103 protein-coding genes, 1 other RNA gene and 2 pseudogenes (1 of these 106 only partly in view) are annotated in these 113709 nt (G+C 63.4%); 65 read left to right on the forward strand and 41 right to left on the reverse strand.

Annotated features, from left to right (window positions below; all coding sequences use genetic code 11):
* Window positions 1-102: 102 nt before the first annotated feature.
* The 3 genes from NKJ26_RS15255 to NKJ26_RS15265 form a co-directional block, all read right to left on the reverse strand.
* The gene (locus NKJ26_RS15255; protein ID WP_352600706.1) at window positions 103-276 is read right to left on the reverse strand and encodes a hypothetical protein; all 174 of its coding nucleotides are present in this window, start codon (window positions 274-276) and stop codon (window positions 103-105) included.
* 91 nt (window positions 277-367) lie between these two features.
* Complete coding sequence (locus NKJ26_RS15260; RefSeq protein ID WP_352600708.1) at window positions 368-1366, reverse strand: ABC transporter permease; 999 nt, start codon at window positions 1364-1366, stop codon at window positions 368-370.
* Window positions 1367-1427: 61 nt separating this feature from the next.
* Window positions 1428-2171 carry an ATP-binding cassette domain-containing protein gene (locus tag NKJ26_RS15265; RefSeq protein WP_352600710.1) on the reverse strand — a complete coding sequence of 248 codons (744 nt, stop codon included), beginning with the start codon at window positions 2169-2171 and terminating at the stop codon, window positions 1428-1430.
* A gap of 455 nt (window positions 2172-2626) precedes the next feature.
* Here NKJ26_RS15265 and NKJ26_RS15270 point away from each other — a divergent pair, with 455 nt between their 5' ends.
* Both NKJ26_RS15270 and NKJ26_RS15275 read left to right on the forward strand, forming a co-directional pair.
* Window positions 2627-3616 carry a sugar-binding protein gene (locus NKJ26_RS15270; protein WP_352600712.1) on the forward strand — a complete coding sequence of 330 codons (990 nt, stop codon included), beginning with the start codon at window positions 2627-2629 and terminating at the stop codon, window positions 3614-3616.
* A gap of 200 nt (window positions 3617-3816) precedes the next feature.
* A complete protein-coding gene (locus NKJ26_RS15275) occupies window positions 3817-4596 on the forward strand; it encodes a FadR/GntR family transcriptional regulator (RefSeq protein WP_352600872.1) in 780 nt (259 codons plus the stop codon).
* 94 nt (window positions 4597-4690) lie between these two features.
* On the opposite strand, the gene NKJ26_RS15280 is transcribed toward NKJ26_RS15275, so the two are convergent.
* Complete coding sequence (locus NKJ26_RS15280; RefSeq protein WP_352696032.1) at window positions 4691-5629, reverse strand: NAD(P)-dependent oxidoreductase; 939 nt, start codon at window positions 5627-5629, stop codon at window positions 4691-4693.
* A gap of 119 nt (window positions 5630-5748) precedes the next feature.
* Here NKJ26_RS15280 and NKJ26_RS15285 point away from each other — a divergent pair, with 119 nt between their 5' ends.
* Window positions 5749-6645, forward strand: a complete 897-nt coding sequence (locus tag NKJ26_RS15285) for an NAD-dependent epimerase/dehydratase family protein (RefSeq protein WP_352696033.1) — start codon at window positions 5749-5751, stop codon at window positions 6643-6645.
* Window positions 6646-6747: 102 nt separating this feature from the next.
* Window positions 6748-7524: a FadR/GntR family transcriptional regulator gene (locus NKJ26_RS15290; RefSeq protein WP_352600874.1), complete on the forward strand. Its 777-nt coding sequence runs from the start codon at window positions 6748-6750 to the stop codon at window positions 7522-7524.
* Between the two features lie 28 nt (window positions 7525-7552).
* Here NKJ26_RS15290 and NKJ26_RS15295 read toward each other — a convergent pair whose 3' ends face one another.
* Window positions 7553-7789, reverse strand: coding sequence for a DUF3175 domain-containing protein (locus NKJ26_RS15295; protein ID WP_502903113.1), 237 nt, complete (start codon window positions 7787-7789; stop codon window positions 7553-7555).
* Window positions 7790-8013: 224 nt separating this feature from the next.
* On the opposite strand from NKJ26_RS15295, the gene NKJ26_RS15300 reads away from it, so the two are divergent.
* From NKJ26_RS15300 to NKJ26_RS15330, 7 genes are all read left to right on the forward strand, one after another.
* Window positions 8014-9243: an MFS transporter gene (locus NKJ26_RS15300; RefSeq protein WP_352696034.1), complete on the forward strand. Its 1230-nt coding sequence runs from the start codon at window positions 8014-8016 to the stop codon at window positions 9241-9243.
* 177 nt (window positions 9244-9420) lie between these two features.
* Window positions 9421-10449: an HTH-type transcriptional regulator GntR gene (gene gntR, locus NKJ26_RS15305; protein ID WP_352696035.1), complete on the forward strand. Its 1029-nt coding sequence runs from the start codon at window positions 9421-9423 to the stop codon at window positions 10447-10449.
* Between the two features lie 307 nt (window positions 10450-10756).
* Window positions 10757-11884, forward strand: coding sequence for a sugar ABC transporter substrate-binding protein (locus NKJ26_RS15310; protein WP_352696036.1), 1128 nt, complete (start codon window positions 10757-10759; stop codon window positions 11882-11884).
* Between the two features lie 80 nt (window positions 11885-11964).
* Window positions 11965-13512: a sugar ABC transporter ATP-binding protein gene (locus NKJ26_RS15315; protein ID WP_352696037.1), complete on the forward strand. Its 1548-nt coding sequence runs from the start codon at window positions 11965-11967 to the stop codon at window positions 13510-13512.
* Entirely contained in the window at window positions 13509-14489 is a 981-nt protein-coding gene (locus NKJ26_RS15320; protein WP_352696038.1) for an ABC transporter permease, read from the forward strand. The genes NKJ26_RS15315 and NKJ26_RS15320 overlap by 4 nt, the downstream gene beginning before the upstream one ends.
* A complete protein-coding gene (locus NKJ26_RS15325; RefSeq protein WP_352696039.1) occupies window positions 14486-15472 on the forward strand; it encodes an ABC transporter permease in 987 nt (328 codons plus the stop codon). Before NKJ26_RS15320 ends, NKJ26_RS15325 begins: the two co-directional genes overlap by 4 nt.
* Window positions 15473-15540: 68 nt before the next feature.
* On the forward strand, window positions 15541-16023 hold the full coding sequence (locus NKJ26_RS15330; RefSeq protein WP_502903114.1) for a gluconokinase: 483 nt from the start codon (window positions 15541-15543) through the stop codon (window positions 16021-16023).
* On the opposite strand, the gene NKJ26_RS15335 is transcribed toward NKJ26_RS15330, so the two are convergent.
* The 3 genes from NKJ26_RS15335 to NKJ26_RS15345 form a co-directional block, all read right to left on the reverse strand.
* Entirely contained in the window at window positions 16018-17163 is a 1146-nt protein-coding gene (locus NKJ26_RS15335) for a hypothetical protein (RefSeq protein WP_352696041.1), read from the reverse strand. The genes NKJ26_RS15330 and NKJ26_RS15335 overlap by 6 nt on opposite strands.
* A gap of 10 nt (window positions 17164-17173) precedes the next feature.
* Window positions 17174-17623 carry an RrF2 family transcriptional regulator gene (locus NKJ26_RS15340; RefSeq protein ID WP_013530871.1) on the reverse strand — a complete coding sequence of 150 codons (450 nt, stop codon included), beginning with the start codon at window positions 17621-17623 and terminating at the stop codon, window positions 17174-17176.
* Between the two features lie 247 nt (window positions 17624-17870).
* Complete coding sequence (locus tag NKJ26_RS15345; RefSeq protein WP_352696042.1) at window positions 17871-18857, reverse strand: sulfate ABC transporter substrate-binding protein; 987 nt, start codon at window positions 18855-18857, stop codon at window positions 17871-17873.
* 268 nt (window positions 18858-19125) lie between these two features.
* Here NKJ26_RS15345 and NKJ26_RS15350 point away from each other — a divergent pair, with 268 nt between their 5' ends.
* Both NKJ26_RS15350 and NKJ26_RS15355 read left to right on the forward strand, forming a co-directional pair.
* Window positions 19126-19398, forward strand: coding sequence for an antitoxin (locus NKJ26_RS15350; protein WP_352696043.1), 273 nt, complete (start codon window positions 19126-19128; stop codon window positions 19396-19398).
* A complete protein-coding gene (locus NKJ26_RS15355; RefSeq protein WP_352600876.1) occupies window positions 19398-19796 on the forward strand; it encodes a type II toxin-antitoxin system VapC family toxin in 399 nt (132 codons plus the stop codon). The genes NKJ26_RS15350 and NKJ26_RS15355 overlap by 1 nt, the downstream gene beginning before the upstream one ends.
* A gap of 6 nt (window positions 19797-19802) precedes the next feature.
* Here NKJ26_RS15355 and NKJ26_RS15360 read toward each other — a convergent pair whose 3' ends face one another.
* From NKJ26_RS15360 to NKJ26_RS15390, 7 genes are all read right to left on the reverse strand, one after another.
* A complete protein-coding gene (locus NKJ26_RS15360; protein ID WP_352696044.1) occupies window positions 19803-20843 on the reverse strand; it encodes a sulfate/molybdate ABC transporter ATP-binding protein in 1041 nt (346 codons plus the stop codon).
* A 136-nt stretch (window positions 20844-20979) separates the two neighbouring features.
* The gene (cysW, locus tag NKJ26_RS15365) at window positions 20980-21864 is read right to left on the reverse strand and encodes a sulfate ABC transporter permease subunit CysW (protein WP_352600742.1); all 885 of its coding nucleotides are present in this window, start codon (window positions 21862-21864) and stop codon (window positions 20980-20982) included.
* Window positions 21857-22708, reverse strand: a complete 852-nt coding sequence (gene cysT / locus NKJ26_RS15370; RefSeq protein ID WP_352600744.1) for a sulfate ABC transporter permease subunit CysT — start codon at window positions 22706-22708, stop codon at window positions 21857-21859. Before cysT ends, cysW begins: the two co-directional genes overlap by 8 nt.
* Before the next feature lie 107 nt (window positions 22709-22815).
* On the reverse strand, window positions 22816-23841 hold the full coding sequence (locus tag NKJ26_RS15375; protein ID WP_352696045.1) for a sulfate ABC transporter substrate-binding protein: 1026 nt from the start codon (window positions 23839-23841) through the stop codon (window positions 22816-22818).
* 242 nt (window positions 23842-24083) lie between these two features.
* A complete protein-coding gene (locus tag NKJ26_RS15380) occupies window positions 24084-24401 on the reverse strand; it encodes a M15 family metallopeptidase (protein ID WP_352696046.1) in 318 nt (105 codons plus the stop codon).
* 85 nt (window positions 24402-24486) lie between these two features.
* Complete coding sequence (gene pbpC, locus NKJ26_RS15385) at window positions 24487-26577, reverse strand: penicillin-binding protein 1C (protein ID WP_352696047.1); 2091 nt, start codon at window positions 26575-26577, stop codon at window positions 24487-24489.
* Window positions 26578-26684: 107 nt separating this feature from the next.
* On the reverse strand, window positions 26685-32165 hold the full coding sequence (locus NKJ26_RS15390) for an alpha-2-macroglobulin family protein (protein WP_352696048.1): 5481 nt from the start codon (window positions 32163-32165) through the stop codon (window positions 26685-26687).
* A gap of 273 nt (window positions 32166-32438) precedes the next feature.
* Here NKJ26_RS15390 and NKJ26_RS15395 point away from each other — a divergent pair, with 273 nt between their 5' ends.
* From NKJ26_RS15395 to NKJ26_RS33560, 7 genes and pseudogenes are all read left to right on the forward strand, one after another.
* The gene (locus tag NKJ26_RS15395; protein WP_352696049.1) at window positions 32439-34367 is read left to right on the forward strand and encodes an autotransporter assembly complex protein TamA; all 1929 of its coding nucleotides are present in this window, start codon (window positions 32439-32441) and stop codon (window positions 34365-34367) included.
* A gap of 2 nt (window positions 34368-34369) precedes the next feature.
* Window positions 34370-40423: a translocation/assembly module TamB domain-containing protein gene (locus NKJ26_RS15400; protein ID WP_352696050.1), complete on the forward strand. Its 6054-nt coding sequence runs from the start codon at window positions 34370-34372 to the stop codon at window positions 40421-40423.
* 252 nt (window positions 40424-40675) lie between these two features.
* Window positions 40676-42328, forward strand: a complete 1653-nt coding sequence (locus tag NKJ26_RS15405) for an ABC transporter substrate-binding protein (RefSeq protein WP_352600759.1) — start codon at window positions 40676-40678, stop codon at window positions 42326-42328.
* Between the two features lie 229 nt (window positions 42329-42557).
* Window positions 42558-43592 carry an ABC transporter permease gene (locus NKJ26_RS15410; protein WP_352696051.1) on the forward strand — a complete coding sequence of 345 codons (1035 nt, stop codon included), beginning with the start codon at window positions 42558-42560 and terminating at the stop codon, window positions 43590-43592.
* A 12-nt stretch (window positions 43593-43604) separates the two neighbouring features.
* Window positions 43605-44762: an ABC transporter permease gene (locus NKJ26_RS15415; RefSeq protein WP_352600763.1), complete on the forward strand. Its 1158-nt coding sequence runs from the start codon at window positions 43605-43607 to the stop codon at window positions 44760-44762.
* Window positions 44763-44809: 47 nt separating this feature from the next.
* A pseudogene (locus NKJ26_RS15420) lies at window positions 44810-47095 on the forward strand (dipeptide ABC transporter ATP-binding protein); the annotation flags it as partial.
* Between the two features lie 189 nt (window positions 47096-47284).
* Window positions 47285-47527, forward strand: a complete 243-nt coding sequence (locus NKJ26_RS33560; protein ID WP_502899501.1) for a helix-hairpin-helix domain-containing protein — start codon at window positions 47285-47287, stop codon at window positions 47525-47527.
* A gap of 30 nt (window positions 47528-47557) precedes the next feature.
* Here NKJ26_RS33560 and NKJ26_RS15425 read toward each other — a convergent pair whose 3' ends face one another.
* Window positions 47558-48148 carry a transglycosylase SLT domain-containing protein gene (locus tag NKJ26_RS15425; protein WP_352696052.1) on the reverse strand — a complete coding sequence of 197 codons (591 nt, stop codon included), beginning with the start codon at window positions 48146-48148 and terminating at the stop codon, window positions 47558-47560.
* 217 nt (window positions 48149-48365) lie between these two features.
* Between NKJ26_RS15425 and NKJ26_RS15430 the strand changes: the two genes are divergently transcribed.
* Together NKJ26_RS15430 and NKJ26_RS15435 are read left to right on the forward strand one after the other, a co-directional pair.
* Window positions 48366-49904, forward strand: a complete 1539-nt coding sequence (locus tag NKJ26_RS15430) for a trimethylamine methyltransferase family protein (protein WP_352696053.1) — start codon at window positions 48366-48368, stop codon at window positions 49902-49904.
* Window positions 49905-49970: 66 nt separating this feature from the next.
* Window positions 49971-52412, forward strand: coding sequence for a GcvT family protein (locus NKJ26_RS15435; protein ID WP_352696054.1), 2442 nt, complete (start codon window positions 49971-49973; stop codon window positions 52410-52412).
* 19 nt (window positions 52413-52431) lie between these two features.
* Here NKJ26_RS15435 and NKJ26_RS15440 read toward each other — a convergent pair whose 3' ends face one another.
* A complete protein-coding gene (locus NKJ26_RS15440; RefSeq protein WP_352696055.1) occupies window positions 52432-52824 on the reverse strand; it encodes a DoxX family protein in 393 nt (130 codons plus the stop codon).
* A 199-nt stretch (window positions 52825-53023) separates the two neighbouring features.
* Here NKJ26_RS15440 and NKJ26_RS15445 point away from each other — a divergent pair, with 199 nt between their 5' ends.
* On the forward strand, window positions 53024-53512 hold the full coding sequence (locus NKJ26_RS15445) for a hypothetical protein (protein ID WP_352696056.1): 489 nt from the start codon (window positions 53024-53026) through the stop codon (window positions 53510-53512).
* Between the two features lie 70 nt (window positions 53513-53582).
* Here the strand turns inward: NKJ26_RS15445 and NKJ26_RS15450 are convergent, their stop codons facing one another.
* Window positions 53583-54359, reverse strand: a complete 777-nt coding sequence (locus NKJ26_RS15450) for a VOC family protein (RefSeq protein ID WP_352696057.1) — start codon at window positions 54357-54359, stop codon at window positions 53583-53585.
* A gap of 263 nt (window positions 54360-54622) precedes the next feature.
* On the opposite strand from NKJ26_RS15450, the gene NKJ26_RS15455 reads away from it, so the two are divergent.
* The 5 genes from NKJ26_RS15455 (at window position 54623) to NKJ26_RS15475 (ending at window position 58851) form a co-directional block, all read left to right on the forward strand.
* On the forward strand, window positions 54623-55987 hold the full coding sequence (locus NKJ26_RS15455) for an NAD(P)-dependent oxidoreductase (protein ID WP_352696058.1): 1365 nt from the start codon (window positions 54623-54625) through the stop codon (window positions 55985-55987).
* A 2-nt stretch (window positions 55988-55989) separates the two neighbouring features.
* Window positions 55990-57303 (forward strand): NAD-dependent dihydropyrimidine dehydrogenase subunit PreA, encoded by a 1314-nt coding sequence (gene preA, locus NKJ26_RS15460; protein WP_352696059.1) that lies wholly within the window; start codon window positions 55990-55992, stop codon window positions 57301-57303.
* A gap of 111 nt (window positions 57304-57414) precedes the next feature.
* Window positions 57415-57933 carry an RrF2 family transcriptional regulator gene (locus NKJ26_RS15465; protein ID WP_352696060.1) on the forward strand — a complete coding sequence of 173 codons (519 nt, stop codon included), beginning with the start codon at window positions 57415-57417 and terminating at the stop codon, window positions 57931-57933.
* 11 nt (window positions 57934-57944) lie between these two features.
* Window positions 57945-58403 (forward strand): carboxymuconolactone decarboxylase family protein, encoded by a 459-nt coding sequence (locus tag NKJ26_RS15470; protein ID WP_352600781.1) that lies wholly within the window; start codon window positions 57945-57947, stop codon window positions 58401-58403.
* A 70-nt stretch (window positions 58404-58473) separates the two neighbouring features.
* Window positions 58474-58851, forward strand: a complete 378-nt coding sequence (locus NKJ26_RS15475; RefSeq protein WP_352696061.1) for a DoxX family protein — start codon at window positions 58474-58476, stop codon at window positions 58849-58851.
* A gap of 3 nt (window positions 58852-58854) precedes the next feature.
* Here NKJ26_RS15475 and NKJ26_RS15480 read toward each other — a convergent pair whose 3' ends face one another.
* Together NKJ26_RS15480 and NKJ26_RS15485 are read right to left on the reverse strand one after the other, a co-directional pair.
* A complete protein-coding gene (locus tag NKJ26_RS15480) occupies window positions 58855-59577 on the reverse strand; it encodes an SDR family oxidoreductase (protein ID WP_352696062.1) in 723 nt (240 codons plus the stop codon).
* Window positions 59574-60422 (reverse strand): SDR family oxidoreductase, encoded by an 849-nt coding sequence (locus tag NKJ26_RS15485; protein ID WP_352696063.1) that lies wholly within the window; start codon window positions 60420-60422, stop codon window positions 59574-59576. Before NKJ26_RS15485 ends, NKJ26_RS15480 begins: the two co-directional genes overlap by 4 nt.
* Window positions 60423-60526: 104 nt before the next feature.
* Between NKJ26_RS15485 and NKJ26_RS15490 the strand changes: the two genes are divergently transcribed.
* Window positions 60527-61414 carry a helix-turn-helix transcriptional regulator gene (locus tag NKJ26_RS15490; RefSeq protein ID WP_352696064.1) on the forward strand — a complete coding sequence of 296 codons (888 nt, stop codon included), beginning with the start codon at window positions 60527-60529 and terminating at the stop codon, window positions 61412-61414.
* Between the two features lie 4 nt (window positions 61415-61418).
* Here NKJ26_RS15490 and NKJ26_RS15495 read toward each other — a convergent pair whose 3' ends face one another.
* The gene (locus tag NKJ26_RS15495) at window positions 61419-62054 is read right to left on the reverse strand and encodes a TetR family transcriptional regulator C-terminal domain-containing protein (RefSeq protein ID WP_352696065.1); all 636 of its coding nucleotides are present in this window, start codon (window positions 62052-62054) and stop codon (window positions 61419-61421) included.
* A 227-nt stretch (window positions 62055-62281) separates the two neighbouring features.
* On the opposite strand from NKJ26_RS15495, the gene aptA reads away from it, so the two are divergent.
* The 5 genes from aptA to NKJ26_RS15520 all read left to right on the forward strand — a co-directional run bounded on the left by aptA (window position 62282) and on the right by NKJ26_RS15520 (window position 67310).
* Window positions 62282-63610: an omega-aminotransferase AptA gene (gene aptA / locus NKJ26_RS15500; RefSeq protein WP_352696066.1), complete on the forward strand. Its 1329-nt coding sequence runs from the start codon at window positions 62282-62284 to the stop codon at window positions 63608-63610.
* A gap of 112 nt (window positions 63611-63722) precedes the next feature.
* Window positions 63723-64163 (forward strand): endonuclease domain-containing protein, encoded by a 441-nt coding sequence (locus NKJ26_RS15505; RefSeq protein WP_352696067.1) that lies wholly within the window; start codon window positions 63723-63725, stop codon window positions 64161-64163.
* The gene (locus tag NKJ26_RS15510; RefSeq protein WP_352696068.1) at window positions 64164-65414 is read left to right on the forward strand and encodes a Zn-dependent hydrolase; all 1251 of its coding nucleotides are present in this window, start codon (window positions 64164-64166) and stop codon (window positions 65412-65414) included.
* Window positions 65415-65479: 65 nt separating this feature from the next.
* A complete protein-coding gene (gene hydA / locus NKJ26_RS15515; RefSeq protein ID WP_352696069.1) occupies window positions 65480-66931 on the forward strand; it encodes a dihydropyrimidinase in 1452 nt (483 codons plus the stop codon).
* A 1-nt stretch (window position 66932) separates the two neighbouring features.
* Window positions 66933-67310 (forward strand): hypothetical protein, encoded by a 378-nt coding sequence (locus NKJ26_RS15520; protein ID WP_352600799.1) that lies wholly within the window; start codon window positions 66933-66935, stop codon window positions 67308-67310.
* A 26-nt stretch (window positions 67311-67336) separates the two neighbouring features.
* Here the strand turns inward: NKJ26_RS15520 and NKJ26_RS15525 are convergent, their stop codons facing one another.
* On the reverse strand, window positions 67337-67741 hold the full coding sequence (locus NKJ26_RS15525; RefSeq protein WP_352600801.1) for a cupin domain-containing protein: 405 nt from the start codon (window positions 67739-67741) through the stop codon (window positions 67337-67339).
* Window positions 67742-67871: 130 nt separating this feature from the next.
* On the opposite strand from NKJ26_RS15525, the gene NKJ26_RS15530 reads away from it, so the two are divergent.
* The 5 genes from NKJ26_RS15530 (at window position 67872) to NKJ26_RS15550 (ending at window position 72722) form a co-directional block, all read left to right on the forward strand.
* A complete protein-coding gene (locus tag NKJ26_RS15530) occupies window positions 67872-68663 on the forward strand; it encodes an ABC transporter ATP-binding protein (protein ID WP_352696070.1) in 792 nt (263 codons plus the stop codon).
* Window positions 68664-69038: 375 nt separating this feature from the next.
* The gene (locus tag NKJ26_RS15535) at window positions 69039-69917 is read left to right on the forward strand and encodes an ABC transporter permease (protein ID WP_352696071.1); all 879 of its coding nucleotides are present in this window, start codon (window positions 69039-69041) and stop codon (window positions 69915-69917) included.
* Window positions 69914-71068 carry an ABC transporter permease gene (locus tag NKJ26_RS15540; protein WP_352696072.1) on the forward strand — a complete coding sequence of 385 codons (1155 nt, stop codon included), beginning with the start codon at window positions 69914-69916 and terminating at the stop codon, window positions 71066-71068. Before NKJ26_RS15535 ends, NKJ26_RS15540 begins: the two co-directional genes overlap by 4 nt.
* A gap of 40 nt (window positions 71069-71108) precedes the next feature.
* Entirely contained in the window at window positions 71109-72080 is a 972-nt protein-coding gene (locus NKJ26_RS15545) for an ABC transporter substrate-binding protein (RefSeq protein ID WP_352696073.1), read from the forward strand.
* Between the two features lie 189 nt (window positions 72081-72269).
* Complete coding sequence (locus tag NKJ26_RS15550) at window positions 72270-72722, forward strand: CHRD domain-containing protein (RefSeq protein ID WP_352696074.1); 453 nt, start codon at window positions 72270-72272, stop codon at window positions 72720-72722.
* Between the two features lie 84 nt (window positions 72723-72806).
* On the opposite strand, the gene NKJ26_RS15555 is transcribed toward NKJ26_RS15550, so the two are convergent.
* From NKJ26_RS15555 to NKJ26_RS15565, 3 genes are all read right to left on the reverse strand, one after another.
* Window positions 72807-74456 (reverse strand): thiamine pyrophosphate-binding protein, encoded by a 1650-nt coding sequence (locus NKJ26_RS15555; protein WP_352696075.1) that lies wholly within the window; start codon window positions 74454-74456, stop codon window positions 72807-72809.
* The gene (locus tag NKJ26_RS15560; RefSeq protein WP_352696076.1) at window positions 74453-75628 is read right to left on the reverse strand and encodes a CaiB/BaiF CoA transferase family protein; all 1176 of its coding nucleotides are present in this window, start codon (window positions 75626-75628) and stop codon (window positions 74453-74455) included. The genes NKJ26_RS15555 and NKJ26_RS15560 overlap by 4 nt, the downstream gene beginning before the upstream one ends.
* Window positions 75629-75743: 115 nt before the next feature.
* Window positions 75744-76676, reverse strand: coding sequence for an alpha/beta fold hydrolase (locus NKJ26_RS15565; RefSeq protein ID WP_352696077.1), 933 nt, complete (start codon window positions 76674-76676; stop codon window positions 75744-75746).
* Window positions 76677-76918: 242 nt separating this feature from the next.
* On the opposite strand from NKJ26_RS15565, the gene NKJ26_RS15570 reads away from it, so the two are divergent.
* The 7 genes and pseudogenes from NKJ26_RS15570 (at window position 76919) to NKJ26_RS15600 (ending at window position 82818) form a co-directional block, all read left to right on the forward strand.
* The gene (locus NKJ26_RS15570; RefSeq protein WP_352696078.1) at window positions 76919-77926 is read left to right on the forward strand and encodes a ribonuclease T2 family protein; all 1008 of its coding nucleotides are present in this window, start codon (window positions 76919-76921) and stop codon (window positions 77924-77926) included.
* A gap of 176 nt (window positions 77927-78102) precedes the next feature.
* The gene (ettA, locus tag NKJ26_RS15575) at window positions 78103-79752 is read left to right on the forward strand and encodes an energy-dependent translational throttle protein EttA (protein WP_027025418.1); all 1650 of its coding nucleotides are present in this window, start codon (window positions 78103-78105) and stop codon (window positions 79750-79752) included.
* Between the two features lie 65 nt (window positions 79753-79817).
* Window positions 79818-80066: a DUF6290 family protein gene (locus NKJ26_RS15580; RefSeq protein WP_352696079.1), complete on the forward strand. Its 249-nt coding sequence runs from the start codon at window positions 79818-79820 to the stop codon at window positions 80064-80066.
* The gene (locus NKJ26_RS15585) at window positions 79975-80328 is read left to right on the forward strand and encodes a type II toxin-antitoxin system RelE family toxin (protein WP_352696080.1); all 354 of its coding nucleotides are present in this window, start codon (window positions 79975-79977) and stop codon (window positions 80326-80328) included. Before NKJ26_RS15580 ends, NKJ26_RS15585 begins: the two co-directional genes overlap by 92 nt.
* Window positions 80325-81118, forward strand: a pseudogene (tam, locus tag NKJ26_RS15590) (trans-aconitate 2-methyltransferase). The gene NKJ26_RS15585 and the pseudogene tam overlap by 4 nt, the downstream one beginning before the upstream one ends.
* 111 nt (window positions 81119-81229) lie before the next feature.
* The gene (locus NKJ26_RS15595; protein ID WP_352696081.1) at window positions 81230-81568 is read left to right on the forward strand and encodes a hypothetical protein; all 339 of its coding nucleotides are present in this window, start codon (window positions 81230-81232) and stop codon (window positions 81566-81568) included.
* Window positions 81569-81696: 128 nt separating this feature from the next.
* A complete protein-coding gene (locus NKJ26_RS15600) occupies window positions 81697-82818 on the forward strand; it encodes a beta-ketoacyl-ACP synthase III (protein ID WP_352696082.1) in 1122 nt (373 codons plus the stop codon).
* A 9-nt stretch (window positions 82819-82827) separates the two neighbouring features.
* Here the strand turns inward: NKJ26_RS15600 and NKJ26_RS15605 are convergent, their stop codons facing one another.
* From NKJ26_RS15605 to NKJ26_RS15615, 3 genes are all read right to left on the reverse strand, one after another.
* Entirely contained in the window at window positions 82828-83394 is a 567-nt protein-coding gene (locus NKJ26_RS15605; RefSeq protein WP_352600833.1) for a methyltransferase family protein, read from the reverse strand.
* Window positions 83395-83502: 108 nt separating this feature from the next.
* Window positions 83503-83901 (reverse strand): VOC family protein, encoded by a 399-nt coding sequence (locus tag NKJ26_RS15610; RefSeq protein ID WP_352696083.1) that lies wholly within the window; start codon window positions 83899-83901, stop codon window positions 83503-83505.
* A 19-nt stretch (window positions 83902-83920) separates the two neighbouring features.
* A complete protein-coding gene (locus tag NKJ26_RS15615) occupies window positions 83921-84340 on the reverse strand; it encodes a tautomerase family protein (protein ID WP_352696084.1) in 420 nt (139 codons plus the stop codon).
* Window positions 84341-84552: 212 nt separating this feature from the next.
* Between NKJ26_RS15615 and NKJ26_RS15620 the strand changes: the two genes are divergently transcribed.
* Window positions 84553-85113 (forward strand): TetR/AcrR family transcriptional regulator, encoded by a 561-nt coding sequence (locus tag NKJ26_RS15620; protein WP_352696085.1) that lies wholly within the window; start codon window positions 84553-84555, stop codon window positions 85111-85113.
* Between the two features lie 13 nt (window positions 85114-85126).
* Window positions 85127-85729, forward strand: coding sequence for an MOSC domain-containing protein (locus NKJ26_RS15625; RefSeq protein WP_352696086.1), 603 nt, complete (start codon window positions 85127-85129; stop codon window positions 85727-85729).
* Between the two features lie 78 nt (window positions 85730-85807).
* Here the strand turns inward: NKJ26_RS15625 and NKJ26_RS15630 are convergent, their stop codons facing one another.
* Complete coding sequence (locus NKJ26_RS15630; RefSeq protein ID WP_352696087.1) at window positions 85808-86791, reverse strand: D-amino acid aminotransferase; 984 nt, start codon at window positions 86789-86791, stop codon at window positions 85808-85810.
* A gap of 175 nt (window positions 86792-86966) precedes the next feature.
* On the opposite strand from NKJ26_RS15630, the gene NKJ26_RS15635 reads away from it, so the two are divergent.
* Window positions 86967-87470, forward strand: coding sequence for a hypothetical protein (locus tag NKJ26_RS15635; protein WP_352696088.1), 504 nt, complete (start codon window positions 86967-86969; stop codon window positions 87468-87470).
* Window positions 87471-87479: 9 nt separating this feature from the next.
* On the opposite strand, the gene NKJ26_RS15640 is transcribed toward NKJ26_RS15635, so the two are convergent.
* Entirely contained in the window at window positions 87480-87794 is a 315-nt protein-coding gene (locus tag NKJ26_RS15640) for a DUF2293 domain-containing protein (RefSeq protein ID WP_352600847.1), read from the reverse strand.
* Window positions 87791-88327 carry a tRNA (N6-threonylcarbamoyladenosine(37)-N6)-methyltransferase TrmO gene (tsaA, locus tag NKJ26_RS15645; RefSeq protein WP_352600849.1) on the reverse strand — a complete coding sequence of 179 codons (537 nt, stop codon included), beginning with the start codon at window positions 88325-88327 and terminating at the stop codon, window positions 87791-87793. Before tsaA ends, NKJ26_RS15640 begins: the two co-directional genes overlap by 4 nt.
* 193 nt (window positions 88328-88520) lie before the next feature.
* On the opposite strand from tsaA, the gene NKJ26_RS15650 reads away from it, so the two are divergent.
* Window positions 88521-89543 (forward strand): ArsR/SmtB family transcription factor, encoded by a 1023-nt coding sequence (locus NKJ26_RS15650; RefSeq protein WP_027025427.1) that lies wholly within the window; start codon window positions 88521-88523, stop codon window positions 89541-89543.
* A complete protein-coding gene (gene metF, locus NKJ26_RS15655; protein WP_352696089.1) occupies window positions 89543-90460 on the forward strand; it encodes a methylenetetrahydrofolate reductase [NAD(P)H] in 918 nt (305 codons plus the stop codon). Before NKJ26_RS15650 ends, metF begins: the two co-directional genes overlap by 1 nt.
* Window positions 90461-90920: 460 nt before the next feature.
* On the opposite strand, the gene NKJ26_RS15660 is transcribed toward metF, so the two are convergent.
* A complete protein-coding gene (locus NKJ26_RS15660) occupies window positions 90921-91838 on the reverse strand; it encodes a DMT family transporter (RefSeq protein WP_352696090.1) in 918 nt (305 codons plus the stop codon).
* 371 nt (window positions 91839-92209) lie between these two features.
* On the opposite strand from NKJ26_RS15660, the gene NKJ26_RS15665 reads away from it, so the two are divergent.
* Entirely contained in the window at window positions 92210-93430 is a 1221-nt protein-coding gene (locus tag NKJ26_RS15665; protein ID WP_352597682.1) for an alanine racemase, read from the forward strand.
* On the opposite strand, the gene NKJ26_RS15670 is transcribed toward NKJ26_RS15665, so the two are convergent.
* Entirely contained in the window at window positions 93427-94158 is a 732-nt protein-coding gene (locus tag NKJ26_RS15670) for an SDR family oxidoreductase (RefSeq protein ID WP_352597684.1), read from the reverse strand. The two genes, NKJ26_RS15665 and NKJ26_RS15670, sit on opposite strands and share 4 nt — an antisense overlap.
* Before the next feature lie 104 nt (window positions 94159-94262).
* Between NKJ26_RS15670 and NKJ26_RS15675 the strand changes: the two genes are divergently transcribed.
* Window positions 94263-95204, forward strand: a complete 942-nt coding sequence (locus NKJ26_RS15675; protein WP_352696091.1) for a LysR family transcriptional regulator — start codon at window positions 94263-94265, stop codon at window positions 95202-95204.
* 55 nt (window positions 95205-95259) lie between these two features.
* Here the strand turns inward: NKJ26_RS15675 and NKJ26_RS15680 are convergent, their stop codons facing one another.
* Both NKJ26_RS15680 and NKJ26_RS15685 read right to left on the reverse strand, forming a co-directional pair.
* Window positions 95260-96438 (reverse strand): lytic murein transglycosylase, encoded by a 1179-nt coding sequence (locus NKJ26_RS15680; protein WP_352696092.1) that lies wholly within the window; start codon window positions 96436-96438, stop codon window positions 95260-95262.
* A 186-nt stretch (window positions 96439-96624) separates the two neighbouring features.
* On the reverse strand, window positions 96625-97425 hold the full coding sequence (locus NKJ26_RS15685; RefSeq protein ID WP_352597690.1) for a glycoside hydrolase family 25 protein: 801 nt from the start codon (window positions 97423-97425) through the stop codon (window positions 96625-96627).
* A gap of 309 nt (window positions 97426-97734) precedes the next feature.
* On the opposite strand from NKJ26_RS15685, the gene NKJ26_RS15690 reads away from it, so the two are divergent.
* The gene (locus NKJ26_RS15690) at window positions 97735-99114 is read left to right on the forward strand and encodes a serine hydrolase domain-containing protein (RefSeq protein WP_352597692.1); all 1380 of its coding nucleotides are present in this window, start codon (window positions 97735-97737) and stop codon (window positions 99112-99114) included.
* 34 nt (window positions 99115-99148) lie between these two features.
* Here the strand turns inward: NKJ26_RS15690 and NKJ26_RS15695 are convergent, their stop codons facing one another.
* The 5 genes from NKJ26_RS15695 to NKJ26_RS15715 form a co-directional block, all read right to left on the reverse strand.
* Window positions 99149-99457 (reverse strand): HigA family addiction module antitoxin, encoded by a 309-nt coding sequence (locus tag NKJ26_RS15695; protein WP_352597694.1) that lies wholly within the window; start codon window positions 99455-99457, stop codon window positions 99149-99151.
* Between the two features lie 8 nt (window positions 99458-99465).
* Window positions 99466-99762, reverse strand: coding sequence for a type II toxin-antitoxin system RelE/ParE family toxin (locus NKJ26_RS15700; RefSeq protein WP_352598047.1), 297 nt, complete (start codon window positions 99760-99762; stop codon window positions 99466-99468).
* Between the two features lie 117 nt (window positions 99763-99879).
* A complete protein-coding gene (locus NKJ26_RS15705; protein WP_352696093.1) occupies window positions 99880-100545 on the reverse strand; it encodes an SAM-dependent methyltransferase in 666 nt (221 codons plus the stop codon).
* Entirely contained in the window at window positions 100542-101789 is a 1248-nt protein-coding gene (locus NKJ26_RS15710; RefSeq protein WP_352696094.1) for a BtaA family protein, read from the reverse strand. The genes NKJ26_RS15705 and NKJ26_RS15710 overlap by 4 nt, the downstream gene beginning before the upstream one ends.
* Before the next feature lie 94 nt (window positions 101790-101883).
* Window positions 101884-105675 carry a hydantoinase B/oxoprolinase family protein gene (locus NKJ26_RS15715; RefSeq protein WP_352696095.1) on the reverse strand — a complete coding sequence of 1264 codons (3792 nt, stop codon included), beginning with the start codon at window positions 105673-105675 and terminating at the stop codon, window positions 101884-101886.
* 194 nt (window positions 105676-105869) lie between these two features.
* Between NKJ26_RS15715 and NKJ26_RS15720 the strand changes: the two genes are divergently transcribed.
* From NKJ26_RS15720 to NKJ26_RS15750, 7 genes are all read left to right on the forward strand, one after another.
* Complete coding sequence (locus NKJ26_RS15720) at window positions 105870-106082, forward strand: hypothetical protein (RefSeq protein ID WP_352696096.1); 213 nt, start codon at window positions 105870-105872, stop codon at window positions 106080-106082.
* Window positions 106083-106225: 143 nt separating this feature from the next.
* Complete coding sequence (locus tag NKJ26_RS15725; protein WP_352597701.1) at window positions 106226-106945, forward strand: TerB family tellurite resistance protein; 720 nt, start codon at window positions 106226-106228, stop codon at window positions 106943-106945.
* Window positions 106942-107697, forward strand: coding sequence for a peptidoglycan recognition protein family protein (locus NKJ26_RS15730; protein WP_352597702.1), 756 nt, complete (start codon window positions 106942-106944; stop codon window positions 107695-107697). The genes NKJ26_RS15725 and NKJ26_RS15730 overlap by 4 nt, the downstream gene beginning before the upstream one ends.
* Before the next feature lie 210 nt (window positions 107698-107907).
* Window positions 107908-108624 (forward strand): lytic transglycosylase domain-containing protein, encoded by a 717-nt coding sequence (locus tag NKJ26_RS15735; protein WP_352598048.1) that lies wholly within the window; start codon window positions 107908-107910, stop codon window positions 108622-108624.
* Between the two features lie 63 nt (window positions 108625-108687).
* Window positions 108688-109086, forward strand: an RNA gene (rnpB, locus tag NKJ26_RS15740) — RNase P RNA component class A.
* Between the two features lie 165 nt (window positions 109087-109251).
* The gene (locus NKJ26_RS15745; protein ID WP_352696128.1) at window positions 109252-109536 is read left to right on the forward strand and encodes a type II toxin-antitoxin system ParD family antitoxin; all 285 of its coding nucleotides are present in this window, start codon (window positions 109252-109254) and stop codon (window positions 109534-109536) included.
* Between the two features lie 22 nt (window positions 109537-109558).
* Entirely contained in the window at window positions 109559-109822 is a 264-nt protein-coding gene (locus NKJ26_RS15750; RefSeq protein WP_352696097.1) for a type II toxin-antitoxin system RelE/ParE family toxin, read from the forward strand.
* Window positions 109823-109831: 9 nt separating this feature from the next.
* Here the strand turns inward: NKJ26_RS15750 and NKJ26_RS15755 are convergent, their stop codons facing one another.
* On the reverse strand, window positions 109832-110947 hold the full coding sequence (locus tag NKJ26_RS15755; protein WP_352696098.1) for a cystathionine gamma-lyase: 1116 nt from the start codon (window positions 110945-110947) through the stop codon (window positions 109832-109834).
* A gap of 408 nt (window positions 110948-111355) precedes the next feature.
* Here NKJ26_RS15755 and mraZ point away from each other — a divergent pair, with 408 nt between their 5' ends.
* The 4 genes in view from mraZ to NKJ26_RS15775 are tightly spaced (at most 4 nt apart) and all read left to right on the forward strand, a layout consistent with a single transcriptional unit that may run on beyond the window.
* The gene (gene mraZ, locus NKJ26_RS15760) at window positions 111356-111814 is read left to right on the forward strand and encodes a division/cell wall cluster transcriptional repressor MraZ (RefSeq protein WP_352696099.1); all 459 of its coding nucleotides are present in this window, start codon (window positions 111356-111358) and stop codon (window positions 111812-111814) included.
* On the forward strand, window positions 111811-112827 hold the full coding sequence (gene rsmH, locus NKJ26_RS15765; RefSeq protein WP_352696100.1) for a 16S rRNA (cytosine(1402)-N(4))-methyltransferase RsmH: 1017 nt from the start codon (window positions 111811-111813) through the stop codon (window positions 112825-112827). Before mraZ ends, rsmH begins: the two co-directional genes overlap by 4 nt.
* A gap of 4 nt (window positions 112828-112831) precedes the next feature.
* Window positions 112832-113227 (forward strand): cell division protein FtsL, encoded by a 396-nt coding sequence (ftsL, locus tag NKJ26_RS15770; RefSeq protein ID WP_352696101.1) that lies wholly within the window; start codon window positions 112832-112834, stop codon window positions 113225-113227.
* Window positions 113224-113709, forward strand: partial view of a peptidoglycan D,D-transpeptidase FtsI family protein gene (locus NKJ26_RS15775; RefSeq protein WP_352696102.1) — the 5' portion only. 1224 nt of this gene lie beyond the right edge of the window; the window shows 486 of its 1710 coding nt (coding positions 1-486); it begins with the start codon at window positions 113224-113226; its stop codon lies off the right edge, out of view. The genes ftsL and NKJ26_RS15775 overlap by 4 nt, the downstream gene beginning before the upstream one ends.

Below are 113709 nucleotides of genomic sequence, written 5' to 3' on the forward strand. Positions count from 1 at the left end.
CAAGGGCAAGCGTAAACTCGCGACCTGGGACACCGACTACCTCATGGCCGCACTCCAAGCCCGTTAACCTGGACTCGTTGCCCTGTGTGGGGGAGGCGTTCGTCATGAGCCGCGCGGGTGGATTTTCAGACTGAACGATAGGTGTTGGAACGGAAGATCGTTCTTTTGATCCATCTGCACATTTACGGCTAAATCCGAGGGCTGGCGCCGCCCGTCATTCGCCTGCCGGCGTTCGTCGTTCGAAAAGCCAAGCAATTGGCTTTTCGTCCACTGCATGGACCACTCCTCACCTCCCTGTATGGTGACGGGAGAAGGACGCCTTGTCCGGATGAGGGGCGGCGCTAGCGCATCCTTGGATGCTTGGGCGTCAATCGCTGCGCCTGAAATTGCGGATACGGTCGAACAGCACTGCCATCAGGATGGCGCCGCCGATGAAGGTGCCTTGCCAGAAGGCATTGATGCCGAGCAGGCCGAGGCTGTTGCGGATCACCTCGATCAGCGCCGCGCCGACAATGGCGCCGAAGGCGGTGCCGACGCCGCCGGCCAGATTGGCGCCGCCGATGACGGTGGCTGCGATCACCTGCAATTCCATGCCGGTGCCGAGATTGGTGGTGACGGCGCCCAGCCATCCGGTCTGAATGATGCCGGCAATGCCCGCCGAAAGCGCCGAGATCATGTAGACCGCGACCTTGATCTGGCGCACCGGAACACCGGTCAGCGTCGCCGCATGCTCGTTGCCGCCGATGGCGAAGATGTGACGGCCGAACCTGGTCCAGCGCAGAATGAAGCCGGTGATCAGCGCCAGAAGGATCATGTACAGCACCGGATTGGCGATGCCGAATACCCAGGCGCCGCCGCCCAGCGCCAGCAACTTGTCGTGGTCCGGCCCGAACTGGAAGACGACCGTGTTGTTGGAGGCGACCATGGCCAGGCTGCGGGCAATGGACAGCATGCCGAGCGTCACCACGAAGGGCGGAAAGCCGAGATAGGCGATCAGGACGCCGTTGAAGGCGCCGATGACGAGCGCGGTGGCAACCGTGGCCAGTATGCCGACCTCGATCGAATAGCCAGCATGCATGGTGACGGCCAGCACCATCGAACACAGGCACAGCACCGAGCCGACCGACAGGTCGATGCCGCCGGTGATGATGACGAAGGTCATGCCGAGCGCGACGATGGCGACGAAGGTGATGTTGCGGGTGATGTTGTAGAGGTTCTTCGAGGTGGCGAAGGCGTCGGTGGCGAACGACAGGAAAATACAGGCCAAAATGACGGCGATCACCACCCAGAAAGTCTGACTGGAGAATATCCGCGACAGGAGGGTGTGCTGTTTCTGCGCGATCGTCTGGTCAAGTGTGACTGCCATTATCGACCTTTCCTGCCGGCGGCGATGCCGCCCGGCGCGGTGAAATCCGGGTGCTTGCTGGTCATGCTACCTGCTCGATGGCGCCGGTGATGAGCCCTGTGACTTCCTCGGGTGAGCTCGAGGCGATCGTCTTGTCGGCGACTTTCCTGCCGCGCCGCATGACGATGACGCGATCGGCGACGTCGAAGACGTCGGGCATGCGGTGGCTGATCAGCACGACGGCGATGCCCTGGTCGCGCAGATGGCGGATCAGGTTGAGCACCTCGGCGACCTGCCTGACCGAGATCGCCGCCGTCGGTTCGTCCATCAGCACGATCTTGGCTTGCGACAGCATGGTGCGGGCGATCGCCACCGCCTGGCGCTGGCCGCCCGACATCTGCTTGACCAGGTCGCGCGGGCGGGTCTCGGACTTCAGCTCGGCGAAGATCTGGCCGGCGCGCTTGTACATCGCGGCATAATCGAGGATGCGGAACGGGCCGACGCCCTTGCGCAGCTCGCGGCCGAGATAGACGTTGGCCGCCGCGGTCAAATTGTTGCAGAGCGCAAGATCCTGGTGGACGATCTCGATGCCGTGCTGGCGCGCTTCGACCGGCTTGTGCAGGATCAACTCCTTGTCGTCCATGCGCATCGTGCCGTGGCTCTGGCGGAAATTGCCCGCGATCATCTTCACCAACGTCGACTTGCCGGCGCCGTTGTCGCCCATCAGGCCGACGACTTGTCCGGGTTCGATCGATAGCGACACGTCGTTGACCGCCTGGATGGCGCCGAAATGCTTCGAGATATTGGTGAGTTCGAGAACCGCCACCAGCCTTTTGCCTCCCTGCCTGGCCATGCGCCGAAGACGGGCGCCAGCTCCTGTTCGCGCTTCCCAGATCCTCCCGGAAACAGCGATGCCTCTTTTACGCAAATGGCCATGCGGGCGTCAATTGTCTGATGAATAAGAATGTGCAATTGTCGGACGAATGGGGCGGGACCGTCAGGAAAAATCTGTTTTGTAGGACAAATAGCATTGACGTTGGCGGCAAGCCGTTATTAGCTGAATATCGGAGGAAGACGTGCCGGCCCTGACGCCACTGTGGTGACGCAACCGGCTACGAGATTATCGATCGTGCGGGCGCATTGCCGGCCGGTCGCATCTGGAAATGCTTATCGGCCTGGCTTGGCGGCACGAGCACTCGCGTAACGAGTTCTGTCACCTCGCATTCAGCCGGTTTGTGTGGCGGGCACGCCGTGCTCGTCTGTTTCAAAGGGAGGACTGACATGAGGAAAACAGTTTTGCTTGCCGCCGTCGCCGCCATGGCGCTGGGCGCCGGGCCGGCCTTGGCCAAGAAGCAACTCGTCATCGTGGTGAAAGGTCTCGACAATCCGTTCTTCGAGGCCATCCACCAGGGTTGCGAAAAGTGGAACAAGGAAAACGCCAGCTCGGAATATGAGTGCTTCTATACCGGTCCGGCATCGACTTCGGACGAGGCCGGCGAGGCGCAGATCGTCCAGGACATGCTGAGCAAGGCCGACACCGTGGCGATGGCGATTTCGCCGTCCAACGCGCCGCTGATCGCGCAGACGATCAAGACCGCCAATCCGACCATCCCGATCATGACCCTCGACGCGGATCTCGCCAAGGAAGATGCGGCGCTGCGCAAGACCTATCTCGGCACCGACAACTACCTGATGGGCCACAAGATCGGTGAGTACATCAAGAAGGCCAAGCCGAATGGCGGCACGATCTGCACCATTGAGGGCAACCCGGCGGCCGACAACATCCTGCGCCGCGCGCAAGGCATGCGCGATGCGCTGACGGGCAAGGAAGGCGTCGCGACACTTGCCGGCGAAGGCGGTTGGACCGAGGTCGCCGGCTGTCCGGTGTTCACCAACGACGACGGTGCCAAGGGCGTGCAGGCGATGACCGACATTCTTGCCGCCAATCCCAAGCTCGATGCGTTCGGCATCATGGGCGGGTGGCCGCTGTTCGGTGCGCCGCAGCCCTATCGCGATCTGGTCGGACCGCTCAAGGACAGGCTGGCCAGCAATGACTTCGTCATCGGTGCCGCCGACACGATCGGCGACGAGGTGGCGATCGCCAAGGACGGCCTCGTCACCGCACTGGTCGGCCAGCGGCCGTTCGAAATGGGCTACAAGGCTCCGTCGGTGATGATCGACCTGGTCGAGGGCAAGAAGGTCGACGATCCGGTCTTCACCGGCCTCGACGAATGCACCAAGGACACGGTCGACACCTGCATCCAGAAGTAGGTCTCGTTCCGGGGCGCCCGTCCTAAGGGGCCACGCCCCTTATACAAATTAACCGGGGAACCCATCTTTCGGGGCAGCGGCGCCGGCTATCGTTAGCCCGCAGTTCGGATTTTCGGCGACGGGATCGGCGGACCCGACAGTTCCGGACAGGGCCCGGAACAGACATGGCCGACGCATTGGGCCGACGCATTGGAACGTGGATGCCGGACGCGAAATCAGAGAAACAAGCCAGCCAGGCCAAGGCACAAGCCAGCCGCAGTCCGGCAGTGCGCCGGGCAGATGCCCCGCACTTCCCAGGGTCGAGCGTGCATGCCTCGCTGGCCAGCGAGATTGGTCTCAGGATCGTGCGCGGCGACTATCCGCCGGGAACCATCCTGCCCAACGAAGCCAAATGGTCGGAAACCTTCAATGTTAGCCGCTCGGCGGTGCGCGAAGCGATAAAGATGCTGATGGCCAAGAGCCTGCTCGCCTCACGGCCGAAAATCGGCAGTTGGGTCGAACCCAGGGAGCGCTGGAACCTGCTCGATCGCGACGTGCTTGCCTGGTATGCGACCGCGCCCGACCGAGAAACGTTCCTGCGCACCGTGCAGGAGTTCCGCCATATCATCGAGCCGGAAGCTTCCGCCTTTGCCGCGGTGCGGCGCAGCGACGAGCAGATGGCCGAGATCAGCCTGGCCTGCCGCGAAATGGGCGAGGCGGCCAGCCTGCCGGAGCGCATCCGCGCCGACACGCGTTTTCACCTGGCCATCCTGCGGGCGTCGGGCAACGATCTTCTGGTGCCGCTCGGCGTGCTGATCGAGTCCGCACTCGACCACCTCTTCATCTTCACGACGCGCCAGGTCGGCGACCAGCGGCGGGCGCAGAAGCTGCACGAGGCGATCGAGAAGAACATCCGCCTGCGGCGACCCGCCGCGGCGCGCAGCGCCGTCCACAAGCTGCTCGCCGACACCGATGACGGGATCGGGCGCTCAACGCGGTAGTTGGCGACAGTTCATATGCTAGACTGGCGCTACCTCACCGGGGAGTTGCCGACAGGGGGGCGGCGCCGACCGGGGCGGTTAGCAGAACTGCCCCTCAAATCGTCTGCTTCTTTCCGTCCTTCGTCGGCATCAGGTCGACGCCGTTGACCTTGCCGATATGCGTCGCCAGCATCGGCACGAATTGTTCCGCGGGACCGGTGGCGTGGGCACCGGCGAAAGCGTTCTTGGTGGCATTGCCGAGCGGGTTGGCGATGCCGGCCGCACCCGCCATCGACTCCAGATAGGTCAGGTCCTTGAAGGCGTTGGCGATGGTGAATTTGTGGGCGTCGCGGTCGCCTTCCAGCGTCCAGCGCATGAAGGTCTGGTAGAAGCCGCAATCCATGCGACCGTTGCGGATGACGCTGTCGAAGCGCGGTGGCGAGATGCCAACCTTCTCAGCTAGCGCCAACGCTTCGGAATAGAGTGCTGCGTAGCCGAGCGAGATGAAATTGTTGAGCAGTTTCATGCGGTGGCCATCGCCGGTGTCGCCGATATGGACAATGCGGCCGGCCCAGGTTTCGATCACCGGCTTCACCCTGGCAAAGACGGCGTCGGGCGCGCCGACCATGGCGTCGAGCGTGCCTTCCCAGGCCTCCTTCGGCGTGCGGCTCAGCGGCGCGTCGACATAGTCGATGCCGAGCGCCTTGAGTTCGGCTGCAAGCGCAACGGTCGAGACCGGATCGGAGGTCGAGCAATCGATGACGACCGAGCCCTTCTTCAAGCCTTCCCTGAGGCCGGCGGGGCCGCGGATGATGGCCTCGACCTCACGCGAGCCGGTGACGCAGATGAAGACGATTTCCGATGCCGCCGCGACGTCGCGTGACGTCGGCGCTTCCCTGGCGCCCCGGCCAAGCAAGTCCTCCGCCGGTTTGCGGTTCCTGCGGCCGAGAAAGGTCAGGGCGTAGCCCTTGTCGACGATGTTCTTGGCGATGCCATGCCCCATCAGGCCAAGGCCGATGAAGCCGATCGTCTCGCGCGGGGCAGTCGTGCTCATGCTGTGTGTCCTGTTTTACGATTATCGATAATGCCGCCGCTGTTTTAGCCGTACGCGGTTGCGGAATGCAATGTTGTCTGACAATACACATGGATCCCAGCGACTTCGTGGAGGCCAGAATGACGAAACGGATCATGTTCACCGGCGGCAGCGGCAAGGCCGGGCGCCATGTCGTGCAATATCTGGTGGAGCAGGGCTGCCAGGTGCTCAACATCGACACCAAGCCGCTCGACAATCCCAAGGTGCGCACCCTGATCACCGACATCACCGATAGCGGGCAGGTGTTCAACGCATTGTCGAGCTATATGGGCCTGCACGAATTCGATCCGTCGCTGCGTCCCCAGCCGGTCGATGCGGTGGTGCATTTCGCCGCCATACCGCGCATCATGATCACGCCCGACAACGAGGTGTTCCGCATCAATGCGCTTGGCACCTACAATGTCATCGAGGCAGCGGTGAAGCTCGGCATCCGCAAGGTGATCATCGCCTCCAGCGAGACGACCTACGGGCTGGTGTTCGCCAACGAACCGCGCGACCCCCACTATTTTCCGCTCGACGAGGAGTATGACGTCGATCCGATGGACAGTTATGCGCTGTCCAAGGTCGTCAACGAGAAGACGGCACGCGCCTTCGCGCAGCGCAATGGCACCGACATCTATGCCTTGCGTATCGGCAACGTCATCGAGCCGCATGAATATTCGCTGTTCCCGAAATGGTTCGCCGATCCCGGTTTCCGCAAGCGCATCGCCTGGAGCTATATCGATGCGCGCGACCTCGGCCAGATCACGCTACGCGCCGTCGAGAAGGATGGGCTGGGTTACCAGGTCTTCAACGCCGCCAATGACGATACCTCGTCAGACCTGCCGACGGCCGAACTCCTGAGGCGGTTCTATCCCGGCGTGCCGGTCAAGACCGAACTCGGCGACTTCGAGACACTGCTGTCGAACCGCAAGGCGCGGGATCTGCTTGGTTTCCGCCCGGAGCACAGCTGGCGCAAATACGTCAAAAATGGCTGACGCCGGGAGCGGATCGGGTTGATCTGTGCACAGCGGGCGGCTTTGCGCGTCAAGCCGCTCGCCGCGCTTGACAGCTTCGTGAAACCGGACTTTCTGGAGTTCATGCGGGACGCGAAGCCGAACAAGGAAGAATCGCCGCCGAAAGCGGCAGGCACCGAGCGCCCGACGGGAGTTCGCCGGCCCGACGCGGCCCGCATTCCCGGTGCCAACGTGCACACGTCGCTGGCCAGCGAGATTGGTCTGCGGATCGTGCGCGGCGATTATCCACCCGGCACCATCCTTCCCAACGAAGCCAAGTGGTCGGAGACCTTCAGCGTCAGCCGCTCGGCGGTGCGCGAGGCGATCAAGATGCTGATGGCCAAGAGCCTGCTGGCGTCGCGCCCCAAGATCGGCAGTTGGGTCGAGCCGAAGGAGCGCTGGAACCTGCTGGACCGCGATGTGCTGGCCTGGTACGCGACGTCGCCGGACCGCGAAGTGTTCCTGAAGACCGTGCAGGAGTTCCGCCATATCATCGAGCCGGAAGCGGCTGCCTTTGCCGCCATGCGGCGGACCGACGAGCAGATGGCCGAGATCAGCCAGGCCTGCCGCGAAATGGGGGAGGCGGCGAGCCTCCAGGAGCGCACGCGCGCCGACACGCGCTTTCACCTCGCCATCCTGCGGGCCTCGGGCAACGACCTGCTGGTGCCGCTTGGCGTGCTGATCGAATCCGCCTTCGATCATCTTTTCGCCTACACCACGCGGGCCGTGGACGATCTCAACCATGCACAGAAGCTGCATGAGGCGATCGAGAAAACCATCCGCCTGCAGCGCCCCGACGCCGCGCGCGCGGCGGTGCGCAAGCTGCTGGCCAACACCGACGGCGTGATCAGGTCACGGTAGCGAGCCCATCGTTTGCGGCATGGCCGCGCTAATCTTCCTTCTGCCGGCCGAAAGCGACGCGCAACTCGTCCTTGGCGTCCTCAAGCACTTGCTTGCGCTTGGCGGGCAGGTTCTTGCCGGCTCGGTTGATGTAGAAATTCAGCATCGACATGGCGGACTGGAACGGCTCGGCCTTGCGGCGATGGCTGTGCTCGGCGGAGCGCTTGAGAGAGGCGGCGATCTTCCTCGCGTCGTCGGACTCGAAGACGTGTTCCTCCAAATCCATCGCGTTGCTGTGCTCGGTCACCTCGGCCGACCATTTTTTCCTGGCGGCGGTCACGGCTGGACTCCTTTGCGGGTTTTCCCGTTGAAAACTCCGCAGTCTGGCGTCGGTTCCCGCCTGGTTCTGGAACCACGGATTTGCCCAATGTGGCGCTGCTGCGCTCCAGGAATCCGCCGATAGTGGCCGAAACGGCAGCCGATCTCCGAGACCGCCGACAGGAAACGCCCTTGACCCGAACCGACATCAGCCGGCCTGCCCCCGGCATCGACAGCGGCTATGCCTGGCTGCGGCTTGCCATCTCGATCCTGCTGGCGACGATCGGTGCCGTCGGCATGTGGGCCGTCGTCGTGGTGCTGCCCGCCGTGCAGGCCGAGTTCGGCGTCGACCGCGCCGCGGCCTCGATGCCCTACACCGCGACCATGGTCGGCTTCGCCGCCGGCAACGTGCTGGTCGGCCGCGCCATCGATCGCATTGGTTATTGGATCCCGGCGCTGCTGTCCTCGGTCGCGCTCGCCGCCGGCCTCCTGCTCGCGGCGCTATCGACCTCGATCCTGCAATTCACCCTTGCCCAAGGGGTGCTGATCGGTGTCGGCACCTCGGTGATCTTTGGCCCTTTGATCGCCGATATCTCGCACTGGTTCAACCGCCGGCGCGGTGTCGCGGTGACCGCGGCCGCGGCCGGCAACTATCTCGCCGGAGCGTTCTGGCCAACCATCATGCCGACGCTGATGAACGCGGAAGGCTGGCGTTTCACGTATGCGGCCATCGGTGTCTTCTGCCTGGTCACCATGGTGCCGCTGGTGCTGATGCTGCGGCGCGGCGCTCCGGTCGCGGCCGCCGCCGGCTCGCCGGGAAGCCGGCCCGTGCACTCGATCTCGCTGTCTCCGGTGGCGCTGCAAGTGCTGCTGATCGTCGCCGGCCTCGGCTGCTGCGTGGCGATGTCGATGCCGCAGGTGCACATCGTCGCCTATTGCATGGATCTCGGCTACGGCATGGCGCATGGCGCCGACATGCTGTCGATCATGATGGCGGCGGGCGTCGTCAGCCGGCTTGCCTCGGGCTTTCTCGCCGATCGTATCGGCGGCGTGAAAACCCTGCTCATCGGTTCGGTGCTGCAATGCCTGTCGCTGCTGTTTTACATCCCGTTCGACGGGCTCGTCTCGCTCTATGTCGTGTCGCTGGTGTTCGGCCTGTCGCAAGGCGGCATCGTGCCTTGCTATGCGATCATCGTGCGCGAATACATGCCGGCGAAAGAGGCCGGCCAGCGTATCGGCATCGTCATGATGGCGACCATCTTCGGCATGGCGATCGGTGGCTGGATGTCTGGCTGGATCTACGACCTGACCGGCTCCTATGCCGCGGCGTTCCTCAACGGCATTGCCTGGAACCTGCTCAACATACTGGCGATCGGGCTGTTGCTGTGGAAGGCGAGAGGCCGCGCCGCGGCGATGGCTTGAGGCCCTGCTTGCTGCATTGCGGTCGGCCGCTCGGCTTGACAACCACCCAAGGCTGCGCGACGCCAGTAGGCGAGCGGGTGCGGCAACAGGCCGGTCTGGCATGGCGACAATGGCAAAGACGCTGAACATGGTTTTGCGAGCGGATAGCGGTTTCGGTCCGCCGCGTGGACTATATTCTTGATCAAGCCGCGCTCGCGCCGGGGCGGCGGCCGCCCGACCATTGCCGATGTCGCGCGCAAGGCCGGCGTCGGCGCCATCACGGTGTCGCGCGCGCTGCGTGATCCCGGCCGCGTCTCGGAGGAATTGCGCCGCCAGATCGAGGCCGCCGTCGACGAACTCGGCTATGTTCCGGACCCCAATGCGCGGGCACTGGCGTCGGCGCGCGCCGAAGTGTTCGGCGTCCTGGTGCCTTCGCTCACCAACAACGTCTTTGCCGAGGTGTTGCGCGGCATCTATGACAGCCTGTCGGACAGCCCGTTCCGCATCCAGCTTGGCAACACCCATTATTCCGGCATCGAGGAAGAGCGGCTGCTGCAGGTGTTCGCGCCACAGCGGCCGGCGGCACTGATCGTGGCCGGGATCGACCAGACGCCGACCTCGCGGAAGTTGCTGGAAAATGCAGGCTGCCCGGTGGTTCAGGTGATGGAGACCGGGTCCGATCCCGTCGACATGATGGTCGGCTTTTCGCATCTCGACGGCGGCAGGACGGCGACCGAGCATCTGATCGAGGCGGGTTACCGGCGCATAGGCTTCATCGGCGCGCGCATGGACCCGCGTTCGCAGCGCCGCCTTGCCGGCTACCGCGCGGCGATGGACAAGGCCGGTCTGTTCGATCCGCGTTTGGTCACCACCACGCCTGTCCTGTCCAGCGTATCGCTCGGGCGCGAACTGTTTCGCGACGCGCTGGCCAAGATGCCGACGCTGGACGGCGTGTTCTGCAACAATGACGACATCGCGCTCGGTGTGCTGTTCGAATGCCATCGCGCCTCGATCGACGTACCGAAAACGATCGGCATCGTCGGCTTCAACGACCTCGACATGATGCAGGTGGCCTTTCCCTCGGTCACCAGCATCCGCACCCCTCGCTACGAGATCGGCCGGCAGGCGGTGGCCATGGCACTGGCGGCGATCGCCGGCGACAGGCCGGAACAGCGGGTCGTTGACCTGGGCTTTGAACTCAAGCGCCGCGAGAGCACGGCGCGTTGAACACGGGTTTCGAGCCGGTGAAATGACGCTTTACAGGGCTTGATGGTAGCGCTACCATTTTTCCTGCCCGGAACCGGGGGGTGGCTGGTCAGAGCCTGTTTATTATACATAAGCGACAGAATGCGCTTGTCGATTATGGATAATATGATAGTTTTAGCTTTCGCTTGAAGAACGACGAAGGAGGGGATCAGGTCGGCGACCAGCCGCTTGGAAATGCACGGGTAGGCTAAGGCTGGAGGGGCTTTGCCAAACGTTTGAACCGAAGCACAGCGAACAATAATCAGAACTGCAACTGGGAGGAATATCGATGATCAAGTCACTTATCGGTGGCATCGTTGCCGCCACTGCATTCGTCATGTTGAATTCATCTGCGATTGCCGCGGGCCCTGAAGTCGTCAAGGGTCCGGCTGCCGAGCCTGATTGCTTCGCGCCTTGGGCCGCCGATACGCAGTTCTTCAAATTCCCCAAGAAGGCCGGCCCATACCGTATCGCGCTCGCCAATGGCTACATCGCCAACACATGGCGCATCCAGATGGTGCAGACTGCGAAGGCCTATGCGGCACAGAAGGACGTCGCCGCGAAGCTGAAGGAATTCAAGGTCGTTTCAACCGGCGAGGATGTGCCGGCGCAAATCTCGGCGATCAACAACTTCATCGATTCCGGCTACGACGCGATCGTCGTCAACGCGCAGAATCCGACGGCCTTTGGACCAGTGATCAAGCGCGCCAAGGCAGCCGGCGTGGTGCTGGTTGCCTTCGACAATATTCTCGACACCAAGGATGCCATCAACGTCAACGTCGACCAGAAAGGGCTTGGCGAATTGTGGGGCAACTGGCTGATCAAGCATGTGCCGAACGGCGGGAAAGTGCTTGAAGTGCGTGGTGTTGCCGGTACATCGGTCGACACCGACCGTCACAACGGCATCCACGAGGCTCTCGACGCTTCCGGCAAGAAGTGGGAGGTCACCGAAGTCGTCGGCAAGTGGGATGACGGCGTGGCACAGAAGGCTTCGGCCGATGCCATCGCCACCAATGGCCCCTTCGACGGCGTCACCGGACAGGGCGGCGACACCGGCATCGTGCAGGCGATGATCGACGCCAAGCAGCCTTTCGTGCCGTTCGGTGGCGAAACGGAAAACGGTTTCCGCAAATTCTGCGCCGCTCATGCCGCGGACGGGCTGAAATGCTCGTCGGCCGGTACCGGCCCGGCGCAGGTGGCGGTCGCCATCAAGACGGCGATCTCGGCACTCGAAGGCAACGTCGTGCCGCAGTCGGTCAAGCTGCCGCTGGCGATCGTCGAGGATCCGAACTTCAAGGCAGGTCAGGATTTCTTCCCCGATCAGTCCGACAATTTCTTCGTAGGCAATTCCTTCCCGACTTGCGGCATCAATTTCACCGCGCAGGAAATCATGGGCCAGACCAAGGCTGACCAATAGGCTGCATAGCCGGCGCCGCGGGATCTCCAGCGGCGCCGGTCCTTCGTATCCCAAGTAGTCAAAGTGCCTCGGGAGGGCCGATGGACGGTGCGGTTCCGCTCTTCCGGATGGAAGGCATATCCAAGCGCTATGGCGGTGTTCGTGCGTTGGAAAAGGCCGAACTTTCGGTCACGTCCGGCAGCATTCACGCTGTCCTCGGCGAAAACGGCGCTGGCAAATCGACGCTGATCAAGGTCATGGCGGGCGTGGTGGCGCCCGACGAGGGCCGCATGATGCTGGACGGACACGAGGTGACCTTTGCCTCGCCGGGTGCCGCTAACAAGGCCGGCATCGTCTGCATCTTCCAGGAACTGTCGCTCATCCCCGAGCTCAGCGTCGCCGACAACATCGTCATTTCCGACCCGCCCAAACGTTTCGGCATGATCGACCGCAAGGCGCAGCGCCGCATCGCCGAGGACGCGCTGGCGCGAGCCGGCGCATCCGACATTCATCCGCTGGCGCTGGTCAAGGACCTGCCGCTGTCGCGCCGGCAGATGGTCGAAATCGCCAAGGCCTTGGCCCGCAAGCCGCGCATTCTGATCCTCGACGAGGCGACCTCGGCGCTGACGGCAGCGGATGTCTCCAAGATATTTGGCGTGCTGAAACGGCTACGCTCGGAAGGGCTGGCGCTGCTCTACATCTCGCACCGGATGAACGAGATCGCGGAGCTTGCCGACCAGTGCACGGTTTTCCGCAACGGGCGCAACGTCGCCAGCTACAAGGCCGGCTCGAAGAGCGACAATGAGGTGGTCGAATTGATGATCGGCCGCGAATACAGCCATATCTTTCCGTCCAAGCCGGCGCAGGCACCTGCCGGCGCCACCCCCAGGCTCGAGGCCCGCAAGCTCTCCTGGGCCGACCGGCTGCACGACATCTCGCTGACCGTCAGGGCAGGCGAGGTGGTCGGTCTCGGCGGCCTCGACGGCCAGGGCCAGCGCGAGCTGCTGCTTGCGTTCTTCGGCGTGCTGCGCGGCCTGTCCGGCCAGGTCCTGATCGACGGCAAGCCGGTGGCGATCGCCAGTCCCGCCGCCGCGCGGGAGGACGGTATCGGCATGGCGCTCATTCCCGAGGACCGCAAGACCGAAGGCCTGATGCTGCCGATGACGGTGCGCGAGAACCTGTCCTTCGCGGCACTCGACAGGCTGTCGAAAGGCGGCATCATCGACCGCGCCGCGGAGCAGCGGCTGATCGACGACATGGTCGGCCTGCTGGCCATCAAGACGGCGGGTCTCGACATTCCGGTCGGCGCGCTGTCGGGCGGCAACCAGCAGAAGGTGGTCATCGCCAAATGGCTGATGCGCCAGCCGCGCATCATCCTGCTCAACGACCCGACGCGCGGCATCGATGTCGGCACCAAGCAGGAACTTTATCAATTGATGCGCAAGCTGGCGGACGCGGGCGCCGCGATCCTGTTCTATTCGACCGATTACGACGAGCTGATCGGCTGCTGCGACCGCGTGCTCGTGCTCTATGACGGGGCGGTCAAGCGCGAGCTGGTCGGCGCCGAGATCACCGAGCGGGCGCTGATATCGAGCGCGCTCAACATCCATGGCGAGGAGAGCCCGGTGGGCCTGGGAGCAGACGCGTGAAGGATTGGCGCTACTGGCTGGCCGAGCAGCGAGGAACCCTGCTGGCGCTTGGCATCTTCATCGTCATGTTCGTCATCTACACCTCGAACCATCCGGCCGGCTTTACCGCCAATGTCGTGCAGACGGCGGCGAACAAGGGAGTGCTGCTCGCCTTTGTCGCCATGGCGCAGACGCTGGTGGTGATCACCGCCGGCATCGACCTCTCTGTCGGCATGATCTTCCTGCTCACCAACTGCCTGGCGTCCTGGCTGGTGGTCGGCACGCCGATGCAGACGACGCTTGGCGTGCTGGCCGTGCTCGCGGTCGGCCTGCTGTGCGGGGCGATCAATGGAGCCATCGTCATCTATGGACGGCTGCAGCCGATCGTCGCCACCATAGCGACGGGCACCGTCTATTACGGCATCGGCCTCCTGCTGCGGCCTTTCCCGGGCGGTTCGGTCAACGAGGATCTGGCCGACGCATTGACCGGACGCGTGTTCGACGTGGTGCCGGCGAGCCTCGTCGCGCTGCTGGCCATCGTGCTGGCGATCTGGGTACCGTTCAGCCGCTCGGTGCTCGGCCGTGCGGCTTATGCGGCGGGGTCGTCGGAAACGGCGGCCTACATGTCCGGCGTGCCGATCCGGCGCGGCAAGTTCGCTGCCTACACATTGGCTGGGCTGCTGGCGGCGATCGGCGGCCTGTTCCTGACCTTCTTCACCTATACTGGCGAGGCGGCCTATGCCAGCGGCAACGCCTACACGCTGTTCTCGATCGCCGCCGTGGTGCTGGGCGGCGTCTCGCTGTTCGGTGGCAAGGGCAGCGCCATCGGCGCGATCTTCGGCGCGCTCGCCTTCCGCACCATCGGCGATCTCCTGTTCGTCTTCGATTTCGATCCGCTCTGGCAGCCGCTGTTCCAGGGGGTTATCCTTCTGGTCGCCGTCAGTCTCGGCGCCTTCGCCCTGTTTCGTGTTCGTAATCGGCTGGAGTGGTTCCTGTGAGCGAAACGACATTTGGCGGCATTGCCGGCCGCATGCCCAGGTTTATCCGCCGCGCCGACCCGGCGGTGCTGACCGCCTTTGCGTGCATCGTGCTGCTGTTGTTGCTGGGCAGCCTCTATTCGCGCAGCTTCCTGTCGCCTGAATATCTCTTGCAGCAGCTCAAGGTAGCCTCGTTTCTCGGCGTCATCGCCACCGGCATGATGCTGGTCGTCCTGCTCGGCCAGATTGACTTGTCGGTGCCGTGGTCGGTGGCGGCGGGTGCTATGATGGCTTGCGCCGCGGCCGCCTACGGTCCCGCCGGCGTGGTGCTGGCCATCCCGTTCGGCATCTTCTGCGGCGTGCTGATCGGCATCGTCAACGGCATCGGGGTCGCTTATCTGCGCATCCCCTCGATGATCATCACGCTTGCCACAAACGCCGTCGCGCAGGGCCTGATGGTGGTCTATACCGGCGGCTTCTCGCCACAGGATTCGGCGACCGGCGCGATGCGTTATCTGGCGACCGGCTTTGCCATTCCGGGCGTGCCCAATGCGGTCATCATCTGGGCGTTGATAGGCGCGGCGATGGTGTTCGTGCTGACCCGCACCGGCTTCGGCCGCACCGTCTACGGCATCGGCAACCGCGAACGCGCCGCCTATCTCTCCGGCATCGACACGCGGCGTGTGGTAATGATCGCCTTCGCCGTGTCCGGAGGGCTCTCCGCCTTTGGGGGCGTGCTTCTGGCCGGCTATGCCTCCAAGGCGGCGCAGTCGATGGGCGATGCCTATCTCCTGCCGTCGATCGCCGCCGTCGTGCTTGGCGGCACCTCGATCCTCGGCGGGCGAGGCTCCTATCTCGGTACGGTGGCCGGCGTCATCCTGATCACGCTCCTGCAATCCATCCTGTCGGTCATGCAGATGCCGGAAGCGGGCCGGCAGATCATCTATGGCGTCGTCATCGTCGCCATGCTGCTGCTCTACGGCCGCGCGCCGGCGAGCCGCTGATCGTGGGCGAAGAGACATCACAGGCGCCGGCGGGCGCCCCGGGCTCGCTACCTCCAGCCATCGTGGTGATGGGCGTCGCCGGCTGCGGCAAGTCCGCGGTCGGCGTTGCGCTGGCTGCGGCGCTGGGCGCGGTCTTCATAGAGGGCGACCGGCTGCACCCGCCCGAAAACGTCGCGCGCATGGCCAGCGGCGCGCCGCTGACCGATCAGTTGCGCGAAGGCTGGCTGGACGCGATCGGCGAGCGCATCGTGGCGTCGGTGGGGCAGGGGCAAGGCGTGGTTGCCGCCTGTTCGGCGCTGAAACGCGGCTATCGCGAGCGCTTGCGCGGCTTTTGCCGGGACATCGCCTTCCTCTATCTGGAAATCGATCCTGCCACGGCCAGCCAGCGCGTCGGCAATCGCAAGGGCCACTTCATGCCGGCAAGCCTTGTCGACAGCCAATTCGCCATCCTCGAGCCGCCGGCACAGGATGAGCGGGCGTTGACGCTCGACGCAAGGCTCCCGGTCGCCGAACTCGTCAGCGACGCGGGGCGGCTGCTGCGGCGCTTATGAGGCTTCACCACCAGTGGCCGGACCGGCACTCCGAAACTCGGTCAGCCGCTGGCGACCGGACCACACCAGCAATTGCTCGGGATAAAGCTTCAGCGCCTCCAGCAACTGGTCGCGCTTGAGCAGGATGTAGCGCGACAGCAGCACCATGTTCTTGGCTCCGTCCGGGGCCATGCCCGCTTCAGTCACGCTCGTCGCCGGCAGCAGTTCGGGACTGACGACAGCGAGGTAGTCGCGGAAGGGAACCGTCTCGAAGGTCGACATCGCAAATAGGGCCGCCTTGCCCCTGGCCGCGAAATTCGCCGGCGCGGAAGCCAGATGGGTCCAGCCGCTCCCGCCTATCGCCACCTCCGCAAAGGTCGAACCGGCATGGATGGTGTTGGTCATCAGCACCACGCCGTTCTCTTTCAGGATCTTGCGGATGCGAATGGTGACCTGATAGGCGTCGTCGCGATCGAAGACGATGCGGCTCTTCAGATAGCGGTTCTCGACATCGACCATCGGCCTGTTCAGGAAACGCATGCCGAATGCCGTTTCGGAAACTCCGTGCGTGTTGACGCTCACCTGATGCGCGGCGATGCCAGCCTCGTGCAGAGCGCGCTTGCCGATGATGGTCTGGGCGGTGAACTGGTCGCACCAGATGATGGCTCCATGGCCCCTTTCCAGGGCTGACCGCAGCCCCTCGAACCCCTCCAGCCGGATCGTCGGCGCCCAGCGGCCGGCGGCTACGTGCGCGGCAAGCAGCAGATGGCGGCGATGGCGCGCCGCGAGCAAGGCCTCGAACAGCTTGCGCGCATCGATGCCGTCACCGAGGACGGCGCGCGTGGCGGCGGCGTAACCCGAAAATTCCTTGAGCAGGTGGCGCTTCAGGCGGAACTTGGACACCCGATCGCAGATCGGAGCCCACCAGCGAACCGGCAGCGCCGCCGCTACGGCAAGATAGAAAACGGCAAGCGGGCCTTCGCGAAGATCCCGCTTCGAAAATCTGCGAAACCTGGCGGGGCGCACGACTTTGCGGCTAAAGAAGCGTACGCTCTCGGCCCGTTCCGGCACCAAGATATCGGCAATGATTTCGGTCTGGAAACTGGCCGCGGAGGGCGGTTTGCGGGCTTTTCGGGATTTCGCGAACCTCGACAGCCTCATGCATCCAGCTCTAGATCTGAGATGTCAATTCAACCGGGAAATCATCATTGTCGGCGTCGCGCATGGCGGCGAGGCTGCGGTTGTCCAGCACCTCGGCGATCGCCTGGCGCACCTCCAGCATCATGTGCCGGACCTGGCACGTCGCCTCGTCGCAATCCTCGCATCGCTGATATTGTGTGCGGCTGGCGCAAGGGATGGGCGCCAGCGGCCCGTCGAGCACGCGCACGACATGGCCGATCTTGATCTCGGAAGCCGGGCGGGCGAGGCGGTAGCCGCCTTCCTTGCCCTTGCGGCTCTGGACAAAGCCCGCATTGCGCAGCTCCCCCAGAATGGCATCGAGGAATTTCTTGGGGATGTTGTTGGCGACCGCGATGTCGTTGACGAATGCCAATTGGCCAGCGGGAAGCCCGGAAAGATGCACGAGGGCCTTGAGGCCGTATTTGCCTTTTTTTGTCAGCATGCCCGAGTCAACCCATTAAAGCCCCAACCACCCGCATCTGGCGGCTGTTTGTGTGCAAATAATGACGGTTTGATCGCGCGATGATATTTCGCGAAAACAAGCCACCAGATGGCACGTTAGGCACAAACGCGTTGATTCTTTGTAACGTTTTGCGCGTCGGGAGCCGGATTTCCTATGTCTGGCTGCAAGAACGAAGAAAACCGGCTCATTGCCGGCTTTCTGATCTGTTCATCGAACCGCGGAAAGTTTACCGGCTGCCATAGGTCTGGTCGAGCAGGCCGCCAGCGGCAAAATGCTCCTTCTGCACCTTGCCCCAGCCCCCGAACACGTTTTCCACCGTCAGCAGGCGGACCTCGGGGAAGTCGGCCTTGTACTTGGCGGCCACAGTCGCGTCACGCACCCGGTTGCCGTTCTGGGCAAGAATGTCCTGGCCTTCGGGGGTGTACAGGAAATCGAGATAGGTCTTGGCGAGATCACGTGTGCCATGCGCGTCGGCGACCTTGTCGACGATTGCCACCGGGAATTCGGCGAGCAGACTGACCGAAGGTGTGACCTGCTCGAACTTGTCGCTGCCATACTCCTTGCGGATGCCGCGTGTTTCGGATTCGAAGGTGATCAGCACATCGCCGATCTCTCGCTGCACGAAGGTGGTGGTCGCGGCGCGCCCGCCAGTGTCGAAGATCGGCACGTTGTTGAACAGCTTGGTAATGAATTCCTTCACCTTGGCGTCGTCGCCCTTGAAGGCTTCCTTGGCGTAGGCGGTTGCCGCCAGGTAAGTATAGCGCGCATTGCCGGAGGTTTTAGGATTGGGGAAGATCACCTGCACGTCGTCACGCACGAGATCGTTCCAGTCCTTGATGTGCTTGGGATTGCCGGCGCGCACCAGGAAGGACGGCAGCGAATAGAAGGGCGAGGCGTTGTCGGGGAAATTCTTCTGCCATTCGGCGGAAACGAGACCCTTCTTGACCAGGAAGTCGATGTCGGTGACCTGGTTGAAGGTGACGACATCGGCGCCAAGGCCCTCGGCGATGGCGCGCGCCTGCGCCGAAGTGCCGGCATGCGACTGATCAATGGTTACGCCCGGGTGACCTGCGATGAAGGCCTTGTTGACCTGGGCGAACAGTTCACGGCCGACGTCGTACGAGGCATTGAGCAATTTGTCGGCCGACCAGGCTTGGGAGGATGCGAGGAACAGGCCGGCGACGGTGGCAACGCCAAGGATAAATCGCTTCATGAAAACAGGCTCCGATGCAATGTGCTTTACCACTCAAGCATAGCCGTGCTGGATCGTGCCCGACGAGGCATGCACAGCGGCCCCACAATCCACCACGAGAAAAAATGTTGCCGAAGCGGCCGATTGTTAGGATTTTCTTCCACGCTGTTGGGCGCCTTGGCGGCGGCATCCGCGTGCACCAGCCGTTCCAAGGCCATGTATAGGCAAAAGGATTGCATCGCGATGCTGCACGGCATATACAAATGGCATATACAAAGGAGTCGTTGCCATGTCCCAGCATAGTCATTCGACAACGCCACCGAAGGAAGCGAAGCTGTTCCGCAACAATCGAAGCCAGGCGGTGCGCATCCCTGTCGAGTTCGAGCTTCCCGGCGAAAAGGTCCTGATCAGCCGCGAAGGTGACCGCCTGGTCATCGAGCCGGTTCGCAAACTCGGTCTCGCCGCGCTGCTCGCTCAATGGGCGAAAGAGCCGCCGCTTGGTCCTGAAGACGACTTCCCCGAGATCGATGACGCGCCGGTCAGATCCGAGGACATTTTTTGATGCGCTTCATGTTGGACACCAACATTATCAGCGACATGATCCGAAATCCCGCCGGCAAAGCCGCCAGCGCATTGGCACGCGAAGGCGAGGCTGCCGTGTGCACCAGCATCGTGGTGGCTTCGGAACTGCGATATGGCTGCGCAAGAACTGGATCGGCCAAGCTGCACAAGAAGATCGAGGAGTTGCTGGCCGAGATTCCGGTCCTGCCGCTCGATGTGCCTGTGGATGCCGAGTACGGCGCACTTCGCGCTGAACTGGAAGCTAGGGGCCAGACCATCGGCCACAATGATCTCTTTATTGCTGCCCATGCCTGCGCACTTGGCACTACGCTGGTGACCGCCAACACGAGTGAGTTCAACCGGATCAAGGGCCTTAAGGTCGAGAACTGGCTGGCGTAGCCTCGATCAAGCCGCCGGAAACAGCTTCCAGCGACCCGGGCGGAAGGCTACGCGGCTTTTCTGTGCCGCGGGGTGGCCGACGGGCAGTTCGATCTCGACCCGCTGGCGCTCGCCGCCGATCTCAAGCTCCACCCGCCGCGTGCCGGCGACGCGTCGGCTGGCGGCGACGGTCCCGGCGATGCAGCCGCTGCAGCCGTCCAGCAGTTCGACGTCGTGCGGGCGGAAGTAGAGCGTCGCATCGCCCGCAGGCGCATGTGGCGCCGACAGCCCGATCGGACGGTCGGCGAGCCAGATCTCGCCATTCTCGACCTTGACCGGAAGCGAACTTGATTCACCGATGAAGCCGTAGACGAAAGGCGAGTTCGGCGTGTCATAGATGTCGTCGGCGGTGCCGACCTGCTCGATGCGGCCCTGGCTCATCACCACGACCCGGTCGGCAAGCTCCAGCGCCTCCTCCTGGTCGTGGGTGACGAAGACGGTGGTGTGGCCGGTCGCGTCGTGGATTTCGCGAAGCCAACGGCGCAATTCCCGTCGCACCTGCGCGTCCAGCGCGCCGAACGGCTCGTCGAGAAGCAGCACCTTGGGTTCGATCGCCATGGCACGCGCCAGCGCCACGCGCTGACGCTGGCCTCCGGAGAGCTGCGCCGGATAGCGCTTTTCCAACCCTGTCAGCTGGACGAGATCGAGAAGCTCGGAGGCACGGCGGCGGATTTCCTGCGTCGGCGGGCGAGACGGCCCATGCCGGACCTTGAGGCCGAAGCCGATATTGTCGGCCACCGTCATGTGCCGGAACAGCGCATAATGCTGGAAAACGAAGCCGACATTGCGCTCCTGGATCGACTTTTGCGAGGCGTCCTCGTCGCCGAAGAAGATCTTTCCGCGCGTCGGCCGTTCCAGCCCGGCGATCAGCCTGAGCAGCGTCGTCTTGCCGGAGCCGGAGGGACCCAGCAACGCGATCAGCTCGCCCGACTTGATGTCGAGCGACACGTCGTGGAGCGCCGGAAACCGCTCGAACTCCTTGCGCACGTTGGCAACGCGAACTTCCATTTACAGAACCTTTTGTAGTCGATGCATGTCGTTGCCCCAAAACCGCTATGCAATTCTGGGCGGCATGCTCATCTTTGTTTCATGCATATGCATGCATGTCGTTGTCCCAAACCCGGCCCCCCTGGGCGACATGCATCTAATGCCCACGTGTCGCGGCGAGTTCGGCGCCGTAGCGCATTTCAAGCAGTGTCTTCAAGACCAGTGTGACGAGCGCCAACCCGGCCAGCAAGGAAGCGACGGCAAAGGCGCCGACAGCGTTATACTCGTTATAGAGGATTTCGACATGCAGCGGCATGGTGTTGGTCAGCCCGCGTATGTGACCCGAAACGACCGACACCGCACCGAATTCGCCCATGGCGCGTGCGTTGCACAGGAGCACGCCGTAGAGCAGGCCCCATTTGACGTTGGGCAGCGTCACATACCGGAACGTCTGCCAACCATTGGCGCCGAGAGAAAGGGCGGCCTCCTCGTCGCCATTGCCCTGTTCCTGCATCAGCGGGATCAATTCGCGGGCGACGAAGGGGAAGGTGACGAAAACGGTCGCCAGCACGATGCCCGGCACGGCGAAGAGAATGACGATGCCATGCGCCTTCAACCAGGCGCCGAGCAGCCCCTGGGCGCCGAACAGGAGCACGTAGACCAGTCCCGATATAACGGGCGAGACCGAAAAGGGCAGGTCGATCAGCGTCGTCAGGAACGCCTTGCCCTTGAACTCGAATTTCGCGATCGCCCAGGCGGCCGAGATGCCGAAGACGACGTTGAGCGGCACCGAGATGGCCGCCACGAGCAGCGTCAGCCGGATCGCCGAGCGCGTGTCGGGATTGCTGAGCGCCTCGGTATAAGCGCCGACGCCCTTGGCGAAGGCCTCATTGAAGACGACGATCAGCGGCAAGACCAGGAAGATGCCGAGGAAAGCGAAGGCGATGGCCATCAGCACGGCTCGCGCCGGGCGGCTTTCGGTCACGGCCGCCGACTGGCTCTCATGATACGGCTCGTAGGATTTGATCTCCGGGTCAGCCATAGCGCTTGCGGCTCCACGTCTGCACGAGATTGACGACCAGCAGCATCAGGAACGACAAAGCGAGCATGATCGCCGCGATCGCGGTCGCTGCCGGATAATTGTATTCCTCAAGGCGGATGACGATCAGAAGCGGAGCTATCTCGGATTTGTACGGCAGGTTGCCGGCAATGAAGATGACTGAGCCGTATTCGCCGACGCCTCGGGCGAAAGCCAAGGCGAAGCCGGTGATGATGGCGGGCGCCAGACCCGGAAACAGCACGCGGGTGATGATCTGGAAACGGCTGGCGCCAAGCGTTGCCGCGGCCTCCTCCACTTCCTTGTCGATCTCTTCCATGATCGGTTGCACGGTGCGCACGACAAAGGGCAGGCCGATGAAGACGAGCGCTATGACGATACCGAGCGGCGTGTAGGCGACCTTGAGGCCGAGCGGCATCAGCAGTTTGCCGATCCAGCCATTCGGTGCGTAGAGCGTGGTCAGCGCGATGCCGGCAACCGCCGTCGGCAGCGCGAACGGCAGGTCGACCATGGCATCGACGATACGGCGGCCGGGAAAGCGGTAGCGCACCAACACCCAGGCAACGAGGGTGCCGAAGACGACGTTGACGATAGCCGCGATGAAAGCGGTGCCGAAGCTGATTTCCAGGGAGTTGATGGTGCGCCGATCGGTGGCAATCGCCCAGAAGTCGGTCCAGCCGAGAGCGGCCGAACGCCAGATCAGCCCGGACAGCGGAATGAGGATGATGAGGGTGAGGTAGGCAAGCGAGAAGCCGAGCGTCAATCCGAAACCCGGAATGACACTCGGCTGCCTGAACCGCCACCCCGCCTGCGCGGGTGCTGTGGTCATAGAACTCTGGATCGTCCCTTCTTACTCAAACCAGCTTGGCCCGCGTCATGGCTCCGGGCGTTTCACGGAAGAGGCCCGACTAGGGGCGTCTTCCGCTCTACGGCGCCTTATTGGGGCTTGTAGATCTGGTCGAATATACCACCGTCACCGAAATGATAAGGCTGTGCTTTCTTCCAGCCGCCAAATTGCGGGTCGTCGATGGTCACAAGCTTGATCGGCGGTAGCTTGGCGAGATCCTCCGCGGGCACAAGGTCGGGCTTGGCCGGACGATAGTGGTTCTTGGCGATGATCGTCTGCGCTTCCTTGGAATAGAGCCAGCTCAGATAGGCTTCGGCGATTTTCCGCGTGCCTTTGGCGTCGACATTGGCGTCGACCACCGCCACCGGCGGTTCGGCCAGGATCGAGGTCGGCGGATAGACGATGTCGAAATTGTCGGCGCCGAACTCGTCGAGCGCCAGATAGGCCTCGTTTTCCCAGGCAATCAGCACATCGCCGAGGCCCTTTTGCGCGAAGGTCACGGTCGAGCCGCGCGCGCCGGTGTCGAGCACCGGGGCGTTGGCGTAGAGTTTGCCGACGAATTCCTTGGTCTTGGCTTCGTCGCCGCCATCATTGGCGTTGGCGTAGGCCCAGGCGGCGAGATAGTTCCAGCGCGCGCCACCGGAGGTCTTGGGATTGGGCGTGATCACCTGGACGCCGTCCTTGACCAGATCGCTCCAGTCATGGATGCCCTTGGGGTTGCCCTTGCGGACGAGGAAGATGATCGTCGATGTGTAAGGTGCTGAATTGTTTTCGAATTTGGTGCGCCAGTCGGGATTGATCTTTTTCGACTTCGAGACGATTGCGTTGATGTCGCCTTCGAGCGCCAGCGTTACGACATCGGCGTCGAGGCCGTCGATCACGGCCCGCGCCTGGGCGCCCGATCCGCCATGCGACTGCTGGATGGTCACCGTCTCGCCAGTCTCGGCCTTCCAATGTGCCGCGAAGGCCTCGTCATAGGCCTTGTAGAGTTCGCGTGTCGGATCGTAGGACACGTTGAGTATCGTCGTGTCGGCAAACGCGAAACCGAGCGTGCCGAACTGGACAGATGTGGCGACCAGTGCGCCGAGCAGTTTCCGGAAATGAGGTTTGGTCATTTCTGCCTCCGTTGAACCCGCGCCAAATCTACCGAACTGGTAGAATTTAGATGCATTGAATGTTGCATTTTTTGCCAGCTAGGAGAAAATATTCGACGAGATCCCGCTGCGAAAAGAAATTTCTTCCTCATGCCCTGAAGCCGGGCTCTGCTGCTGTATCACCGCCGCTATGTAGGAACGGGCCGCGCCTCGGCAATGGCGTGCGGAGAATGTGATTGCCACGCGGTCCTGGCAGCGGCGCGTCAGCCGGCGGTCACCGGGAAATCGAAGCGCCGGTTCGCGAACGGCTCGTGCTCCAGCGTAAAATGGCACCACTCGCGCGCATAGTTCTTGAAGCCCCCGGCGCGCATGGCATCGACAAGCAGCTTGCGGTTCGCCGCCGCGTTGCCGGGAAATGGGCGGTGCACCGTTTCGCTCATCGGGTCGAAGCAGTCGAAGCCGGTGCCGAAATCAAGCGTGCCGACATCGACAGTGCAACAGATGGGGAGGGCGTTGGCATTTGCGGGGAGCGGGATTGCCGTGACAAGAGTTGTTGCTGCCAGCGCTGAGCCTAGCGACATTCGAGGACTGCGCGAAACAGGTATTGGGAAATATCCTGCCGTCCGACCTTGTGGAAAGCCAATTCCGTGAATCGCTTGCAGCCGTCTATTCGACGAACACCTTCACACTCGCCGCTCGTCCGGCTGCGTCAATGACCGTCAATGTCGAGTAACCAGCGCCATCCGGCTGCCAGGTCGCGGTACGGCGACGGTCGATCCCGGTGAGCGGTTTGCCGTTGGCCAGCCAGCGGAACGGAGCGCGGCCGCCTTGCAGTTTGAGCACCAGCGGCGAGGCGTCGGCGGAACTGGTGCCGAGATCGACACGGGCGCCGTCAGGCGGAAAGATGATGGTCGGCGCGGGTTCGGCAGGCGTCGCCTGCACCAGGCCGTCCGAACCGGCGCCGAAGCGGGTGAGCGTCACCGGCAGTTCGTTGCGTTTGGGACTGAAGACGCCGGGCGGCTTGCCCGGCAGCGGCACCGTGACCAGGCCGGAGCGGACAAAGCCCTCGAACAGGATCGGGGCGGCCGAGACATAACCGGACAGGCCCGGCACCGCGCCGGCATCGGGACGACCGACCCAGACACCGAGCACATAGCGGCCGTCGAAGCCGACCGACCACGCATCGCGGTAGCCGTAGGACGTGCCGGTCTTGTAGGCGATGCCGCGCTGAATGGCGCCTTCCGGCGGCTTGACGCCCGACAATATGTCGATGATCTGCCAGTTCGCCTGATTGTCGAGGATGGTGGCGGTGGTGCGCTCGGCATTCGCCTGCTCGGTGCCGTCATGCAGCGTGTGCGTCTTGCCGCCATTGGCGAGCCCCGTATAGAGCTGGACGAGGTCGCGCAACGTCACGCCGACGCCGCCGAGGCCGATGGCGAGGCCCGGTGCCTCGTTGACCGGCAGGACAGGATACACACCTGCCTGGCGGAAGCGCGCCGTCAGCCGCGCCGGGCCGACTGCGTCGAGCACGCGGATCGCCGGCACGTTGAGCGATAATTGCAGCGCCTGGCGGATGCTGACATCGCCCTGATAGCCCATGTCGAAGTTTTTCGGCCGGTAGCCGCCGAAATCGACCGGGCTGTCCTCGATCAGCATCTCCTGCGCCACCAGCCCTTGTTCGAAGGCGAGGCCGTAGATGAAGGGTTTCAGCGTCGAACCGGGCGAACGCACCACCTTGGTCATGTCGATCCAGCCGGAACGGCTGGCGTCGAAGAAATTGGCCGAGCCGACTTCGCCGAGGATGTCGCCAGTGCGGGAGTCGGCCAGCACCATGGCGACGGAGAGGCGGGGTCCAAGCTTGGTTGCGGCGTCCCTCGCCACCTGTTCCAGCCCTTGCTGGACGCTCTTGCGGATCGTCAGTTGCAGAGGCTGGCCGGGAATGGCCTTGGGCAGCATCGCATAGGCGGCATGGGCGGCAAGCGCCGGCAAGGTGCGGCGCAGACCAGAGACGTCGTCGAGTGCCGCGCGGGCCGCCTCACGCTCACCGATCAGGCCCGCCGAGACCATACGGGTCAGCACCCGGTCACGGGCGGCGTGGGCGATCCCGAGATTGCGGTCGGGCCGGCGCTTCTCCGGCAGTTGCGGCAAGGCAACGAGGAGGGCGGCTTCGGAAACGGTGAGCCGCTTCGGCTCCTTGCCGAAATAGGCAAGCGAGGCGGCGCGCACGCCCTCGAGGTTGCCGCCATAAGGTGCCAGCGTCAGATAGCGTTCGAGAATCTCGCTTTTGGACAGCCGCCGCTCGATCTGGATGGCGCGCAGCATCTGCTTGATCTTGGAACCGAGGCTGCGGCTTTCGCGCGGTTCGATCAGCCGGGCGAGCTGCATCGACAGCGTCGAGCCGCCGGAAACGATATGGCCGCTGTTGGCGAACTGGCCGGCGGCGCGGGCCAGCGCCAGCACGTCGACGCCCTCATGGTCCCAGAAGCGCTTGTCCTCATAGGTGACCAGCATGTCGACGAACTGCTTGTCGACCTGGTCGAGCCGGGTTTTCAGCCGCCAGTATCCGTCCGGCGTGGCGAAGGCGCGCAGCAGCTGGCCGTCGCGGTCCTGGACTTCCGTCGAGACGGTGAGTTCGACAGGCAAGGGCGGCGGGAAAGCGCGGTCGAGTTGCCAGAGAGAGGCAGCGGAAATGGCGACAACGGCCACCAAGGAGATTCCAGCGATAGCCGCGCGGCGCAGGAATTTTCTTGAGAGCATGACGCTGCCCCTCATCCGCCTGCCCGTCCTCCGCAGCAGCTGCTGCGGAGGACGGGCAGGACAATGAGAGGCAGCGCAAACCTCACGTTCATATCCGTCAAGACGCCTTACGGCGCCTTGACCTCCATCATGCCGGTGGCGGTGCGGGCGGAATATTGCGGCCGGTACATGTCCTCCACCGTTGCCGCCGGATGGGCATAGGTGCCCGGTGTCACGGCTCGCACGACATAGGCGAGCGTGATGTTGCGGTCGCCATCGCCGTCATTGGGGTTGAAGGCCGCGACGAAACGGTCGTCGCGGAATTCGAGATGGGCGGCATCGGTCTGCGCCAGCCAGGAGAAGTTCGACAATTGCGCGCTGGAGACCAGGCCCGGATTGTCGATCTCGAAGCCCGCCGGCAAGAGGTCGGTGACCAGCAGGCGGGACGGCCATTTGTTCTGCTCGTAGATCTTGAGCACGACGACATAGCGTTCGTTCTGCGTCGCCTCGGTGACGTTGGCCTCGGTGCCATCGAGCTTGTAATAGGTGCGGCCGATGGTGAAGCCGTCGCCGCCGGCTGGCAACGGCTGGACCGGCGACGCCACCGTGGTGACGACGGCCTGCAGCGGCGTCTTGCCGGTGTTGGCGATGGCCAGTGGGCTGGCGGCGAGTTCACTGCCACTGACCCGGTTGGAATAGCCGCCGGAATGCGGCGCGCCATTGACGGAAAGCGTGATCGAATCATTGCCTTCCTTCAGTGCACGAGCCGCCAGCAGCATCCAGGATTCATCCTGGGTGCTGGTCCAGCGGGCTTCGGCGCGTTCCCTGGTCACCAGCTTGATCAGCTCCGGCGCGATCGTCGGCACCGGCTTCGATTCCGCTGCCAGCGCCAGCATCGCCGCGCCATCACGCAGCCGCGAGCCGTAGTCGGAGCGGTAGTAGTCGTATTCGGTGCTCGACTTCGCAAGCTGCAACGCCGTCTTGAACGTCGCTTCCGAGCGCTGGGTGTCGCCGTAGAGCGCGAGGCTGGCGGCAAGCTGGGCAGCGGCCATCGGGCTCGAGAAGGCCTCGAGCTGGGTGTCCGCATAATAACGCAGATCACCGATCGAGGCCTTCTTGTTGCGGGCCAGGACGTAGAGCGCATAGGCGATCTCGCTGCCGCGATCCTGAACGTCCTGGTCGTAGCCGAGGGAGTTCTGCAAGTTGCCCAGCGCCTGGTTCATGGCCAGGCTGGGCACGTCGTATTTCTGCTCGCGTGCCCTGGTCAGGAAGTCGGTGACATAGGCGTCGAGCCACAAATCGCCGGAACCCGGGCCCCACAGGCCGAAGCTGCCGGCCGAGGCCTGGTAGCTGAGCACCTTGTAGATGGCGTCCTGAACGCGGCCATGCAGGTCTGGATCGCTCTCCATGCCGACACCCGATGCCATCTCGTTGACGTAGAGAAGCGGCATGGCGCGGCTGGTGGTCTGCTCGGCGCAACCATAGGGGTAACGATCGAGCGTCATCAGGAGCGACGGCACGTCGAAAGCTGCCGTCTGCGAAACGCCGACACTGACGGAGGCGCCGTCAAGCAGGCTTGCCGCAAGCAGCTCCTTGTCGACGCGCAGCGCGCCGCCATCGCCCTTGAGGTCGACCACCAGACGGGTGGTGACCGGCAACTGCGCTGGACGGATCGGCACATAGAGCGTCTGCTCGACCTCGGTGCCGTCGGTATGGGCGAGCTTGATGGTGAGCGAGGCATTGCCCGCCGTCTGTGCGATCAGCGGCACGGTCAGCGTCTGCCGCTTGCCCTGGGCGAGCGTCAGCATCTGGGGCAGGGGCTTGTCACCCGTCGACAGATCGCCCGTCGTTTCGATCGACAGTGCATAGTCCCCGGCCGGGCCGTCGGTGTCGGCGATGTCGAGCCGCATGACGGCGGCGTCGCCCGGCGCAAGGAAGCGCGGCAGGCCAGCGGTGATCACCACGGGATCGCGCACGATCACATCGGACTGGGCGTGGCCGACCGCGTCCTTGGTCCAGGCGACAGCCATGACGCGCACGGTGCCGTTGAACTGTGGAATGTCGAAGTCGATCCGCGCCTTGCCATCGGCGTCGAGCTGGACGGTGCCGGAGAAGAAGGCGACCAGCTTTTCGGTCGGCGGGCTGCCTTGCGTCTGCATGTCGGCGCCGTCACCGCCGGTCCTGAGCTTGCCGGCGGTACCCAGCGAGCCGTCGATCAGGCGGCCGTAGAGGTCGCGGATTTCCATGCCCAGCATGCGCTGGCCGAAGAACCAGTTCTCGGGGTCCGGCACCTTGTAGTTGGTCAGGTTGAGGATGCCGACGTCGACCGCGGCGACCATGACATAGGCGTTGCTGCCCGGCTGCACGCCGGCGACGGCAACCGGGATCGACAGCTGCTGGCGCGGCAGAGTCTTGTCCGGCGGCGCCAGCGTGACGGCGAGCTTCTTCGAGCCCGGATCGACCCTTAGCCATTTCACGCCGATGGCGCGGGCCGGCATGCGGGTTTCCTGCGCATCGCCGGGCCGGAACAGGGTTGCCGTGACATAGGCACCGGCGCCCCAATCGTCGCCGACCGGAATGTCTATGGTGCTGCCGCCGGCCGGCACTGACGCGGTGACGGTCTTCAACAACTTGTCGGAACCTATATTGATCAGAAGTTCGCCGGCAAAATGCGGCGAGACCTTGAGCTTGGCCACTTCGCCAGCGGCATAGTTGTCCTTGTCGAGAGCGATCTCGAGGCCGTCAGGCGTCTCGGTGGTCGTGGAAGAGACATACCAACCGCCATCGAACTCGTAGCTGGTCGCGGGCCCTTCGGGGTCCGACGTTTCGACCTCGAGCCGGTAGCGGCCCCAGTCGACCGGGATCGACACGGTCGCCTCGCCATCGGCACTGAGATCGACCTGGCCGTTGGCGACCGATTTGGTGAAGGTCACCGGCTCGTAGTTCCACGAATTGTTGGAGCGGTACCACTGGTAATTGCGCTCGACCTTGACCAGCGACCACTGCGCGCCTTTCAGCGCCTCGCGCTTGCCGTCGGGGTCGACGGCGATCAGGCTGAACTTCGCCGTGCCGCCCTGCGGCACCTCATCGTCGGCGAAATCAGGCCGGATGCCGATCATATGGCCTTGCGGGCGGATGCCGATGTTGAGCGAGCGTTCGATGGCGCGGCCGCCGGTCTCGCGCATGCGCACCGTCACCTTCGCGTCGACCAGCTTCGTGGTCGACGGCAGTTGCTCGACGGAGACCGGGAAGGTCGCCTTGCCGTCATCGCCGACCACCGGCAGATCGGCGAGCGGAGTGACCGTGGGCTCCGCCGACTGTTCGTCGGCGAGTCCGAAGGAATAGGCCGGGAAACGGTCCCAGGCACGGGCGGTCGACAGCGTCAGCTCGCCTTCCAGCGCCAGGCCCGCCGCCGGCGCGCCATAGAGGAAGCGGCCGTCGATGTCGATATTGGCGGTTTCGCCCTGCGCGATCTCCTGCTTGTCGGCCTTCATGTCGAATTCGATGCGATCCGGCACGAAGTCCTCGACGAGGAACATCTGGCTGGCGACCTCCGGCTGCTTGGGATCGGTGTAGATCGACACCGACCACGTGCCGCGCATGGCATTGGCTTGGAGCGGCAGGTCGACGGCATGGCCGCCGGCCGAGGCGCCGTCGCTGACGATGCGGCGGTCCTCGACGCCGTCGGGACGCGAGAAGATGAAGGTCAGCGGCAGGTTCTCGACCGCCTTGGCGGCACCGTCGCGGGCAAGAGCCGCGACGTGAACGTCCTCGCCGGCGCGGTAGATGCCGCGCTCCGTCCAGGCATAGACGTCGAGTGCGCCGGGCGCCGCGCGACCGGTGACGCCGCGGTCGGACAGGTCGAAGCCGGCCCGGGCCATGTCGAGGAAGACGAAATCATTGTCGCCCTGCTTGGCCATCAGCACCGCCGGAATCATGCCGCCGTCACCGCGGGTCAGGCCGGGATTGAAAATGGCGTGACCGTCGGCGTCCGAGGTCGCGGTACCGAGAACCTCGTTGTTCCTGGCGACCAGCGTCAGTTCGGCGCCGGCTATCGGCTTGGCGCTGCCCAGCGAACGGGCAAAGACGTTAAGCCCGTCCTGGCCGGTATAGGTCGACAGGCCGATGTCGGAGACGACGAACCATTGCGTGGCGATCGAACTGTCGTCGTCGCTCTTGTCGCTGACGGCCTGGGCGGTCAGCACATAAACGCCGGGCTTGCGCTGCGGCAGCGCTTCGTCGACCGGGAACGAGGTGGTGACCTCCTTGTTGAGGTCGCCGGCGATGTCGAGCTGACCTTGCCAGACCGGCTCGCCCATCTGCTCGGAAATATTGGAGATGTCATAGCTGTCGAGCTGGTGCAGGAATTGGTAGCCCGACAGGAGCTGGGCCAGCGAACGGTCGCCGATGCGGTAGAGCTTCATTTCCGCGGCGTTCATATTGACGGTGACGACAGGGATGCCGCGGCGCGCGCCGGCCGGCAGCACGAAGCTGTCGCCGGTGAAGCGGGCTGAAGGCGCCCGGTCCTGCACATAGATCGACAGCGCCACGGGGGCGGCGGTCACTTCGCCAATGGCGGCCGGCAGGCCAGCGCGGAAGGTGACGTCATAATGCTGGCCATGTTCGAGGCCTTCGACGCAGATCTGCCTGTCCTTGGCCTCGACGCCCTTGGGTGGCGCGTTGTCGACGGTGACGAACTGCGCATAGTCGACGCCGGTCTTGACCAGTTCCTCGGAGAATTGCGCGCAAATGCGTGGCGCGCTGGTGTCGGCATCAAGGGAGTGATCGATGACGCGGAAGCCCTTGCGGGCCTTGAGGTCGGAATAGTCGGCCTGGACCGCTGGCGAAGGCACCAGGGCAAGGCTGGCCTCATAGGCCTGCAGGGCCGAGCGGTAGAGATCGCGCTTGTCGAGGCCGTTGCCGAGCAGCGCCAGCACTTCGGCGCGCGTCTTGGTGGTGCGCAGCAGCTTGTAGGCGTTGAAAGCCGCCGATGTGCCGTTTGCCGGCAAAGTCGACGCATCGGATGTATTGGCGGCGGGCTGCACGGCCAGCGTCTCGCGCGCCAGGTTGAGCCAGAGCTGGCCGTCATCGGGCATCACCGAAACAGCGGCTTCGTATTTGTGCATGGCGGAGCGATGATCGCCGGTGAGCACCGCCTGCTCGGCGGCGTTCACCAGGGCGGCCATGCCTTCGGTCGGCTTGTCATAGGCAGGGCCAAGCAGCCTGTCGCGGTACTGCTGGGCCTGGTCGGCCATCCAGTTGGGGAAGAAGGCAAGTTCCGGCGGCGCGCCGATATCGGGATCGCCGTCGATGTTGACGACCTTGCCGGCGACGGCGCCGCTGAAAGGCTTCAGCTGGTTGTAGTCGGATTTGAGAAAGCACCATTTGGCCTTGGTATTATAGGTGAAGGCGCGGCAGGCCGGATCACCGAGGCAAGTGGTCTTGCACTGGTCGAGCGTGACGTTCTGATCGGACCTGAGGTCGAAGCCGAAATAGTCGGAATTGTCGGTCGTTGCGATTCTTCGCGCCTCGGCCGCTTGCGCCGCCGTGCCCCAGGCAAAGAAGAGAAGGATCAGGATAGACAGACCACGAGCCGTGCGCATTGCCATAATACCCCTCCAGACAAGTGCAAACGTCCCGGCATGATCAAGCTTCGGTCAGGCTTGTCAACACAAGGACGCGGCAGGGTTCCGCCTGCCAACGGTTTCCTTTCCGGCCGATGGCCGGTAGTACCTCCATAGGACAGGGGATCACGCTTTCTTGCGGCGACGCAAAAGGTGTGAATTCCAAGCCCGCCCTATTTCAGACAATTGGATTGTGGCCCCTTTACGAGCGCTTCAGAACTTCATTCCAATTTTAGTTTTGTATCGTAGGTTGTGTTAATGCCGGCGTATGAAGAGCAGATGTCAGGAGGGACCGTGCCAGGGCGGGTGCTTCCGCGCGCCCTGCTCTTGGCCATCATCTGCTCGACAGCGCTTGTCGCCGAATCGAAGCCGGCGGCCGCGTTCGAGATTTTCGGCATCAAACTATGGGGATCATCCAGCGACGAGGACGCCGACATCGTCGGTCCCCTGCGCTATGCCGTGACCATCCAGGCACCCGATGCCGACAAGGATCTCGTCAAGAAGCTCGAAAATGCTTCGGCGCTGAAGAGCGACGAGGACCATCCGGTGTCCGGTTCGCTCGGGCTGATGGCCAAGGCGCGCGGCGATCGTGAACAGCTTGTCGCGGCCCTTTACGCGGATGCCCGCTATGAAGGCATCGTCACCATCGCCATCGACGGTAAACCGCTCGACGAGCTGCCGCCGGATGCCGAATTCAAGGGTCCGCAACCGGTCCCGGTGGTCATAAACATAGCCGCCGGCCCCAAATTCACTCTCGGCAACATCAGGCTGGAGGGAGATGCGGCGGGGTTGATGAGCGCCGATTACGGCTTGATCGCCGGCGGCGACGCCGGATCTGGCGCGGTGCTCAAGGCCGAGGCGCTGATCGTGCGGACGTTGAAAGAGCAAGGCAGGCCGCTGGCCGAGGTGACGGGCCGGCAGGTCGTCGCCGACCATGCCACCTCGACGCTCGACGTGACGCTGACGGTCGCCGCCGGGCCGGTCGCCGGCTATGGCGCCACCACGGTGGAAGGCACCGAGAAGGTCGATCGCGACTTCACCGAATACATGACCGGATTGAAGCGCGGCCGGCAATATTCTCCGCAGGAGATCGACGATGCGCGCGACAGGCTGCTGGCGCTCGAGGTCTTCAACAGCGTGACGTTCAAGGAGGCGGACAAGCTCGACGCCGACGGCAATATTCCGATCGGCGTCCAGGTCAGCGAGCGCAAGCCGCGCTATTTCGGGCTTGGCGGCACCTTCTCGAACACCGAAGGCCTCGGCCTGGAAGGCTATTGGGGCCAACGCAATCTGTTCGGCCGGGCCGAGAAGCTGCGCATCGACGGCGCTATCAGCGGCATCGGCAGCAACGATCTCTCGGAGCTGAACTACAATGCGGGCGTCATGTTCGAAAAGCCTGGCGTGATCGGGCCCGCATCGAAGTTCTTCGCTAGAGCGAACACAGTGCTCGAACACCCGGACGCCTACGACCACTTTTCGATCAAGGGCAGCACCGGCCTGTCCTATGAACTGACCAAGAAGCAGACGGTTTCGGCGGAAGTCGCGCTCGACTATTCGCGGATCCATGACGCCTTCGGCAAGCACAAATATCTAATCGCCAGCATTCCGCTGCAATATGTCTACGACAACCGCGATAACAGGCTGAACCCGACCAGGGGTTTCAGGGTGCTGGCCTATGCCGAGCCCAGCTACGATATTTTGAGCGGTGCTGCCTTCCTCAAGCTGAGGGGCGAGGGATCGGCCTATCAGTCGCTGGATACCGCGTCGAAATTCGTTCTGGCCGAACGCGTCGCCCTCGGCTCGATCGTCGGCACCGGGCTTCAGAACGTTCCGGCCGACCGGCGTTTCTATTCCGGTGGCGGCGGCTCGGTGCGCGGCTATGCCTATCAAGGCATCGGCCCCAAGGATTTCACCGGCCAGCCGATCGGCGGCCTGTCCTTCTTCGAAACGTCGGTGGAAATGCGCATCGCCGTCACCGACACGATTGGCATCGTGCCGTTCGTCGATGCCGGAACGGTGTCGACCAAGTCGTTCCCCAACTTCTCCGACATTAAGGTCGGCGCCGGTGTCGGCTTGCGCTATATTACGCCGTTCGGGCCGGTGCGGATCGACGCCGCCGTGCCGCTCAACCGCGATCCCGGCGATCCGCATTTCGGCATTTATGCCGGCATTGGCCAAGCGTTCTGACGATGAAGACCCTCTGGCGCATCCTTCGCATTGTCCTCTACACGCTGCTGATCGTGGTCGCGGGCGCAATCGGCGCGTTGGCGGTGCTGACCAAGACCGAGCGCGGACGCGACAATCTGGCCGGCATCATTTCGCGCCTGGCCTCCAGCGACGATCGCAAGGTCACCATCAGCGGCATCGACGGCATCTGGTCGGGCGCGCTCAGCGTCGACCATGTCGTGGTAGAGGACCGCGACGGCGCCTGGCTGGTGGCGCGCAAGGTAGCAGTCGACTGGTCGCCGACGGAACTGCTGTCCAAACGCTTCAGTGCCGACCGGATCGCGGCCGACCGCATCGAACTGGCGCGTCCGCCATTGGCCAGCACGCAACCGCCGGCGCAGAGCGGCACGACGACGCTGCCTGTCTCCATCGACATCAGGCAAATCGACCTGCCCGAAATCGCGCTCGGCGAGCGCCTGGCCGGCAGCGGCATCGCCGAACTCGCCGCCAAGGGGTCGCTCAAGGCTAACGCCGCGCCGCTGGCGGTCGAGACGACGCTCAACGTCACCCGCCACGATGGCAAGCAGGGCAATGTCGATGCGAATATTCATTTCTCGCCAGCCGACAACAAGCTCGACCTCGACCTCAAGGCGTCGGAGCCGGCCGGCGGTATCATCGCCAATTTGCTCAAGCTGCCGGATGCGCCGCCGGTCGAGATCATTGTCTCGGGGACGGGGCCGCTGGCCAACTGGAGCGGCATCGGCACCTTCGTCGTCGGCGGCCAGATCGTCACCCAGCTCACCGGCCGCCATCAATTGACCGACAACGGCAACCTTGTCGAAGCCAAGGGCGACGGTGATTTTGCGCGCTTCCTGCCCGAGAATCTCAAACCGCTGTTTGCCGGAAAGACCAGTTTCGATATCGCGGGCACCGCAACATCGGCTGGCGGCGTCAGCATCGATCGGGCCAGGATCGAAAGCGATGCCGTGCAGGGCACAGCCACCGGCATTTTCGATCCGGCCGGCGCCAGCGATCTTGCTGTCGAACTCGCCGCCAAGGCGGCGCCAGTGCTCGTCACCGTGGGCAGCGCGGCGCAGCCGATCACGTTGGCGATCAGAAACGCCACGGCGCGTGCATTCGGTGACGGCAAGGCGCCGATCGTCGACATCGGCGCCTCGCTAGCCTCGGTGGTGGCCGGCGGCACCCAGTTGAACGACCTTTCAGCACAAATCCATTCCGACGGCTTCGATATCCAGAACCGGGCCGGCCCGGTTTCCGTCAAACTAGAGGCGGCCGGCCTTAAAACCGATGTCGCTACATTGGCGCCGCTGGTCACCGGCAAGGTCAACCTCGACTTGGCCGGATCGTTGAGCAAGGAGACGGTGGCCATCGATCAGGGCACGTTGCGCTCGGACGCGCTCAATGCCTCGCTGACGGCGACGGTCGCGCTCGCAGACCTGTCGGTGCAGCTCAAGATGAACGCCGACGCCGCGTCGACAGCCCTGCCGCCGCAGATCAGCTCGGTGCTCGGCGAGCGGGTGCAATTCTCGGCGGCGGCGACGCGCGATCCGCAAGGCGCATTTGCAGCCAATTCTATCGAATTCACCTCCGGCTCGGTCAGCGCCAGCGGCACAGCCAGCGCGCAGGGCACGGACATCCAGGCCGACATCAAAGGGCGGCTGGGCGACGTTTCGGTGCTGTCGCCGACGGTTGGGGTGCCGGTTGCCGGCGCCGTCAATTTCGCGCTGTCGGCGAGCGGCGCCAGGACGGCGCCCGATTTCACTATCTCCGCCGACAGCGACAGCCTGACGGCATCTGGCCGCACGGTAAGAGCGATCAGGCTGACGGCTAGCGGCAAGGCCGATGTCGCGAACCCTTCCGCCAACGTGTCGCTGACCGGCTCGGTCAACGACCAGCCGCTCGACGTCAAGGCGGCGCTGGTGACGAGCGAGGGCAAGCGCTCGATCAACGGCTTGCTGATCTCGTTGGGCAACAACAAGGTTTCGGGCGACCTGGCGCTGGATGACAAGTTCATGCCCCTGGGCACGCTGACGCTCGCCGCGTCCGCGATCGATCAGCTGGCGGCACTCGCCGGCCAGGCGGTGACGGGCGACATTGACGGCACCATCCGCTTTGCCGCCGGTGCCGATGCGCCCTCCGTCGCCATCGATGCGAAGAGCACGTCGATAACGCGCGGCGAGGTGACGGCCCGGACGATCGCCGTCAATGCGCTGATCGCCAACTATCTCAAGGCGCCGGCGATCTCCGGCTCGATCAAGGCCGACACCGTCACCTCGGGCGCCACGGAAATCAGCGGCATCGGCGTCGATCTGAAGCGCGATGGCGACTGGACCAACTTCACCGGTGGAGCAACCATATCGGGCATTCCAGCGACAGCAGCCGGCCGGGTGAAGATCGCCCAGGGCATCACCAGCGTCGAGATCGCCTCGGGAGAGGCCACGGTCCGCGGCATCAAGGCGGCGATCGCCCAGGCGTCGGCGCTGACCGTCGCCAACGGAACGGCCAGCATCGAAAGGCTGGCGCTCGATGTCGGCGGCGGTTCGGTGACCTTGTCCGGCACCGCCGGTCAGGCGCTCGACCTCGCGGCGCAGTTCGCCGCGCTGCCGGTGGCGCTCGCCAATGGATTTTCGCCAGGTCTCGATGCCGTGGGCACGCTTGACGGCACGGCGCGGGTAACCGGGCCGGCATCGGCGCCCGACGTTCGGTTCGACGCGAAACTGGCCGGCGTCGAGACCAGCCAGACCCGCCAGGCCGGGCTTGGGCCGCTGGCCGCCGACGCGGCTGGGGCCTACACCATGGCCGGCGGCGTTGTCCTCGACCATGCGACGCTCTCCGGCGACAAGATTTCCGGCAAGGCCGCCGGCACTATCAACCCGAACGGCGCCAGTGATTTCGCGCTTGATCTCGCATCCTCCGGTCCGAGTTTGCCGCTGACGCTGGGCAGCGCGGAAAGCCCGATCAAGCTCGAGCTGCGGGCGCTGTCGGTGAAGGCAGCGGGGCAGGGCACGCAACCCCGGCTCGACATTTCGGCGACGCTGCCTTCGGTCGCCACCAAGCTGGCCAGGGTCGACGGCATAGTGGCCGCACTGCATTCCGATGCCTTCGATCTGAAAGCCCGGACTGGGCCGATTTCAGGCTCGGTCTCGGCCGAAAAGATCGGGCTCGACAATCCGGCCATCGCGCCATTGATCGCCGGAAAGGTTACAGCGAAGGTCTCTGGCAGCCTCGCAACCGACGCCGTCGCCATCGACAGCGGCTCGGTGACGAGCGATGCGCTGAACAGCGGCTTCAACGGCCGGATTTCGTTCGCGGACGGCGCCATCGACCTCAATCTCAGGGCCGACGCCGCTTCGGCGGCGCTGCCGGCCGCGGTGCGCGGCGTGCTTGCCGAACGCACCGCACTCAGCGCGGCGCTGAAGCGGGATGCGGCCGGCAATGTCAATGTCGACCGATTGAAACTGACGTCGGGCGCGCTGAGCGCGCAGGGGCAGGCAAGCCTGGCCGATAACAGGGTAGCCGCCGATATCAGCGGCGCGCTGGGCGACATCTCGCTGCTGTCGAAGGACGCCAAGGGCGCCATCTCATTTGCCTTGAACGCACAGGGGCCGATGGCCGCGCCAGATCTATCGCTGACGGTGAACAGCGATCAGCTTTCGATGGCATCGCGCCAGATCACCGGGCTGAAGCTGACCGCAACCGGCAAGGCCGATGCGGCCAATCCGGCTGCGAATGTGCAGCTGACCGGCAACGTCGCCGGCCAGGCGCTGCAAGGCAGCGCCGTGCTGGCCACGGCGGACGGCAAGCGCGTCATCAACAGCCTCTTGCTGTCGCTCGGCAGGAACAGGATTTCGGGCGATCTGGCGCTGGACGAGAAGTTCGTGCCGGTGGGCACCGTATCGCTCGACCTGCCGGATATCGGGCCGCTCGCCGCACTGGCGCTGGAAAAGGCCGAAGGCGACGTACGCGGCACGATTGCTTTCTCGAAGAACGGCACCGCGCCGCAAGTCGCGATCAAGGCGGCGACCGCTTCGATCGCGCGCGGCGACGTCCAGGCAAAAGCCGTCTCGGTCGATGCGCTGATCGCCAATTACCTGGCAGCGCCGGTGATCTCCGGAAAGATCCACGCCGACACCGTCATCTCCGGCGGCACCGTGATCCACGGCATCGATGTCGACTTGAAGCGCGACGGCGACTGGACGGGCTTTTCCGGCGGCGCCACCGTCAAAGGCATTCCGGCGAAGGCCGCGGGTCGGGTCAAGGTTGGCGGCGGCACCACCACCATCGAGCTCGCCTCCGGCGAGGCCACTGTCCAGGGCATCAAGGCGGCCATCGCCCAGGCCTCCACTGTCAGCATCGTCAACGGCACCACGACGCTGGACCGGCTGGTGCTCAACCTTGGCGGCGGCACCGCGACGGTGACCGGCAAGGTGGGGCAGGCGCTCGATATCAATGCGACGCTGGCGCGCGTGCCGATGTCGCTGGCCAACGGCTTCTCGCCGGGCCTCGATGCCGCCGGCTCGATTTCCGGCACGGTGAAGGTGACGGGCGCGCCGGCGAGCCCCGCGGTTGCCTTCACCGTCGACGCGGCCGGCGTGCAGACGTCGCAGACCCGCGGCGCGGGCATCGGCGCCGTGAGTATTTCCTCGTCCGGCACCTTTGCCGCCAACAAGCTGACCTTCAACGCCAATATCAGCGATGGGGCTGGCCTCGGCCTCAAGGGCGGCGGCACGGTGACGACGGCGGGAACGCCGGCACTGGCGCTCGACTTCAATGGCGCCGTGCCGTTCGGCATCCTTAGCCAGAAGCTGGCGGCACAGGGCCTGTCGCTGGCGGGTACGGCCAATGTCAACGTGCAGGTGCGCGGCCCAGCGACGTCGCCCGTCATCGGCGGCAGCGTCAGGACTTCCGGCGCGCGCCTTGTCGATGCGCGCTCGGGTCTCGCGGTCAACGACATCGCCGCAGACATCTCGATCGGCGGCGGCGTGGCCAGGATCAACCGGCTGACGGGAACACTTTCGACACGCGGCAGCCTTTCGGCCCGCGGCACGGTCGGCATCAATCCGGGGCAAGGTTTTCCGGCCGACCTGTCGATCAAGCTCACCGACGGCCGCTATACGGACGGGCGCGTGGTGACAGCCAATCTCGGCGGCGACATGACCATCAAGGGGCCGCTGACATCGGCGCCGGTGATTGCCGGCACCGTCAACCTCGCCAAGACCGTGATTACCGTTCCCGAGAAGCTGCCGGGCTCGCTCTCGGCGCTGGACGTCAAACATAAGAACGCGCCGAGCGCGGTGCGGGCGCAGGACAAGGCGCTGCGTCCGGCGACGACCAGCGGCAGCAGCGGCGGCGGCGGTCTGGCGCTGGACGTCACTCTCAACGCGCCGAATCAGATCTTCATCCAGGGCAGGGGCGTCGATGCCGAGTTCGGCGGCTCGCTCAAGCTGACCGGCCCGGCTTCGGCGCCGCAAGCCGTCGGCACCTTCACACTGCAGCGCGGCCGGCTGTCGATTCTCGGCAAGCGGCTGACCTTCACTGACGGCTCGGTCGGCTTTTCCGGCTCGCTGGTGCCCTATCTCAACCTGACGGCGACAACGACCACGCCCAGCGCCACCGTCACCATCGTGGTTTCGGGCGAGGCGACCAACCCGAAATTCACATTCTCCTCGGTGCCGGCGCTGCCCGAGGACGAAGTGCTGGCGCAATTGATCTTTGGGCGGTCGATGTCGAACCTGTCGCCGCTGCAGATCGCGCAGCTTGCCGAAGCGGCCGGGCAATTGGCTGGCGTCGGCGGCTCGACGTCGCTGCTCGAGAACCTGCGCAACGCGGTTGGCGTCGACGATCTCGACGTGATCACCGACGAACAGGGCGGCACCGCGGTTTCGGCTGGCAAATATCTGAACGACCGTACCTATGTGACCATCCAGAAAGGCGATAAGCCAGGCTCGGGCAAGGCGACCATCGACCTCAATGTCGGGCGTGGCGTCAAATTGCGCGGCGAGGCAACCGATGCCGGTGAAGCCAAGGGCGGCGTCTTCTACGAGAAGGAATATTGAGGGTCTGGCCCTCACCATGGCCCGGACTGGCGCTGTCGTAACCGGCCCAAATGTCTCAGTTTAATCGCCCGGAGAGATTTTGGCGAAATCTGGGCGCACTAGCAATTTTGCGCCAAGACTGTCGCTATCACGCGAACTGCTCCCCTTTCAAAGTTGCACATTCGCCAACATGTTCCCAATCCATGCCGTCTTTGACATCATGGCCTGGATGCGGAATGTTAATCGGCGGAAAGCCAACAATGGGAGTAAGTCATGACAATCTACAAGAGTAATGGCGATCGCGTTCCGGATCACATCCTGGCCATGGCCGAAGACGCCAAGGCAGGCAAGGTGGATCGCCGCGAATTCCTGGCCATGGCCAGCGTCTTCGGCGCATCGACGGCAATGGCTTACGGCTTGCTTGGCCTCGCCGACCCCACGCCGGCGAAGGCCGAAGAGGTAAAAGGCAAGAAGGGCGGCACACTGAAGATCGCGCAGTGGATCAAGGATCCGAAGGACCCACGCAAGTCCGACTGGTCGGAAATCGCCAATGCCGAGCGCCAGGCACTTGAGCCGCTGGTCAAGTACACATCCGAATACACGTTCCGCCCCTATCTGCTGGAGAGCTGGGATGTGAACGATGATGCCACGCAGTACACGCTGCATGTCCGCAAGGGCGTCACCTGGTCGAACGGCGACCCCTTCACCGCGGACGACGTCGTCTTCAATCTGAAGCGTTGGGCCGACAAGAAGGCCGAGGGCAATTCGATGCCCGGCCGTCTCGGCTCGCTGGTCAAGGACGACAAGCTCGACGAGAGCGCCGTGACCAAGCCGGACGATCACACTGTCGTGCTGAAGCTAAGCAAGCCTGACATCGCGCTCATCCCCAACATGTGCGACTATCCCGGCCTCATCGTTCACAAGACCTTCGACGAGAAGGGCGGCGACTTCAAAGCCTGTCCGATCGGCACCGGCCCGTTCGAGCTTGTCTCCTACGATGTCGGCCAGAAAGTGGTCTACAAGCGCCGCACCGACGACAAGTGGTGGGACGGCGAAGTGTTCCTCGACGGCCTGGAATTCATCGACTACGGCACCGATCCGGCAGCCATGGTCAGTGCTTTCGAAGCGGGCGAAGTGCACACCAATTTCGAGACCTCGGCCGACTACGTGTCGATCCTCGACGGCATGGACCTGGTCAAGTCGGAGATCGTCACCGCTTCCACCATCGTCTGCCGCACCAACGTCAACAACAAGCCCTATGGCGACCAGAAAGTGCGCAACGCACTTCAGCTTGCGGTCGACAACAATGTCGTTCTTCAGCTTGGATACGGCAATGCCGGCACCGTTGCCGAAAACCACCATGTCTGCCAGATTCACCCGGAATATTATGAGCTTGCGAAGGTCGCACGCGATCCGGCCAAGGCAAAGGCGCTTATGGCGGAAGCCGGCCAGGCCGACTTCGAGCACGAACTGATCACCGTCGACGAAGACTGGCACAAGAATACCGGCGATGCGATCGCTGCCCAGATGCGCGACGCCGGCCTCAAGGTGAAGCGTACCGTGCTGCCGGGCTCGACGTTCTGGAACGACTGGACGAAGTATCCGCTGTCCATGACCAACTGGAACATGCGGCCGCTTGGAGTCCAGGTGCTTGCGATCGGTTATCGCACAGGCGAGGCCTGGAACGAGTCAGCCTGGTCGAATCCTGAGTGGGATGCCAAGCTCAATGCGGCGCTCGCCGTTGCCGACGCCGCCAAGCGCAAGGAAATGATGAAGGACATCGAGCAGATCCTGCAGGATTCCGGCATCATAATCCAGCCGTACTGGCGCAAGCTCTACAGCCACTCGGTCAAAGCGGTGCAGAACTACAAAATGCATCCGACCTTCGAGCGCGACTACGGCAAGGTCTGGCTCGATCAGGCTTGATCACACCGAGAAGGGGAAGGGGCGTCGGCCCCTTTCCTTTCCTTTTGGCATCATCCGCCCCCTGCGGTTCCGCGCTCCTCAGAAAAAGGTACGGGACTCCCGGGCAATGTCATGCAACAAAACAGGGTTGATTGCATCCCAGGGCCTGTTTGACAGCCAGTTCCGTCGGTCACGGCAGGGTTGATTTTCATAGCCGGCTCAGACCCCAACCCATCGGCAGGGGACCGCCATGCTTTCTTTCGTTATCAGGCGCCTTGGCACCATGGCATTGACGATGCTGTGCCTGACGATGGTCGTCTTCTTCCTGATCAACCTCGAACCCAATCTGAAGAAGCTGGCGATCAGCCAGACCGAGATGCACACCTCGGCCGAACAACTCGAAGGCTGGCTGGTCAACCACGGCTACCGACAGAATTTCTTCGTTCGCTATGGCCAATGGCTGGGCGTCGTGCCCAAGCAGCCGGTGACCGATCCGGCGACTGGCAAGCCGTCGCAACGCTTCTCCTTCTGCAACGATCCCTTGGTGCCGGCCTTCGCCGGTGTTCTGGAAGGCGATTTCGGCTGCTCGACCAAGTTCAAGACGACGGTCGCTTCAAAACTCTTTCCGGCACTCGGCGCCACCGGCATCCTGATGTTCTGGGTTCTGGCGGTGATGGTGCCGATCTCGCTGCTAGTCGGCATTCTGGCCGGTATGCGCGAAGGGTCGCGGACCGACCGCGTGCTGTCGGTGGCTTCGATCGCCTCGACGGCGACGCCCGAATATGTGTCGGGCGTTATCTTTACCGTCATCTTCGCCTCATGGCTCGGCTGGCTGAACGGTTCGGCCGCCTCGGCCAGCCAAGGCATCACCTTCTACAATTTCACCTTGCCGGTGATGACGCTGGCAATCTACGGCATCGGCTACATCGCCCGCATGACGCGCGCTTCGATGGTCGAGGTGATGACGCAGCAATATATCCGCACCGCGCGGCTGAAGGGGCTTTCCTTCAAAAGCGTGGTGGTCAAGCACGCGCTGCGCAACGCGCTGATCGCGCCTTTCACCGTGATCATGCTGCAGTTTCCGTGGCTGCTCACCGGCGTCGTCATCGTCGAGGTGATGTTCCGCTACCAGGGGTTCGGCTACACGCTGGTCGAGGCGGCCGGCAATAACGACATCGACCTCCTTCTCGGTTGCTCGCTGGTCTCGGTATTCATCGTTTTGATCACGCAGCTCATTTCCGATGTCGGCTACGCGTTTCTCAATCCGCGTATCAGAGTCCAGTAGGAGATCAGGCGGATGCAGGTCGAATATATCAGCGCCGTCAGTGTCGTGCTCGGAGTGCTGTCGCGCTTCTGGCCGGTCTGGATCGCGCTCGTCATCGTCATGGGGGCGAGCTTCGCCTACAAGAAGAAGCTGGCTCTCTACGGCCAGTTATTCGACAGCGGCGTCGGCATAGTCGGCGTCGGCATCTGCCTTTTCTGGCTGTTCACGGCAATCTTCGCCTCGACCATCTCGCCCTTCGATCCGTTGGCGCAGATTCCGATGATGAAGGATGCGCTGCCGGGCGGAATCGAACCGCAATCTGGTCTTGTCTATCTGTTCGGCGGCGACAAGCTGGCGCGCGACGTGTTTTCGCGCATGGTCTATGGCAGCCAGATCGTGCTGATCATCGCGCCGGCGGCAACCGGTTTCGCGCTGATGGTCGGCATCACGCTCGGCCTGCCTGCCGGCTACTATGGCGGCAAGATCGATACCGTGCTGTCGTTCCTGGCCAACCTCGTCCTGGCATTCCCGGTCATCCTGCTGTTCTATCTGCTGGTGACGCCAGGCATTATGGACACGCCGATCCCCTATGCCATGGCCGGGGTGTTCTTCCTGTTTCCGATCATCTTCTTCAGCGTGCTGTTCTGGACGCGCTACAAGAACCGGCCGGACCGGCTCTATATCCTGCTCGGCATCACCCTGATCGTCGGCGGCTGGATCTATGCAGGCCTGGTGTTCGACGCCGATCCACTGAAGATCGTCCACATCGATCCCAACCAGCTCAATATCTTCGTGGCGGTGGTGTTCGCCTCCAGCCCCGGCGTGTTCCGCATCGTGCGCGGCCTGGTGATGGACATCAAGACGCGCGACTATGTGGCGGCGGCGCAGACGCGCGGTGAATCGCCCTGGTACATCATGCTGTGGGAAATCCTGCCCAATGCGCGCGGACCGCTGATCGTCGATGCCTGCCTGCGCATCGGCTACACCACCATCCTGCTCGGGACGCTCGGTTATTTCGGCCTCGGCCTGGCACCGGAAAGCCCGGACTGGGGCACTGCGATCAAGGATGCCAGCCGGCTGCTGCGCTCCTTTATCCACCCGGCGCTGCCGCCGACGATCGCGCTGATGTCGTTCGTGCTGGGCCTCAATTTGCTCGCCGACTCGCTGCGTGAGCAATCGATGAAAGACTGATTGACGGGCTTCGGCCCTCATCTGGTAAAATTGGATTGGAGCGACCCATGAACGAGGCAGTTCGAAATCCCGCCGAACCGATCATCGAGATCGAGAACCTGTCGATCTCCTTCTTCACCCGCAAGGGCGAGATACCGGCCGTCATGGACTTTTCCTGCACGGTCATGCCGGGCGAGGCGATGGGCATCGTCGGCGAATCCGGCTGCGGCAAGTCGACAGTGTCGCTCGGCATCATGCGCGACCTCTCCAATATCGGGAAGATCGTCGGCGGCAAGATCAAGTTCCAGGGCAAGGACATGGGCGAGCTCTCCGACGAGGAGCTGCGCGCCATCCGCGGCAACAAGATCGCGATGATCTACCAGGAGCCGATGGCCAGCCTCAATCCGGCGATGAAGGTCGGCCAGCAGTTGATGGAAGTGCCGCTGATCCACGACAAGGTGTCGAAGGACGAGGCCTACAAACGCGCGCTCGAAATGGTGCGCTCGGTCAAGCTGCCCGACCCCGAGCGCATGATGCGCTCCTATCCGCACCAGCTCTCGGGCGGCCAGCAGCAGCGCATCGTCATTGCCATGGCGCTGTTGTCGAAGCCGGCGCTGCTTTTGCTCGACGAGCCGACCACGGCGCTCGACGTGACCGTTGAGGCGGGCATCGTCGACCTGGTCAAGGGGCTCGGCGAGAAGTTCGGCACCTCGATGATCTTCGTCTCGCACAACCTCGGCCTGATCCTGGAAACATGCGACCGCATCACGGTGATGTACTCGGGCGAAGCAGTGGAGACCGGCAGGATCAAGGACGTGTTCGACCGGATGCGCCATCCCTACACGCAAGGGCTGTTCCGCTCGATCCCGCTGCCCGGCGCCGACAAGAATTCGCGGCCCCTGATCTCAATCCCCGGGCAATTGCCGCTGCCGCACGAGCGGCCGAAGGGCTGCAATTTCGGCCCGCGCTGCCACCATTTCGTCGAGGGCGTCTGCAACGCCGCCGAAATCCCGATGATCGAGGTCGCCGGGCACGAGGGCCATTTCTCGCGCTGCGTGCGCTTCAACGAGATCGACTGGGAGGCGCTGCCGCCCGGCGCCAAGAAGGTCAATGAGCGCGTCGTGCCCGGCGCGCCGGTGCTCAAGATCGAGGATCTGCGAAAATACTACAAGGTGGGCGGCAGCGAGGTGTTCGGCTCTAGCGAAGGCCGCGTCGTCAAGGCCAACGAGACGATCTCGTTCATGGCGCGCGAATCCGAGACCGTCGCCATTGTCGGCGAATCCGGCTGCGGAAAGTCGACGCTGGCCAAGGTGTTGCTCGGGCTGGAAACGGCAAGCTCCGGCAAGGTGACGCTGGGCAACAAGGAGATCCAGTCGACCGGTATCGAGAACCGGAGCGTCGACACGGTGTCGTCGATCCAGATGGTCTTCCAGAACCCGTTCGACACGCTCAATCCCAGCCATTCGGTCGGTTCGCAGATCATCCGCACGCTGGAGAAATTCAATGTCGGCAAGACCGTCGCCGACCGGCGCAAGCGCATGCTGGAATTGCTCGATCTGGTGAAATTGCCGCGGGCCTTCGAGACGCGCAAACCGCGCCAGCTTTCCGGCGGCCAGAAGCAGCGCATCGGCGTCGCCCGTGCCTTCGCCGGCGACGCCAAGGTTGTGGTGGCCGACGAGCCGGTCTCGGCACTCGACGTGTCGGTGCAGGCGGCGGTGACTGAACTGCTGATGGACATCCAGCGCAAGAACAAGACGACGATGCTGTTCATCAGCCACGACCTGTCGGTCGTGCGCTACATCGCCGACCGCGTCGTCGTCATGTATCTCGGCTATATCGTCGAACAGGGCACGACCGACCAGATATTCGCGCCGCCCTATCACCCCTATACCGAGGCGCTTCTGTCGGCGATCCCGATTGCCGACACCAGCGTGGTGAAGAAGCACATCGTGCTGGAGGGCGACATTCCCTCGGCGATGAACCCGCCGACCGGCTGCCCGTTCCAGACACGCTGCGGCTACAAGAAACTGGTGCCGGACAATCTGTGCGAGACCAAGGTCCCGCCGGTCAAGAATTTGGGTGACGGCCACATGAGCCTGTGCTGGCTCTCCGACGAGGTGCTGGCGACGATGGAGCCGGTGATCAAGTTCGACAAGCAGCACGCCGCAAACGAAGGCGTGCCGGACGATGCGCCGCATGGCACCGGTCCGGGCTTTGCCGGCACGCCGCCCAGACGGCCGCGTGGCAAAACAGCCAGCGCCGAAGCCGACGCGGTGGGGCAGGCGGCCGAGGAGACGGAGGCGGTCTCGCGTACCCGCCGCCACGAGGTTCGCGACGAAATTTCGGAAACCGGCGCACCCGCGACCGATGCCAACGCCACCTCCGCGCCGTTCACGCCAAGGACGCTCGGCGATGGCCGTCAGGCTGAGAACGCACGCGTTGCGCCGCTTGCCGGACGTGCGGCGAGGCAGTCCAAGCCAGCCCCGTTGACCGGCGCAGGCATCGCCGATCGGAACCGACCGGCCGGTATCGCCAGGCCTGCCGTGCCCGATGATTTGACGCTGATTGCCGGCGTCGGCCCGAAGACGGAAGCCATCCTCAACGGCCTCGGCATCTTCACCTACGCCCAAGTCGCGGCATGGAAGAAGGCGGAGCGCGAATGGGTCGACGACCATCTCAGGTTCCGTGGCCGCATCGAGCGCGAGGACTGGGTCAAACAGGCCAAGGCGCTCGCCAAGGGCGGCGAGGCGGAATACATCAAGGTGTTCGGCAACAAGCCACGCTGATCAGGAAGCCGCCTCCGTGGCGGCAACCCTTTAGTTGCCGCACTGGCTCAACTGCTGCGCATAGTCGCGGGCCATCTTACCGGTTGCCCGCGCGTAACCCTGGACGCCGGCATCGCCGCGATTGCCGCGGCCATAGGCGGTCCAGCCGAGATAATAGGCGAGATACAGATTGTAGGTGTCGTTGCGGGCGACACCGAACGTGTCCGATGTCTTGGAATGATACCAGCCGACGAAGTCGACGGCATCGGCGAATCTGGTTCGCCGCGCCGCCCAGTTGCCGGTCTCGCTCTGATATTGCGACCATGTGCCGTCCAGCGCCTGCGAGAAGCCCGTCGCCGACGAGACGTGTTTCCAAGGAATGAAGCCAAGAAGCTTGGTGCGTGGCGGCCGGGCGTTGCTCTTGAAACCGGATTCCTTGCGCACGGTCGCCATCAGCACTGGGACGGGCACGCCGTATTTCTGTTGCGCGCGCTCGGCGGCCGACTGCCAATTGTCGAACCAGCCGTCATTCTGGTCGAAGACGGCGCAGACATTGTTGATGTGGCTGGGCGCTGTGGCACAGGCCGAAAGCGCCAGCAGCGCGCTTATCGCTACAATTTTACTAAAACTCGACCTACGCATCGGGAGAGCAATAGGCCGAAAACATAAAGGGAATCTTGCTGCATCCGTTAATGCATCATCGAAGCGGTCGCTCCAGACGACGCTATATCGATAATCCGACGCACCATGTCGCTCTATATAAATAGGCACTGCTAAAATGCCGCCTTGGCTAAAATCACGCCCGCCAACGGCGTATTTCTGACAGCTTGGCTGGTTTGCCGGGGCTTTGATATCCGGCATGAACGAACCAAGACGCAAGCGCGGCGCCGAGCGAACCAGCAACAGGGGGCCAGCGCCGATCCCACAGTTGCCCCCCAGGCGTGTGACGAACCCTTATTCGCCAATGGCTATGCTGTCGCCCGAGCATATCGAGGCGATCCATCAGGCCTCGATGCACATCTTGGAGAATTTCGGCATAGAGGTGATGAGCCCGCGCGCGCTGTCGCTGTTGGAGAAGGCAGGTGCCAGGGTCGATCACGCGACCGCGAATGTCCGCATCGATCGCGGTCTGGTCGAGGAGATGCTTAAGACGACGCGGTCCGCCTACCGGCTTACGCCGCGCAACCCGGCCAACGTGGTCCATCTCGGCGGCAACACCATCAACTTTACGCTCGTCGCCGGGCCGCCCAATGTGCACGACATGGAGCGCGGTCGTCGCGCCGGTAATTTGCGCGACTATGCGGATCTGACCCGGCTGGCACAGCATTTCCACTGCATCCATATGCTTGGCAACCAGGTCTGCGCGCCGGTCGAGCTGCCGGCCAATTCCCGCCATCTCGATACCTACTTCACCAATCTGACGCTGACCGACAAGAGCTTTCATGTCTCGGCGATCGGCCGGGGCAGGGCGCTCGACGGCATCGAGATGATGGCGATCGCTCGCGGACTGACACTGGACCAGATGCGCGACGATCCGGGCATCACCACCATCATCTCGGTCAACTCGCCGCGCCGCTTCGACGAGATGATGGCCGAAGGGTTGATGACGATGGCCGAGTTCGGCCAGTCGGTGGCAGTGACGCCATTCACGCTGATGGGGGCGATGAGCCCGGTGACGCTCGCCGGCGCGTTGGCGCAGCAGAACGCCGAGGCGCTGTTCGGCGTCGTGCTTACGCAGCTTGTGCGGCCCGGTGCGCCGGTGATGTATGGCGCCTTCACCTCCAACGTCGACATGAAGTCGGGCGCGCCTGCCTTCGGCACGCCTGAGAACACCAAGGCCAACATTGCATCGGGACAACTGGCGCGGCGCTATGGGCTGCCCTACCGCACGACGCCGGGTTCCGCGTCCAACGCCGCCGATGCGCAAGGCGCCTATGAGACGCTGATGGCGCTGTGGGGCGCGGTGCTCGGCCATGGCAACCTCGTCTACCACGCCGCCGGCTGGCAGGAAGGCGGGCTGACGGCCTCGTTCGAGAAGCTCATCATCGATGTCGAGATGATCCAGCACATGATGGAATTCTTGCGCCCGATCGAGGTCAACGAGGCCGAGCTTGCGGTCGAGGCGCTGGGCGCGGTGCCGACCGGCGGCCATTTCTTCGGCGAGCCGCATACGCTGGAGCGCTACGCCACCGCCTTTTACCAGCCGATGCTGTCCAACTGGCAGAATTATGAAGCCTGGCAGGAGGCCGGTGGCCTCGATGCCACCGCGCGCGCGACGCGGCTATGGAAGAAGGCGCTGGAAGACTATGTCGAACCGGTGATGGATGTCGCCGTGCGCGAAGCGCTGGAGGCCTATGTGGCCAAGCGCAAGGAAGCGATTGGGGCGAACGAGCCGTGATACGCCACGAACTTCCCGTTTTGAATCATCCCACCCACTCAACTCACTGATATCAGAGAACAACCTATGAAATCACATGCAAAGGTCGTGGTCATTGGCGGTGGCGTCGTCGGGTGCTCGGTGTTGTTCCATCTCGCCCGCCATGGCTGGACCGACGTGGTGCTGCTGGAGCGTGACGAACTGACTTCCGGTTCGACCTGGCACGCGGCCGGCGGCATGCACACCATCAATGGCGATCCCAACGTCGCCAAGCTGCAGAAATACACGATCTCGCTCTACAAGGAGATCGAGGAGCTTTCCGGCCAGGCAACCGGGGTGCATCTGACCGGCGGCGTGCTGCTCGCCGCAACCGAGGCGCGGCTCGACTGGCTGCGCGGCGTCGTCGCCAAGGGCCGTTATCTCGGCATCGACCTGGAAGAAATCTCGCCGAAAGAGGCGGCCGAACTGATGCCGCTGCTCGATCCCACACAGTTCGTCGGTGCGGTGCGCAACAAGGAGGACGGCCATCTCGATCCCTCCGGCGTCACCCACGCCTATGCCAAGGCGGCGCGAAAACTCGGCGCGGAGGTCGAGCGTTTCACCAAGGTCGAGGACGTCGTTCGGCGGCCCGACGGATTGTGGCGCGTCATCACCAACAAGGGCGAGGTGATAGCCGAGCACGTCGTCAACGCCGGCGGGCTGTGGGCGCGCGAGGTCGGCCGCATGGTCGGGCTGGAGCTGCCGGTGCTGGCGATGGAGCACATGTACCTGATCACCGAGGACATGCCGGAGGTCGCCGCCTGGAACCAGAAAACCGGCACCGAGATCATCCATGCGGTCGATTTCGACGGCGAGCTCTATCTGCGCCAGGAGCGCGGGGGCATGCTGATGGGGACCTATGAAAAGGCCAACAAGCCCTGGTCCGAATACCAGACGCCATGGAATTTCGGCCATGAATTGCTGGAGCCCGACATCGACCGCATCGCGCCGTCGCTTGAGGTCGGCTTCCGGCATTTCCCGGCCTTTCAGAACACCGGCATCAAGCAGATCATCAACGGACCCTTCACCTTCGCGCCCGACGGCAACCCGCTGGTCGGACCGGTACGCGGACTGCCGGGCTTCTGGGTGGCCTGCGGCGTCATGGCCGGTTTCAGCCAGGGCGGCGGCGTCGGGCTGGCGCTGTCCAACTGGATGATCGAGGGCGATCCCGGCGCCGACATCTGGGCCATGGACGTTTCGCGCTATGGCGACTGGGCGACGATGGCCTACACCAATGCCAAGGTGCGCGAGAACTATTCCAGGCGGTTTTCGATCCGCTTCCCCAATGAGGAACTGCCCGCCGGGCGGCCGCTGAAGACGACGCCGGTCTACGATTTGTTGTCGGCCAAGGGGGCGCAATGGGGTGTTGCCTTTGGGCTGGAGGTGCCGCTTTGGTACGCGCCCGAAGGGGTCGAGGACGAGTTCTCGTGGCGGCGCTCCAGCGACTTCAAACATGTTGCGAAGGAAGTGGAAACCGTGCGGGCCTGTGTCGGCCTGGCCGAGATTTCGAGCTTCGCCAAATACAGGGTGACGGGCGAGGGGGCAGCAGGCTGGCTCGACCGCATCCTTGCGTGCAAATTACCGAAGCCCGGCCGCATGACGCTGGCGCCCATGCTAAAGGAGGACGGCAAGCTCATCGGCGATTTCACGCTGGCCAATCTCGGCGAAGGCTGGCTCGGCGGCGAAGGCTGGTTCATCGCCGGTTCCGGCATTGCCGAGCAATACCATATGCGCTGGTTCGAAAAGCATCTGCCTGGGGATGGCTCGGTTCACATCGAGGCGCTGGGATCGAAGCTCACCGGCCTGTCGATCGCCGGACCGAAGGCGCGGGACGTGCTGGCCAAGGTCACGCGGACGGATGTCTCGAACGCCTCCTTTCCCTTCATGGCCATTGGCAAGATGGATATTGGCATGGCACCGTGCCTGGTTGGCCGCGTCAGCTACACTGGCGATCTCGGCTATGAAATCTGGGTGGCGCCGGAATATCAGCGCGCGGCGTTCCAGGTGCTGATGGCGGCGGGCGAGGAGTTCGGCATTGGCCTGTTCGGGTCGCGCGCGCTCAATGCGCTGCGGCTAGAGAAGAATTATGGCTCATGGGGGCGCGAATATCGACCGATCTACGGACCGCTCGAAGCCGGGCTCGACCGCTTCGTCGCCTATGGCAAGGAGGTGGATTTCATCGGCAAGGCCGGCGCCCTCGCCGAGCGTAAGCAGGGCGGCAAATTGCGCCTGCGCACCTTCATCGTCGATGCCGACGATGCCGATGTCATCGGCGACGAGCCGATCTGGTTCGGCGGCGCCGTGCGCGGCTGGGTCACCTCGGGCGGATATGCGCATCATTCGAAAAAGTCCCTCGCCGTCGGCTATGTGCCGAAGGAGATCGCCGACGAGACCGACGGCTTCGAGATCGAGTTGCTCGGCAAGCGCCACGCGGCGCGCATGCAGGCGGTACCGCTGTTCGACGCGAATTTCGAGCGCATGAGAGGGTGAAACTCAGCCCGGCGGGGCATCATCCGTTGCCGCGGTTGTCCAGCGCGAAAGCACCAGGACCAGCGAAGAACAAATAGAGGAAGATGAAGCAGAACGAGATCGCCGAATCGCCGCCATTGTTGACCGGGAAGAAGTCGCGCGGCATGTGCGCCATGAAATAGGCGGTCGCCATTTCGCCAGCCAGCAGGAACGCCACCGGCTGGGTCAGAAGGCCAAGTGCCAACAGGATACCGCCGGCGAATTCGAGAATGCCGGCGGTCAGCGACAGTCCGGACAGCGCGCCGGCATGCTCGCCGACAGGGAAATTGAACAGTTTCTGGGTGCCGTGTTCGATGAACTGCAGCGCGGTCACGATGCGCAGCACGCCGAGCGCCTGCGGCTGATACTTGGCAAGGCCTTTCAAAAGCTCCATCCGAAACTCCGTTTTCACCTCCCGGCCCGGCCTAGATTATCGTCCCGAGATGGACCACTCACTTCCCGCTAGCTGACATCAAAAATCGGTGATGGGAGACGTTCCGCAACACATCGATATTTTCTCTCTAAGGTTGCATTGTTATCTCTATGGTTGTATCGATTGTAGATAATCGAAATCGTTTTGGGGGCCTCTTGCCATGAAAAGAGTCGTGATCAGTTTTTTCGCAGTCCTTGCAGGCACCGGCTTCGCGATTGCCGAGGACGCAGGCTGCGAGGCCTTCAAATGGCCGGTAACGCGCGAGCAGGCGCTGTTCGCCGCGCCTCCTTCTGCTACGTCGGGCGCGGCGCTGGCGGTCGGCGCAGCCGCCGATCTGGTCCTGGTGCCGGCCGAGACGGCGGAATTCGCCCTGCCGCCCGAACGTGCCCCGGCGCCTGGTACGTTCGGCGGCATCGCCAGCATGGTTGTACCGCCGGAAGGGGGCATCCAGATAAGCCTGTCCGGCGAAGCCTGGGTCGATGTCATTCAGGACGGCCACACCGTGAAATCGGCCGGCTACAGCGGCGTCAAGACCTGTCCGGACATTCGCAAGAGCGTTCGGTTCAAGCTTGCGCCCGGCCCGGCCACCGTCCAGTTCAGCGGTGCGAAAAAGGCGGGCCTGAAAGTCGCGGTGCTGGCGCCGGAATAGCCCGGCCAAGCAAGGACACGGCCCCCAATCTTACGATCAAAGGCCGTCCTCCTGTGCGACGTTGAACCTCTTACCGTTTGGGCGCCATCAAGGCGAAGTGGGCGCCTTGCGGATCTTGGCATTGCACGATCCAGCTGCCGCCGGGGACCTCCATCGGCCCCATCAGGATCTTGCCGCCATTGTCAGTTACGCGTTCGGCCGCCGCGTCGATGGCGGTCACGTTGAAATAAAACTGCCAGACCGGTACTGGAACCTGTTCGGGTTTGTTCATGATGCCGCCGCCGGATTCGGGGCCGGCCGCGAAGGTTTGATAGGTTCCCATCGGCCCCATGTCGAAATCGCCGGCATTGGTCCATCCGAACTGGCTGGAATAGAAATCGAACGCCGCCTTCCAGTCGGTTGTGTAGAGCTCGTGCCAGCCGATATGGCCCGGCGTGCTGGCCGGCACGGCCGGCTGGTCGGGCCCGTTCGGCTGCAGGAACATGAAGGTCGCGCCTTGCGGATCGGCGACGACGGCGAAGCGGCCGACGCCCGGAATGTCGTCGGGCTCCCGATGCACGGCCCCGCCGGCCTGCTTCAGCGATTTCGTCGCGGCATCGATATCCCTGGTATGGATATAGCCGAGCCATGCGGGCGACATGCCCATCTTGGCGGCGTCCTCGGGCATCGTCATCAGGCCGCCGACGCCACGCTCGCCGACATTCATGACGATATAGCGCGGCATGCCGGGAGCCTTGTCGAAAGGCTGCGCCGTCCAGCCGACTACTTTGGTGTAGAATGCCTCGGCGGCGTCGAGGTCTGATGTCATCAACTCGTACCAGAAGAAAGGCATTGGGGATTTTGGCATTGACGGTCTCCTCACCGGTTCATGCATCGATCGTTGTTCGATCCATCCTAGGACGATCTTCGAGACAGCAATCCGACAATCGGCGCGGAGTGTGACGAGAACAGGACGTGGCCGCGCTATGGTCAATCCGTTGTCTGTCGTTAAGTTGAGCGAAAAGATCATATTTTTATCAAGGGTTTTCAAAGCTACCCGGAAAATTGACCAATTGATAAAAAAACAAGATGTGCTAGCCTTCCCCAAAATGAAAACATGGGGAACTGACGATGCCAGAAAGCCAGTATAGGGAAGGCATTGCCGGCGGCCGGCTCCCGGCAGACCAGTATGCGGACAATTTTTCCGACCTGCACCCGCCGCTCGATCATCACGAGGCGCTGGTCGAGTCCGACCGCTGCTATTTCTGCTACGACGCGCCGTGCATGAACGCATGCCCGACCTCGATCGATATCCCGCTATTCATCCGCCAGATATCGACCGGCAATCCGATCGGCTCGGCCAAGACCATCTTCGACCAGAACATCCTTGGCGGCATGTGCGCCCGCGTCTGCCCGACCGAGACCCTGTGCGAGGAGGTGTGCGTGCGCGAGGTGGCTGAGGGCAAGCCGGTGCAGATCGGCCGCCTGCAGCGCTACGCCACCGACGCCGCCATGGCCGAGAACAAGCAATTTTATCCCCGCGCCACGCCGACCGGCAAAACCGTCGCCGTGGTTGGCGCCGGACCGGCCGGCCTTGCCGCCGCGCACCGGCTCGCCCGCCACGGCCATGACGTCACCATCCTGGAAGCGCGTCCGAAGGCCGGCGGTCTCAACGAATACGGCATCGCCGCCTACAAGAGCGTCGACAATTTCGCCCAGGCCGAGGTCGATTATGTCACCTCGATTGGCGGCATCGACATCCAGGACGGCAGGGCGCTTGGCCGCGACTTTCAACTGTCGGACCTGATCCGGAACTATGATGCGGTGTTTCTCGGTATGGGGTTGGGCGGCGTCAACGCGCTACGCGCCGATGGCGAGGACGCAGCCGGCGTTACCAATGCGGTGGAGTTCATTGCCGAACTGCGCCAGGCCAGTGATCTTTCGAGTTTGCCGGTTGGCCGCCGCGTCGTCGTTATCGGCGGCGGCATGACGGCGATCGACGCGGCCGTGCAGTCGAAGCTGCTTGGTGCCGAGGAGGTGACGATCTGCTACCGGCGCGGCCGGGAGCACATGAACGCCTCCGGGTTCGAGCAGGATCTGGCCGCGGCAAACGGCGTGACCATCCGCCATTGGCTTCAGCCGAAGCGTGTGATTGCCGAAGCCGGCAAGGTGTCGGCCATCGAACTGGAATACACCGCACTCGACGGCGACAAGCTCGCCGGCACCGGCGAGACGCTGACGCTTGTCGCCGACCAGGTGTTCAAGGCGATCGGCCAGAGCTTTGTCCCGGCCGCGCTCAACGGCAGCGGGGCATCGATCGACCTCGAAGGCGGTCGCATCAAGGTTGACGGGGAAGGACGCACCTCGCTGGCGAAAGTCTGGGCCGGCGGCGATTGCATCTTCGGCGGCGACGACTTGACGGTTTCGGCCGTTGCGCAAGGCCGCGACGCGGCGGAGAGCATCAATCGGGCGCTGACCTCGAACGGGAGGGCATGAGCATGGCAGATATCAGAAACAATTTCGTCGGCATCAAATCGCCAAATCCGTTCTGGCTGGCCTCGGCGCCGCCGACCGACAAGGCCTACAACGTCGTGCGCGCCTTCAGGGCCGGCTGGGGCGGCGTGGTGTGGAAGACGCTGGGCGAGGAAGGCCCTCCGGTGGTCAACGTCAACGGCCCGCGCTATGGCGCGATCTGGGGCGCCGACCGCCGCCTGCTCGGCCTCAACAACATCGAGCTGATCACCGACCGCGACCTGCAGGTCAATCTGCGCGAGATCAAGCAGGTCAAGAAGGACTGGCCCGACCGCGCCATCGTCGTCTCGCTGATGGTGCCCTGCGTCGAGGAGGCCTGGAAAGCGATCCTGCCGGTGGTCGAGGAGACGGAGGCCGACGGCATCGAGCTCAATTTCGGCTGCCCGCACGGCATGTCGGAGCGCGGCATGGGTGCCGCTGTCGGCCAGGTGCCGGAATATATCGAAATGGTGGTGCGCTGGTGCAAGCAGAACACCCGCATGCCTGTCATCACCAAGCTGACGCCGAACATCACCGATGTGCGCAAGCCGGCGCGGGCAGCGCATGCCGGCGGCACCGACGCGGTGTCGCTGATCAACACAATCAACTCGATCACCGGCGTCGATCTGGACAGTTTCGCGCCGATGCCGACCATCGACGGCAAGGGTTCGCATGGCGGCTATTGCGGCCCAGCGGTGAAGCCGATCGCCATGAACATGGTGGCCGAGATTGCCCGTGATCCCGAAACGCGGGGGCTGCCGATTTCCGGTATTGGCGGTATCACCACCTGGCGGGATGCGGCCGAATTCATGGCGCTCGGCGCCGGCAACGTGCAGGTGTGCACGGCGGCGATGACCTATGGCTTCAAGATCGTGCAGGAGATGATCGCCGGCCTGGAAAACTGGATGGACGAGAAGGGCCATGCCTCGCTCGACGACATCGTCGGCCGTGCCACGCCCAACGTCACCGACTGGCAATATCTCAACCTCAACTATATCGCCAAGGCGCATATCGACCAGGACGCCTGCATCAAGTGCGGCCGCTGCCACATCGCCTGCGAGGACACCTCGCACCAGGCGATCACCAGCATGGTCGACGGCGTCAGGCACTTCGAGGTGATCGAGGCCGAATGCGTTGGCTGCAATCTGTGCGTCAACGTCTGCCCGGTCGAGAACTGCATCACCATGGAGCCGCTGGCGGCCGGCGTCATGGACCAGCGCACCGGCAAGCCGGTGTCGCCGATCTACGCCAATTGGACGACGCACCCGAACAACCCGATGGCCAAGGTGGCGGCGGAATAGGGGCGCGCCTATCGACGAAAAAAGCGGCGCCTTCGGGCGTCGTTCTTTTTTGCCTATTGCAGATAAGAATTATCCAGGATACATAACATCCATGAATTAGGAACCGGTACCATGAAACTGGGCGATGGCGTCGAAGCGGCCATCCATTGCGCGGCCACGCTGGCAAGCGTCGATGGCGACAGCACCATGCCGGGCGCTGCGCTGGCGGAGGCGTTCGGCCTGTCGCCGAGCTATCTCCTGAAGCATCTCAACATGCTGACGGTGGCACGCATCCTGGAATCGGTGCCTGGGCCGGCGGGCGGTTACCGGCTGGCGAAGCCGGCCGAACGCATCACGCTGCTGGACATCGTGCTCGCGGTCGAAGGGCGCGAGCCGGCTTTCCGCTGTGGCGAGATCCGCCAGCGCGGCCCGACGAAACTCGCTGCGTCGGCCTATGTCAGGCCGTGCGGCATCAATGCGGCGATGCTGAAGGCGGAGCGCGCTTATCGCGCGGCGCTGGCCGAGGTCAGGCTGTCCGATATCGTGGCGGACTTCGTGAAAGGCGCCGATCCGCGGTCCGTCGCGGCAAGCTGCGCTTTCACCGAGCGCCACCAGCGGCGGCAGAAATCCAGTTCAACCAAGCAAGCGTGAAAGGAAAAACGATGAAACAGAGGCTCCAGTTCTTCGCCAAGGCACCCGAGATCATGAAAGCGGTGTCGGCGCTCAACAAGGCAGTCGACGAATGCGGGCTCGAGGTAAGCCTGCTGCACCTGATCAAGCTCAGGGCCTCGCAGATCAACGGCTGCTCCTTCTGCGTCGAAATGCACAGCCGCGAGGCGAGGCGCGACGGCGAGACCGAGCAGCGTCTCTATCTGGTGTCGGCCTGGAAGGAATCGCCTCTGTTTTCCGAGCGCGAGCGCGCCGCCCTGGCCTGGACCGAAGCGGTGACCAAGATCGCCGACAACGGTGTCTCGGACGAACTCTATGCCCGCACGCTCGAGCATTTCTCGGAGGAGGAATTGGTCAAGCTGTCCGTGGCGCTCGGCATGATCAACACTTGGAACCGGCTTTGCATCCCCTTCCAGGCCATTCATCCGATGTCGACGGCCAAGGCCGCCTGATTGATCGGTCGCGATGGGAGCGCCGCCGAGGGAGGCGGCGCTCCCATTATTTTCAAAGGGAGAGCGTTTGATGCCTGCGGATTTGCCCACTGCCTTGTCGTTTCTCGGCCGCCTGTTGCTCGGTGGCGGTTTTGTCTTCGCCGGCCTGCGCAATATCCAGAACGCGGCCTTCCTGACTGGGCTGATAGCCGCGCGCGGTGTGCCGCAGGCGCGGCTGGCATTGTGGGCCGGCATCGTGGTCCAGATCATTGCCGGTATGCTGGTGATCGCAGGCCTGTGGACCGCGATCGCTGCGGCAGTGCTGGTGCTGTTCCTGATCGTCGCCACGCCGATGTTTCACAATTTCTGGGACCATCAGGGACAGGAGCGTGCGTCGCGTATCAATGGTTTTGTTGGCAATGTAGCACTGAGCGGTGGCTTTCTGACGCTGATCGCCCAGTCGCTCTGAAGGCTACGCCGCAAACCGCAGGCCGCCGTCGCAGGTCAGGACCTGGCCGGTCATGAAGCCGTTGGAGACGAGAAAGGCTATTGCCGAGGCGACGTCCTCGGCGCGGCCGATGCGGCCGACCGGCGTCTTGCCGGCATATTCCGCGAAGACAGCCTGCCTTTGCTCGTCCGGCAAAAAATCCCACCAGGGCGTGTCGATGACACCAGGCGCGACGACGTTGACGCGCAACGGCTTCAGTTCGACAGCCAGGATCGGCGCCACGGTCAACAGCATGCCGTTGATGGCGGCGATGCCGGTGACGCCCGGCATCGCAAGCTGAGCCGAGACCGCGGAGATGAAGGTGGCCGAGCCGCATTTGTTGAACGTCGGCAAGGCGGCCTGCAGGCAGGACAGTTGCGGCCGCACCTTCTCGTCGACGCCGCTGCCGATGTCGGCAAGGTCGAGAGTCTCGAACGGGCCAAGGCCCTTGCCGCCGCTCGCCGCCAGAACCAGGTGATCGAATGGGCCGAGGCGCTCGAAGAACCGGCGGACCTCGTCCGGCTTGCCGGCATCGAACGCAGCCTTTTCGGCGGCGCCGCCAAGGCTCTTCCAGGCGCTGGTGAGCTTGTCCTGGTTTCGCCCGGTGATGGTCACCTTCATGCCTGGGCCAAGCAGCTTGCGCGCTGTCGCCAGGCCGATGCCGGACGAGCCGCCGATGACGACTGTGTGTTCGATCTTGTCAGTCATGAATGTTCTTCCTTCGATGTTGACGGGTTCGATATTGCGTTGCCGACGAGATCGAGGCTCAAGGCTCGCAATTGCTGTCTTGCGTTGGCGTCGTAGGCTTGAGCGTCGGCGCGGGATTCACGCAGGCCGTCGAAATAGAGGCCGCTGCGTCCTTCAAGATCAGGCGAGGTGGCGAGGTTGAGGATGGCGTCGGCGCCGGTCTCGACCGAACTCCAAGGCGTCACACCTGCCTGCCGGACCATGGTCGTGTTCATGTAGCTCGCCGGATGCAAGGCGTTGACGGTGACGCCGCTGCCTTTCAGCTGTTCAGCCAGATCAACGGCGAACAGGATCTGCGCCAGCTTGCTTTGGCAGTAGGCGCGCACGCCGTCATAGGAACGGGTCAGCATGACGTCGCTGAAGTCGATCGCCTGCTGGCCGGCCGATGCGACATTGACGATGCGCGCCGGAGCGCTGGACTTCAGCAACGGCAGAAGCTCCGACGTCAGCAGAAAACCGGCGAGGTAATTGACCGCGAAGCGCAGTTCGTAACCGTCGGCGCTGACCTGTCTCTTGGTGCCTGCCGTGCCGATGCCGGCATTGTTGATGAGGATGTCGAGCCGGTCCGTCCTGGCGCGCACGGTCTCGGCGAGGCGGCGCACCTCCGCCAGCGAGGCGAGGTCGGCGGCCAGAAAATCGGCTTTGCCGCCGGCGGCTTCGATCTCCGTGACGGTGGCCTTGCCGCGCGCCGCGTCGCGTCCGTGCACCAGGACACGGGCGCCAGCGGCGCCGAGCCTTTGCGCGACGACGCGGCCGACGCCGTCGGTCGAGCCGGTGATGAGGATTGTCTTGTCTTTCAGATCCATGTTCGGAGCCTCCATTTTCGTCGCTCCGAACGAAAAATGGGACAGCGGACGCGCGCCAAACAGTTCTAACTTTATCCTGGTATCAATACTGCTATAATCGAGCCATGGATTCCCAGCCTCGTTCTGCCCCCGCTCACTCCGCCGACGACAGCCGCAAGCGCGAGCTCGGTGCCTTCCTGCGCTCGCGCCGCGAGAGATTGACGCCTTCGGCGACGGGCATCGCCACCGGATTGCGGCGGCGCACGCCGGGGCTTCGGCGCGAGGAAGTGGCGATGATCGCCGGCGTCGGCACGACCTGGTACACCTGGCTGGAACAGGGCAGGGACGTGCGACCCTCGGTTGAAGTTCTGACTGCACTCGGCGAGGCGCTGCGTCTCGATGCCGCCGAAAAGCAGCACCTTTTCACTCTCGCAGGCCGCCAGCAGCCGGAGCGTCGTGCCGTGACGCCGGAAAAGGTCGACGGCCCGTTGCTGCACATGCTGCAAAGCCTCGTCCTGCAGCCGGCCTATGTGATCGGCCGGCGTTGGGATGTGCTGGCCTGGAACCCGGCGGCCGTGGCGGTGTTCGGCGACTATGGTTTGCTTGAGGGGGACGCCCGCAACATCGTCCACATGGTATTCACCAATCCGCACCACCGGCGCCTGCTGGTCGACTGGGAACAATTGGCGCGCACCGTGCTTGCCTCGTTCCGGGCCGAGAGCGCCAGATATGTCGGCGATCCGGATTTTGAGCGGTTGATCGATCTGATGACGCGTTCGAGCCCGGAATTCCGGGATTGGTGGCCGCAGCGCGATGTCGCACGCCGATTGTCGGGGGTGAAGCATGTCAGGCACCCTAGCGCCGGCGCCATGACATTCGAGCATATGAGCTTTTCGATCGACGACGGCTCGGACATGAAGCTGATCGTCTACACGCCGCTCACCGAACAGAACTCGGTCGCCAAGCTACAGACATTGCTGGACGCGCTGCCGGCCGAACGGCGCAGCGCCTGACGGGTCAGCTCTTCGGCTTCAGCCCGTCGAGGAACAATTGCTCCAGGAAGCGGGCGGCGTCCTCGAAACGGCCGTCGCCGCCGCGGTTCGGTCCCAGCACGGCACGGACCTGGACGTCGAAATCGGCATAGTGCTGCGTCGTCGCCCAGATCGAGAAGATCAGGTGCCAGGGATCGGTGCGGGCGATCTTGCCGGCACGCATCCAGCCCTTGATGACGGCGGCTTTCTCGTCGACCAGTGTCTTCAACTCGCCCGCCAGCAGCGGCATGATGCGTGGCGCGCCTTGCAGGATCTCGTTGGCGAACAGCCGGCTTTCGCGTGGAAAATCGCGCGCCATCTCAAGCTTGCGCCTGATATAGCTCCTGAGCTCGGTCATGGGATCGCCGATGTCGTCGAGTTCGCGCAGCGGCGCCAGCCAGGTGTCGAGCAGGCGTTGCATCAACGTCTCGTGAATGTCCTCCTTGCGGCGGAAGTAATAGAGCAGGTTCGGCTTCGACATGCCGGCGGCTTCGGCGATCTGGTCTATGGTCGACCCGCGAAAACCATGGGTGGAGAACACTTCGAGCGCGGCCTCCAGGATGAGCTCGCGCTTTTCCTGCTGGATGCGGGTTCGGCGAGGGGCCTCCGTGCCGGTGTTCACCGTGGCGGGCCCTCGCGTTTATGGTCATCTGGACCAATTCTCTGGACCAGTTTTTCCCTAGCCTGTGGAACGCACTTCAGGTGCCGCATTTCCGCTAGTAATCCCTTGACCGCCGACAGGGCGGTGCTAACGTTTGTCCAATCGGTCAAAAATTTGCGTAGCACGAAAGCGCGGCAAAGACCAAGCGTTGGACGCACCGAAACAGGTTACAAGGGGAAGTCTTGGTCATGTCCAACCGGCTGAAAGTCACGCCGAACGATCTCAGCGCATTCTGGATGCCGTTCACGGCAAACCGGCAGTTCAAGCAGGCGCCGCGCATGTTCGTGGCCGCCAAGGACATGCATTACACCACCAGCGATGGCCGCAAAGTGCTGGACGGCACTGCCGGTCTCTGGTGCGTCAATGCCGGCCATTGCCGGCCCAAGATCACCGAGGCAATCCAGCAGCAGGCCGCCGAGCTCGACTACGCTCCGGCCTTCCAGATGGGGCATCCGATCGTGTTTGAACTGGCCAACCGGCTGGTCGACGTCGCGCCCAAGGGCATGGACCACGTGTTCTTCACCAATTCCGGTTCGGAATCGGTCGAGACCGCGTTGAAGATGGCGATCGCCTATCACCGCGTGAGGGGCGAGGGCTCACGCACCCGTCTCATCGGCCGCGAGCGCGGCTATCACGGTGTCAATTTCGGCGGCATCTCGGTCGGCGGTATCGTCACCAACCGCAAGATGTTCGGCACGCTGCTCGGTGGCGTCGATCACATGCCGCACACGCATTTGCCGGAGAAGAACGCCTTCTCCAAGGGCGTGCCGGAACATGGCGCGGAGCTCGCCAACGAACTGGAGCGCATCGTCGCCCTGCATGACGCCTCGACCATTGCCGCGGTCATCGTCGAGCCGGTCGCCGGTTCCACCGGCGTCATCCTGCCACCGAAAGGCTATCTGCAGAAGCTGCGCGAAATCTGCACCAAGCACGGCATCCTTCTGATCTTCGACGAGGTCATCACTGGTTTCGGCCGTCTCGGCGCGCCGTTCGCGGCCGACTATTTCGGCGTCACGCCCGACATCATGACCACCGCCAAGGGCGTCTCCAACGGCGTCATCCCGATGGGCGCGGTGTTCGTGAAGAAGGAGATCCACGACGCCTTCATGACCGGCCCCGAGCACATGATCGAGTTCTTCCACGGCTACACCTATTCGGGCAATCCGATCGCCTGCGCGGCAGCCTTGGGTACGCTCGACACCTACAAGGAAGAGGGCCTGCTTACCCGTGGCGAGGAGCTGGCGCCCTATTGGGAAGATGCGCTGCATTCGCTGAAGGGCGAGCCGCATGTCATCGATATCAGGAACATCGGCCTGATCGGCGCGATTGAGCTGGCGCCGATCGCCGGGCAGCCGACCAAGCGTGCCTTCTCGGCCTTCGTCAAGGCGTTCGAGCGCGGCGCGCTTATCCGCACCACCGGCGACATCATCGCGCTGTCGCCGCCGCTGATCATCACCAAGGGCCAGATCAACGAACTGATCGACCATGTGCGGGATGTGCTGAGGTCGATCGATTGAATATCTGGGCGCGGATATCCCTCCCCCTCGAGGGGAGGGTGGCCGCGAAGCGGCCGGGTGGGGTCGGTGCGACGGGGCGCCGGCCTGATCTTTTGCCGCGAGGTTGCTGCTGATGCCCCGTACCCGCGTGAGTTTCGAAATGCGCCAGAAGGCGCGCGCGCTTCGAATTCACGCGACCAAGGGCGAATCCCTGCTGTGGTATGAATTGCGCGAGCTGAAGTCGGCTGGCATCAAGTTCCGCCGGCAGTGTCCGATCGGCCCCTACATCGTCGATTTTTCTCGCCTCGCCGTGAAGCTGGTGGTGGAGGTGGATGGCGATCTGCATGAACACGAGAACGGCAAACATCACGATGCCGTCCGCGATGCCTATCTGCGATCGCTCGGGTTCGATATCTTCCGTGTTGACGAGCCCGATGTCATAAACAACGCGTGGCATGTCGCGCAGGTGGTCAAGGAGAAGGTGGAGCGTATGTTCGGCGACCCCACCCGACCGCTTCGCGGCCACCCTCCCCTCGAGGGGGAGGGGGACGCCCCGCAATCGATGAGGTTTTGAATGGCCGCACCCGGCGAGAATCTGCGAATCAATTCAGACCGTTTGTGGGATTCGCTGATGGAAATGGCGAAGATCGGTCCCGGCATTGCCGGTGGCAACAATCGTCAGACCGTGACCGACGAGGACGGCGAAGGCCGGCAGCTGTTCAAGCGCTGGTGCGATGCGGCCGGGCTCGAAATGGGCATCGACGAAATGGGCACCATGTTTGCCCGCCGCGAAGGCGCGGATCCCAGCCTGCCGCCGGTCTATGTCGGCAGCCATCTCGATACCCAGCCGACCGGCGGCAAATATGACGGCGTGCTTGGCGTGCTGGGCGGTCTGGAGATCGTGCGCTCGCTCAACGAACTCGGCATCAAGACAAAACATCCGATCGTCGTCACCAACTGGACGAACGAGGAAGGCGCGCGCTTCGCGCCGGCGATGATGGCATCCGGCGTTTTCGCCGGCGTGCTCGATCAGGCCGACGTTTACGAGCACACCGACAAGAATGGCAAGAAGTTCGGCGAGGAGCTTGAGCGCATCGGCTGGAAGGGCACCGAGAAGGTCGGCGATCGCAAGATCCACGCTTTCTTCGAACTGCACATCGAGCAGGGCCCGATCCTCGAGGACGAGGGCATCGACATCGGCGTCGTCACCCACGGTCAGGGGCTGAAATGGCTGCAGGTGACGCTGACCGGCAAGGAGGCGCATACCGGCTCGACACCGATGCCCAAACGCCGCAATGCGGGGCTCGGCATGGCGCGGGTGACGGAGCTGGTGCACGAGATCGCCATGGACTACCAGCCCGATGCCGTCGGCGCGGTCGGCCATATGGAGGTCTATCCCAACTCACGCAACATCATTGCCGGTCGTACCGTTTTCACCATCGACATCCGCTCGCCGGAGAAGGAAGTACTGGATGCGATGGACGGCCGCATCCGTGAAGGCATCGACACGATCTGCGATGCGCTCGACATCAAATACGAGATCGAACAGGTCGGGCATTTCGACCCGGTCACCTTCGACGAGGGCTGCGTCAAGGCGATCCGCGATGCCGCCGACCGGCTCGGCTATTCGCACCGCAACATCGTCTCCGGCGCCGGCCACGACGCCTGCTGGATCAACCGCGTCGCGCCGACCGCGATGGTGATGTGCCCTTGCGTGGATGGGTTGAGCCATAACGAGGCCGAGGAGATCACCAAGGAATGGGCGGCGGCCGGCGCCGACGTGCTGTTCCACGCGGTGGTGGAGACCGCCGTCATCGTGGAGTGAGCTCAAGATCTGAATTCCGAACGGCGCTCGCAAAGAAGCGCGAAGAGAACAAAGGGAACAACAAAATGACCAAAGTCATCAAGAACGGCACCGTCGTTACCGCCGACCGGACGTGGAAGGCCGACGTGCTGATGCAGCATGGCAAGATTGTCGCCATCGGCTCGAACCTTCACGGCGATCACGAGTTCGACGCCACCGGCTGCTACGTCATGCCGGGCGGTATCGATCCGCATACCCATCTCGAAATGCCGTTCATGGGCACCTACTCTGCCGATGATTTCGAATCCGGCACGCGCGCCGCCCTTGCCGGCGGCACCACGATGGTGGTCGATTTCTGCCTGCCGGCGCCGCAGCAGTCGCTGCTCGAAGCGTTGCAGATGTGGGACAACAAGACCTCGAAGGCGTCCTGCGATTATTCCTTCCACATGGCGATCACCTGGTGGGGCAAGCAGGTGTTCGACGAGATGGCGACAGTCGTCGACAAGGGCATCACCTCGTTCAAGCACTTCATGGCCTACAAGGGTGCGCTGATGGTCGACGACGACGAGATGTATGCCTCGTTCCAGCGCTGCGCCGACCTTGGCGCGCTGCCGCTGGTCCATGCCGAGAATGGGGATGTCGTCGCAGCGCTTTCACAGAAGCTGCTTGCCGCCGGCAACAACGGCCCCGAAGGCCATGCCTATTCGCGACCGCCGGAAGTGGAAGGCGAGGCGACCAACCGCGCGATCATGATCGCCGACATGGCCGGCGTGCCGCTCTATGTCGTGCACGTCTCCTGCGAGCAGAGCCACGAGGCGATCCGGAGGGCGCGCCAGAAGGGCATGCGGGTGTTCGGCGAGCCGTTGATCCAGCACCTGACGCTGGATGAGAGCGAGTATTTCGACAAGGACTGGGACCATGCGGCGCGACGCGTCATGAGCCCTCCATTCCGCAACAAATTGCACCAGGATTCGCTGTGGGCCGGCTTGCAGGCGGGATCGCTGCAGGTGGTGGCGACCGACCATTGCGCCTTCACCACCAAGCAGAAACGGAACGGCGTAGGCGATTTCACCAAGATTCCCAACGGCACGGGAGGGCTCGAAGACCGCATGCCGGTGCTGTGGACCACGGGCGTCAACACCGGCCGGCTGACGATGAACGAGTTCGTCGCGGTGACCTCGACCAACATCGCCAAGATCCTCAACATGTATCCGAGGAAGGGCGCCATCGTCGAAGGCGCGGATGCCGACATCGTCGTCTGGGATCCGAAGCGCAAGAAAACGATTTCCTCGCAAAAGCAGCAGTCGGTGATCGACTACAATGTCTTCGAGGGGTTCGAGGTCAGCGGCCTGCCGCGTTTCGTCTTCTCGCGCGGCGAACTGTCGATCGAGGAAGCCGAGGTCAAGGCCAAGCCGGGGCACGGCGAATTCATCGGCCGTCAGCCGAACGCGGCGGTCAACCGGGCATTGTCGACCTGGAAAGAGATCAGCGCGCCGCGCAAGGTCGAGCGGACGGGCATTCCGGCGACAGGGGTTTGACATGCGCGCTGTTCATCTTGCGGTATCCGCTGCGATTCTTCTGGCTGCCGGCCAGGCCTCGGCGGCAGGGATCGACCTGTCGAAACCCTATGGCAACAAGTCGGGCTGCATCAACAAGAATGGCCAGCAAGTCTATGCCGAGGACATGCTGCTCCTGACCGACACCGATTTCATCACGATCGCCAGCGCCTGCACCTTCACAGATAAACATAAGGAGGCGGACGGTTCGCTGACCGTCAAGGCAGAGTGCGAGGCGGAAGGCGAAGACGGAAAGTCGCCGATCCAGTTCACCATCAAGCGCAGCCCGAAGAACGCCAAGAAGCTGGTGATCGCCGACGAAGACGGCACGGTCTATGGGGAAGTGTCCCGGTGCCGATGACGGCCAGTTTCCCCAATTCGACGATCTCACGTTATCAGCGCATCCAGTTCCGGCAGAAGGACGACGCTTTCCTGTTCGTTGGGATCGGTGCGAGCGATGACGGCCGAGGAGGGGGTGCCGCTGAGATTGGCCGGCAGATGCGGCACGCCCGCCGGGATATAGAAAAGGTCGCCGGCCTTGACGACGATATGATGCTCCAGCCGATCACCATACCAGGTATGGACTTCGCCGGAGAGCACATAGATCGCCGTTTCATGGCTCTCATGCATGTGCGCCTTGGCGCGGGCGCCGGGCGGCATGGTGAGCACGTGCATGCATATGCCGGAGGAGCCGACCGACTCGGCGGCGATCCCGGCGAAATAGGTCAAACCCTGCTTGCCTTCATAAGTGCTTTCAGGGCGAATAAGATGACAGGTGGGTTTAGGCGACATCGGGGAAACTCCGGGCGTCGATCAGACGGGACAAGACCAATGGGACTGGGCGAGTGGAAAACAACAACGCGATAAAAGCAATCGGAATCCGACCAACGCCCCGGTGGCGGGAACAGGCTGGCCTCAGCCGATGACAGGGACTTCGCCAGCCGTCGTTTCGGCAAACAAACTTGGCCTCACCTTCCAGACCAATGACGGGCCGGTGCAGGCACTGTCCAATGTCGACCTGACCATCGGGAAGGGCGAGTTCGTCTCCTTCATCGGGCCGTCGGGCTGCGGCAAGACCACCTTGCTGCGCGTCATCGCCGACCTGGAGAAGCCGACCTCGGGGACGATTTCGATCAACGGCATGACAGCAGAACAGGCGCGCGAGAAACGTGCCTACGGCTACGTCTTCCAGGCCGCCGCGCTGTTTCCATGGCGCACCATCGAGCGCAATGTCGCGCTGCCGCTGGAGATCATGGGCCTGTCCAGGGCGGAGCAAGCGGAGCGCATCACGCGCACGCTCGACCTCGTCAATCTCAGCGGTTTCGAGAAGAAATATCCCTGGCAGCTGTCGGGTGGCATGCAGCAGCGCGCCTCGATCGCCCGCGCGCTGGCCTTCGACGCCGACCTTCTCTTGATGGACGAACCATTCGGTGCGCTGGACGAGATCGTGCGCGACCACCTCAACGAGCAATTGCTGCAATTGTGGGGACGCACCGACAAGACCATCTGCTTCGTCACCCATTCCATTCCCGAAGCCGTCTATCTGTCGACGCGCATCGTCGTCATGTCGCCGCGGCCGGGCCGCGTCAGCGACATCATCGAATCGACGTTGCCGAAGAAGAGGCCGCTCGACATCCGCGAGACGCCGGAGTTCCTGGCGATCGCCGCGCGGGTTCGTGATGGGCTCCGGGCAGGGCACAGCTATGATGATTGAGGTGGGGCAGCACTTCGCGGCAGCGCCCCGAAAGGCGCCTCCACCTCACGAAGGCGCGGCAACCCACGCCTTCGTCATCCTAGGGCGGAGCAGCCGCGAAGCGGCGTACGCAGACCCTAGGATCCATGCCGTGACGCCTGACGCAAGGCGCAAGCGGTCGAGAATATTCGGCAAGCCAAGCGGCGCGGAAGGAGCCATATTCCGAACGGTCGCGGAGCGGAGAGGCAACGGCATGGATCCTAGGGTCTGCGCCGCGTCGCTTCGCTCCTTGCTTCGCCCTAGGATGACGAAGGCAAAGGCGGCCGACCTCCGCTTCGCTCCGGCCACCCTCTCCCCGTTGGGGAGAGGAGGGCGCTTCACCGGCGGAGTCTGCTGATGGACAGCTTTCGCGACAAGCTCATTCCCGTGACGTCGATTCTCGCTGGCGTGGTCGTGCTCTGGTATGTTTTCTCCGTTATCCTCAACACGCCGTTCCAGCGCGATCTCGACCGTCGCGCCGGTGAAACACCTGCTTTGGGCGAATTCATCGGCAAGACGCTGTCGCAGCCGAAGCCGACATTGCCGGCGCCGCATCAGGTGGCGGTGAATTTCTTCGAGAACACGTTTCTGCGCAACGTCACCTCGAACCGCAGCCTGGTCTACAATGCCTGGGTGACGCTGTCCTCGACGCTGCTCGGCTTTGCCTTCGGCACGGCGCTGGGCATCATCATTGCGGTCGGCATCGTGCATGTGGCGACGCTCGACCGCAGCCTGATGCCGTGGATCATCGCTTCGCAGACCATTCCGATCCTGGCGGTAGCGCCGATGATCATCGTCGTGCTCGCGGCGATCGGCATCACCGGTCTGGTCCCGAAGGCGATGATCTCGACCTACCTGTCGTTCTTCCCGGTTACGGTAGGCATGGTGAAGGGGTTGCGCTCGCCCGAGATCATGCATCTCGACCTCATGCACACCTATAATGCGAGCGCTTCGCAGACCTTCTGGAAATTGCGCGTGCCGGCATCGGTGCCGTTCCTGTTCACCTCGATGAAGGTGGCGGTGGCGGCGAGCCTGGTCGGCGCCATTGTCGGCGAACTGCCGACGGGTGCGGTCGCCGGCATCGGCGCCAAGCTGCTGGCCGGCGCCTATTACAGCCAGTCCATCGACATCTGGTCGGCGCTGGTCGCCGGCTCGGTGGTGGCAGCTCTTCTGGTCATGGTGGTTGGCATTGCCGGGCGCATCGTCGATCGCGCGATGGGCGGGAGGCCGGCATGAATTGGCTGAAACCCTCCTGGCAAGCGGTGCTGGCCATCATGCTCTGCCTGGTCGCGGTGGCGTTCGGCGCGATGTCGAAGCCGGAAGCGGCAGCACTCGCGGACCCGACGACCAGCATCGATTATCCCTATCTCGGAACGAAGGGCTTGATGTTCGGCCTGGCCATGCTGGCGGCGTTGATCTCGATGACCAGGATTGCGCCTCTTGCAGAGGCCGTGGTGCTGTTCATCGGCGCCCATCTCGTCGCCTGGCTGCTGATATCGGGGATCGCGGGTTTCGAAGGCACGGCCTTGGCGCCGTATTTCCTGCTGCTCACGGCTGCCTGGCTGCTTGGATGGCGCTGCGTGGCGGTGTTGTCGGGACTTCGCGTAATGGCAAGCTGGGGGCGGACCGCACTGCGCCTGATCATCCCGGCCATCTTCGGCGCCTGGATCCTGATCATCTGGGAAGCGGTGACGCGGGGCGCCGGCATCCCCTTCATCCTGCTGCCGCCGCCAAGCGCCATCGGTGCGCGCATCGCCGCTTCGCTACCGGTGCTCGGCGCCGACGTCCGGCAGACCATCTTCAAGGCTGTTATCTTCGGCTATGTCGTCGGCAGCGGCGCCGGCTTCATCACCGCGATCCTCGCCGACCGCGTGCCGTTCCTGCGGCGTGGGCTCTTGCCGATCGGCAACATGGTCTCGGCGCTGCCGATCATCGGCGTGGCGCCGATCATGGTCATGTGGTTCGGCTTCGACTGGCAGTCCAAGGCGGCCGTCGTCATCATCATGACCTTCTTCCCGATGCTGGTGAATACGGTCGCGGGGCTTGCCGCTTCCGGCCATATGGAGCGCGACCTGATGCGCACCTATGCGTCGGGCTACTGGCCAACGCTTATCAAGCTGAGGCTGCCGGCCGCGGCGCCTTTCATCTTCAATGCGCTGAAGATCAACTCGACGCTGGCGCTGATCGGCGCGATCGTCGCCGAGTTCTTCGGTACGCCCGTCGTCGGCATGGGCTTCCGTATCTCGACCGAGGTCGGGCGGATGAACATCGACATGGTCTGGGCCGAAATCGCAGTTGCAGCACTTGCGGGTTCGGTCTTTTATGGCGTGGTCGCTCTTGTCGAAAGAGCCATCACGTTTTGGCATCCCTCTGTCCGTGGTGGATAGGGGCGGTGGGTTAAGGGCGCTAACTTCAGAGGGTAAAAATATGAAAAGACTGATTATTCCAATTCTGGCCGGCGCGATGTCGCTGGCCGCGTTCCAGGCAATGGCAGCCGACAAGGTGACGTTGCAACTGAAATGGGTCACGCAGGCCCAGTTTGCCGGCTACTATGTCGCCAAGGCCAAGGGTTTCTACGACGCCGAAGGTCTCGACGTCGACATCAAGCCGGGCGGCCCCGATATCGCGCCAGAGCAGGTGATCGCCGGCGGCGGTGCCGACGTCATCGTCGACTGGATGGGCGGCGCGCTGGCTGCCCGCGAGAAGGGCGTGCCGCTGGTCAACATCGCCCAACCGTTCAAGAAGGCCGGCATGGAACTGGTCTGCCCGAAGGATGGTCCGATCAAGACCGAAGCCGACTTCAAGGGCCATACGCTCGGCGTCTGGTTCTTTGGCAACGAGTATCCGTTCTATGCCTGGATGAACAAGCTTGGCCTCAAGACCGATGGCGGCCCGGACGGCGTCACTGTGCTCAAGCAGAGCTTTGACGTTCAGCCGCTGATCCAGAAGCAGGCCGACTGCATCTCGGTCATGACCTACAACGAGTACTGGCAGCTGATCGACGCCGGCTACAAGCCGGAACAGCTGACCGTCTTCAATTACTCGGCGATGGGCAACGACCTGCTCGAGGACGGGCTCTATGCGTCGGAAGACAAGCTCAAGGACCCGGCCTTCGAGGACAAGATGGTGCGTTTCGTGCGCGCCTCGATGAAGGGCTGGAAATACGCCATCGAGAACAATGACGAAGCGGCCGGCATCGTCATGGACGGCGGTGGCCAGGACGAGAACCACCAGAAACGCATGATGAGCGAAGTCGCCAAGCTGGTCGACAATGCCGACGGCAAGCTCGACCCGGCAACCTACGAGCGCACCGCCAAGGCGCTGCTCGACCAGAAGATCATCACCAAGGAGCCGAAAGGCGCCTACACCACCGCGATTACTGACAAGGCGGTGAAGTAGAGCGGCGCGATCCGACTTTCCGCGCGAATTCGAGAAGGGGCGGGCAACCGCCCCTTTCTTATGTGCCCTCATGCGCGGCCGGTCACAAAAACGTGTACAGGGGGATATATTCCGCCGCCCAACCGTTGGTTGAGGCATGTGCGCGCCTGGGAGGTGCGGAGCATGCGACAGCCAATCGGAGGTTCTTCAATGCCCAGACATTCCTTCCTGCCGGTGCTCTCGGCGCTGGCCATTTCGACCGCGTTCGTATTCGTATCACCGGTCATGGCCGAGACGGTGAAGTACAAGGCGACGCTCGATGGCGGCCAGCAGAGCCCATCCGTCACCACCAAGGGCAAAGGCAGCGCGACGCTGACGTTCGATACCACAAAGAAGAAACTCAGCTGGAACGTCAAATATTCCGGTCTCAGCGGGCCGGCTTCGGCGGCGCACATTCATGGTCCGGCGGCGATGGGTGCGAACGCAGACCCCGTTATTCCGTTCAAAGGCAAGCTCAAGAGCCCGATCAAGGGGTCGGCGACGCTCACCGACGCCCAGGCGGCCGACCTTGAGGCCGGCAAATATTATGTCAATGTCCACACCAAGGCGAATCCGGACGGTGAGATCCGCGGGCAGATCGAAAAGGCGGCGGCGTCGATGTAACGCGACGTCGCTCGGGGCGCGCCCGTATTAGCTTGCGAAAGCTTTGCGGGACAGCGCCTCCTCTGTCCTGCCGGACACCAACTTTCAGACCTTGTCCCTTATCTGCGTCATTGTGCGGGTTGGGGTGATCGCCTCCGGATCGAGCCTGATCTCGATGATCGCCGGCTTGCCACTGGCGCGGGCGCGCTCGAAGGCGGGCGCGAAATCCGCCGTCTTCTCGACTGTTTCGCCATGGCCGCCATAGGCGCGGGCCAACGCCGCGAAGTCCGGATTTTTCAGATCGGTCGCGACGACACGGCCGGGATATTCGCGCTCCTGGTGCATCCGGATAGTACCGTAGATGCCGTTGTTGACCACGATGACGATGATCGGCAGGTCGTACTGCACGGCGGTGGCGAATTCCTGTCCGTTCATCAGAAAGCAACCATCGCCGGCGAAGGCGACTACGGTGCGATCCGGGAACAGCTCCTTGGCGGCGACCGCCGCAGGCGTACCGTAGCCCATCGAGCCGGAGGTCGGCGCCGCCTGGGTGCCAAAGCGGCGGGAGCGGTGGAAGCGATGCACCCAGGTGGCGTAGTTGCCAGCGCCGTTGGTGAGGATGGCATCGTCGGGGAGCACCGTTTCGAGATAGGTCATGATCGGTCCCATCTGGACAGGGCCGGGGCCGGTTTCCGGCGGCGTCGACCAGTCGAGATAGGCGGCATGCAGCTTTGCCGTCTCCGCCGCCCAGCCCGGCGCTGCCGGTCCCCTCCGTCTGGCGAAGGCTTGCACGAAGGCGGCGGGCGACGCGTTGATCGCCAGCGTCGGACGGTAGACGCGGCCGAGCTCGCTGGCATCGGCGTGGACATGGACCAGCGTCTGGTCGGGGTAGGGGCTCTTCAGGAGCGTGTAATCCGAGGACGGCATCTCGCCCATGCGGCCGCCGATCAGTAGCACCAGATCGGCCTGCTTGATCGCTGTCGCCAGCTTGGGGTTAATGCCGATGCCGACATCGCCGGCATAGTTCGGGTGCAGATGATCGAACAGCATCTGGCGGCGGAAGGAGCAGCCGACCGGCAGGGACCAGGCCTCGGCGATGCGGGTGATTTCCTGAACAGCTTGGAAATCCCAACGTGTACCGCCCAGGATTGCAATCGGCCGTTTGGCGGCATTGAGCAGCGCCTCGATCCGGTCGAGTTCGGCTTCGGCGGGGCTGGTCTCGACCGAGGTGTAGGCGAGCGCGGCCGGTGCGTCGACGACACTGGTCAGCATGTCCTCGGGCAGCGAGATGACCACCGGGCCGGGGCGGCCCGATGTCGCGACCGCAAAGGCGCGGGTGACGAATTCGGGGATACGCGAGGCGTCGTCGATCTCGACCACCCATTTGGCGATGTCGCCAAAAAACCTGACATAGTCCACCTCCTGGAAGGCCTCGCGCTGCTTGGCGTGGCTGGCGACCTGGCCGATGAACAGGATGAGCGGGATCGAATCCTGCATGGCTATATGGATACCGGCCGAGGCGTTGGTGGCGCCCGGGCCACGGGTGACGAAGCAGATACCGGGCTTGCCGGTCAGGCGGCCGTGGCAGTCGGCCATCATCGCGGCGCCGCCTTCCTGGCGGCAGACGATGGTGCGGATCGTGGAATCGTGCAGCGCGTCGAGCACCGCCAGGTAGGATTCTCCGGGCACGCAATAGATCCGGTCGGTGCCATTGGCTTCGAGCGCGTCGACGATCAGTTGTCCGCCGGTCTTCATTTCCCAGACCTCTCCAGTTCGGCAAGAATTTCTTGCGTGTGCTCGCCCAGGCGCGGCGAGGGGCGCTCGTAGACGAGCGGTGTTTCAGACATCACCATCGGAGCGCGCACCGACGGCAGAAGATTGCCATGGCCATCGTCGAGGTCGAGCCGCATGCCGCGCGCGATGGTTTGCGGGTCGGCAAACATCTGGCCGATCGTGTTGATCGGGCTTGCCGGCACATTTGCCGCTTCGAGCTTGGCCAGCAGCGGATCGCGACCCCAGTCCTTCAGCGCCTCGACCACGCGTTCGCGCAGCTTGACCCGGTTGGCGACCCGGGCAGGATTGGTGGCGAAGTCGGGATTTGCGGCCAGTTCGTCCAGCCCGACGACAGCGCAGAACCTGGCGAACTGGCCGTCATTGCCAACCGCCAGAATGATGTGGCCGTCCCGGACCGGAACCACTTCGTAAGGCGCGATGTTCATATGCGCATTGCCCATCTGCACCGGCGACTTGCCGGAGACGAGATAGTTCAGGTTCTGGTTGCCGAGCGCCGAGATTTGCGTGTCGAAAAGCGCCATGTCGACGTGCTGGCCTTCGCCGGTCCGTTCGGCATGACGCAATGCAGCCTGAATGGCGATGACCGAATAGAGGCCGGTGAAAATATCCGATATGGCGACGCCGGCCTTTTGCGGCTCGCGCCCGACCTCGCCGGTGATCGACATCATGCCGGCCATGGCCTGGATGATGAAGTCGTAGCCCGCGCGTGGCGCGTACGGCCCGTCCTGGCCAAACCCGGTGATCGAACAGTAGATCAGGTGCGGATTGATCTTGCGCAGGCTCTCATAGTCGAGCCCGTATTTCCTGAGGCCGCCGAGCTTGAAATTCTCGATCAGCACATCCGAAGTCGCGACCAGCCGGCGCACGGTTTCCGCGCCCTCCGGCGTCGAGAAATCAATGGCAATCGAGCGCTTGCCGCGATTGCAGGAGTGATAATAGGCGGCCGACAGGTTCTCGCCATCCTTGCCCATGACGAAGGGCGGTCCCCATTTGCGGGTGTCGTCGCCGCCATCGGGGCTTTCGACCTTGATGACGTCGGCGCCGAGATCGGCAAGCAACTGCCCGGCCCAAGGCCCGGCAAGGATGCGGGCGAGTTCGACGACGCGGACGCCTTTCAGCGGGGGCTCAGCCATAAATCACCGTGGTTGATCGAAGCAGAGCCTCTATCAAGCCCGGCAGCGGCTGTCACGGCTCTTGCAATAGGCCAACGTGGCAGCTCGGAAGAGGATGCGCGCCGCGGTGACCGGGTCACGATTTCAGCACGCCGTCGGCCCAGGCGGCGAAATCGTCCATGATGACGTCGCGATTCACCTCGTTCAGGCTTTCGTGGCGGGTGTCGGCGTAAACCTTTGAAACCAGATTCGAAAAGCCCATTTTGCGCATGCGATCGGCAAGATGGGTGATCCCCTTGCCGTAGTCTGAGGCGGGATCCCTTTCGCCGCCGACGATGCTGACAGGAAGATCGCGCCTGATGCCGGCAAAGCCGGAATTCTTGCCGCCATTCAGCGCCATGCCGACGACGTCGCGCCACATCGACACCGAGGCGTCCCAGCCACAGAGCGGATCGGCGATGTATTTCGCTACCTCCGCCTCGTCGCGCGACAGCCAGTCGAACAGCGTGCGGTGGCCGGGTACCGCCTTGCCCCAGGCCTGGAAGGTGAGTTTAGGCAGCAGGCGAGACGGGACATCGGAGCCCAGCCGCATCCGTTCCCAGCCAAGAATACCCAAGGCCAATTGTCCGAGCAGGCCAGTTGAGAAATTGCCGTTCCAGATCGCGGCGGCATGGATGCGCGGCGAGTGGCTCAACAGGTAGTTCAATGCCACGGACGCGCCCATGGAGTGGCCGAAGAGGATGACCGGCAGGTTCGGCCGTTCGCTGGCGATGAGGTCGTGGACAGCGTCGACATCGGCGATCACCTTGGCCGGGCCGTCCTTGCCGGCGAACCTGCCGAGCGGCGCATCGGGCGCCCTGGTGGCGCCATGGCCGCGATGGTCGTGGACATAGACATGAAAGCCGCGTGCCGCGAGGAAATCGGCGAAGCGGGCATAGCGCGCGGCGTGCTCGGCCAGCCCATGATTGATCTGGACCACGGCGCGTGGGTGGCCATCGGCCTGCCTGACGAAGAGATTGAGCTCGGCGCCGGTCGGCGAGCGAACCATGCGTTGTTGGTTGAATGGCATGGCCGCTTGGTCCCCAGGCGTGTTCTGTCTTGCTTGAGCATGATCTTCCCGAAAACCGATTCCGCTTTTCGGGATCGTGCTTTACCGCAGCGGCCCTGTTTGCGCTGGTGCCGGTTTTGCGTCAATCCGCCGCGCGTCGGTCTCGCGACGATGTTTCTTGCCACAGGCCAGCAAAATATCGCAATTCTGACATGGAGACAGCTTCAGGCTGTCGGCCACTTTCTTCCAGGCGGGGATTTCCTATGCGCATTGGTGTTGTTTTCGGGTTGGCAATGCTGGCGGCATCGCTGGCAGGCGCTGCGCAAGCAGACGTCAAGATGAGCGGCACTTTCGTTGCCGACGCTGCCTGTCCGGCAACGCAAGCCATCAAGAACGGCAAGAACCCCGGCAATGTCTCGACCGATGCCGGGCAGAGCTATCAACTGTTGGCCGGCAATAAGGATGCGCCGACGCACTACCTCATCCAGATACCGGGCGCCGATCCGGAACGCCGCTGGGTGAAAGTTTCCTGCGGTCATCTCTCGGGCAGCAGTGCCGCAACGGTGCCGGCGGCACCAGGCGGACAAGGCAAGCCGGCGGCCTCGGGAAAGCCCGAATACGTCTTCGCACTGAGCTGGCAGCCGGCCTTTTGCGAGACCAAGTCGAACAAGACCGAATGCAAGGCGCAAAACCCGAACGAATTCGATGCCACCAATTTCACCTTGCACGGATTGTGGCCGCAGCCGAACGGCAATTTCTATTGCCAGGCGACAGCTGGCGACAAGGCCAACGACAATCCGGCCCACTGGAAGGATCTGCCGCCCGTCAATCTGGACGCGGGCACACGCGCGGAACTCGACAAGGTGATGCCGGGCACGGCTTCGCAGCTCGATCGGCACGAGTGGATCAAGCACGGCACCTGCTACGGCAAGAGCCAGCAGGAGTACTTCTCCGAGGCGCTCAAGCTGATGCGTGAGGTGAACAACTCGCCGGTGCGCGATCTCTTCGCCAAGAACATCGGCGGCAAGCTGACGGCGGACCAGATCCGCGGCGCCTTCGACACCGCCTTCGGTACCGGGGCAGGGGACCGTGTGCGCGTGTCCTGCGTCATCGATCCGTCAAGTGGCCGGCGGCTGATCGGCGAGTTGACACTCGGTCTCGCCGGTCCGATCGCCCCGGACAGTTCGCTCAAGAGCCTGTTGCTGGCTTCGGTGCCGACCAACAAAGCCGGTTGCCCGACCGGCACTGTCGACGCGATCGGGTTCCAGTAAACGCGGTTCGGCTCCGGTCGAGCCCCGGCAGCGCGCACTTGTCCGTGTGATCGGCTTGAAGTGGCGAAAGCGATTGCCGTTCGCCGACGCATCGCTTACATAGCGCCCAACCTCCATTCAATTCGACAAATCCAGTCAGTTTTTCTGGGTCGGTCAGTTTTTCAAGGAAAGCGCGCGTGGCACGCCAGTTCATCTATCACATGGCCGGCCTCAACAAGGCCTATGGCACCAAGAAGGTGCTTGAGAACGTTCATCTGTCCTTCTACCCCGACGCCAAGATCGGCATCCTGGGCCCCAACGGCGCCGGCAAGTCGACGATCCTCAAGATCATGGCCGGCATCGACAAGGACTGGAACGGCGAGGCGTGGCTCGCCGAAGGCGCGACCGTGGGATATCTCGCGCAGGAGCCGGCGCTCGACGCGGCGAAGACCGTGTTCGAGAACATCATGGAAGGTGTTGCCGCCAAGACCGCCATCATCGAGCGCTACAATGAATTGATGATGAACTATTCCGACGAGACGGCCGACGAGTCGGCCAAGCTCCAGGACGAGATGGACCGGCTCAACCTTTGGGATCTCGAACAGCAGGTCGAGATGGCGATGGAAGCGCTGGGCTGCCCGCCAAAGGATGCCGACGTCACCAAGCTATCGGGCGGCGAGCGTCGCCGCGTCGCGCTCTGCCAACTGCTGCTGCGCCAGCCCGACCTGTTGTTGCTCGACGAACCGACCAACCATCTCGATGCCGAAACCACGGCGTGGCTCGAAAAGCATCTGCGCGCCTATCCGGGTGCCGTGATGATCATCACCCACGATCGCTACTTCCTCGATAATGTCACCGGATGGATCCTGGAACTCGATCGCGGCCGCGGCATTCCCTACGAGGGCAACTATACCAAATACCTCGAAGCCAAGGCCAAGCGCCTCAAGCAGGAAGGCCGCGAGGACGATGCCCGCCAGCGCGCCATCGGCCGCGAGCGCGAGTGGATACAATCCAGCCCCAAGGCCCGCCAGACCAAGTCCAAGGCGCGTATCCAGGCATTCCAGGATCTGCTGGATGCAGCCGACAAGCGGCGGCCGACCGACACGCAGATCGTCATTCCGCATGGCGAACGGCTCGGCAACGTGGTGATCGAGGTCGAAGGCCTCTCGAAGGGCTTTGGCGACACGCTGTTGATCGAGGGTCTGGAATTCAAGCTGCCGCCGGGCGGCATCGTCGGCGTCATCGGCCCGAACGGCGCCGGCAAGACGACACTGTTCCGCATGATCACCGGCCAGGAAAAGCCCGATGCCGGCACCATCCGCGTCGGCGAGACGGTGAAGCTCGGCTATGTCGACCAGAGCCGCGACGCACTGGATCCGTCGAAGACGGTATGGGAAGAGATTTCCGGCGGTGCCGAAGTGGTCAAGCTGGGCAAGTTCGAGGCCAATACACGCGCCTATTGCGCGTCGTTCAACTTCCGTGGCGGCGACCAGCAGCAGAAGGTCGGCAACCTCTCAGGCGGCCAGCGCAACCGCGTCCATCTGGCAAAAATGCTGAAGACCGGCGGCAATGTGCTGCTGCTCGACGAACCGACCAACGATCTCGATACGGAAACGCTGGCGGCACTCGAAGACGCGCTGGAAAATTTCGGCGGCTGCGCCGTCATCATCTCACACGATCGCATGTTCCTCGACCGTCTGGCGACGCACATCCTGGCCTTCGAAGGCGACAGCCATGTCGAATGGTTCGAGGGCAATTTCGAGGATTACGAGCAGGACAAGATCCGCCGCCTCGGGCCAGAAGCGGTCAACCCGCACCGCATGACGTATAAGAGGCTGACGCGGTAGCTGACAGGCAACGAGCCGTTGCAGTCCACCTTCGTGTGACCTAAATTGATGGAATGGAGATTTCCATGATGACGGTCAAACTGCCGCATGAGACAGAGAAACTGCTGGCGGATATGGCCAGGGCCAGTGGTCGCACAGCGGATCAGGTCGCCCTCGACGCGATTCTCGAGGCTATCGAGGATTGGCAGGATGCCAAAATCGCGGAAAAACGCCTCGAAGAAGATGACGGCGTGCGTGTCCCCCTGGAAGAGGTGTTGCGGAAGCTTGAACTTCGCGAGGCCGAGGAACGGCGCAAAAAGCCTGCCGCTGAATGAGTTGGCGTGTCGAGTTCACGTCGCGAGCCGAAAAGGATATCGAGCGGCTTTCGACGAAAGAACAACGACGCGTCCTCGAGTTTCTCCATCAACGCGTGTCGGCGCACCCCAATCTCGGATTCTTGCCAAGCGTCTGACCGGCACCAAGCAGGAAGCGTGGCGTTTTCGCGTTGGCGACCACAGAGTCATCACCCAGTTCCAAGATAGCCGACTTGTCGTCCTGGTCGTCGAAATCGGCAATCGTCGTGAGATCTATCGATGAATTACAGCGAAGCCGTCGACGCAAGACCTGACTGGTCCGCCGCCCAATATCTGAAATTCGAGGACGAGCGCACGCGGCCCGCGCGCGATCTCGCAGCGCAAGTGCCGGTCGACTTTCCGCGCCGGGTCGTCGACATCGGCTGCGGGCCGGGCAACTCGACCGAATTGCTGGTCGAGCGCTGGCCGGACGCCGAGGTGAGCGGTTTCGACACCTCGCCCGACATGATCGAGAAGGCGAGGGCGCGTTTGCCCGATGTCACCTTCGATCTGGCGGACGCATCCAGCTGGCAACCTGCAAACCCGTCGACGTGATCTTCGCCAATGCGGTTTTCCAGTGGCTGCCCGACCATCCTGCGGTGTTCCAGCGGTTGATGGGGTTTCTCGCCCCGGGCGGCGCGCTCGCCATCCAGATGCCCGACAATATGGCCGAGGATTCTCATCGCCTGATGCGGGAAACCGCAGCCGAGATGCCGTTCGCCGCGAAGATCAATGGTGCGGCGCGCGCGCCGCTGCCGCCGGTGTCGTTCTACTATGACCTGCTGGCGCCCCTCAGCGATCGGCTGGATATCTGGCACACGGTCTACAACCATCCGCTGGCCGACGCCGAGGCGATCGTCGAATGGGTGAAGTCGACGGGGCTGAAGCCCTTTCTCGACCCGCTGGACGCGGACGAGAAGGCGATGTTCCTCGACAGTTATACGGCCAGGATCGCCAAGGCCTATCCCAGAACGGCGAGCGGCAAGGTGCTGCTGCGTTTCCCGCGCATCTTCATCGTGGCCAAGCGGGCTTGAGCACGGCCAGCGTGGGCTGCTTTGGGTGCTCCGCCGCTTGACCCGGTTTCGCCACCGTGCGCATTTCGATGCCGCAGGAATTGGGGTGAGTTGCCCGTGTGGCAGGGGTGGATGATGATACTGAAAAAGATGCTTTACGGCGGCGGCATATGCGCGGCGGCGCTGCTGGCGTTCTCTGTTTCGGCGGAAGCCAAGCGGGCGCGCTGCTTCACCACGGATGACGGCTATTTCCCATGTAGCTACAGGACCATCGACGGCGCCGGCAGTTTCCGCATTTCGGCGCCTGGCTATCCGACCTATGTGCTGGAGATCGACGGGCCGGGCTTCGCCTATGGTTATGTCAATCTCGGCCGCCGCAACGTGCCTCTGCCGGGGCAGTATGTGCGCAGCCGCGATGACGGCGCGTGCTGGAACAACCCGCAGACCAACACCAAGCTATGCGCCTGGTGAAGTCCGGTTTAAGCCGGCGTAAACCTTTGGTTTAAGCCGGCGTAAACCGGCTCGATGAGAAAACGTTGCGCCGGAGTGTTTCGGCGCCCACATGAAACCGCAATGCCCGCGGATGGGACGGACTGAACATGCATCGCGTCATCGTCAGCGGCATCGGCGCTGAAATCCCTGAACCTGTCATCACCAATGAAGAACTGGTCGAGAGCTTCAACAGCTGGGTCGATAGCGAGAACGCGCGACGGCAGGGCACCGGGGAGACGCCGCTGCAGAAATCCGACAGCGACTTCATCGTTCATGCCTCGGGCGTGCGCACCCGCCACGTCATCGAACGCGAGGGCATTCTCGATCCGACTCGCATGACGCCGCGCATTCCGGCGCGGTCGGACGACGTGCTGTCGCTGCAGGCCGAATTCGGCATCGCTTCGGCCAGGAAGGCTCTCGACCATGCCGGACTGGAGCCTTCCCAGATCGACCTGGTGATCTGCTCGGCCTCGCATCACCAGCGGCCTTACCCAGCGATCGCCATCGAGATGCAGGAGGCGCTGGGGACAACGGGCGCCGGCTTCGACATGGGGCTTGGCTGTTCCTCCGCGGCGGCGGCCCTGCACATGGCGGTCAATCTGGTGCGGTCGGGCGCGCACAAGCGCATTCTGGTGACGACGCCGGAGATCATCACCGGCCATCTCAATTTCCGCGACCGGCAGACGCACTTCATCTTCGGCGATGCCTCGGTGTCGATGGTGGTGGAGGGGCTCGCCCAGGGCGAGAAGCGGCCAGGGCGCTTCGAGGTGCTCGACACGCGCATCTGGACCCAGATGTCGAACAACATCCGCACCAATCTCGGTTATTACACCCGCGCCACCCAGGATGACCCCTACATGATCAACCTGGAAGGCAACCTGATCAAGCAAGTCGGCAACAAGGTGTTCAAGGAAGTCACCGTTGCCGGGCATAAATTCATCGTCGAATTCCTGGCCGAGCACGGGCTGACGCCGCAGGCGGTCAGGCGCTTCTGGCTGCACCAGGCCAATGCGCGCATGAACGCCATGATCCTGAAGCTGTCGTTCGGCCATGAAGTCGACCACGACCGCGCCCCGATGGTGCTGGAAAAGCTGGGCAACACGGCGGGCGCCGGCGCCATCGTCGCACTGTCGGAGAACCATGCCGACATGAAGCCCGGCGACCACGGCCTGATCTGCGCCTTCGGCGCGGGATATTCGATCGGCGGCGCGCTGCTGAGGATGCTGTGACCTGACGCGTCAGGCTGGCGCGAAGGGGACCAGCATGGGCACGCGCCTGGCATAATCGTCATAGGCGCTACCCAGTTCACCACGCAGGAAGCGTTCCTCCAGCCTTGCCTTCATGACGATGCCGATGGTGAGCAGCGCGGCGCCGGCCACACCCCAGACGGTGCCTTTCGCCGCCATGGTGGCGAGGATCGCCAGTAGAAGCCCGGTGTAGATTGGGTGACGAACGAGGCCATAGGGTCCGGTGTCGACAACGCTGTGCTCTGCCTTGGCGGTTACGGTGCCCGACCACAATCGGCCGAGATGCAGGCGCGCCCACCAGCAGAAGGCGAAACCGACGGCAATCAGCGCTACACAGATCCAGGCTTCGGCCAGGTTGGGAAACCACATACGAAACCGTCCGACATAGCCATGTGCCGGAATGAAGAGCAGGATGGTGCCAAGTATCAGCACTGCCCTATAGGGCGCCTCGGCCAGAAAGCCGGCGCGTTTCTCGGCCCGGTCAGCCCAGAAGGCGGCAGCGGCCCATGACACCACCCAGATCAGCCAAAGCAGCACCATTGCCGTCGCGGGACGCATGAGCACCTCCACCGATCTGTCCGGACGTCACCATGAGACCGTCAGAGCGCGGCAGCATTGCGGCGCAATACGGCAGTGGGTACGAGGATCGTGATCGGCGCCGCGGCCTCATTCAGCAGGACCGCTGAACATCCACTGTACGTCGAAGGCATCGATCAGCATGCCGAAGCTGGTTCCCCAATATTGGCGGGTGAGGGGCACAGTGATCCGGCCACCTGCGGTCATGTGATCGAAGAGCTCGCCCATTGCGGCCAGATCGTCGAATTCCAGCATCATGGCAGAGCCTTTCATAGGCTCCGCGTCGTCATTGTCGGAAGCATGAAACAGAACGCCCTGGCCTTGGAATTGCGCATGCAGAACTTTTCCGCGCATGGCTTCTGTTCGCACCGGCATGCCGTTGTCGCCCCAGCGCAGCAGGATCGTTGCCCGGCCCAGGCCGCATTGCTCATAGAAGGCCAGGGCCGGTTCGCAGTGGGTGGTGAAGAATAGTGCAGGGGAGAGCCGCATGGGATCGCTCCTTGCCGCATCAATGCGCGGCGGCGGTGGCGGCGATGAGCGCCTCGCCCGTATATTGCCTGTCACCAATGCCCCAGCCACCGTCGGGCGCGTTGACGATGTTGATCCAGGTGTTTTCCGGCCGGTGGCCCGACACGCAGAGTTCTGCGACAATCCCGGCGGCAGCGGTGATGAAGGTCTTGCGGGCTTCGAGCGAGCCAAGTCCGATATTGGGCAGCTTCAACTCCACCATGACGACAGGCCGATTGGCGCCTCCCGCATAGATGTGGCGAGGCGGGAGGATATGGACCGTGCCGCCGACAATCGCGGTGAAGAATGCATTGCCGGTGGCGCCGGAGGCCTCGATGAGGGCGGCGCTGAGGCGCGGCAGGATCTCGCGTTCGCCTGCCGAGGTCAGTACGCCTTCCGGCGCGGTCACGGTGATTGGCATATGGCTCTCCTTGGGCTCGGGTTGCATGGTCTTGCCGACAGGGATGTCGTCCGGCTTGCCATGTTTCGTATCAATTGTTACGTTACATGGAGAGTGCGAGTCAACCGGTTTCGTATCGATCACTATGAATAATTGGCATTATGAATAATTTAGAGAAGCCCCGCGGTGGCCGGCCGCGTGCATTCGATCCAGGCCGGGCGCTGGATGCCGCGATGCATCTGTTCTGGGAGCATGGCTATGAGGCGACGTCGCTCGCCATGCTGCGCGAGGCGATGGGGCTGACGCCGCCGCAGATCTACAACGCCTTCACTGACAAGGAGACTTTGTTTCGCAAGGCGCTGACGCACTATCACGAGACGGAAATTGGCTTTGCGGTCGAGGCGCTGAGCGCGCCAGTGTCGACGGGAGAGGCTATCCGCCGCTTGCTGCTCGGCGCGGCAAAGGCCTATTCCAGGCCCGGCAAGCCCGGTGGCTGCCTGTTCGTCAGCGGCGCATTGGCGGCCTCGCCGCAGGCGCAAGCGATTGCCGATGAGCTCAGGACCTATCGCAAGGCAAGTGAAACGGCGATAGCGGCACGGCTGGCGAAAGGCAGGGCAGCAGGCGATCTGCCAGAAAACCTCTCGGTGGAGGGCCTGGCCAAATACATTGCAAGCGTTATGAACGGCATGTCGATCCAGGCGCGGGACGGCGCTTCGGTCGAAGAGTTGCGCGCTTTGGCCCAGACTGCTCTTGCGGCTTTGCCGGTCGGAGGGCAAAACCAAGCATATGATTGAAGGACGGAACGCCATGCTGGACCTCTTCCGCGAGGCTGAACAGCCGGTCGACATCATCGCGGGCAAGAAGCTTGTCGCCAGGGCGGCAGCTCTCTACGTCGCGCCGTCGGATCATTTCCAGACGCGTGCGGTGGACGAATTGCGGCTCGGTTTCGACGGCATAGCGGGCGATTTCCATGCCGGGCCGACGCGGCGTTCGGGCGGGCGCGAGCCCTGGTATCCGCGCGGCACCGAAATGCGCAACGAGCGACAATTGTCCATCGTGGCGGAGGATGAGCTTGCCATCGTCGCCGAGCGCATGGGGCTGGCCGAGATCAAGCCGGAGTGGATCGGCGCCAATCTTTTGATCGAAGGCGTGCCGCACCTCTCCATGCTGCCGGCCGGCACGCTGCTGTTCTTCAAGGGCGGGGCGACAATCAAGATCGACGCACAGAACGGACCTTGCCGGATCTCCGGCCGATCGATCGCCGGAAATGCCGGCATGGCCGACGTTGACGCCGGCGCGCTGTTGTTCCCGAAAGCGGCGAAACGCCTGCGCGGCGAGAAGCCGGGCACGATCCGGGCCGGCGAGGAGATCTCGGTGCGCGTGCCGGAGCAGTGGATTTATAGGGGTTAGCTGGGTTGTTCCCATTGCGCCGAAGAGCAGGGGCTGCGCCGCCCAGCGGACGGCGCAGCAGAAGTTGTCACGACTCAGCTATTGATCATCGGCAGGCCGGTCAGGATAGCTCACCGGGCTCGACCATTCCGGGTCGTCGTGCTTTTGCCAGTAGAGCGCCATCAGCCGGCTGGTGATCGGCCCGACGGTGCCTCCAGCAACGGCCGCGCCGTCGATCTCCGTTACCGGCATGATACCGCCGGCGGTCGAGGTGATGAAAACCTCGTCGGCTTCACGCAATGCAGCGACGCCAACGTTGGCCGGGGCGGCGACAAGGCCTTCTTCGGCGCACAGGTCGAAAACAGTGCGCCTTGTGATACCGGGCAGCACGCCAACGGCCGGCGTCGACAGTTTGCCGTGCTTGACGCAGAACACGTTGAAGCCGGGGCCCTCGGCGACATTGCCGTTGAAGTCGAGGATCAGCGCCGTGTCGGCGCCGCGGTCATAGGCGTCATAGAGGCCACGCACCAGATCGAGCCAATGATAATTCTTGATGGCCGGATCGATCGAGGCTGGTGGAATGCGCACCTTGTCGCTGATCGCGACGCGCAGGCCGCGCCGCAATTGTTCGGCATTGGCGACCGAGCCGAACGGCACGGCGAATGCCATGAAGCGGTTGATCGCCTGGCGCGGATCGCGGCTGAAGGTCGGCGAGGCGCCGCGTGTGCACAGCATTTCGACATAAGCGGCGCGATGGCCGGATAGCGCGACGCAATTGTGCAGGACCTCGGCCACGCCTTGACTATCGAAGGGGATCGTCATGCGCAGCTTGTCCAGCCCGCCGAAGAAGCGGTCCAGATGCAGGTCGAGGCGAAAGAAGCGGCCGTTCCAGACATGCACCGTGTCGTAAGTGGCGTCGGAATGCAGAAAGCCCCAATCCAGCACCGAGATCTTCGCTTGCGACATCGGTAGATACTGCCCGTCAAGGAAAGCGATGCCGTCCGGATAGGAATGCGGGTCGACGTGGCGGTCGCTGACCACCGGCAGCGGCTTCGGAGCCTGTGTTGCCATCGTCTGGCTCATCGGTGCCTTCTCCAAGCGGGGCGGGATCGGCAGGTTACCGGCGCCATGCGGAAGGCATAGAGCCACTCGCCCGGCGCTGTTCGTCCTCGCCAATGACAGATATGGCACGGCGATCTGGCTGATACATAGGATTGGAATTGCCTTACGATCCTGGAATGGTGGGCGGGAGAGAGATATGGGCAGGTTTGGGATCATTGTTGCAGTCACGATGGGTTTCGCTGTCGCTGGCCAAGCCAGCGCACAATGCGCGAAAGAGGGCGAGGAATTGTGCCAGGGCGGCCAGACCTATCGCTGCGAGAAGACAGGCAGTGAATTGACGCCGATCTTCCAGAACGTGCCTTGCGTGGTCGACGTACCGACGCTGACCGGCATATGGGTGGGCAACGGCCACCAGAGTCCGGCAGGTGACACCGGCGCCGATTGGTCGATCGCCATGACGATCAAGGACGGCGGCGCGTCGATCGACTATCCATCAGTCGGCTGTGGCGGATCGCTGTCGCAGACGTCGAGAGATGATACGTCGGCGAAATATCACGAGAGCATCACTTACGGGCAGGACAAGTGCATTGACGGCGGCGACATCACCGTCCGGTTCTTCAAGGGAAACCTGTCCTGGCTATGGGTCGGCCAGGCGGACGGCCAGCCCTACAATGCCGTCGCCGTGCTGAAGCGGCAGTGACCCGCGGCCTCATCCATCCTCGTCGTCGGCGTCGAGCAGGCGTGTGGCGCGCCAGCGCGTGAGCACGACGTTGGTCTGCTCGATGACGAAGAAACGCGCCGAGTCGCGGTCATAGCCTTCGGCCAGCAGCTTTTCGTAATCGGTATGGCCGTGGCGGATATGGGCGATGGTCGCTAGCCATACGGCAATCGTCGGCGGCAAGGTCTTCATGTGCACCGAGCCGGCGTCGGCACGGATCTTCTCCATGTCGGCATAGGGCGCCAGGGGCAGCAGCGCAGTCAGCGCCTTGGCGATGGCGCGGCGGCGACCGGTCGGCGCTGTCATCGCCGAACCCGATTGGGCTCGTCGCGCCCTTCCACGGTCGCCTCGGCAATGGCGTCGGTCGAAGCGAAATAGGGCTTGATGTCTATGACGGGCGTGCCGTCGAGCACGTCGATGGCGTCGAGATCGATGCGCCCTGTGCCGATATCGAGACCGACGAGCCTGGCCACGTGCAGGCCGATCGGGTTCGGCCGAGCAGGGGAGCGCAGGCCGAATACACCTTTCGCTTCAGCCGCATGGCGGGGTTTCTGCACAATCAGATTCCGCGGCGCATGATTGAGCCAGGACAGGATGATCACATGGCTGGCGCGCTCCAGGCCCCGCAGGCCCTCACGATAAGGCGCGTCGATGGTCAGCACCGCCGGCTGCCCGGCCTCGAGGGCGGTGCGCATGTTCTTCGGGCAGGTCTCCCGCGTTGTCCATGGCGAGGCGATGCGGCCGATGAAGACGATCCCGCCATCCGGTGGCATCTGCGCCGGGTCGTTTTCCAGCCTCTGTTCGCCCTCGCGCGTTTCGAACATTTGCGTTTCAGTCATCCTGATCTCGTGGTGCGAGCTTGTTAAATGCCGAGGTCTGTTCCAGGCATGCCATTGCCCACCACATGCCTTTGACGACACACCGAGAGGTCACGCAAGCGGCATTTTCTTGTCCGGAAGCGACATAGCGCTTGCATAATGGTGAAAATCGACATAAACATATGTTTATATCTTTTTCAAAGAGAATACGCAGATGCATGTCGCGCTCGACACGATGGTGGACACATTGAAGGCGGCGGCCGAATCCAGCCGGCTGCGCATACTGGCGCTGCTGTCGCGCGGCGACCTCACCGTTTCCGATCTTACGGAAATTCTTGGCCAGTCGCAGCCACGCGTTTCGCGTCATCTCAAACTGTTGCTGGAGGCCGGGCTGATCGACCGTTACCAGGAGGGGTCCTGGGCCTTCTTCCGGCTGTCGGATGCCGATTCGGCGCGCGACTTCGTCATTGGGCTGGTGTCCGGCATTCGCAGTGCCGATCCGCAGGTTGAGCGCGACCTCGAGCGGCTGGCCTCGGTCAAACGCAAGCGGCAGGACCGTGCCACGGAGTATTTTTCCGTGAACGCGGCGAGCTGGGACCATATCCGCTCTTTGCATGTGCCGGACCGCGCCGTCGAAGCCGCGATGCTGAAGCTGGTCGGCAAGCGGCCGTTCCAGTCGATGCTCGACCTCGGCACTGGCACCGGCCGGCTGCTGGAAATCTTCTCGCCGCTCTACCGGCGCGGCGTCGGCATCGACATGTCGCGCGAGATGCTGACCGTGGCGCGCGCCAATCTCGACAAGGCCGGCGTTTCGAATGCGCAGGTGCGGCAAGGCGACATCTTCTCGCCGCCGGTCGAGCGCGATGCGTTCGACCTCGTCACCATCCACCAGGTGCTGCACTATCTCGACGATCCGGCGCGCGCCATCCACGAGGCGGCGCGGCTTCTGCGCCCGGCGGGGCGGCTGATCATCGTCGACTTCGCGCCGCACACGCTGGAATTCCTGCGCGACGAGCATGCGCATATGCGGCTCGGCTTTTCGGACCGGCAGATGGGCGAGTGGTTTGCCGAGGCCGGTCTTGATCTCGAGGACAGCCAGGAGTTCGAGCCGCGCGGCGGTAACGAGGCCAGGCTCACCGTCAAGCTGTGGCTTGGCCGCGACCGGCGCCTGCTGATCGCCGATCCCGCCAACGACAGCCAGCAAGCCAAAGTGAACCCGATAGGGGAAATCGCCTGATGAACCAGTTCCGTTTTTCCCGCCGCCCCGACATTGGCGACAAGGTCCGGGTTTCCTTCGAATTCTTTCCGCCGAAGAACGACGAAATGGAAACGAGGCTGTGGGACACGGTCACACGGCTGGAGCCGCTGAAGCCGAAGTTCGTTTCGGTGACCTATGGCGCCGGCGGCTCGACGCGCGAGCGCACGGCACGCACCGTCGGCCGCATCCTGAAGGAGACCAGCCTGACGCCTGCCGCGCATATGACCTGCGTCGACGCCCCCCGCCATCAGGTCGATGCGGTGATCCAGGAATTCGCAGACATGGGCGTGAAGCGCTTCGTCGCCTTGCGCGGCGATCCGGCCGAGGGCGTCGGAACCGCCTACCGTCCGCATCCGGATGGCTATGCCAATGGCGCCGAGCTGGTCGGGGCGCTGAAGGATGCCGGCGACTTCGACATCTCGGTGTCGGCCTATCCGGAGAAGCACCCGGAAAGCCCTGACTTCGCCACCGACATCGACATGCTGAAGCGCAAGGTCGACAATGGCGCGACGCGGGCGATCACACAGTTCTTCTTCGACAACGACCTTTACGAACGCTATGTCGAGCGCGCCCGCCGCGCCGGCATCTACATCCCGATCGTGCCCGGCATCTTGCCGGTGCACAATTTCACGCAGGTCGCCAATTTCTCGGCACGCTGCGGCGCGTTGGTGCCGGCATGGCTGGCCGAGCGCTTCGACGGCTTGCAGAACGATCCGCAGACCCATGCGCTGGTCGCCTCCGCCGTGGCGGCCGAACAGGTGCTGGATCTGGTCGAACGGGGGGTGGGCGACTTCCACTTCTACACCATGAACCGGGCCGACCTCGTCTTCGCCGTCTGCCACATGATCGGTATCCGCGCGCATGAGGCGGAGGTTGCCGGATCGGCCGCGGCATAGAGCCGAACAGCAAAAGGCCGGGTAAAAACCCGGCCCTTCGAATTGTTTGGACTATTCGGTGCTGGTCTTCCCCGTCTTGGCGGGTTCAGGGAAGGACGCCCACAATGAGGGCGCCGATGAAGGCAAACGCAGCACAAATCATCAATGCGTTGATTGGCCTCGTAAGTCCCATGACATAGCCTCCTCTTAAAGAGCTATGTCATGGAGTCTAGTTTCATTTGTGCCACAGGCAAGCGGAAAATGTGCTGCATTGCGACGTGACTGTGAAATTTGCGACCTCGCTTTTGCCGTTACGCGTTGAAACTCTTCGGCAAAAACCCGCTTCAGGCCTGTGAACAAATTATGGCAGGGATGTGTCTCCACCGTGTCATGGCAGCGCTACCACGACCCGAAAGCCAATTCGACTTTCGGAAAACGCGATGTGGAGATTCAATCAAAGTGGCTTGAACGCGTGGCGTTCTCACGCCTGCCTGAACAAGCGCCCATCTATGGTGACGAGGCCAAGGCCGATCAGCACCACGCCGCCGATTTCGAACGGCTCGAGCCGTTCGCCGAGGAACAGGAAGCCGAGCAGCATGGCGCTGGCCGGGACAATCAGCGTAACCAGCGAGGCGTTGGTGGCGCCGGCGGAGGCGACGAGGTTGAAATAGAGGATGTAGGCGAAGGCGGTGGATAAAAGCGCCAACGCCAGCACAGCCGCCCAGACTGGCGGCGAGGCAGAGAACAGGCCCGCGGGGCCATGAGCAAGCAGCACGATAGGGATCATGATGATGGTCGAGGCGGTCAACTGTCCGGTGGCGACGACCGCCGAAGGCACGCCCTTGAAGCGGCGGGCGACCATCAGCGCAATGCCATAGGAGAGCGACGCGCCGATCAGCGCGAATTTGGCCCAGACCGGGCCGCCGAGCCCGGCAAGCAGGCCGGGACCGATCATCACCGCGGTGCCGGCGACGCCGAGCGCAATGCCGGCGAGCTTGTTCCAGGAGAGCTTTTCGTCAGACGTGAGCGCATTGGCGAGGATCAGCGTCCAGAACGGCGTCGTCGCGTTGAGCACCGAGGCGACGCCGGCGCCAAGCTGGGTCTGGCCGGCGAAGATCAGCGAGAAAGGCACGATATTGTTGGTGAACGCCAGCAGGAAGAACAGGCCGGAGTGGGGAAGCGCAAGGCGAAACGAAGGGCCGCGCAGGCCGAGATAGATATGCAGCGCGATTGCCGCGATGGCGACGCGAAACAACACCAGCACCAGCGGGTGAAGCTCCGCCACCGCGATGCGGGCGAAGAAGAACGAGCCGCCCCAGATCGCGCCGAGCAGCAGGAGCTGCCCCCAATCCTTGAGCACCATCGGGCCGCGCGGTGCGGATGTCGCGGCTATCGCCATATGAATCGTCCTCCCTTGGCTGCTATCCAATCAGGCAGAAGGCATATCGGGTCCGCCGGCAAGGGCCACCCGAAACCGATGATGGGGAAATGCTCCTGCCAGCTTTTTGATCATGCATGTCGTTGTCCCAAAACCGCTGCGCACTTTGGGCGACATGCACCAGGTTCACCGTTTTATGGAAACGCCGAACCGCTCTTTGTTTTTTACGCAATTCCCTAGGGAAAGCGCTACGCGCTTTTCCCGGGAAAAGCGTTTCACACCTTTCCTGGAATTGCTCTAGGGCCGATGCGTCATGGCCGCGAGACACAGAATTGTTTTCATTGGCGGCTAGCTTGGATTAATTGTGCGCAGGTTAGATCAAGGATTCGTCCATGCAGCGATTCGAGAATGCCCGCGAGGCGGCACTGGCGCTTCGCCCGGACGATCCGGTCTATTGCTTCCGCCCGCAGGTGCTCGAGGCCGATGCCAGGCAGTTCATGGGCATGTTTCCCGGCAAGACCGCTTATGCGGTCAAGACCAATGGCGAGCAGATCGTGCTGAAGACTTTGGTCGAGGCGGGCGTCAGTGCCTTCGATGTCGCTTCGCCCGGAGAGTTCGCCGCCGTGCGCGCCGTCTCTCCCGATGCCGAGATGCTCTACATGCATCCGGTCAAGGCGCAGTCTGATATCAAGCTGGCGCTGGAGAAATACGGCATCCGCGTCATTTCGCTCGACCATGAGGACGAGATCACCAAACTGACCCGGGTTGTGCGGGCGCTCGACATCGATCCGGGCTCGCTCAGCGTGTTCGTGCGGGTGCAGACCAAGGGGCATGCCGCCTACGAGCTGTCGAAGAAGTTCGGCGCCGGGCCGGCCTATGCGGTGGAACTGGCCGAGCGGCTGAACCGCACCGGCTACAGGGTTGGCCTGTGCTTCCATGTCGGCAGCCAGATCGAGGATCCCGATACTTATGAGCGGGCGCTGGCCTCGGCCGACTGGGTGCGCAACCGGCTGACCTTCGACATTGCCGGGCTGGATGTCGGCGGTGGGTTTCCCGCCGAATACGGCCACGATCCGAACCGCAAGCAGATCGAGATGCCGTCGCTCGGCCAGATCATGTCGCGGCTTTCCGGCGATCTGAAGGAATACCAGTTCGACCAGATACCATTGGTGGCCGAGCCCGGCCGGGTGATCGTGGCGCGCTGCCTGTCGCTGATCGTGCGGGTGCTGCTGCGCAAGGGCAAGCGGCTCTACATCAATGACGGCATCTGGGCGTCGCTGTCGGATTCATGGACCGGCAAGATCACGCTGCCGGCGCGCTTCATTCCCGATCCCGCGATCCGCTCGCGCAACGGAGAGGACAAGAATATCGTGCCGTTCAAGGTCTGCGGCGCGACCTGCGATTCCGTCGACATCCTGTCGCGGCCGTTCTGGCTGCCGGAGACCGTCGACACCGGCGATTGGATCGAAATCGGCCATATCGGCGCCTATTCGCTGTCGCTGCGCACGCGGTTCAACGGTTTTTATCCCGACACCTTCGTCGAGGTCACGACGCCTTTCGACGAGGGCGACGCGCCGCAGGGGTTCGCGAGTTTGGAGACGATGGCCGACTAGGCCACCCCGCCACCAGCCTGGATATTCTCGCCGGTTAGCCAGCGGGCCTCGTCGCTGGCCAGGAAGACCGCGACATCGGCAACGTCGCGCGGCGCACCGATCCTGCCGAACGGCGACATGCCGGCCGCTACGGCGCGATCGCGGTCGGGAAGCAGGTCCGTGTCGGTGAAGCCCGGCGACAGCGCGTTCACGGTGATGCCGCGCGGTCCGAGTTCGCGCGAGAGCACGCGCACGAACTGTTCGACGGCGCCCTTGCTGCCGAGATAGAGCGCCGTCTGCGTGAAGAACATCTTCGTGCCACCGGTCGAGACCGCGATGATGCGGCCGCCGTCGCGCACGCGGCGTGCTGCTTCCTGCAGCGTGAAGAACGTGCCCTTGGCATTGGTGCCGAAGACATGTTCGAAATCGGCTTCGGTTGCCTCGCTCAACGGTTTGATGACGGCGACGCCGACATTCGCAACGACGATGTCGATCGCGCCCAGCGCCCTCTCAGCCTCGTCGAATAAGCGGCGGATATCCGAAACGCTGGACATATCGGCCTGGATGGCGGCGGCTTCTCCTCCCTTGCCGGCGATGGCGGCCACCACCTCATCAGCGGCTCTCTGATTGCCGACATAGTTGACGACGACAGCAGCGCCCTTGGCCGCGAGCCCTTCGGCGATGGCCCGGCCGATGCCGCGCGAGCTGCCGGTGACGAGTGCGGTTTTGCCGTTCAAGGACTGAGACATGACCAATTTCCTTCAATCACTCAAACCCGCGCCGGTTTCCGATGGCAAGAAATAGCGTGACGGGGCCGATGGTCAAGAAATAGCGGCATGCAACTGATTATATAATGGCATATTATCTGACTGGCTTGTTAATCCTGGGATACACAATGCGCGGGTCTGAATTCACCGAGCTCAAGGCATTCGCGGCAATCGTGGAAGAGCGTAGTTTCGTCCGCGCCGCCGCCCGGCTGCGCGTATCCCCCCCGGCGCTCAGCCAGTCGATCCGGCAATTGGAGGCTCGCATCGGTGTCAGGCTGCTGAACCGCACGACACGCAGCGTTTCACCCACTGCTGCCGGAGACACGCTGTTTGCGCGCCTTGCTGTTGCATTTGAGGAGCTGGAGGGCGCCGTCGCGGACATTCATGCTGCACGCGACCGGCCGGCGGGTTCGCTGCGTATAAACGTGCCGCGTGTCGCCGCGACGCGGTTCATCGCGCCGATCCTCGGTGACTTCCAGCGCGCCTATCCCGATATCGCGCTGACCGTCATCGTCGACGACACGCTGACCGACATCGTCGGGGGACGGTTCGATGCCGGAATCCGACTTGGCGAGCGGCTGGAGAAAGACATGGTAGCGGTGAAACTGAGCGGGGATTTGCAAATGGCCGCGGTGGCCGCTCCCGCCTATCTCGAGAACCGGGCCATACCTCGCCATCCGCAGGAACTGCACCAGCACCAATGCATAAAGTTCCAATGGCCGGGCGGTGGTAATCTCTATCGATGGGAATTTGCGCGCGGCAAGCGGGCCCTGGAAATCGCCGTCGAGGGCAGCTTGACCGTCAACGATACCGAACTGATGCTCCATGCGGCGCTGGATGGAGCGGGCGTGGCCTATATGTTCGAATACCAGGTACGGCCCTGGATCGAAAACGGCAGGCTGTTGCGTTTTCTGGAAGGCTGGTCATCCAGTTTCCCGGGCTTCTATCTGTACCATCCAAGCTCGCGGCAGGTGCCGCCAGCGTTGCGGGTCTTCATCGACTTCATGCGCTTGAGGAGAGATGAGTGAGTAGCTAGCGAGGCTCTTTGGGGGCTCACTGCCCGCTGCTGACTATTTGCTCCCTTCAGAGCTTCGCCAAAAGTTCCGCCGTCGGCCAGCCATCCACCGGCAGGCCAAGCCGCATCTGTTCCTTGCGGATCGCTTCGCGGGTGTTGGTGCCGAGGATGCCGTCGACGCTGCCGACGTCGTAGCCCCGGGCTTCGAGCTTGGTCTGCAAGGCCTTCATCCGGTCGTTGTCGAGGCCTGGTTCAGGATTGCGCGGATCGAACGGGGGTGCGCCGGCCAGTCGTGCGGCAAGATTGGCCGCCGTCAGCGCGTAGGTGAAGGACTGGTTCCATTCGAGATAGACGTCGAAATTGTCGTAGGTGAGGAAGGCTGGCCCCTTGCGGCCCATGGGTAGTGCCAAGCCTGCCTTCAGGCCCTTGTCGTCGAGCGGCGAGCCGTCGGGATTGGTGACGCCCCACTGTGCCCATTGCGACAATGGCAGCTTGTTGGTGCGTCCGGTCTGGTCCCAGGGCATGTCGTCGGGGACACGCACTTCCTGGATCCACGGCTCGTCGCGTTTCCAGCCACGCGACAGCACCTTGTTGCCGGTTGTCATGATCACGTCGGGGACGCTGTTTCTAAGGTCGACCTTGCCGTCGCCGTCGCCATCGACGCCGCGCGTCAGATAGTCCGAGGGCAGTATCTGCGTCTGGCCGATCTCGCCGGCCCAGGCGCCGTTAACGTTGGCCGGCAGCACGCCGCGATCGATGAGCTCCAGCAGCGGCACCAGTTGTTGCCGGAACAGCTGCGGGCGGCGGCAATCATGCGACAGCGTCACCAATGCGCTCAGCGTATGGAAATCGCCCTGCACGGCGCCGAAATCGGTCTCCAGCGCCCAGAAGGCGGCGATGACCGGCGCCTGGACGCCGAACTGCTGGTCGGCGCGGGCGAACACATCGGCATATTTCTTCAGGTTCGCCGCACCTTGCTTCAGCCGGTAGGCCGAGATCATGCGATTGGAGAACTCGATGAAGGTCTGAGTAAAGACGCCTTGGGCGCGGTCGCGCGCCAAAGCCCTCTCGTCGATGCTGACATCCTCCAGCGCGTCGAGACCGACCGCGCCGACGCCTGCCGCCTTGGCTTCGGCGGCCACGCCCTGCTTCCAGGCTTCGAAGTCGCCGCCGCATTCCTGCGCCATCGCCGGTAAAGCCGTGGCGCACAGGAACAGCGCCGTGAGGGCTCGGGAACGCAGTCGCATCGGTTTCCTTTCGACATTCAGGGTTCCAGGCGACCTGGCGCGTCCATGGGGACGCCTACGGCTCTGGAATACTGGCGGTTGCACTCTTGACCACCGGCTGTGTCGAAAGCAGGCGGCAGGCCCGGTGTCAACGGGTGTTGTGCCGCAGCACTTGTTCCGGGGGGCTTCGCTGCCGTTGAACCGGTGTCAACGGGTGTTCTGCCGCAGCCACTTGTTCCAGGCAGCCTCGCTGCCGTTGAAGACGTTGATGTCGGACTTGCCGGTCATGCCCGGAACGACACCGGTCCCGGTGTACTGCCAGAAGGTGAAGGGATGGCTGCCATACTTCTCGCGTGGGTGGCCGGCGACGGAGCGCAGCCAGTAGGGATAGCCGCGGAAGGACGACAACTGGTTGTCTTCGAAGAAGTCGACCGAGGTGTAGATGATCGGTTTCTTGCCGTAATGCCGCTCGACGATTTCGAGGAAGGTGGTCATCTCCGCGCGCACGGTGGCGGCGTCGGGACGCAGCCGACAGGTCGGCGATTTCGGGTTCCATTCCATGTCGAGGACCGGCGGCATGGCCGAGCGGTCGACGGGAACATTCTTGATGAACCAGCGCGCCTGCACGGCCGCGGGAGTGCAGAAATAGAAGAAATGATAGGCCGCGCGTGGGAGACCATTGGCTCTCGTGCGGGCCCAGTGCTCATTGAAATACTCATCGAAGCGGTCGCCGCCTTCAGTCGCCTTGATGAAGGCGAAGGAGATGCCGCCGGCCTTGGCAGCCGGCCAGTCGACCGAGGTCTGATATTTGGAGACGTCGGTGCCGTGAACGGCATAGTTCCAAGGCGCGCCGCTGTCCCATTCGTGCGGCTTGGAATCGGCGAAGCGAGGCGCGCGCACGGCTACTGTCGGGCTGCTGGACGCGGACGGCGACAGCGGCGCGAGATCGTCCACGGTCGAGCAGGCACCCAGTAGCGTCAGCATGAACAGGACCGCAAGACGGCGCATCGCAACTCCCGAGCCGGAATCAGCCGGTCGCTGATGGGTCGTTTCAGCAGATGGCCCCTCGATCTGGCCACTGGACGGTCACCCCACAGGATCGCCCAGCTCTCTAATGCATGTCGTTTCGACGTGCTTTAGATCTTTGTCTGTCGTGCATGCCGTTGTCCCTGCGCAGTTTTGAGCAACATGCATCCCTGTGATCGCCGATCATGGTTGATAATCCGTTGACGGCGCTCGACAAGAGAGACGATTTTGCGGAAGCAATGGCGGCAAATCGATGGCATAAGCGTCGGCCGTGGGCTTGGGAGGAAACAAATGCGGATCTTCGTCAAGATCGTCAAATGGCTGCTTGGTCTTGTCGTGCTGGCGATCGTTGCGTTGTTTGCCTGGCTCTATATCGCGCCGCCCGAATTGATCCGCGTCGGCTCGGGCTATTCGGCCAAGATCGTTTGCTCCAACGTCTTCATTGCCGGGCGCGACCCCAATGAGGTGCTGGCGGTCGACGTGCAGGCGCCCGGTCATCCTTTGCTCAAGCTGATGCGGGTTTCGGTCGACAAGAACCGGGGCATCGTCTCGGCCGGCCTGCTCGGCTTCCTCGGCAAGAGCGTCGCTGTCGCCCGCGATGGGCTGGGCTGCGCTTCGGTTCCGGATGGCGATGTCGGCAAGGTACGCCGCACGACCATCCAGGCCAAGCACGCGGCGCTAAGCCAGGATGCGCTGTGGCCGGAAGGCGAGCGGGTCGATGCCTCGCAAAATCCCGAGGTCTCCAAGGTCGTTGGGGACGCGGCCATGGCCGGCGCGGGCATGCGCGCCATTGTGGTGGTGAAGAATGGCCGGATCGTCGCGGAACGCTATGGAGACGGCTTTTCAGCCAAGACGCCACTGCTCGGCTGGTCGATGACCAAAACGGTGAACGCCGCCATCGTCGGCACGCTGGTCAAGGACGGCAAGATGGCGATCGACGGCAAAGGCCTGTTCGCGCCGTGGAAGGCCGATGGCCGCGCCGGCATCAGCCTTGCCGACATGATGGCGATGTCGAGCGGGCTGGAGTTCAACGAAGATTACGGCGACGTCGCCGACGTGACGCGCATGCTCTATCTCGAGCCCGACATGGCCGGCTTCGCGGAAGGCAAGCCGCTGGCGGGCGATGTGGGCAAGGCGTTCTCCTATTCGAGCGGCACTGCGGTGATGCTGTCGCGTCTCTGGCAGGACGCGATCGGCGACAAGGCCAAGGCATTGACCTGGCCGCGCACGGCGCTGTTCGAGCCGCTCGGCATGCACAGCGCGGTGCTCGAGACAGACGAGCAAGGCACTTTTGTCGGCTCGTCCTATCTCTACGCCACGGCGCATGACTGGGCGCGCTTCGGGCAATTCCTGTTGCAAGGTGGGGTCTGGAACGGCAACCAGATCCTGCCGGCCGGCTTCGTCGACTGGATGCGGGAGCCGGCATCCGCCTCGAAGGTCTACGGCAAGGGCCAGTTGTGGATCGAGGCACCGGGCGACGAGGACAGCCCGGGCGCCGGTATCGCCGCCGGCCTCCCCAAGGACACTTACTGGATGGAGGGCCATGACGGCCAGACGGTCGCCATCATTCCCTCGGAACAGCTGGTGGTGGTGCGGCTCGGCCTTACGCCGGCCAAGCTCAATTACCGCCCGCGGGAGATGGTGAGCGCGCTGGTGAAGGCGCTGCATTAGAGTAGGCGAAAGGTTGATTGCAGCAGAACTCTGTCTATGCGGCTGTCGCCAAAGGCTTGGCGCGATCAACACGAGCCCGCTCGTCGGGCGAATTCATAACCGCCCAGAGATCGCTGCGCCGTTGGACGTTCAGCCAAAAGTCCGGGCTATTGCCGAACACCCGCGCCAGAATGAGCGCGGTTGCCGCCGTTACGCTGCGGCGATCGTTGCACAATTCGTTCACATGCTTGCGTTGAACGCCCATGGCATCGGCCAAGGCCGTCTGTGTCAGGCCGAGCGGCTGCATGAATTCTTCCGTGAGAATTTCTCCAACCGTTGCTGGTTTGCGTGCGGTCATCAACATGTCTCACCTCACCTGTAGCTGTGGTCGTCGAGATATATGTCCGACGCTTCACCGCGGCCGCCGTCCCAGCGGAAGACCAGCCGCCATTGCTTGTTGACGCGGATCGAATGGAACCCTTCGAGATTGCCGCGCAATTTCTCGAAATGGTTGCTGGGTGGCACCCGCAAATCCTGATCGCTCGTCGCGTCGTCAATCATCTGGAGCTTGCGAAACAAGCGGCTTTCAAGATCGGGCGGGATGTTCCGGGAGTGGCTGTCCTCCACCAAAAAGGCCCGGAGCCATCCGTCTCTAAAGCCGACGATCATCCGATGCTTCCAGCCTGTGAGACAATGTACCGCTCCTGGGGTCACGTGGCAATGCATGATTCCAGGTGATGCATCTGCCCCTGGCTAAAAGTTAGAGTGCCATCCCAACGGCAATACTCAAACTGCGAGCTTGATCACCGCCAGCCAGGCGTAACCGCGGTAAAGCGTGCGGAAACGGAAGGTTGCGCCGGTTCGCCGAGATTCGGATTCCAGAACCTCGCGCAGGGTTGAACGCGGCGCGACGTGGAATTTTTTGAGCCAGCCGCGCAGCAAGGTTCGGAACCAACGCGGCAGACCTTCCTGCTGGCCGAAGTCGACGACATGCAGCGTGCCGGCGGGGGCGAGCGCGGCAAGTGCCGCCGCCACCGTCTTTTCCCAGCCCGGGATCATCGACAGCGAATAGGACACGAAGATGCGGTCGAACCGTTCGCTGCCGAAGAGCGCGTTCGTGTCGAAATCGGTAGCGTCGCCCCTTGCCAGCGTGACGCGTCCCGACAGGTCTTCGCGGGCAATGGCGGCGCCGGCCGTCTCCAGCATTTCGGCTGAGATGTCGAGGCCGAAAAAGCGGGCGTCGGGGTAGCGGCGGGCGGCAAGGATGATGTTGCGGCCGGTGCCGCAGCCGAGCTCCAGGACGGTGCCGCCGGTTGGCACCTCCAGCCCCTCGATAAGCCGGTCCCGGCCGAGCAAATAATATTTGCGGGTCAGGTCGTAGATGTGGCGCTGCCAGCGGTAGACGCCGTCCATCAGTTCGGCATGGTTGGCCGGCACCTCGGTGCTGCTCATGCCGCGCGCTTCACGTAGAGGTGGAAGCCGCCATAGATGGCCGAACGGTCGCGGGCCGAGAATTCACGCGAAGCCTCGTCCTGATAATTCCACTGGTCGAGCAGCGAGCTGGAAACCCGGCCGGGCAGCAGGCTGGGCTCGGCGGCGGTGCGGAAGATGACGCGAGCGCCGGCCGATGCGGTGCGGGTGATTTCCGCCCACAGCGCATTGAGCTGGTCGTCGGTCATCCAGTCCTGCGCGTCCAGGAGCACGAAGCGGTCGACCGCGCCGGCATCCTTGCCGGCGAGGAACTCGATCAGATTAGCATGATGGATCGCGACGCGGTCGACATTGCCGCGGATGGTCTCGTAATTTTGTATTTCAAGATAGGCGGGCAGGGCGGCTTCGCCAGGTTCGGGGTAGCGGCGGGCGAAAGCCTGCCAGGCGAAGTAGTTGTTCTGCAATGGGAAATCGCAGGCGAGCTTTTCCAGCCGGGCTTTCAGCACGCTGGCCATGGTGCCGTCGCCGGACGTGATCAGGGAATCGTATTGCGCCGGCGGAATGCCGAGGCCGAACAGCGAGGCCTTGCGCGAGGTCGCCCATTTCAAAAGCTTCCTGTCGAAGACCGGCGCCAGTTCCTCGTTGAAGAAGCGGCGTTGTTCGCCGATGTTCCTGGCTTCCATGATGCGAGCCGGGTTGACGCCGAAGAACTTCGCCGTGCGATGGCCCATGGCGATGAACAGGCCGAGCAGTCCGGTCTGGTAGAAATTGCGGTCGAAGACGGCGATGCGCCTGATACCGCGCCAGCTGCGGCGCTCCCAATAGTGACGGCTGACCGGATCGAGATGCGGCGCGATGAAACGGTCGTAGGCTTCCGAATTGTGGCTGGTGTCGGCGGCGCCGAAGAAGCGGAAAAGGTCGCCTTGCGAAGGCAGGCGGCGCACCGCCTCCAGCTTCATGCGGTTCAGCGCGATATGGGCGGCGTTGAGGTCGACGGCGTCGACCCTTGCCGGCGAGCGGGTGAGATAGGCCAGGATGTTGCAGCCGCCCGAGGCGATGGTGACGACGCGGTGGCCCTGGCCGAGTTGCATCGCCGCCATGTCGACGTCGGGGTCTTCCCAGATCTGCGGATAGACGAGGCCGGAAAACAGGAAGGCGAACAGCCGTTCCGAAATGCCGGCCTTCGACAGCGGGCGGTTCTGATAAACGGCTTTTCCAACTTCCTTGCCGCGGCGGAAAACCAGATCTGCGGAGACGTCCGTCATAGCCAGGTGATTCCCCATTTGCTTTGGCGCAAGCGGGTAGCGCCCGGGGATGACAGGTGGATGACAGCAGCCTGCTTGTGCTCGGACGAGTGGCTTAGCTTTGTCCGAACCCACCTGGCGTTGGTGTCGTCAGGATGATGGCATCGCCGGCCTGAAGCACGGTCTGGTCACAGGCCTTTAACATTTCGATCGTGCCGTCCTTGCGGCGGATCTTGGTCGAGCCGACCTCGCCGTCGCCGCCGCCGTCCAGCCCTTGCGGCGGGCGGTTGCGATGCGAGGACAGGATCGCGCATTCCATCTTCTCGAGAAAGCGGATGGTGCGTCGGGTGCCGTCGCCCGCGCTCCACTTGCCCTTGCCGCCCGAACCTTCGCGGATGTGGAAGTCCTCCAGCAGCACGGGAAAGCGCAATTCCAGCACTTCCGGATCGGTGAGGCGCGAATTGGTCATGTGGGTGTGCACGCCCGAGGTGCCGGCAAAGCCGCGGCCGGAGTTCATCCGGCCGGCGGGGGAGCCGGAACAGATCGTCTCGTAGTACTGGTACTTCTTATTGCCAAAGGTGAGATTGTTCATCGTGCCCTGCGCATTGGCCATGGCGCCCATGGCGCCGAACAGCGCGTTGGTCACATGCTGCGAGGTCTCGACATTGCCGGCGACGACGGCGGCGGGGTAGGCGGGTTTCAGCATCGAACCATCGGGAATGATGATGTTGATCGGCCTGAGGCACCCGGCATTCATCGGGATCATGTCCTCGACCATGACGCGGAAGGCATAGAGCACGGCCGCGCGAGCGACAGGCTCGGGCGCATTGAAATTGTTCTTCATGACCGGCGACGTGCCGGTGAAGTCGACCGTAGCCTCGCGCTCCTTGCGGTCGACCGTGATCTTCACCTTGATGACCTGGCCGGTGTCGGTCGGGTATTCGTATTCGGAACTGTCCGGCAGCCGTTCCAGCACGCGTCGTACGCTCTCGGCGGCATTGTCCTGGACATGACCCATATAGGCCTCGACGACATCGAGGCCGAAATGGGAAACCATCTTGCGCAGCTCCGCGACGCCTTTCTCGTTGGCGGCGATCTGCGCCTTGAGGTCGGCTATGTTCTGGTGCGGGTTGCGCGCCGGATATGGATGATCGGTGAGCAGCGTTTCCAACTCGGCCTCGCGGAAGCGGCCGCGATCGACGATGCGGAAATTGTCGAACAGAACGCCTTCCTCGTCGACCGTGGTGGCCAGCGGCGTCATCGAGCCGGGCGCCGTGCCGCCGATGTCGGCGTGGTGGCCACGCGAGGCGACGTAGAAGAGGATCTTGGGAGATTGGCCAGTCTTCCCCCTTGTGGGGGAGATCGGGCGCCCTTCCTCGAACACCGGCGTCACCACGGTGATATCAGGCAAATGCGTACCGCCATTATAGGGGGCGTTGAGGGCAAAGACGTCGCCGGAGTGGATGTCGCCGGAATTCAGCCGGATGATGGTTTCGACCGAGCGGTCCATCGAACCCAGATGCACAGGCATGTGCGGCGCGTTGGCGACCAGCGCGCCAGTGTGGTCGAAGACGGCACAGGAAAAATCCAGCCGTTCCTTGATGTTGACGGAATAGGCGGTGTTCTGCAGCGTCACGCCCATCTGCTCGGCGATCGACATGAAGAGATTGTTGAAGACCTCCAGCATCACCGGGTCGGCCTCGGTGCCGAGGGCTGCCTGCCGGCGCTTCCTCTCGAACCGGCGCAGCAGCACATGGTTCCTGGTGGTGATTTCGGCCTGCCAGCCCGGTTCGACAACAATGGTCTGGTTGGGCTCGATGATCAAGGCGGGGCCTGCAACCCTGTTTCCCGGCTTCAGCGTCTCACGATGGAAGATGCCGGAAGCGAGCCATTCGCCTTCAGCGAAGATTTTCCGGGTTTGCCAAGGACTTAAGGTGAGATCTTCGGTCTCCGATTCAGTTTCATCGCGGCCATTGCCGCCGGTGTCGGTACCTTCGACGCCGACGGTCTCGACGATCATCGGCTTGTCGTCATAGACGAAGCCGAACTGCGCCTTGTGGGCAATTTCGAAATCCCGCCTGGCCTGGAGGATCGAGTCCTCCTCGAAATTCACTGGCAGTGCGGTATCGGTCCCGTCGTAGCGGATGTGCAGCACGGGCCTGGCGGCAATCGCATCCTCGGCGATACCTTGCGCCGCGAGCTCGGCGAAGACGGCTTTTTTCAAGCTGGCGACGAGGCTGCCGATCTCGGTTCTGGATTCCTCGGCAAGCGGCTTCAGCAGCGCTTGCTGGCGTGAGGCGAAGACCGAGGACAGTCCGATGCCATAGGCCGAAAGCAGGCCCGAGAAGGGATGGATCAGCACAGCTTCCATGCCGAGCGCGTCGGCGACGAGACATGCATGCTGGCCGCCGGCGCCGCCAAAGCAGTTCAGGAGATATTCAGTGACGTCGTAGCCGCGCTGCACGGAGATCTTCTTGATGGCATTGGCCATGTTTTCCACGGCGATAGTGACAAAGCCTTCGGCGACCGCTTCCGGCGAGCGGTCGTCGCCGATCTCTGCGGCCAGTGCGGTGAATTTCTCGCGGACAATCTCCAGGTCGAGCGTCTCGTTCTGACCGGGTCCAAAAATCGCCGGAAAGAAGTCGGGCTGCAGCTTGCCGAGCATGACATTGGCGTCGGTGACAGCCAACGGCCCGCCGCGCCGGTAAGCGGCAGGGCCGGGTTTGGCGCCGGCGGAATCAGGTCCGGCGCGAAAACGGCCTGCCTCGTAGTGCAGGATCGAGCCGCCGCCGGCGGCAACGGTGTGGATGCGCATCATCGGCGCGCGGACGCGCACGCCGGCGACCTCGGTGTCGAAGGCGCGCTCATACTCGCCGTCATAGTGGGCGACGTCTGTGGAGGTGCCGCCCATGTCGAAGCCGATCACCTTGTCGAAGCCGGCGAGCTTGGCCGTCTCGACCATGCCGACGACACCACCGGCGGGCCCCGAGAGCAGCGCATCCTTGCCCTGGAACATATCGGCGGCGGTAAGGCCGCCCGACGACATCATGAACATCAGTTGAGGGCTTTCCCTCCCCCTCGAGGGGAGGGTGGCGGCAACGCCGCCGGGCGGGGTCGGACCGACCGGGTTCGACGCCTCTTGAGGTCGCGCGCTGCCTTGACCGACCCCCTCTGTCGGCTTTGCCGACATCTTCCCCTCAAGGGGGGAGAGGACGCCGAGCTCCTGGCCAACCTTCCGCACATATCTCGACAGGATCGGCGAGAGATAGGCGTCGACCACCGTCGTATCTCCGCGGCCAACCAGCTTGATCAGCGGCGAGACCTCGTGGCTGACCGAGACCTGGCCAAAGCCGATTTTGCGGCAGACCTTGGCCACCGCCTTCTCGTGATCGGGATATTTCCAGGCGTGCATGAAAACGATGGCCACGGCGTCGATGCCGTCGGCTTTCGCCTGTTCGATGGCCGGTCGGCAAGCCGCAATGTCGAGCAGTCGTTCGACGCAGCCCCCGGCGTGCACGCGTTCGTCGACCTCGATGACGCGCTCGTAGAGCTGTTCGGGCAGGATGATCTCCTTGGCGAAGATGTCCGGCCGGGCCTGATAGGCGATCTTCAGCGCATCGCGAAAACCCTTGGTGATGAGCAAAAGCACGCGGTCGCCCTTGCGCTCCAGCAGCGCGTTGGTGGCGACCGTGGTGCCCATCTTGATGTCGCCGATCAGGCCGGATGGGATCCGCGCGCCGGGTTGAAGTCCAAGAAGGTCGCGAATGCCCTGGATCGCGGCGTCGTCATAGGCTTCGGGGTTCTCCGACAGAAGCTTGCGCGGATGCAGTCCGCCCTGCGGGTCGCGCCCGATAACGTCCGTGAACGTGCCGCCGCGATCGATCCAGAAATCCCATTTCGCGGTCATGGCAGCTCCCGGTAATTCCAGTTCGATCTGTTCTCAGACACTTCCTGTTAGTTCGCCGTTGTCTGGTCGGCAATCGCAAACGGGCCAGACGATGTTACATACGGAAATGCAACGTTACGAAACCCATGGCCATGTGACGCATTTTTCCCTGGACCGTTCACTGCAACGTGAACGTGTGTTGAAGGAGAGATGTCATGAGAAAACTCATTCTTGCCTCGGTGTCCGCGCTTGCCTTGCTCGGCGTTGCCGCATGCAGCGACAGCGGCACAGGCACTGACAATACCACCACCCAGAGCACCAATCCGCCGCCCGCCGAGCAGCCGATGAAGCCTGCGGCTCCGGCCGACAATTCGACCAAGCCAGCCGAGCCGGCTCCGGCAACGCCTCCTCCTGCGCCCGCGCAGTAGTTAACAAGCATGTCTTGAGAGAAAAGGCCGGCGTCACGCCGGCCTTTTTCGTGTGAAGGCAACAGAATGCCTGCCGTTCACAAGCCAGGCACCGGCCGTTATTGGCTTGATAGCGGGGATCGGTTGGCTCTATGAAGCTGGCCATGTCGATTTGGGACCGCCTCGGCGACTTCATTACGCGGGTATCGTCTTCAGCTACATCGGGGGTTGCCGACGTGGTGGAAGCCGTGCGCACGGTTTTTTCCGGCGACGCCGACCTGCGCCGCCGCGTCGCCTTCTCGGTGGCGATGATCGCGCTCTCGGCCAAGATGGCGAAGGCCGACGGCATCGTGACCCAGGACGAGGTGCGTGCCTTCCAGGAAATATTCGAGGTGCCGCCAAAGGAAACGCGCAACGTGGCGCGCCTCTACGATCTGGCCAAACGCGACGTAGCCGGCTTCGAGACCTATGCCGAGCGCATGGCGCAGCTTTGCGGCTCCGGCCATCCGAACTGCATGATGCTGGAGGACATACTCGACGGCCTGTTTCATATCGCCAAGGCCGACGGGTTGATCCACGAGCGCGAAGGGCATTTCCTGCATCGCATCGCCGAGATCTTCCGCATTGACGAGGTGCATTACGAAGCGATCCTGGCCCGGCACGTCAATCTTGGCGCCGCCGACCCTTATGTCGTGCTCGGCATCGAACGCGGCAAGCCGTTCGAGGAGGTCAGGAAGCGTTATCGCAAGCTGGTTTCCGACAACCATCCGGACCGGCTGATTGCGCGCGGCCTGCCGCAGGAATTCATCAAGATCGCGACGACCAGGGTCGCGGCGATCAACGCGGCCTATGAGATGATCGAGCGGGGCCTGCGGCACGCATGAGCGGCTTCCTGCCCGACGAGCCAAGCGCCGAGGTCAGGGTATCGCCGAATTTTGGGCCAAGGCGCGACACGCTCAGGCCCGACATGATCGTGCTGCACTACACCGGCATGCCGACGGGCGCCGGAGCCGAGGCGTGGCTGTGCGATCCGGCCAGCGAGGTCTCCTCGCACTATCTCGTTCATGAGAACGGCCATATCGTGCAGATGGTCAGGGAAAGCGACCGCGCCTGGCATGCCGGCAAGGGCTCCTGGTTCGGACGCACCGATATCAATTCCTGTTCGGTCGGCATCGAGATCGTCAATCCGGGACATTCGCTCGGCTATCCCATGTTCCCGCGCCGGCAGATCGATGCGGTGACCGGCCTGTGCAAGGGGATCGCGCGGAGACATGCGATCGCAGCCAGGCGGGTGCTGGCGCATTCCGACGTGGCGCCGGGACGCAAGATCGATCCGGGCGAGAAGTTTCCGTGGGCAGCGCTGTTCGAAGCCGGCGTCGGCCATTTCGTCGGCGCCGCGCCTATCCGGCGCGGCGCCGTGCTGAGAGCCGGCGACCAGGGCGCCGAGGTCGAGGCGTTGCAGTCGATGCTGGCGCTCTATGGCTATGGTGTCGAAATTTCGGGGGTTTTCGATCGGCAGACGCAGATCGTGGTCGAGGCATTCCAGCGCCATTTCCGGCCGCGTCTTGTCGATGGGCAGGCCGATGGTTCGACGCTGCGCACGCTGCAAAGGCTGCTTGCTTCCGTCGCGGACTGACCCGACGTAAGGGCGTCTCTCAAGTAATCCTCTTCTGCCCTTAAGTTACAATCTGTCATTTAATGTGACTTGCCTCGCCTTCATTGGCGCCAATTCGGACTTCAAAGGGGCGATCCGTACAGTTTGTCGGACTTCCAGCCCCGGATGTTCGATGTTGATCAAGCCGTGCCGCGCGAAGATCTTCGCGCGGTCCAGACAGAACAGGACCACATGCAGAAATTGACCGTTGTAACGGCAGCTCTTGCTGCCGGCGTAATGACTTTTGCCTTCGGCACGGCCAACGCCGCGCCATTGAGCCTACGGGCCGATCATGGGCTCGTCGCGATGAGTGCCAAAGGCAAGACGATCTCGGCCGAAAGCAGCAAGAAAGCGAAGACGACCAAGCGGGTTTCCGCGAAAGCCACGAAGGCGAGCTGGGCCAAGGCGAAGAAGTCCGGCGCGAAACGCCACGCGAAGCGCGACCGCAAGACCGTCGACCAGACGACAACGGCGTCGGTCGGGCTGCAGAACGCGGCAGCGTCGGCGGCCGCGGTGACCAGCAGCGGCCAGTATTCGTCGATCGTGGCCCGCTATGCGGCGAGCTACGGCGTGCCGGTTTCGCTCGCTGATGCCGTCATCAAGATCGAGAGCAACTACCAGCCGAACACGGTCGGCGGCGCCGGCGAGATCGGCCTGATGCAGATCAAGCCGGCGACGGCGCGGATGATGGGCTATAGCGGCTCCGCCAAAGGTCTTTTCGATCCCGACACCAACATCAAATACGGCATGAAGTACCTCGCCATGGCGCGCGATCTCGGCGGCGGCACGACTTGCGGCACAATCTTGAAATACAACGCCGGCCATGGCGCCACGCGCATGAACCCGATCTCAGCCGCCTATTGCAGCAAGGTCAAGGTACAGCTGGCGGCTGTCGGGGCGCCGGCATGAGATGAGCCGGCCGCAACGCTTTTTCGGTTGCGTTTTATGGCGTGAACCCCTTTATACGCCGTGCCAGCTGGCCGGGCGGCCGCGCCCGCAAAAGCCGAAAGGCCGCGGGTGAGGAAAGTCCGGGCTCCATGGAGACACGGTGCCGGTTAATGGCCGGCGGGGGCGACCCCAGGGAAAGTGCCACAGAAAGCAAACCGCCACGATCCGTCGTGGTAAGGGTGAAAGGGTGGGGTAAGAGCCCACCGCGCGACTGGCAACAGGAGCGGCACGGTAAACCCCACCGGGAGCAAAACCGAATAGGGGCGGTGCGAGGGGAAACCCTCGAGGGCTGTTTCCGGCTCACCGTCCGGGTAGGTTGCGTGAGGCGCATGGCAACATGCGTCCAAGATGAATGGCCGCCACGTTCTCGCGCCGCAAGGGGCGAGGGCCATACAAAACCCGGCTTACAGGCCAGCTGGCAGTTTCTTTCTCGAAGAGAAATCCTTTGAGATCAGCAGGTTGCGCCTTCGGGCGCGCCCGTTGATTCAAACTGGTCCGGCCATTCGCCAGCCTAGTTGCTACGGGCCATTGCTTGAAACTGGTACGATTAAATCGTACCGTGGGCGAGCAATGGCATTGGAGCCTGTCATGGGACAAGTCGATAAACGCAGCATCACCCTCTCGCCGGAATTGGCGCGGGCGGTGGACGATGTGGTGGCCGCCGGCGAATATGCATCCGCGAGCGAAGTGATCCGCGATGCGCTACGGCAATGGAAAGACCGGCGCGATCTTCTTGGCTATACGGTCGAGGAACTGCGCAGACTGGTGCAGGAAGGCATCGACAGCGGGCCGGCGTTGGACGGGCAGCCGATCATGGACCGACTGCGGGCCAAATATCTGAAAATGGCTGGGTCCAAAGGCTTTCACGAGTGAAATACCGCCTGCTTCCCAAGCAGTGGCCGACCTCGAGAATATCGGTGATTACATTGCCGGACATAATCCTTGGGCGGCGGTTCGTCTCGTGGACGCGCTGGAAAGACGGTGGGATCTGCTGACTTTGCATCCCCTCTCGGGCGCGCCGCGCGACGACATCGCACCCGGCATCCGACACCTGGTCGTCGGCAATTATCTCACCTTGTACCGTGTGGGGAGCGATGCGATCGAAATCCTTCGCGTGCTGCACAGCCATCGCAACATCGAAGCCGGCGAGCTCGGTTGACCGGTCCTGTCAACCGCTGATCCTGTCCAGCGACGCCTTGATCGCCGCCCAAAGTTCTTCCACTGGCTCGCAGCCGACCGAGAGGCGAACGAAGCCGGCGGCAACCGCATCGCCTCGCTTCAAGCGCCGCTCGGCCGAGGTGTGGACCCCGCCGAAGGACGTCGCGGCCTGCATCAGTTCGCAATTGTTGATGAAATCCTCGGCTTTCTGCTCCGAGGCTAGCTCGAAGGAGATGAGGAAGCCGAAGCGCTCCATCTGGGCGCGGGCAAGATTGTGCGACGGATCGCTCTCCAGGCCGGGAAAGCGCAGGCCGCTGACCGCCCGATGGCCTTGCAGCCGCCGCGCGATCACTTCAGCCGAGGAGCACATGCGATCGAAGCGCACATCGAGGGTTTCGAGGCCGCGATGTACCAGCCAGGCTTCGAATGGTCCCGGAATCCCGCCCGACGTTTCGCGCCAGCTGGTCACCGCGGCGATGATGTCGGCGTTGCGGCTGGCGACGTGGCCGAACAGTACGTCGGAATGGCCGTTCGGCGCCTTGGTGTCGGCGGCAACCACGATGTCGGCACCGTGGTCGAGCGGGCGCTGGCCGAAGGGCGTCATCGTCGTGTTGTCGACCACCAGGAGCGCGCCTGCCGCGTGGACGGCTTCGGCGACGGCCGCGATGTCGCAGATGTCCAGCCCCGGATTGGCGGGCGTTTCGACAAAGGCCAGGCGATAGCCTTCGAAACCGCCATCGAGGAACGTTGAGGTAGGCCTGACATCGTAGGTGATGCCGAGCGGCTTCAGGAAGCGCTCGGCCAGCGCCCTTGTCGTGTGATAGCCGTCCGAAGGCAGCAGGATACGGTCGCCGGTCTTGAGCACGGCAAAAAACGCCGCCGAGATCGCCGCCATTCCGGAAGGAAAGGCGACGCAGGCCGCGCCCTCCAAATGGGCCAGCATATGCTCCACCGCGTCCCAGGTCGGATTGCTGAAGCGGCCGTACTGGTCGAAACCGGTTGCGTCGCCGGGCGCGTGAAAGATGGCGGCCATGGTCAGGGGCAGCGGGATGGAATCGCCCACCGAAAGCCCGCCGCGGCGTAAATGAGGAAGTGCCGCTGCGCGCGACTTTGCGGTTTCAGCCATCGAATTTCCAACCCTGTTTGCGACCGAATGGATGTGGCGAGACGCTATGCGCAGCAGCGGCGCGCGGCAACCCGCGTCCGGTTGGGCCAAGCAGCTCTAAACGCTTCGTTAGGCTTAATAGACCATAAACATGAGACGTGCCGTCAAGGCTGCTCTCATTGGCCGCGGCGCATCTTTGTGAAGCCTACTCCCGTTGACGCCCATAGCACCCCATGATATCCCATTCCGATACCAAAGCTTTCGTTCAGTGTCAGGGTAAAGCGTACGCCAATCGGGCAGCCGCGGCGGCTGCGCGTTTGCCGGCTTTTGCCGCTACGGCGGAGCTTGGTACGGGGCGGGGAACGCGCCGCGGCGGCGCGTGCGATACGAAGAAAAGGGGTGCGGCGGCGCAAGCGGCAGTAACGTGTGATGGACCGGTTTCTGTCGAACACGGTGAGCAGGATCGATGCGAAGGGGCGGGTGTCCGTTCCGGCGCATTTCCGCGCCGTCGTGCAGAAGCGTGGCTATTCGGAGCTCTATGCGCTACGCTGCCTCGACCTGCCGGCGATGGATGTCGGAGGGCTCGATCTTCTCGACCGCTACGAGCAGCGCATCGCGCTCGAGGATCCCTTCCTGCAAGCGGCGGACGACATGTCGTTCTTCTGTCATGGCGACGGCACGTTCCTGAAGCTCGACCAGGACGGACGCATCACGATGAGCGATTTCATACGCGAGCATACCGGCATTTCGGCGGAGGTGGCCTTTGTCGGGCGCGGCAATTTCTTTCAGATCTGGGAGCCGGGGCGGCTTGCCGCCTATGGCGCGCAGGCGCGGGCCCGGCTTTTGCAGCTTCGGCAGGGGACGAAGCCTGGGGAGCGACCGGAATGACGGCGGACCACGGCGATGATCTTCACGCCGTTGGCGGACCGGTCCGCCACATTCCGGTCCTCCTTGGCGAAGTGCTCGAGGCATTGGCGCCGGCGGAGGGCGACATCGTCATGGACGGCACGTTCGGCGCCGGTGGCTACACCAGGGCCATTCTGGCGACCGGTGCTTCCGTCATTGCCATAGACCGCGATCCCGACGCGATCGCGGCCGGCCGCGATCTCGAGGCCCAATCGGGTGGCAGGCTGAGATTGGTGCATGCGCCGTTCTCGACGCTCGACGAACATGTCGAGAGCGCCGACGGCGTCGTGCTCGACATCGGCGTCTCCTCGATGCAACTCGACCAGGCCGGGCGCGGCTTTTCGTTCCGCGCCGACGGACCGCTCGACATGCGCATGGCGCAGGCAGGCCTGAGCGCCGCAGATGTCGTCAACAGCTTCAAGCCGGGCGATCTTGCCCGCATCTTCGGTTTCCTCGGCGAGGAGCGGCATGCCGGCCGCATTGCCCGTATGATCGAGGCTCGCCGCGAAAAGCGGCCGTTCGAGCGCACGCTGGAGCTCGCCGACGCCATCGAAACGCATATCGGCCGCGCGCCCAAGGACAAGATCCACCCGGCCACGCGCGTTTTCCAGGCGCTGCGCATCTTCGTCAATGACGAGCTTGGCGAACTGGCGAAAGCATTGTTCGCGGCCGAACGGGCGCTGAAGCCGGGCGGACGGCTCGCCGTGGTGACATTCCATTCGCTTGAGGATCGCATCGTCAAGCGCTTCATCGCCGATCGCGCCGATGCCGCGACCGGCTCGCGCCACATGCCCGAGGCGAAGGCGCGCAGCGCGACGTTCCAAAAGGCCGGCGGCGGCGTGACGCCCGGCGATGCGGAGATCGCGGCCAATCCGCGCGCCCGCTCGGCCAGATTGCGCGCGGCGACCCGCACCGAAGCGCCGGCGCGCAGCGACGACTTCTCTATTTTCGGTCTTCCAAAGCTTCCCGGCATCGATCGGCCGGGGGAGAGGTAAGCACGTGTTCCGTACCAGCGACATTGTCCTGATCGCCGTCATGGTTTCGGCGGCCGCCCTGACCTACAAGACCAAGCGCGAGGCCGAGGACCAGTTGGCGGCAGTGCAGAAGATCCATGCCGAGATACGCTACGAGGAGGACACGATCGACCTGCTCAAGGCCGACTGGAGTCTGCTCACCCAGCCGTCGCGGCTCCAGAAGCTGACCGAACTCTACAAATCGCAACTTGAACTCCAGCCGGTCGGCGCGCGCCAGATCGTCGGCCTCGGTGACCTGCCGGCCAAGCAGCTCGATATTCAGGACATACTGTCCGAACGCCAGGGCGGCATGGCCGACAATTCCGACAAGGCGCCTTCAAGTGACAGGGATCCCGTCGTGACCGGAGGCATCGCCCAATGATCGGCAAACTGCTGAAGCGCCGCGCCGGGACGGGCGAAGACGGAGCGATCGTCGTCGAGGGCGCCCGCAAGGCGACCGGCGGCAAGGGCAAGGCGCGCATCGTGATGACGATGGCGGTGTTCTTCGGCATCTTCTCGACCATTTCCGGGCGGCTGGTCTATCTCGGTTTCCAGACCCCCGACATGTCGGGCGGCCCTCAGAGCCGGGTCACGGCATCGCGGCCCGACATTGTCGATCGCAACGGCGAAGTGCTGGCGACCGACATCAAGACGGCGTCGCTGTTCGCCGAACCGCGCCGCATCGTCGATGCCGACGAGGCGATCGAGAAACTGTCGACGGTGCTTCCCGAGATCGACTACGAGCAGACCTATCGTAAGCTGAAGAGCGGAGCCGGCTTCGTCTGGCTGCAGCGGCAGCTGACGCCCAAGCAGCAGTCCGACATCATGCAACTCGGCATCCCCGGCTTCGGCTTCCGCACGGAG

The sequence above is a fragment of the Mesorhizobium sp. M0152 genome (assembly GCF_040322415.1).
GTDB lineage: Bacteria > Pseudomonadota > Alphaproteobacteria > Rhizobiales > Rhizobiaceae > Mesorhizobium.

Bases quoted from the DNA above. Each gene is read 5' to 3' on its own strand.
- NKJ26_RS15425 (WP_352696052.1), bottom strand. From the start codon at position 48,148: ATGCGTAGGTCGAGTTTTAGTAAAATTGTAGCGATAAGCGCGCTGCTG.
- NKJ26_RS15270 (WP_352600712.1), top strand. From the start codon at position 2,627: ATGAGGAAAACAGTTTTGCTTGCCGCCGTCGCCGCCATGGCGCTGGGC.
- NKJ26_RS15745 (WP_352696128.1), top strand. From the start codon at position 109,252: ATGGGACAAGTCGATAAACGCAGCATCACCCTCTCGCCGGAATTGGCG.
- NKJ26_RS15275 (WP_352600872.1), top strand. From the start codon at position 3,817: ATGCCGGACGCGAAATCAGAGAAACAAGCCAGCCAGGCCAAGGCACAA.
- NKJ26_RS15665 (WP_352597682.1), top strand. From the start codon at position 92,210: ATGCAGCGATTCGAGAATGCCCGCGAGGCGGCACTGGCGCTTCGCCCG.
- NKJ26_RS15625 (WP_352696086.1), top strand. From the start codon at position 85,127: ATGCTGGACCTCTTCCGCGAGGCTGAACAGCCGGTCGACATCATCGCG.
- NKJ26_RS15735 (WP_352598048.1), top strand. From the start codon at position 107,908: ATGCAGAAATTGACCGTTGTAACGGCAGCTCTTGCTGCCGGCGTAATG.
- NKJ26_RS15405 (WP_352600759.1), top strand. From the start codon at position 40,676: ATGACAATCTACAAGAGTAATGGCGATCGCGTTCCGGATCACATCCTG.
- NKJ26_RS15285 (WP_352696033.1), top strand. From the start codon at position 5,749: ATGACGAAACGGATCATGTTCACCGGCGGCAGCGGCAAGGCCGGGCGC.
- NKJ26_RS15640 (WP_352600847.1), bottom strand. From the start codon at position 87,794: ATGACAGCGCCGACCGGTCGCCGCCGCGCCATCGCCAAGGCGCTGACT.
- NKJ26_RS15355 (WP_352600876.1), top strand. From the start codon at position 19,398: ATGCGCTTCATGTTGGACACCAACATTATCAGCGACATGATCCGAAAT.
- aptA (WP_352696066.1), top strand. From the start codon at position 62,282: ATGTCCAACCGGCTGAAAGTCACGCCGAACGATCTCAGCGCATTCTGG.
- NKJ26_RS15755 (WP_352696098.1), bottom strand. From the start codon at position 110,947: ATGGCTGAAACCGCAAAGTCGCGCGCAGCGGCACTTCCTCATTTACGC.
- NKJ26_RS15585 (WP_352696080.1), top strand. From the start codon at position 79,975: ATGACGGCGTGCGTGTCCCCCTGGAAGAGGTGTTGCGGAAGCTTGAAC.
- NKJ26_RS15400 (WP_352696050.1), top strand. From the start codon at position 34,370: ATGAAGACCCTCTGGCGCATCCTTCGCATTGTCCTCTACACGCTGCTG.
- NKJ26_RS15415 (WP_352600763.1), top strand. From the start codon at position 43,605: ATGCAGGTCGAATATATCAGCGCCGTCAGTGTCGTGCTCGGAGTGCTG.
- NKJ26_RS15650 (WP_027025427.1), top strand. From the start codon at position 88,521: ATGCATGTCGCGCTCGACACGATGGTGGACACATTGAAGGCGGCGGCC.
- NKJ26_RS15255 (WP_352600706.1), bottom strand. From the start codon at position 276: ATGCAGTGGACGAAAAGCCAATTGCTTGGCTTTTCGAACGACGAACGC.
- NKJ26_RS15540 (WP_352696072.1), top strand. From the start codon at position 69,914: ATGAATTGGCTGAAACCCTCCTGGCAAGCGGTGCTGGCCATCATGCTC.
- NKJ26_RS15430 (WP_352696053.1), top strand. From the start codon at position 48,366: ATGAACGAACCAAGACGCAAGCGCGGCGCCGAGCGAACCAGCAACAGG.
- mraZ (WP_352696099.1), top strand. From the start codon at position 111,356: ATGGACCGGTTTCTGTCGAACACGGTGAGCAGGATCGATGCGAAGGGG.
- NKJ26_RS15295 (WP_502903113.1), bottom strand. From the start codon at position 7,789: ATGGATTTGGAGGAACACGTCTTCGAGTCCGACGACGCGAGGAAGATC.
- NKJ26_RS15605 (WP_352600833.1), bottom strand. From the start codon at position 83,394: ATGCGTCCCGCGACGGCAATGGTGCTGCTTTGGCTGATCTGGGTGGTG.
- NKJ26_RS15290 (WP_352600874.1), top strand. From the start codon at position 6,748: ATGCGGGACGCGAAGCCGAACAAGGAAGAATCGCCGCCGAAAGCGGCA.
- NKJ26_RS15360 (WP_352696044.1), bottom strand. From the start codon at position 20,843: ATGGAAGTTCGCGTTGCCAACGTGCGCAAGGAGTTCGAGCGGTTTCCG.
- NKJ26_RS15450 (WP_352696057.1), bottom strand. From the start codon at position 54,359: ATGCCAAAATCCCCAATGCCTTTCTTCTGGTACGAGTTGATGACATCA.
- NKJ26_RS15330 (WP_502903114.1), top strand. From the start codon at position 15,541: ATGGGCGTCGCCGGCTGCGGCAAGTCCGCGGTCGGCGTTGCGCTGGCT.
- NKJ26_RS15475 (WP_352696061.1), top strand. From the start codon at position 58,474: ATGCCTGCGGATTTGCCCACTGCCTTGTCGTTTCTCGGCCGCCTGTTG.
- NKJ26_RS15310 (WP_352696036.1), top strand. From the start codon at position 10,757: ATGATCAAGTCACTTATCGGTGGCATCGTTGCCGCCACTGCATTCGTC.
- NKJ26_RS15555 (WP_352696075.1), bottom strand. From the start codon at position 74,456: ATGAAGACCGGCGGACAACTGATCGTCGACGCGCTCGAAGCCAATGGC.
- NKJ26_RS15455 (WP_352696058.1), top strand. From the start codon at position 54,623: ATGCCAGAAAGCCAGTATAGGGAAGGCATTGCCGGCGGCCGGCTCCCG.
- NKJ26_RS15710 (WP_352696094.1), bottom strand. From the start codon at position 101,789: ATGACGGACGTCTCCGCAGATCTGGTTTTCCGCCGCGGCAAGGAAGTT.
- NKJ26_RS15725 (WP_352597701.1), top strand. From the start codon at position 106,226: ATGTCGATTTGGGACCGCCTCGGCGACTTCATTACGCGGGTATCGTCT.
- NKJ26_RS15620 (WP_352696085.1), top strand. From the start codon at position 84,553: ATGCATCTGTTCTGGGAGCATGGCTATGAGGCGACGTCGCTCGCCATG.
- NKJ26_RS15520 (WP_352600799.1), top strand. From the start codon at position 66,933: ATGCGCGCTGTTCATCTTGCGGTATCCGCTGCGATTCTTCTGGCTGCC.
- NKJ26_RS15635 (WP_352696088.1), top strand. From the start codon at position 86,967: ATGGGCAGGTTTGGGATCATTGTTGCAGTCACGATGGGTTTCGCTGTC.
- NKJ26_RS15680 (WP_352696092.1), bottom strand. From the start codon at position 96,438: ATGCGACTGCGTTCCCGAGCCCTCACGGCGCTGTTCCTGTGCGCCACG.
- NKJ26_RS15280 (WP_352696032.1), bottom strand. From the start codon at position 5,629: ATGAGCACGACTGCCCCGCGCGAGACGATCGGCTTCATCGGCCTTGGC.
- NKJ26_RS15700 (WP_352598047.1), bottom strand. From the start codon at position 99,762: ATGATCGTCGGCTTTAGAGACGGATGGCTCCGGGCCTTTTTGGTGGAG.
- NKJ26_RS15690 (WP_352597692.1), top strand. From the start codon at position 97,735: ATGCGGATCTTCGTCAAGATCGTCAAATGGCTGCTTGGTCTTGTCGTG.
- NKJ26_RS15580 (WP_352696079.1), top strand. From the start codon at position 79,818: ATGATGACGGTCAAACTGCCGCATGAGACAGAGAAACTGCTGGCGGAT.
- cysW (WP_352600742.1), bottom strand. From the start codon at position 21,864: ATGGCTGACCCGGAGATCAAATCCTACGAGCCGTATCATGAGAGCCAG.
- NKJ26_RS15375 (WP_352696045.1), bottom strand. From the start codon at position 23,841: ATGACCAAACCTCATTTCCGGAAACTGCTCGGCGCACTGGTCGCCACA.
- NKJ26_RS15570 (WP_352696078.1), top strand. From the start codon at position 76,919: ATGCGCATTGGTGTTGTTTTCGGGTTGGCAATGCTGGCGGCATCGCTG.
- NKJ26_RS15350 (WP_352696043.1), top strand. From the start codon at position 19,126: ATGTCCCAGCATAGTCATTCGACAACGCCACCGAAGGAAGCGAAGCTG.
- NKJ26_RS15730 (WP_352597702.1), top strand. From the start codon at position 106,942: ATGAGCGGCTTCCTGCCCGACGAGCCAAGCGCCGAGGTCAGGGTATCG.
- NKJ26_RS15610 (WP_352696083.1), bottom strand. From the start codon at position 83,901: ATGCGGCTCTCCCCTGCACTATTCTTCACCACCCACTGCGAACCGGCC.
- NKJ26_RS15535 (WP_352696071.1), top strand. From the start codon at position 69,039: ATGGACAGCTTTCGCGACAAGCTCATTCCCGTGACGTCGATTCTCGCT.
- NKJ26_RS15600 (WP_352696082.1), top strand. From the start codon at position 81,697: ATGCATCGCGTCATCGTCAGCGGCATCGGCGCTGAAATCCCTGAACCT.
- NKJ26_RS15670 (WP_352597684.1), bottom strand. From the start codon at position 94,158: ATGTCTCAGTCCTTGAACGGCAAAACCGCACTCGTCACCGGCAGCTCG.
- NKJ26_RS15465 (WP_352696060.1), top strand. From the start codon at position 57,415: ATGAAACTGGGCGATGGCGTCGAAGCGGCCATCCATTGCGCGGCCACG.
- NKJ26_RS15340 (WP_013530871.1), bottom strand. From the start codon at position 17,623: ATGCTGACAAAAAAAGGCAAATACGGCCTCAAGGCCCTCGTGCATCTT.
- NKJ26_RS15445 (WP_352696056.1), top strand. From the start codon at position 53,024: ATGAAAAGAGTCGTGATCAGTTTTTTCGCAGTCCTTGCAGGCACCGGC.
- NKJ26_RS15615 (WP_352696084.1), bottom strand. From the start codon at position 84,340: ATGCCAATCACCGTGACCGCGCCGGAAGGCGTACTGACCTCGGCAGGC.
- NKJ26_RS15530 (WP_352696070.1), top strand. From the start codon at position 67,872: ATGACAGGGACTTCGCCAGCCGTCGTTTCGGCAAACAAACTTGGCCTC.
- tsaA (WP_352600849.1), bottom strand. From the start codon at position 88,327: ATGACTGAAACGCAAATGTTCGAAACGCGCGAGGGCGAACAGAGGCTG.
- NKJ26_RS15550 (WP_352696074.1), top strand. From the start codon at position 72,270: ATGCCCAGACATTCCTTCCTGCCGGTGCTCTCGGCGCTGGCCATTTCG.
- NKJ26_RS15525 (WP_352600801.1), bottom strand. From the start codon at position 67,741: ATGTCGCCTAAACCCACCTGTCATCTTATTCGCCCTGAAAGCACTTAT.
- NKJ26_RS15480 (WP_352696062.1), bottom strand. From the start codon at position 59,577: ATGACTGACAAGATCGAACACACAGTCGTCATCGGCGGCTCGTCCGGC.
- NKJ26_RS15675 (WP_352696091.1), top strand. From the start codon at position 94,263: ATGGCATATTATCTGACTGGCTTGTTAATCCTGGGATACACAATGCGC.
- NKJ26_RS15565 (WP_352696077.1), bottom strand. From the start codon at position 76,676: ATGCCATTCAACCAACAACGCATGGTTCGCTCGCCGACCGGCGCCGAG.
- NKJ26_RS15695 (WP_352597694.1), bottom strand. From the start codon at position 99,457: ATGTTGATGACCGCACGCAAACCAGCAACGGTTGGAGAAATTCTCACG.
- NKJ26_RS15315 (WP_352696037.1), top strand. From the start codon at position 11,965: ATGGACGGTGCGGTTCCGCTCTTCCGGATGGAAGGCATATCCAAGCGC.
- NKJ26_RS15595 (WP_352696081.1), top strand. From the start codon at position 81,230: ATGATGATACTGAAAAAGATGCTTTACGGCGGCGGCATATGCGCGGCG.
- NKJ26_RS15380 (WP_352696046.1), bottom strand. From the start codon at position 24,401: ATGTCGCTAGGCTCAGCGCTGGCAGCAACAACTCTTGTCACGGCAATC.
- NKJ26_RS15545 (WP_352696073.1), top strand. From the start codon at position 71,109: ATGAAAAGACTGATTATTCCAATTCTGGCCGGCGCGATGTCGCTGGCC.
- NKJ26_RS15685 (WP_352597690.1), bottom strand. From the start codon at position 97,425: ATGCGCCGTCTTGCGGTCCTGTTCATGCTGACGCTACTGGGTGCCTGC.
- NKJ26_RS15470 (WP_352600781.1), top strand. From the start codon at position 57,945: ATGAAACAGAGGCTCCAGTTCTTCGCCAAGGCACCCGAGATCATGAAA.
- cysT (WP_352600744.1), bottom strand. From the start codon at position 22,708: ATGACCACAGCACCCGCGCAGGCGGGGTGGCGGTTCAGGCAGCCGAGT.
- NKJ26_RS15485 (WP_352696063.1), bottom strand. From the start codon at position 60,422: ATGGATCTGAAAGACAAGACAATCCTCATCACCGGCTCGACCGACGGC.
- NKJ26_RS15490 (WP_352696064.1), top strand. From the start codon at position 60,527: ATGGATTCCCAGCCTCGTTCTGCCCCCGCTCACTCCGCCGACGACAGC.
- NKJ26_RS15395 (WP_352696049.1), top strand. From the start codon at position 32,439: ATGCCGGCGTATGAAGAGCAGATGTCAGGAGGGACCGTGCCAGGGCGG.
- NKJ26_RS15715 (WP_352696095.1), bottom strand. From the start codon at position 105,675: ATGACCGCGAAATGGGATTTCTGGATCGATCGCGGCGGCACGTTCACG.
- preA (WP_352696059.1), top strand. From the start codon at position 55,990: ATGGCAGATATCAGAAACAATTTCGTCGGCATCAAATCGCCAAATCCG.
- hydA (WP_352696069.1), top strand. From the start codon at position 65,480: ATGACCAAAGTCATCAAGAACGGCACCGTCGTTACCGCCGACCGGACG.
- rsmH (WP_352696100.1), top strand. From the start codon at position 111,811: ATGACGGCGGACCACGGCGATGATCTTCACGCCGTTGGCGGACCGGTC.
- NKJ26_RS15435 (WP_352696054.1), top strand. From the start codon at position 49,971: ATGAAATCACATGCAAAGGTCGTGGTCATTGGCGGTGGCGTCGTCGGG.
- NKJ26_RS15335 (WP_352696041.1), bottom strand. From the start codon at position 17,163: ATGAGGCTGTCGAGGTTCGCGAAATCCCGAAAAGCCCGCAAACCGCCC.
- NKJ26_RS15260 (WP_352600708.1), bottom strand. From the start codon at position 1,366: ATGGCAGTCACACTTGACCAGACGATCGCGCAGAAACAGCACACCCTC.
- NKJ26_RS15705 (WP_352696093.1), bottom strand. From the start codon at position 100,545: ATGAGCAGCACCGAGGTGCCGGCCAACCATGCCGAACTGATGGACGGC.
- NKJ26_RS15440 (WP_352696055.1), bottom strand. From the start codon at position 52,824: ATGGAGCTTTTGAAAGGCCTTGCCAAGTATCAGCCGCAGGCGCTCGGC.
- metF (WP_352696089.1), top strand. From the start codon at position 89,543: ATGAACCAGTTCCGTTTTTCCCGCCGCCCCGACATTGGCGACAAGGTC.
- NKJ26_RS15630 (WP_352696087.1), bottom strand. From the start codon at position 86,791: ATGAGCCAGACGATGGCAACACAGGCTCCGAAGCCGCTGCCGGTGGTC.
- NKJ26_RS15510 (WP_352696068.1), top strand. From the start codon at position 64,164: ATGGCCGCACCCGGCGAGAATCTGCGAATCAATTCAGACCGTTTGTGG.
- pbpC (WP_352696047.1), bottom strand. From the start codon at position 26,577: ATGCTCTCAAGAAAATTCCTGCGCCGCGCGGCTATCGCTGGAATCTCC.
- NKJ26_RS15720 (WP_352696096.1), top strand. From the start codon at position 105,870: ATGAGAAAACTCATTCTTGCCTCGGTGTCCGCGCTTGCCTTGCTCGGC.
- NKJ26_RS15410 (WP_352696051.1), top strand. From the start codon at position 42,558: ATGCTTTCTTTCGTTATCAGGCGCCTTGGCACCATGGCATTGACGATG.
- NKJ26_RS15390 (WP_352696048.1), bottom strand. From the start codon at position 32,165: ATGGCAATGCGCACGGCTCGTGGTCTGTCTATCCTGATCCTTCTCTTC.
- NKJ26_RS15505 (WP_352696067.1), top strand. From the start codon at position 63,723: ATGCCCCGTACCCGCGTGAGTTTCGAAATGCGCCAGAAGGCGCGCGCG.
- NKJ26_RS15660 (WP_352696090.1), bottom strand. From the start codon at position 91,838: ATGGCGATAGCCGCGACATCCGCACCGCGCGGCCCGATGGTGCTCAAG.
- NKJ26_RS15560 (WP_352696076.1), bottom strand. From the start codon at position 75,628: ATGGCTGAGCCCCCGCTGAAAGGCGTCCGCGTCGTCGAACTCGCCCGC.
- NKJ26_RS15345 (WP_352696042.1), bottom strand. From the start codon at position 18,857: ATGAAGCGATTTATCCTTGGCGTTGCCACCGTCGCCGGCCTGTTCCTC.